Annotated in this window: 95 protein-coding genes, 1 tRNA gene and 1 pseudogene (2 of these 97 only partly in view); 34 read left to right on the top strand and 63 right to left on the bottom strand. The window is 72.9% G+C overall.

Features of this window, described 5'->3' with window-relative positions; all coding sequences use genetic code 11:
• The 6 genes from ACFP1Z_RS04415 to ACFP1Z_RS04390 all read right to left on the bottom strand — a co-directional run.
• Window positions 1-1562, bottom strand: partial view of an FG-GAP-like repeat-containing protein gene (locus ACFP1Z_RS04415; RefSeq protein WP_390314514.1) — the 5' portion only. The gene continues 298 nt to the left of window position 1, outside the view; only the first 1562 of its 1860 coding nucleotides appear in the window; its start codon is at window positions 1560-1562; its stop codon lies off the left edge, out of view.
• A 243-nt stretch (window positions 1563-1805) separates the two neighbouring features.
• Window positions 1806-2441 (bottom strand): 2'-5' RNA ligase family protein, encoded by a 636-nt coding sequence (locus tag ACFP1Z_RS04410; RefSeq protein WP_390314513.1) that lies wholly within the window; start codon window positions 2439-2441, stop codon window positions 1806-1808.
• A gap of 60 nt (window positions 2442-2501) precedes the next feature.
• Window positions 2502-3662 (bottom strand): MFS transporter, encoded by a 1161-nt coding sequence (locus ACFP1Z_RS04405; RefSeq protein WP_390314632.1) that lies wholly within the window; start codon window positions 3660-3662, stop codon window positions 2502-2504.
• 41 nt (window positions 3663-3703) lie between these two features.
• Window positions 3704-4279: a Chromate resistance protein ChrB gene (locus ACFP1Z_RS04400; protein WP_390314512.1), complete on the bottom strand. Its 576-nt coding sequence runs from the start codon at window positions 4277-4279 to the stop codon at window positions 3704-3706.
• Window positions 4280-4349: 70 nt separating this feature from the next.
• Window positions 4350-5297 carry a M56 family metallopeptidase gene (locus ACFP1Z_RS04395; protein WP_390314510.1) on the bottom strand — a complete coding sequence of 316 codons (948 nt, stop codon included), beginning with the start codon at window positions 5295-5297 and terminating at the stop codon, window positions 4350-4352.
• Window positions 5298-5325: 28 nt separating this feature from the next.
• Entirely contained in the window at window positions 5326-5730 is a 405-nt protein-coding gene (locus tag ACFP1Z_RS04390; protein ID WP_390314509.1) for a BlaI/MecI/CopY family transcriptional regulator, read from the bottom strand.
• A gap of 261 nt (window positions 5731-5991) precedes the next feature.
• Here ACFP1Z_RS04390 and ACFP1Z_RS04385 point away from each other — a divergent pair, with 261 nt between their 5' ends.
• Window positions 5992-6633, top strand: a complete 642-nt coding sequence (locus tag ACFP1Z_RS04385) for a phosphatase PAP2 family protein (protein ID WP_390314508.1) — start codon at window positions 5992-5994, stop codon at window positions 6631-6633.
• A gap of 78 nt (window positions 6634-6711) precedes the next feature.
• Here the strand turns inward: ACFP1Z_RS04385 and ACFP1Z_RS04380 are convergent, their stop codons facing one another.
• Together ACFP1Z_RS04380 and ACFP1Z_RS04375 are read right to left on the bottom strand one after the other, a co-directional pair.
• The gene (locus tag ACFP1Z_RS04380) at window positions 6712-7449 is read right to left on the bottom strand and encodes a CbtA family protein (protein WP_390314507.1); all 738 of its coding nucleotides are present in this window, start codon (window positions 7447-7449) and stop codon (window positions 6712-6714) included.
• A gap of 21 nt (window positions 7450-7470) precedes the next feature.
• A complete protein-coding gene (locus ACFP1Z_RS04375; RefSeq protein ID WP_390314505.1) occupies window positions 7471-7707 on the bottom strand; it encodes a CbtB domain-containing protein in 237 nt (78 codons plus the stop codon).
• 296 nt (window positions 7708-8003) lie between these two features.
• Here ACFP1Z_RS04375 and ACFP1Z_RS04370 point away from each other — a divergent pair, with 296 nt between their 5' ends.
• Window positions 8004-8579: a histidine phosphatase family protein gene (locus tag ACFP1Z_RS04370; RefSeq protein ID WP_390314504.1), complete on the top strand. Its 576-nt coding sequence runs from the start codon at window positions 8004-8006 to the stop codon at window positions 8577-8579.
• A 120-nt stretch (window positions 8580-8699) separates the two neighbouring features.
• Here the strand turns inward: ACFP1Z_RS04370 and ACFP1Z_RS04365 are convergent, their stop codons facing one another.
• The gene (locus ACFP1Z_RS04365; RefSeq protein WP_390314503.1) at window positions 8700-9995 is read right to left on the bottom strand and encodes a DUF1479 domain-containing protein; all 1296 of its coding nucleotides are present in this window, start codon (window positions 9993-9995) and stop codon (window positions 8700-8702) included.
• An 89-nt stretch (window positions 9996-10084) separates the two neighbouring features.
• Between ACFP1Z_RS04365 and ACFP1Z_RS04360 the strand changes: the two genes are divergently transcribed.
• A complete protein-coding gene (locus ACFP1Z_RS04360; RefSeq protein WP_390314502.1) occupies window positions 10085-11227 on the top strand; it encodes an ROK family transcriptional regulator in 1143 nt (380 codons plus the stop codon).
• Between the two features lie 33 nt (window positions 11228-11260).
• On the opposite strand, the gene ACFP1Z_RS04355 is transcribed toward ACFP1Z_RS04360, so the two are convergent.
• The 6 genes from ACFP1Z_RS04355 to ACFP1Z_RS04330 all read right to left on the bottom strand — a co-directional run bounded on the left by ACFP1Z_RS04355 (window position 11261) and on the right by ACFP1Z_RS04330 (window position 16205).
• Entirely contained in the window at window positions 11261-12307 is a 1047-nt protein-coding gene (locus ACFP1Z_RS04355) for an FUSC family protein (RefSeq protein ID WP_390314501.1), read from the bottom strand.
• Window positions 12304-12879: a cysteine hydrolase family protein gene (locus ACFP1Z_RS04350; RefSeq protein ID WP_390314500.1), complete on the bottom strand. Its 576-nt coding sequence runs from the start codon at window positions 12877-12879 to the stop codon at window positions 12304-12306. Before ACFP1Z_RS04350 ends, ACFP1Z_RS04355 begins: the two co-directional genes overlap by 4 nt.
• A gap of 39 nt (window positions 12880-12918) precedes the next feature.
• Window positions 12919-13344: a MarR family winged helix-turn-helix transcriptional regulator gene (locus tag ACFP1Z_RS04345; protein WP_390314499.1), complete on the bottom strand. Its 426-nt coding sequence runs from the start codon at window positions 13342-13344 to the stop codon at window positions 12919-12921.
• A gap of 33 nt (window positions 13345-13377) precedes the next feature.
• Entirely contained in the window at window positions 13378-14838 is a 1461-nt protein-coding gene (locus ACFP1Z_RS04340; RefSeq protein WP_390314498.1) for an MFS transporter, read from the bottom strand.
• 75 nt (window positions 14839-14913) lie between these two features.
• Window positions 14914-15828, bottom strand: a complete 915-nt coding sequence (locus ACFP1Z_RS04335; protein ID WP_390314497.1) for a M56 family metallopeptidase — start codon at window positions 15826-15828, stop codon at window positions 14914-14916.
• Entirely contained in the window at window positions 15825-16205 is a 381-nt protein-coding gene (locus ACFP1Z_RS04330; protein WP_390314496.1) for a BlaI/MecI/CopY family transcriptional regulator, read from the bottom strand. Before ACFP1Z_RS04330 ends, ACFP1Z_RS04335 begins: the two co-directional genes overlap by 4 nt.
• 132 nt (window positions 16206-16337) lie before the next feature.
• Here ACFP1Z_RS04330 and ACFP1Z_RS04325 point away from each other — a divergent pair, with 132 nt between their 5' ends.
• From ACFP1Z_RS04325 to ACFP1Z_RS04310, 4 genes are all read left to right on the top strand, one after another.
• Complete coding sequence (locus ACFP1Z_RS04325) at window positions 16338-18458, top strand: MMPL family transporter (RefSeq protein ID WP_390314495.1); 2121 nt, start codon at window positions 16338-16340, stop codon at window positions 18456-18458.
• A 132-nt stretch (window positions 18459-18590) separates the two neighbouring features.
• Window positions 18591-20120, top strand: a complete 1530-nt coding sequence (locus ACFP1Z_RS04320) for a patatin-like phospholipase family protein (RefSeq protein ID WP_390314494.1) — start codon at window positions 18591-18593, stop codon at window positions 20118-20120.
• 125 nt (window positions 20121-20245) lie between these two features.
• On the top strand, window positions 20246-21145 hold the full coding sequence (locus tag ACFP1Z_RS04315) for a patatin-like phospholipase family protein (RefSeq protein ID WP_390314493.1): 900 nt from the start codon (window positions 20246-20248) through the stop codon (window positions 21143-21145).
• 4 nt (window positions 21146-21149) lie between these two features.
• Entirely contained in the window at window positions 21150-22232 is a 1083-nt protein-coding gene (locus ACFP1Z_RS04310; RefSeq protein ID WP_390314492.1) for a lysophospholipid acyltransferase family protein, read from the top strand.
• Between the two features lie 248 nt (window positions 22233-22480).
• On the opposite strand, the gene ACFP1Z_RS04305 is transcribed toward ACFP1Z_RS04310, so the two are convergent.
• Entirely contained in the window at window positions 22481-23131 is a 651-nt protein-coding gene (locus ACFP1Z_RS04305; protein ID WP_390314491.1) for a TetR/AcrR family transcriptional regulator, read from the bottom strand.
• A gap of 61 nt (window positions 23132-23192) precedes the next feature.
• On the opposite strand from ACFP1Z_RS04305, the gene ACFP1Z_RS04300 reads away from it, so the two are divergent.
• Genes ACFP1Z_RS04300 through ACFP1Z_RS04285 form a run of 4 tightly spaced genes read left to right on the top strand, consistent with a single transcriptional unit; the run spans window position 23193 to window position 27470 of the window.
• Window positions 23193-24551, top strand: a complete 1359-nt coding sequence (locus ACFP1Z_RS04300; protein WP_390314490.1) for a flavin-containing monooxygenase — start codon at window positions 23193-23195, stop codon at window positions 24549-24551.
• Window positions 24548-25354: an SDR family NAD(P)-dependent oxidoreductase gene (locus tag ACFP1Z_RS04295; RefSeq protein WP_390314489.1), complete on the top strand. Its 807-nt coding sequence runs from the start codon at window positions 24548-24550 to the stop codon at window positions 25352-25354. Before ACFP1Z_RS04300 ends, ACFP1Z_RS04295 begins: the two co-directional genes overlap by 4 nt.
• A gap of 11 nt (window positions 25355-25365) precedes the next feature.
• Window positions 25366-26160, top strand: a complete 795-nt coding sequence (locus ACFP1Z_RS04290) for an acetoacetate decarboxylase family protein (RefSeq protein ID WP_390314488.1) — start codon at window positions 25366-25368, stop codon at window positions 26158-26160.
• Window positions 26160-27470, top strand: coding sequence for an oxidoreductase (locus ACFP1Z_RS04285; protein WP_390314487.1), 1311 nt, complete (start codon window positions 26160-26162; stop codon window positions 27468-27470). Before ACFP1Z_RS04290 ends, ACFP1Z_RS04285 begins: the two co-directional genes overlap by 1 nt.
• Before the next feature lie 6 nt (window positions 27471-27476).
• Here the strand turns inward: ACFP1Z_RS04285 and ACFP1Z_RS04280 are convergent, their stop codons facing one another.
• Both ACFP1Z_RS04280 and ACFP1Z_RS04275 read right to left on the bottom strand, forming a co-directional pair.
• Complete coding sequence (locus ACFP1Z_RS04280; RefSeq protein ID WP_390314486.1) at window positions 27477-28085, bottom strand: NADPH-dependent F420 reductase; 609 nt, start codon at window positions 28083-28085, stop codon at window positions 27477-27479.
• Between the two features lie 5 nt (window positions 28086-28090).
• On the bottom strand, window positions 28091-28582 hold the full coding sequence (locus ACFP1Z_RS04275; protein WP_390314485.1) for a MoaF-related domain-containing protein: 492 nt from the start codon (window positions 28580-28582) through the stop codon (window positions 28091-28093).
• A 258-nt stretch (window positions 28583-28840) separates the two neighbouring features.
• Between ACFP1Z_RS04275 and ACFP1Z_RS04270 the strand changes: the two genes are divergently transcribed.
• From ACFP1Z_RS04270 to ACFP1Z_RS04245, 6 genes are all read left to right on the top strand, one after another.
• Window positions 28841-29797, top strand: coding sequence for an alpha/beta hydrolase (locus ACFP1Z_RS04270; RefSeq protein WP_390314484.1), 957 nt, complete (start codon window positions 28841-28843; stop codon window positions 29795-29797).
• A gap of 271 nt (window positions 29798-30068) precedes the next feature.
• Entirely contained in the window at window positions 30069-31505 is a 1437-nt protein-coding gene (locus ACFP1Z_RS04265) for an amidohydrolase family protein (RefSeq protein WP_390314483.1), read from the top strand.
• An 11-nt stretch (window positions 31506-31516) separates the two neighbouring features.
• Window positions 31517-32329, top strand: coding sequence for an SDR family NAD(P)-dependent oxidoreductase (locus ACFP1Z_RS04260; protein ID WP_390314482.1), 813 nt, complete (start codon window positions 31517-31519; stop codon window positions 32327-32329).
• 6 nt (window positions 32330-32335) lie between these two features.
• Window positions 32336-34003, top strand: a complete 1668-nt coding sequence (locus ACFP1Z_RS04255; protein ID WP_390314481.1) for a CocE/NonD family hydrolase — start codon at window positions 32336-32338, stop codon at window positions 34001-34003.
• A gap of 22 nt (window positions 34004-34025) precedes the next feature.
• Window positions 34026-34445: a DoxX family protein gene (locus ACFP1Z_RS04250; RefSeq protein ID WP_390314480.1), complete on the top strand. Its 420-nt coding sequence runs from the start codon at window positions 34026-34028 to the stop codon at window positions 34443-34445.
• Window positions 34446-34476: 31 nt separating this feature from the next.
• The gene (locus tag ACFP1Z_RS04245; RefSeq protein ID WP_390314478.1) at window positions 34477-34959 is read left to right on the top strand and encodes an SRPBCC family protein; all 483 of its coding nucleotides are present in this window, start codon (window positions 34477-34479) and stop codon (window positions 34957-34959) included.
• A 21-nt stretch (window positions 34960-34980) separates the two neighbouring features.
• Here the strand turns inward: ACFP1Z_RS04245 and ACFP1Z_RS04240 are convergent.
• Together ACFP1Z_RS04240 and ACFP1Z_RS04235 are read right to left on the bottom strand one after the other, a co-directional pair.
• Window positions 34981-35644 (bottom strand): annotated as a pseudogene (locus tag ACFP1Z_RS04240) (transposase); the annotation flags it as partial.
• Window positions 35645-35852: 208 nt separating this feature from the next.
• Window positions 35853-35926, bottom strand: a tRNA-Pro gene (locus ACFP1Z_RS04235).
• Window positions 35927-36190: 264 nt separating this feature from the next.
• On the opposite strand from ACFP1Z_RS04235, the gene ACFP1Z_RS04230 reads away from it, so the two are divergent.
• A complete protein-coding gene (locus ACFP1Z_RS04230; RefSeq protein WP_390314631.1) occupies window positions 36191-39412 on the top strand; it encodes an amidohydrolase family protein in 3222 nt (1073 codons plus the stop codon).
• A 23-nt stretch (window positions 39413-39435) separates the two neighbouring features.
• Here the strand turns inward: ACFP1Z_RS04230 and ACFP1Z_RS04225 are convergent, their stop codons facing one another.
• Complete coding sequence (locus tag ACFP1Z_RS04225) at window positions 39436-40632, bottom strand: MBL fold metallo-hydrolase (protein WP_390314477.1); 1197 nt, start codon at window positions 40630-40632, stop codon at window positions 39436-39438.
• A 236-nt stretch (window positions 40633-40868) separates the two neighbouring features.
• On the bottom strand, window positions 40869-41621 hold the full coding sequence (locus ACFP1Z_RS04220; RefSeq protein WP_390314630.1) for an alpha-ketoglutarate-dependent dioxygenase AlkB family protein: 753 nt from the start codon (window positions 41619-41621) through the stop codon (window positions 40869-40871).
• 132 nt (window positions 41622-41753) lie between these two features.
• Here ACFP1Z_RS04220 and ACFP1Z_RS04215 point away from each other — a divergent pair, with 132 nt between their 5' ends.
• Window positions 41754-42314, top strand: a complete 561-nt coding sequence (locus ACFP1Z_RS04215) for a carboxymuconolactone decarboxylase family protein (protein WP_390314476.1) — start codon at window positions 41754-41756, stop codon at window positions 42312-42314.
• Between the two features lie 36 nt (window positions 42315-42350).
• On the opposite strand, the gene ACFP1Z_RS04210 is transcribed toward ACFP1Z_RS04215, so the two are convergent.
• Genes ACFP1Z_RS04210 through ACFP1Z_RS04200 form a run of 3 tightly spaced genes read right to left on the bottom strand, consistent with a single transcriptional unit; the run spans window position 42351 to window position 44333 of the window.
• Window positions 42351-43184 carry an SAM-dependent methyltransferase gene (locus ACFP1Z_RS04210; RefSeq protein ID WP_390314475.1) on the bottom strand — a complete coding sequence of 278 codons (834 nt, stop codon included), beginning with the start codon at window positions 43182-43184 and terminating at the stop codon, window positions 42351-42353.
• Window positions 43185-43197: 13 nt separating this feature from the next.
• Complete coding sequence (locus ACFP1Z_RS04205) at window positions 43198-43461, bottom strand: DUF397 domain-containing protein (RefSeq protein WP_390314474.1); 264 nt, start codon at window positions 43459-43461, stop codon at window positions 43198-43200.
• A gap of 5 nt (window positions 43462-43466) precedes the next feature.
• Window positions 43467-44333, bottom strand: a complete 867-nt coding sequence (locus ACFP1Z_RS04200; protein WP_390314473.1) for a helix-turn-helix domain-containing protein — start codon at window positions 44331-44333, stop codon at window positions 43467-43469.
• 137 nt (window positions 44334-44470) lie between these two features.
• Between ACFP1Z_RS04200 and ACFP1Z_RS04195 the strand changes: the two genes are divergently transcribed.
• Window positions 44471-44938 (top strand): ATP-binding protein, encoded by a 468-nt coding sequence (locus ACFP1Z_RS04195; RefSeq protein ID WP_390314472.1) that lies wholly within the window; start codon window positions 44471-44473, stop codon window positions 44936-44938.
• A gap of 112 nt (window positions 44939-45050) precedes the next feature.
• Here ACFP1Z_RS04195 and ACFP1Z_RS04190 read toward each other — a convergent pair whose 3' ends face one another.
• On the bottom strand, window positions 45051-45842 hold the full coding sequence (locus ACFP1Z_RS04190) for an SGNH/GDSL hydrolase family protein (protein WP_390314471.1): 792 nt from the start codon (window positions 45840-45842) through the stop codon (window positions 45051-45053).
• A gap of 223 nt (window positions 45843-46065) precedes the next feature.
• On the opposite strand from ACFP1Z_RS04190, the gene ACFP1Z_RS04185 reads away from it, so the two are divergent.
• The gene (locus tag ACFP1Z_RS04185) at window positions 46066-46872 is read left to right on the top strand and encodes a tyrosine-protein phosphatase (RefSeq protein ID WP_390314470.1); all 807 of its coding nucleotides are present in this window, start codon (window positions 46066-46068) and stop codon (window positions 46870-46872) included.
• A gap of 79 nt (window positions 46873-46951) precedes the next feature.
• On the opposite strand, the gene ACFP1Z_RS04180 is transcribed toward ACFP1Z_RS04185, so the two are convergent.
• The 17 genes from ACFP1Z_RS04180 to ACFP1Z_RS04100 all read right to left on the bottom strand — a co-directional run bounded on the left by ACFP1Z_RS04180 (window position 46952) and on the right by ACFP1Z_RS04100 (window position 67414).
• Entirely contained in the window at window positions 46952-48382 is a 1431-nt protein-coding gene (locus ACFP1Z_RS04180; RefSeq protein WP_390314468.1) for an aspartate aminotransferase family protein, read from the bottom strand.
• Complete coding sequence (gene dxs / locus ACFP1Z_RS04175) at window positions 48379-50325, bottom strand: 1-deoxy-D-xylulose-5-phosphate synthase (protein ID WP_390314467.1); 1947 nt, start codon at window positions 50323-50325, stop codon at window positions 48379-48381. The genes ACFP1Z_RS04180 and dxs overlap by 4 nt, the downstream gene beginning before the upstream one ends.
• 68 nt (window positions 50326-50393) lie before the next feature.
• A complete protein-coding gene (gene ispG, locus ACFP1Z_RS04170; RefSeq protein WP_390314629.1) occupies window positions 50394-51551 on the bottom strand; it encodes a flavodoxin-dependent (E)-4-hydroxy-3-methylbut-2-enyl-diphosphate synthase in 1158 nt (385 codons plus the stop codon).
• 14 nt (window positions 51552-51565) lie between these two features.
• On the bottom strand, window positions 51566-52588 hold the full coding sequence (gene hpnH / locus ACFP1Z_RS04165) for an adenosyl-hopene transferase HpnH (RefSeq protein ID WP_390314466.1): 1023 nt from the start codon (window positions 52586-52588) through the stop codon (window positions 51566-51568).
• A gap of 5 nt (window positions 52589-52593) precedes the next feature.
• Complete coding sequence (locus ACFP1Z_RS04160) at window positions 52594-53244, bottom strand: phosphorylase family protein (protein ID WP_390314465.1); 651 nt, start codon at window positions 53242-53244, stop codon at window positions 52594-52596.
• Window positions 53244-55238, bottom strand: a complete 1995-nt coding sequence (gene shc / locus ACFP1Z_RS04155) for a squalene--hopene cyclase (RefSeq protein ID WP_390314464.1) — start codon at window positions 55236-55238, stop codon at window positions 53244-53246. Before shc ends, ACFP1Z_RS04160 begins: the two co-directional genes overlap by 1 nt.
• Before the next feature lie 112 nt (window positions 55239-55350).
• Complete coding sequence (locus tag ACFP1Z_RS04150; RefSeq protein WP_390314463.1) at window positions 55351-56490, bottom strand: polyprenyl synthetase family protein; 1140 nt, start codon at window positions 56488-56490, stop codon at window positions 55351-55353.
• Window positions 56487-57971: a hydroxysqualene dehydroxylase HpnE gene (gene hpnE, locus ACFP1Z_RS04145; protein WP_390314462.1), complete on the bottom strand. Its 1485-nt coding sequence runs from the start codon at window positions 57969-57971 to the stop codon at window positions 56487-56489. The genes ACFP1Z_RS04150 and hpnE overlap by 4 nt, the downstream gene beginning before the upstream one ends.
• Window positions 57972-58056: 85 nt before the next feature.
• On the bottom strand, window positions 58057-59004 hold the full coding sequence (hpnD, locus tag ACFP1Z_RS04140) for a presqualene diphosphate synthase HpnD (RefSeq protein ID WP_390314461.1): 948 nt from the start codon (window positions 59002-59004) through the stop codon (window positions 58057-58059).
• Entirely contained in the window at window positions 59001-59903 is a 903-nt protein-coding gene (hpnC, locus tag ACFP1Z_RS04135) for a squalene synthase HpnC (protein ID WP_390314460.1), read from the bottom strand. The genes hpnD and hpnC overlap by 4 nt, the downstream gene beginning before the upstream one ends.
• A gap of 464 nt (window positions 59904-60367) precedes the next feature.
• A complete protein-coding gene (locus ACFP1Z_RS04130) occupies window positions 60368-61156 on the bottom strand; it encodes an ABC transporter ATP-binding protein (RefSeq protein WP_390314459.1) in 789 nt (262 codons plus the stop codon).
• Window positions 61149-62093 (bottom strand): ABC transporter permease, encoded by a 945-nt coding sequence (locus tag ACFP1Z_RS04125; protein ID WP_390314458.1) that lies wholly within the window; start codon window positions 62091-62093, stop codon window positions 61149-61151. Before ACFP1Z_RS04125 ends, ACFP1Z_RS04130 begins: the two co-directional genes overlap by 8 nt.
• Window positions 62094-62169: 76 nt before the next feature.
• The gene (locus tag ACFP1Z_RS04120; protein ID WP_390314457.1) at window positions 62170-63078 is read right to left on the bottom strand and encodes a glycosyltransferase family 2 protein; all 909 of its coding nucleotides are present in this window, start codon (window positions 63076-63078) and stop codon (window positions 62170-62172) included.
• Window positions 63075-63860: a CDP-alcohol phosphatidyltransferase family protein gene (locus tag ACFP1Z_RS04115; RefSeq protein WP_390314456.1), complete on the bottom strand. Its 786-nt coding sequence runs from the start codon at window positions 63858-63860 to the stop codon at window positions 63075-63077. Before ACFP1Z_RS04115 ends, ACFP1Z_RS04120 begins: the two co-directional genes overlap by 4 nt.
• Window positions 63838-64899: an iron-containing alcohol dehydrogenase family protein gene (locus tag ACFP1Z_RS04110; protein ID WP_390314455.1), complete on the bottom strand. Its 1062-nt coding sequence runs from the start codon at window positions 64897-64899 to the stop codon at window positions 63838-63840. The genes ACFP1Z_RS04115 and ACFP1Z_RS04110 overlap by 23 nt, the downstream gene beginning before the upstream one ends.
• Entirely contained in the window at window positions 64887-65639 is a 753-nt protein-coding gene (locus tag ACFP1Z_RS04105) for a phosphocholine cytidylyltransferase family protein (RefSeq protein WP_390314453.1), read from the bottom strand. The genes ACFP1Z_RS04110 and ACFP1Z_RS04105 overlap by 13 nt, the downstream gene beginning before the upstream one ends.
• The gene (locus ACFP1Z_RS04100; RefSeq protein WP_390314628.1) at window positions 65636-67414 is read right to left on the bottom strand and encodes a DUF5941 domain-containing protein; all 1779 of its coding nucleotides are present in this window, start codon (window positions 67412-67414) and stop codon (window positions 65636-65638) included. Before ACFP1Z_RS04100 ends, ACFP1Z_RS04105 begins: the two co-directional genes overlap by 4 nt.
• Before the next feature lie 324 nt (window positions 67415-67738).
• Between ACFP1Z_RS04100 and galE the strand changes: the two genes are divergently transcribed.
• From galE to idi, 3 genes are all read left to right on the top strand, one after another.
• Window positions 67739-68725, top strand: a complete 987-nt coding sequence (galE, locus tag ACFP1Z_RS04095) for a UDP-glucose 4-epimerase GalE (RefSeq protein WP_390314452.1) — start codon at window positions 67739-67741, stop codon at window positions 68723-68725.
• A gap of 133 nt (window positions 68726-68858) precedes the next feature.
• Complete coding sequence (locus ACFP1Z_RS04090; protein ID WP_390314451.1) at window positions 68859-69785, top strand: cation diffusion facilitator family transporter; 927 nt, start codon at window positions 68859-68861, stop codon at window positions 69783-69785.
• A gap of 56 nt (window positions 69786-69841) precedes the next feature.
• Complete coding sequence (gene idi, locus ACFP1Z_RS04085) at window positions 69842-70453, top strand: isopentenyl-diphosphate Delta-isomerase (protein ID WP_390314449.1); 612 nt, start codon at window positions 69842-69844, stop codon at window positions 70451-70453.
• Here the strand turns inward: idi and ACFP1Z_RS04080 are convergent.
• The gene (locus ACFP1Z_RS04080) at window positions 70428-70946 is read right to left on the bottom strand and encodes an ATP-binding protein (protein ID WP_390314448.1); all 519 of its coding nucleotides are present in this window, start codon (window positions 70944-70946) and stop codon (window positions 70428-70430) included. The genes idi and ACFP1Z_RS04080 overlap by 26 nt on opposite strands.
• A 267-nt stretch (window positions 70947-71213) precedes the next feature.
• Here ACFP1Z_RS04080 and ACFP1Z_RS04075 point away from each other — a divergent pair, with 267 nt between their 5' ends.
• Window positions 71214-71981 (top strand): enoyl-CoA hydratase/isomerase family protein, encoded by a 768-nt coding sequence (locus tag ACFP1Z_RS04075; RefSeq protein ID WP_390314447.1) that lies wholly within the window; start codon window positions 71214-71216, stop codon window positions 71979-71981.
• Window positions 71982-72049: 68 nt separating this feature from the next.
• Here ACFP1Z_RS04075 and ACFP1Z_RS04070 read toward each other — a convergent pair whose 3' ends face one another.
• Window positions 72050-72706, bottom strand: a complete 657-nt coding sequence (locus ACFP1Z_RS04070; protein WP_390314627.1) for a DJ-1/PfpI family protein — start codon at window positions 72704-72706, stop codon at window positions 72050-72052.
• Window positions 72707-72940: 234 nt separating this feature from the next.
• On the opposite strand from ACFP1Z_RS04070, the gene ACFP1Z_RS04065 reads away from it, so the two are divergent.
• Together ACFP1Z_RS04065 and ACFP1Z_RS04060 are read left to right on the top strand one after the other, a co-directional pair.
• Window positions 72941-73807 carry an SCO6745 family protein gene (locus ACFP1Z_RS04065; protein ID WP_390314446.1) on the top strand — a complete coding sequence of 289 codons (867 nt, stop codon included), beginning with the start codon at window positions 72941-72943 and terminating at the stop codon, window positions 73805-73807.
• A 123-nt stretch (window positions 73808-73930) separates the two neighbouring features.
• Entirely contained in the window at window positions 73931-76282 is a 2352-nt protein-coding gene (locus tag ACFP1Z_RS04060) for a Tex family protein (RefSeq protein ID WP_390314445.1), read from the top strand.
• Between the two features lie 43 nt (window positions 76283-76325).
• Here the strand turns inward: ACFP1Z_RS04060 and ACFP1Z_RS04055 are convergent, their stop codons facing one another.
• The 4 genes from ACFP1Z_RS04055 to ACFP1Z_RS04040 form a co-directional block, all read right to left on the bottom strand.
• Window positions 76326-77720: a M1 family metallopeptidase gene (locus ACFP1Z_RS04055; protein WP_390314444.1), complete on the bottom strand. Its 1395-nt coding sequence runs from the start codon at window positions 77718-77720 to the stop codon at window positions 76326-76328.
• Window positions 77721-77799: 79 nt separating this feature from the next.
• Window positions 77800-81795 (bottom strand): Pls/PosA family non-ribosomal peptide synthetase, encoded by a 3996-nt coding sequence (locus ACFP1Z_RS04050; protein WP_390314443.1) that lies wholly within the window; start codon window positions 81793-81795, stop codon window positions 77800-77802.
• 314 nt (window positions 81796-82109) lie between these two features.
• Window positions 82110-83747: an ABC-F family ATP-binding cassette domain-containing protein gene (locus ACFP1Z_RS04045; protein WP_390314442.1), complete on the bottom strand. Its 1638-nt coding sequence runs from the start codon at window positions 83745-83747 to the stop codon at window positions 82110-82112.
• A 90-nt stretch (window positions 83748-83837) separates the two neighbouring features.
• Entirely contained in the window at window positions 83838-85811 is a 1974-nt protein-coding gene (locus tag ACFP1Z_RS04040; protein ID WP_390314441.1) for a Xaa-Pro dipeptidyl-peptidase, read from the bottom strand.
• Between the two features lie 187 nt (window positions 85812-85998).
• On the opposite strand from ACFP1Z_RS04040, the gene ACFP1Z_RS04035 reads away from it, so the two are divergent.
• Window positions 85999-87504 (top strand): M1 family metallopeptidase, encoded by a 1506-nt coding sequence (locus ACFP1Z_RS04035; protein WP_390314440.1) that lies wholly within the window; start codon window positions 85999-86001, stop codon window positions 87502-87504.
• 53 nt (window positions 87505-87557) lie between these two features.
• On the opposite strand, the gene ACFP1Z_RS04030 is transcribed toward ACFP1Z_RS04035, so the two are convergent.
• The 6 genes from ACFP1Z_RS04030 to ACFP1Z_RS04005 form a co-directional block, all read right to left on the bottom strand.
• Window positions 87558-88319 carry a MerR family transcriptional regulator gene (locus tag ACFP1Z_RS04030; protein WP_390314439.1) on the bottom strand — a complete coding sequence of 254 codons (762 nt, stop codon included), beginning with the start codon at window positions 88317-88319 and terminating at the stop codon, window positions 87558-87560.
• A 103-nt stretch (window positions 88320-88422) separates the two neighbouring features.
• Window positions 88423-90591 (bottom strand): 3-hydroxyacyl-CoA dehydrogenase NAD-binding domain-containing protein, encoded by a 2169-nt coding sequence (locus ACFP1Z_RS04025; protein ID WP_390314438.1) that lies wholly within the window; start codon window positions 90589-90591, stop codon window positions 88423-88425.
• Window positions 90592-90649: 58 nt separating this feature from the next.
• Window positions 90650-91876 (bottom strand): acetyl-CoA C-acetyltransferase, encoded by a 1227-nt coding sequence (locus tag ACFP1Z_RS04020; protein WP_390314437.1) that lies wholly within the window; start codon window positions 91874-91876, stop codon window positions 90650-90652.
• A complete protein-coding gene (locus ACFP1Z_RS04015; protein ID WP_390314436.1) occupies window positions 91873-93042 on the bottom strand; it encodes a CaiB/BaiF CoA transferase family protein in 1170 nt (389 codons plus the stop codon). The genes ACFP1Z_RS04020 and ACFP1Z_RS04015 overlap by 4 nt, the downstream gene beginning before the upstream one ends.
• Before the next feature lie 122 nt (window positions 93043-93164).
• A complete protein-coding gene (locus ACFP1Z_RS04010) occupies window positions 93165-94100 on the bottom strand; it encodes a dihydrodipicolinate synthase family protein (protein WP_390314435.1) in 936 nt (311 codons plus the stop codon).
• 109 nt (window positions 94101-94209) lie between these two features.
• Window positions 94210-94902 (bottom strand): endonuclease V, encoded by a 693-nt coding sequence (locus tag ACFP1Z_RS04005; RefSeq protein WP_390314434.1) that lies wholly within the window; start codon window positions 94900-94902, stop codon window positions 94210-94212.
• Between the two features lie 71 nt (window positions 94903-94973).
• On the opposite strand from ACFP1Z_RS04005, the gene ACFP1Z_RS04000 reads away from it, so the two are divergent.
• Complete coding sequence (locus ACFP1Z_RS04000; RefSeq protein WP_390314433.1) at window positions 94974-95273, top strand: YciI family protein; 300 nt, start codon at window positions 94974-94976, stop codon at window positions 95271-95273.
• Window positions 95274-95325: 52 nt separating this feature from the next.
• Here the strand turns inward: ACFP1Z_RS04000 and ACFP1Z_RS03995 are convergent, their stop codons facing one another.
• Window positions 95326-96414, bottom strand: a complete 1089-nt coding sequence (locus tag ACFP1Z_RS03995) for a WD40/YVTN/BNR-like repeat-containing protein (RefSeq protein ID WP_390314626.1) — start codon at window positions 96412-96414, stop codon at window positions 95326-95328.
• A 284-nt stretch (window positions 96415-96698) separates the two neighbouring features.
• On the opposite strand from ACFP1Z_RS03995, the gene ACFP1Z_RS03990 reads away from it, so the two are divergent.
• Both ACFP1Z_RS03990 and ssgD read left to right on the top strand, forming a co-directional pair.
• Complete coding sequence (locus ACFP1Z_RS03990; RefSeq protein WP_390314432.1) at window positions 96699-97925, top strand: sensor histidine kinase; 1227 nt, start codon at window positions 96699-96701, stop codon at window positions 97923-97925.
• 254 nt (window positions 97926-98179) lie between these two features.
• Window positions 98180-98593 carry a spore wall synthesis regulator SsgD gene (ssgD, locus tag ACFP1Z_RS03985; RefSeq protein WP_390314431.1) on the top strand — a complete coding sequence of 138 codons (414 nt, stop codon included), beginning with the start codon at window positions 98180-98182 and terminating at the stop codon, window positions 98591-98593.
• Between the two features lie 7 nt (window positions 98594-98600).
• Here ssgD and ACFP1Z_RS03980 read toward each other — a convergent pair whose 3' ends face one another.
• From ACFP1Z_RS03980 to ACFP1Z_RS03950, 7 genes are all read right to left on the bottom strand, one after another.
• The gene (locus tag ACFP1Z_RS03980) at window positions 98601-100130 is read right to left on the bottom strand and encodes a hypothetical protein (protein ID WP_390314430.1); all 1530 of its coding nucleotides are present in this window, start codon (window positions 100128-100130) and stop codon (window positions 98601-98603) included.
• A 475-nt stretch (window positions 100131-100605) separates the two neighbouring features.
• On the bottom strand, window positions 100606-101580 hold the full coding sequence (locus ACFP1Z_RS03975) for a DMT family transporter (RefSeq protein ID WP_390314429.1): 975 nt from the start codon (window positions 101578-101580) through the stop codon (window positions 100606-100608).
• Between the two features lie 199 nt (window positions 101581-101779).
• Complete coding sequence (locus tag ACFP1Z_RS03970; RefSeq protein WP_390314428.1) at window positions 101780-103417, bottom strand: trypsin-like serine protease; 1638 nt, start codon at window positions 103415-103417, stop codon at window positions 101780-101782.
• 115 nt (window positions 103418-103532) lie between these two features.
• Window positions 103533-105158, bottom strand: coding sequence for a S1 family peptidase (locus tag ACFP1Z_RS03965; protein ID WP_390314427.1), 1626 nt, complete (start codon window positions 105156-105158; stop codon window positions 103533-103535).
• 50 nt (window positions 105159-105208) lie between these two features.
• Entirely contained in the window at window positions 105209-106192 is a 984-nt protein-coding gene (locus ACFP1Z_RS03960) for a hypothetical protein (protein ID WP_390314426.1), read from the bottom strand.
• A gap of 112 nt (window positions 106193-106304) precedes the next feature.
• The gene (locus ACFP1Z_RS03955) at window positions 106305-107906 is read right to left on the bottom strand and encodes a S1 family peptidase (RefSeq protein WP_390314425.1); all 1602 of its coding nucleotides are present in this window, start codon (window positions 107904-107906) and stop codon (window positions 106305-106307) included.
• Window positions 107907-107979: 73 nt separating this feature from the next.
• Complete coding sequence (locus tag ACFP1Z_RS03950; protein WP_390314424.1) at window positions 107980-108489, bottom strand: hypothetical protein; 510 nt, start codon at window positions 108487-108489, stop codon at window positions 107980-107982.
• Between the two features lie 348 nt (window positions 108490-108837).
• Between ACFP1Z_RS03950 and ACFP1Z_RS03945 the strand changes: the two genes are divergently transcribed.
• The 3 genes from ACFP1Z_RS03945 to ACFP1Z_RS03935 form a co-directional block, all read left to right on the top strand.
• Window positions 108838-112338: an ALF repeat-containing protein gene (locus ACFP1Z_RS03945; RefSeq protein WP_390314423.1), complete on the top strand. Its 3501-nt coding sequence runs from the start codon at window positions 108838-108840 to the stop codon at window positions 112336-112338.
• 297 nt (window positions 112339-112635) lie between these two features.
• Entirely contained in the window at window positions 112636-114357 is a 1722-nt protein-coding gene (locus tag ACFP1Z_RS03940; protein WP_390314422.1) for a flavin monoamine oxidase family protein, read from the top strand.
• A protein-coding gene (locus ACFP1Z_RS03935; RefSeq protein WP_390314421.1) for a ferritin-like domain-containing protein crosses the window boundary here: on the top strand, window positions 114354-114708 show its 5' portion. Its footprint extends 2972 nt past the window's final position; only the first 355 of its 3327 coding nucleotides appear in the window; its start codon is at window positions 114354-114356; its stop codon lies beyond the right edge, outside the window. The genes ACFP1Z_RS03940 and ACFP1Z_RS03935 overlap by 4 nt, the downstream gene beginning before the upstream one ends.

The raw sequence follows: 114708 nt of genomic DNA, 5'->3' as shown, positions 1-114708 counted from the left end.
TGGACGCCGTAGTCGTAGAGCACGGCCACATCGGCCTTGCCGTCACCGTTGAAGTCGCCGGCTACCAGCTTGCTGCTGTTCCAGTTCCAGCCGTCCTTGCTCCGCCACACCAACGACGGCGCATCAAAACCACCGCCATTACTGGTGAACGTCCACAAACCACTCGTGTTCCGGCCGTTCTCCACACCGTAGTTGTAGAGAATGGCCAGGTCGGACTTGCCGTCGCCATTGAAGTCACCGGCTACCAGCTTGCTGCTGTTCCAGTTCCAGCCGTCCTTGCTCCGCCACACCAACGACGGCGCATCAAAACCACCGCCATTACTGGTGAACGTCCACAAACCACTCGTGTTCCGGCCGTCCTCGACACCGTAGTTGTAGAGGACGGCGAGGTCGGCCTTGCCGTCGCCGTTGAAGTCACCGGCGGCGATCGTGGAGCTGTTCCAGTTCCAGCCGTCCTTGCTCTTCCACACCAGCGACGGCTCGTCGAAGCCGCTGCCGTTGCTGGTGAACGTCCACAGGCCGGTGGTGTTGCGGCCGTTCTCGACGCCGTAGTTGTAGAGGACGGCCAGGTCGGACTTGCCGTCGCCGTTGAAGTCGCCCGCGACGAGCTTGCTGTTGGCGAGGGTCCAGCTTCCGGTGGACCGCCACACCACGCGGGGGGCGCTGAAGGTGCCGTCGCCCTTGCCGGTGAAGACCCACAGGGCGGCGCGGTTGCCGCCTTCGGGGGCCTTGCCGTAGTCGTAGAGGGCGGCGAGGTCGGCCTTGCCGTCGCCGTCGAAGTCGCCCGTGACGGTGGTGAACTGCTGCGGCTGGTTGCGGACCTGGTCGACCCAGCCGCTGAGGTCGTCGACACGCGTGTCGACCGCGCCCTTGTGCGTCTGCGGGCCGTCCTGGCCGAGGCAGCCGTTCTGCCAGGAGGTGCTGTTGACGGCGGCCAGTTCCACGCGGCCGTTCCGCTCGCGGACGGCCGGGCCACCGGTGTCGCCCTTGCAGACAGCAGCATCGGCGCTCTTGCCGCTGAGGGACACGGAGGTGTCCGTCACCGCGTCCACGGTGAACTCGGCGGTGTGCGGCCGGTCCGGCACCCACTCGTCCTTGGTGCGGCCGAAACCGGCGACCTTGAGCACATCGCCCTGAGCGGGCGCGGAGCTCGTGAGCGTCACCGGGGTCACGCCCTTCACGGGTGCGGCGAGGCGGACCATCACCAGGTCGCGGTCCTCACGGGGGACGAGCTCGATCGCGTTGGTGACGGCGGCGTCGGCGCGCGTGAGGTCCGAGCCCACGGACACCGTGGTCCGCTGCTTGAGCAGTCCCGGCGTGACCTTGCCGTCGGAGCCGGCGAAGCAGCTCGCGGCGGTGAGCACCCAGCTCTGGTCGACGAGCACGCCGGAACAGCCGCGCGTGCCGCCGTCGATGTCGAGCTTCGCGCTGAACGCGTAGCCGCCGTCCTTGACCTCGTCACCGACGACGGCGGCGGCCGGGGTGCCGGTCAGCGCGACGGCGCCGACGGCGGTGGCCAGAAGTCCTGTTGCCCACGCGGTGCGTGAACCCTTGCGAGACACGATGGTTTCCCTTGGTGTGCGGTGGTGATGACCGGAGGCGCACTCGGCACCTCGTCATGCCGAATGGTCCAGGGGAGTCGTGCGGTGCGGGTCGGGCTGACGGCAACCGGAACGGCTGATCGGACCCCCCGTTGTCGATGCCTGGCCTGATGGCCCGTCGGCCTCCCCCTGCGCGGCCGGAGCCCTATAGATATCACCTGTACCGGTGTGTCCAGAAGCCGGTATCACGCGCCGTAACCACCGTCACATCCAGCGACCGCCGGATCCGCGGCCCCGCGGCCAGTACTCCGGCAGCCGGCGGACCTCGCCCGTGCCCAGCGTGATCCTGGCCCTGGGCCGCATGGGTTCCTCACCATGCCGGGAGAGCAGGACCACCTCCTCGACCACGGCCGTGCGGGTGCCGAGCCGGGCGGCGCACTCGGCGGCCAGACGTCGCGGGTCCTGGGTGCGGCCGAGGGACAGGTGCGGGGTGAAGCGGCCGCCGTGCCCGCGGCACAGCGGGAACCGCAGCCCCAGCGTCCGCTGGAGCCGCGTCCACGGCTCCGGGCCGGCGGCGGCCGGGTCGAGCCACACCGTCGCGTACTGGCGGTGCCGGAAGTACCGCACCCCGGACAGCCGCGCCGTGAACGCCGGGCTCTCCGCCGCCCCGGCGGAGAGCAGCGGCACGGCCCGCGCGAACTCCTCCTCCGGTACGAAGCCGAACAGCAGGTTCACATGCGGCGGCCACCGCCGTACCTGCGGATCGTGCTCCCAGCGGATGTCCTGGATCGCGGGCCAGAGCTCCTGGGGCGGCAGCCACGCCACCGCGGTCCGGGCCGTCGGCGCCGCCTCCAGCACGTCCGCCGGCCCGGCCCCGTCGAAGAGCGGATCGCCGTTCACACTCCCATGCTCCCGGCCGTGTCCGGATCGCACGAGACGACGGCCCCCGTACCGCTGTCGTCACCCCTCCAGTTCGCGGCCCGCCACCGGTACCGCGCGGCGGCGGGCGGCGAGCACGACGGCGGGGCCCGCGGCGAGGAGGAGGGCGAGGGCGGCGTAGCCGTAGGTGAGCGTGGCCGTGGTGGCGACGGCGGCGACGAGCAACGGGCCGCCCGCGTCGCCGAGTTCACGGCCGAGTTCGGCGGCGCCCATGGTCTGGCCGAGGCGTTCTCGCGGGGCGCCGGCGGCGAGGGCGGCGAAGCCGAGCGGGGTGATGATGCCGGTACCGGTGCCGATGAGGACGGCGGCGAGCAGCAGGCCGGTGAGCCCGGGGAGCATGGCGCAGGCAAGGCCGGCGGCGGTGGTCAGCAGGCCGGCGCCGATACCGGCGCGTACGCCGATCCGCCCCTCGTCCAACGCCCGTCCGGCCCTGGGCTGGACGAGAGCGGCGCAGCCGGCGAGGACGGAGACGGCGGCGCCGGTGGCGACGGTGCCGAGGTGGGCCGAGGCGCCGGAGACGGGCAGGAAGCCGACGCCGACGGACAGCGCGGCGGTCGCGCCCGCCAGGGCCGCGGTCGGGGTGAGGAAGGCCGGGTCGAGCAGGCGCCGGGCCAGGTCGAGGACGGTCTGCCGGCTGCGGGGCAGCGGCGGCACGTGCGGTACGGCCAGGGCCGCCCAGAGCGCGACGGCGGCTGCCAGTACGGCCATGACGGCGAAGAGCAGCCGCAGCCCGCCGGCCCACACCAGGACACCGCCCAGCAGCGGGCCGAGGGTGTAGCCGATCGACTTGTAGAAGCCGTAACTGCCGAAGGCCCGGCCGTGCTTGGCCGCCGGGTTGAGCCGCGCGACCAGCGCCGAGGCGGACGGGGAGAAGGCGGAGGCGGCAGCGCCCTGGCCCGCTCGCGCGGCCCACAGCCAGCCGGGGGTGTCCGCCACCGCGTACAGGGCGGAGGCCACGGTGAAGGCGAGGAGTCCGCCGAGCAGGACGGGGCGCGCGCCGATACGGTCGGCGAGCGTTCCGAAGAGGGGTTTGAGCAGTACCTCGGCACCGTCGTACAGGGCCAGGAGCCCGCCCAGGACCAGCAGCGAGGTCACCGCGTCGTCGGAGAAGCCGCCCAAGGTGGCGGCGACACCGTGCGCGCCGAAGGCGGTGGTGAACCCGGCCGCGTACAGCGGCCACATCCGGCCCGTCGAAGCGGCTCGGGTCTGCGGTGTGCGGGTGCTCATGCCGGACCGCCTTCCGTGCCGGAGCCGAAGGCGTGCAGGTGGGCGAAGACCTTGTCGCTGTAGTCCTCGAACCGGCGGACGCATTCGGCGAGTTGCTCCCCGGCCTCGGGAGCACCGCTAGCGCCGAAGACGTCACGGGCCTTGAGGTCGCGGTGCCAGCGGCGCAGCCGCTCCAGGCTCTGTTCCTCTTCCTCCAGCTCGGCCAGGGTGAACTTGGCGTTGCGGATCTCCTTGTCCAGCTCCGCGGTGTACTTGCCGCAGTCGGCCAGGAACTCGGCCCAGTCCTCCTCCCTGGCGGCGGTGAACATCTCCTGGAACCGCGCGGCGTCATCGGGCTCGCGCCCGGCGGCGCGCAGGACGATGGTCTCCCCCTGCGCGCGGTCGGCGAGTTCCAGCGCCCGCTGGATCCCGGCGGCGAAGACCGGCACCTCCGGCGCCGCCCACACCCCTTGCCCCAGCGACAGCGCGCCGACCTTGCGCAGCTCCCGCCACACCGCCACCCGGTGCCGGGACGGCTGCGCCGGCAGCCGCACGATCACGACAACCCACTGCATCGACGAATCTCTGCTCACATCAAGCAAAGTAACACGCGTTACATGAGCAGGGGGCGCAGTTGTCACAGGGCATGCTGAGGGAGGCGCGTTACCTGCGCGGCGTGCGGGCGAGTTCGAGGAGGCCGTGGAAGTCGTAGGCGGCTTCGAGGGAGCACACGGCCGTGGCGGCGAGTACGGCCACGGCGGCCGCGAGAGGCAGCGGCCGGTTCCGGGGGCAGGGTGCGAGGAGGGCCGCGACCCGGCGGGGTACGGGGCCCGGGGCGCGCCGGGTGTGGAAGCGGCCGAGCAGGCCCATGGCCATGGTGGTCAGGCGGCCCGGGGGGCGGGTCCGCGTGGTGGCGAGGGCCGCCTTGCCGATGGCGCGGGCGACCTGGTGCCGGTCGCCGCAGGCGAGGGCGGCGCTTTCGTCGGCCCAGCGTTCGGTGGTGTAGGCGACGGCGGTGGCCAGGGGGCGCAGCAGGGGGTTGGCGGTGGCGGCGAGCTGGGTGAAGGTGACGAAGAGGTAGTGGTGGCAGCGCAGGTGGGCGCGTTCGTGGGCGAGGAGCGCCTGGTGCTCGTCGGGGTCGAGGGCGGTGAGCATGCCGGTGGAGACCACGATGCGGCCGGGCAGGCCGGGGATGGCGAAGGCTTCGGCGGCGGGGTCGTCGCGGACGACGAGCTGGTCGGGGCCGGGCAGGCAGGCGGCCTCGGTGACGGCGCCGATCAGGGCGCGGACGCGACGCCAGAGCATGCGCGCGGTGGCGGCGACGGCGACGGTGAGGAGCAGGGCGGCGAGCAGGGCGATGGACAGGGCGGCGGGGTCGTCGCGCCGGATGATGCGCTGCGAGAGGTGACCGAGGTCCGCGACGAGCGGGATGCGTACCGCTCCGGCGAGGGCCAGCAGTGCGAGGGCCGCGCTGCCGGCCGCGGCGAGGGCTGTCGCGGAGACGGTGAGCAGCCACGTGGCCAGGCGTGGCTCCAGGCGCTCGGCCATCGGGCGGGCGGCCGCGGCGGCGAGGAGGGGGAAGAGCAGGGGGAGGTAGACAGCCAGGCGCATCCGGTCGGTTCCTTGCGGGCGGCGGGGGTCAGCGGCCGGGGTCGAGGTGGTGGCCGAGCAGCCGGCGCAGCGCTTCCTCGTCGCTGTCGCTCAGGTCGTCGACGAAGCGGGCCAGGACTGCTTCGCGGTCGCTTTCGCCGCCGAGGGCCTGGTGCATCTTGCGTGCGGCGAGCCCGGCTTCGTCGGTGACCGGTGTGTAGGCGAAGGCGCGTGAGCGGCGAGCGCGGGTGAGCAGGCCCTTGGCGTGCAGGCGGGAGCAGATCGTGACGACCGTGGTGTAGGCCAGGGTGCGGGAGAGCCGTTCGCGGACCTCGCCGGGAGTCAGCGCCTGCGGGGCGGCCTGCTGGAGCAGCTGGAGGACTTCGGCCTCCAGCTGGCCGTTGGCCCGCCGTTTCCCGCTGTTCTCCGGCTCCGATCGCGGCCCGGTGCCCATGGTGTTCCCCGCCTCCGCTTCAAGACCGTCTGCGCTCGCGCAGAAATTCTACGTGGCTGTAGCAGTCGCGGTGCGCTCCGAGGGTGCCGGGCAGGATGACGGCTCTCGCGCCCATCGACTACAGTCCTGTAGAAATTCTACGCTCGCGTAGAACCTCCCTGCCGCCGCCCGGACATGCCGGGCCGCCCGGTTCGCCATCGGCCCGCGCCGCCTCCGCACGACAGACCACGCCCCCACGACCCGCCAGGAGACCGTCCGCTCATGACCGCCGCCACCTCGCTCGCGCTCGACGGCCCCTCCGTCGACGGCCCCTGGTACACCCAGGTCACCGACACCGCCCGCCACGCCCCTGCCTGGCTCAACTCCGTCGCGGGCACCTGGACCGTCTACGGAGTCCTGCTCTTCGGTGCCCTGCTCGCCGCGGCCTGGTGGAGTGCCCGCCGGACCGGAGGCCGCGCCATGGCCGCCGTCCTGTGCGCGCCGTTCACCGTCGGCGCCGCCCTGGCCCTCAACGCCGTCGTCAAGAACCTGGTGGCCGAGCAGCGCCCCTGCCGGGCCCTGCCCGGCTCGTTCACCGTCGAACCCTGCCCCGCCCTGAACGACTACTCCTTCCCCAGCAACCACGCCGCCATGGCCGGTGCCATCGCCGCCGCTGTCTGGATCGTCAACCGCCGCCTGGGCGTCATCGCCTCCGTCGCCGCCCTGCTGATGGCCGCCTCGCGCGTGTGGACCGGCGTCCACTACCCCCACGACGTCCTCGCCGGCCTCGCCGTCGGTGTCACCGTCGTCCTCCTCGCCCACGCGCTACTGCACCGGACGGCAGCCCGCCTGCTGCCCGCCCTCACCCGCACGCCCCTGCGCCCCCTGCTGACCGCCACGGCGGCCGACGGCCACGAACGCTGACGCATGGCCTGTCGGTACGTCAACCGACGCCGAGGGCCCGCCGGTTGATGTACCGACGGGCCCACACGGCATTCCGGATCAGCGGACGGCGGCCGTCCGGGGCTCGGTCCTCGGCAGCAGCAGCCGCTCGGCCAAGTGCCCGAAGAACAGACCGAACCCGGCCCAGAGCGTGCCCTGGATGGCGAGGGCCGCCAGCCGGAAACGCCACAGGACCGTGGCCGGGAAGTCCCTGGGCACCTCATTGACCGCGGGCAGGAACACGTACGCCGCGGCGACCGCGAGGACGAAGACGGCCGAAGCCACCACCGTGGCATACCAGTTGCCCAGGCGCGGGGCCAGCCTTCTTCCCAGGATGACCGCGGCGACGCTCAGCAGCACACTGAGCGCGATCATCAGGAAGTACAGGGTGGTCCGTTTGCCGATGGTGTCCGGCTCGCCGACGGACGGCGGGTTGGCCGGGTACTTCAGGAACGGCACCACGTAGACCGCGACAAGGGCGCCCGCGGACACCAGGGCCGCTGTGGCCCGTGGACCGAACCTGCCGACGCGGCCCAGTGCCACACAGAACGCCAGGGCGGCGATGCCGCCCAGTGCCACGCCGTAGACGAGGACCCCGGTGGCCAGACCGGCCGTGGACTGCAGGGTCCGGCCGACCAACTCCTCGCCGTGGTCGTGACTGTGGGCCTCCTCGAAGGCGATGGCCGCGTCCACGTGGGGCTCCCCCACCAGATACGCCACCACCAGCGCGAGGACCCCGGCGGCGAGCCCGGCGAGCATGCCGCGGACGAGCAACGCCCGTACGGAGACGGGATTCACGGGACGCACCCCCTGCCGTCGTCAGTGGCAGGGGAAGCCGAGCAGATGGCGTCCGTCGTGCACCCACTCGTGCAAGTCCTCGCCGGACAGCAGCGAGGTGGCGCCCTGCTCGGCGCCGACGAAGTAGAGCAGGACCAGCATCAGAATGCCGAAGAAGACCGCCCAGGGAGCGATGGCCTTCAGCGAGATAGGCGAGATAGCAGTGACCGCGGGTGCGGCGGAAGCACCGGATGCGGGGTGGGCAGCAGACTGCGCCATGGCGAAACCTCCTGGGAAAACGCGTCCCGTTCCTCGGGTTCTGGACGACGCGGTACGGGTCTGACTCCCCTGCCCTCAGCACACGGTTGCTGATCATGGCCGGTTTCACAGTGGCGCGACCGTGCCGGATTCCCACCGGCTTCCGTCCCCCGTCGTCATGTCCACGCGACCGTAGCGCGAACCGAGCGGTCTGACTACGGCGTACGTCATACCCCGCACGCCCCCTGACGTGGGCACCATGGTCTGCTGCACCCAGCAACCGGCAGACAGAAGTGGGCAGAAGTGGAGAGAACTGCATGACCGTGCGCGTGATGCTGGTGTCACCGGCGATGAACCCCGCGATACGGAACGCCCGATTCGACGAGGACTCCTCCCTGGACCCGACCGGTCTGCGACAGGCGCGGGCCGCGGCGAACTCGCTGCCGAGGGCCGACCGCTACCTGTCCGCCCCGTCCGCCCGCTGCCGCGAGACGGCCGGCGCTCTCGGCCTGGACGCACCCGCGACAACCGGCCTGCGCGACCTGGACGTCGGGGACTGGAAGGGCCGGACGCTGGACGAAGTGACCGCGACCGATCCCCGGGCCGTGGCCGCCTGGCTGACGGAGCCCACCGCCGCTCCGCACGGCGGCGAGTCGACGTCGGGGCTCACCGACCGGATCGGGGCCTGGCTCGACGGCCAGAACACCCAGAGCGGCCGGGTCCTCGCCGTCGTCGACCCGGCCGTGGTCCGGGCAGCGGTCGTGCACGCGCTCGGCCTGCCGCCGGCCGCCTTCTGGCGGCTCGACGTGCGCCCGCTGTCGCTGACGACACTGACCGGCCGTTCCGGGCGGTGGAACCTGCGCTGCGGAGTGCCTCTGCTTCCCGCGCCCTGAACCCCGGACACGGCCAGGGTCCAACCCTGTTGATCCGCGCGCCGGTTGCTGCGACGGGCCGCGCTGACGGGCCGGCCCGACGAGCGGCCGTGACCCGCGCATCCCCGACACGCCCGAAGGTCAATCGAGTCCCATGCCGCGTCGGCCTGTTGCGTTGAGCTCGTCGAGGGTGAAGCGGCCGGTCCAGCTGCGCTCGTGGTGTTCCGCGGGGAAGTCGCTGGGGCTGGAGCCGGTGACGAACGCCGTGCGGACCTCGGCGGAGTAGCGCTCGTTGCGGGGGCACCAGGGGGCGGCGGGTATGTACATGACGTTGCCCCAGCCCTTCTGGTCCTTCACCGGGGCCACGCTGTGGATCATGTCGCAGTGCCACCAGACCGAGTCGCCCGCCTTGATGTCGGGAACGGGGGCGAGCGCGCGGTACAGGAGCGGGTGCCATCGCCTGGTCACGGGGAAGACCTGGTTGACCGTGACACCGCACATCGAGTCCTCGGGGACATCCGGCAGCAGCGGACGGAGCAGCAGATACGCCATGATCTCGGGGATGGGGACGGTGTGCAGGACGCCCTGGTCGTTGTCCATGTCGGACAGCGCCGTCCAGCCCTGGAAGGTGCGGAAGGCGGAGCACATCGTCGAGCCCGGGTACTGGGGGCCGGTGGTGCGGTGGGCCGCGTCCCACGGGTCGTACTCCTCGGCAGTGCCGTCGAAGAGATGGCGGAACGCCTTCTGGTACTCCTCGGTCATCCACAGATCGAGGGTGCCGGGGTCGCAGTGGGTGCCGAGGCCCGAGGAGTCACTGCCCGGCGGGCGACGGCGGATACGGTCGGGGTAGAGGGCGTCGCGGTCCGGGTCGAACCACTGGGTGCCGTCGTCGGAGGCGTGCTTCCAGAAGGAGTTGAGGAACGACTGCACGGTGGCCATGCGCTCCGACTGGCGGGCCCTCATCTGGGCCTGTGACCAGTAAACGGGGTAGATCTCGGGCTTGGAGCCGACACTGCCGAAGAAGTCGTCACCGGGACCGGTGTAGTTCTCGAAGAAGCCGTTGCGCCCGGTGTAGTCGACGACATCGGCGTCCCAGGCCAGGGCCTGCTCGCGCGGAAAGTGGCCCCGGACCACGAGGCAGCCGCGCCGCTTGACCTTGGCCAACTGCTCAGGCGTGACGGTCCCGTTGCGCAGCGCGTCGTACTCCAGGACCGGCCACACCTCTTCGCCGCGCTCCCGGTCCGCCTCGATCTCCTCGATCCGGGCCTCGATGCGCTCCTCGACGGCCGTGAAGACGTCCTGCACGGTGCGTCCCGAGGATGCGATGCGGGCGCGCAGGGCGGTCTTGATCTCGCGGATGGCGGCTGCGAGATCCCCAGGGGGCCGCTCCCAGTGCGGCAGAGCGGGGAGGTGCTGCTGTTCGGTGGCGAGCGTCATTGCCCGACTCCTTTAGTGAGAACTCCTTACTAAATCCAGAGTAGCACCGCGCCAGGCACTTGGGAAAGAGTCCTTACTAGAATGGGCGCATGCCTCCTTCCAAGCCGTCGCTGGAGATGCTGCGCGCGCTGACCGACGAGAACGTGCTGCGCGCGCTCATGGACCAGCCCCGTATGACCCGTGCGGAGATCGCGGCCCACACCGGCCTCTCGAAGCCGACCGTCTCCGACAGCGTCCAGCGCCTGAGCGGCGCGGGGCTGGTCGTCGACACCGGCGAACGCACCACGGGGCGCGGGCGGGTCGGCCTGTACTACGCCCTCGCACCCGCCTTCGGGGCCGCGCTGGTCGCCGGCATCACCCCGCGCGGAGTGACGGCCGAGGTGGTGAACGCCCACGGGCAGGTCACCGGCCGGGCCCACGCCGGACTCGGACGTACCCCGGGAGCACAGAAGGCCGCCGAGGCCCTGGCCGAGGTCGCCGGGCGGCTCCGGTCGTCGTCCGCGGGCGGGCTGCGGGCCGCGGTGGTCAGCGCCGCCGACCCCGTGGACCGCGCCACCGGCCGGCTCGTCCAGCTGCCCGACGCACCGTTCCTGGTCGGCGACCTGGACCCGGTGGCGGTGCTGTCCCCGCTCGTCGCGGGGCCGGTCCTGGTGGACAACGACATCAACTGGGCGGCGCGCGCCGAAGGTCACAGCGGCAGCGCCGCGGACGTGGACGACTTCGTCTACCTCCACCTGGGCGAGGGCCTGGGCTGTGCCGTGGTCCAGGACGGCGCGGTCAGACGCGGCCACCACGGGCTGTCCGGCGAGATCGCCCACCTGTGCACGGCCGGCCCGGACGGCACCGCGATGCCCTTGACGGAGGTGTTCGCCGCTCTCGGACTGCGCCGGCAGGCGTCGACCGCCATCGACGTCGCGGCACTCCGGTCGGCGATCGCGGGCGACGACGAGGCCGCGCAGCGGACCCGGACCGTCCTGGCCCGCGCGATCGGCGGCGTACTGGCAGCCGCCGTTGCCCTCGCCGACCCCGAACTGATCGTGATCGGCGGTGAATGGGGCGGCTGCCCACCCCTGCGGGCCGAGCTCGACCGGCACTTCGGCCGCAGCCCACGGCCGGCCCGCCTCGTCGCGGCCGAGGTGGCCTCCCCCGAACTGGCCGGTGCACGTCTGCGCGCCGTGGAGGAGCTGCGGTCCCTCCTCGTCCGCTCCGCACGGCCCGCCGCCCACGGCTGACCGGGGCCGCGCGCACGGCGGCGGCTCGCGTGCCTACGCCCGGTGGGGCCGGACTGGGCGGCGCTGGGTGTGGTGGGGCCAGAGGAAGGTGACGGCGAGCAGGGTGATCGCGGCGCCGAGGAGGTTGTTGCCGAGGCGCCAGGCCGAGTCGGCCACGGCGAGCGGCTCTTCCAGGCTGACCAGGAGCAGCAGGACCGGGGTGCCGAGGATGGGCCAGTAACCGTAGTTGTACTGGCGGAGCGGGCGGGCGAGGCCGCCCAGGACGGCGACGAAGGCGATGGTGATCCAGTAGGTGGTGTGGGCGCTGAGCAGGAGAAGGAGCGCGGTGAGCACGGATCCGCCGACCATGCCGATGCTGCGTTTGACCATCCGCGCCTCGGTCGCGCTCCAGGAGGGGCGTAGCGTCGTCAGGATCCCGACGAGCACCCAGGTGGCGAAGGGCCAGTGCAGTGCGTTCAGGATCAGGTGACCGGCGCAGACGCAGACTGCCGCTTGCGCGGCGTAGCGCAGTTCCGGGCTGCGTCGGCGGATGTGGTCGACGAGCCGTCGCCACGGTTCCTTGATGCGCAGCCCGGCGAACGGCGGCGCGACGGGCGAGGCCGCGACGGGGAGCAGCATGGCGATCACGGCAGCGAGGCCGCCGAGGAAGAACGCGGCGATGTAGGCGGTGGCCGTCAGGCTGTGCGGAGCGTTCGTCCCCATGAGGAAGGTGATCAACGGGGTGATGGTCATCCCGGGAACGGGGATCATCAGCGCGAGGACGACGATGGCCAGCGAGGTCCACAGCAGATGGTGGCCGGCGAGAACCCCGAGGGCGCTGGTGGCGGTCAGGATCAGCAGTCGTCGGCCCAGGAACAGCAGTCGCTGGGCCGCGGTTGTCGGTGGGATCGCCAGGGCGATGAACCACGCGGCCAGGGCGCCGGTGACGCCGCCCGGCCGGGAGCCGGCGAGCTCGCCGGCGACCAGCGGGGCGGCGACGAGCGCGCTGACGAGGATCCCGAACCGCCAGTGGTAGTGCGCTTCGGGCTCGTGGCGGAGGTAGATCCGTACCAGCGCCGCGAGCGGATGCCGCTCGGTCACGGCAGTTCGGCCAGGGCGCCGGTCGTGGTGACCGTCGCGATGCCGGACAGCATCCGCACCGATGCCTCGTGCTCCTCCAGGGTCGGGGCGGCGCAGGCGTCCTCGGCGATGACGACCCGGTAGTCGCGGTCGTGGGCGTCCCGGGCGGTGGACTGGACGGCCCACACGGTGCTCACCCCGCACACCACGACGCGCTCGATGCCCGACGCGGAGAGCGTCTGCTGCAGCCGGGTGCCGTGGAAGGCGTTGACCCGCGGTTTGGCGATCACGATGTCGTGGGCGTCGACGTGCAGGTCGGGGTGGAAGGCGGTGCCCGGGCCGGTCAGGTCGAGTGCGCCGAATTCCTGGGCACGGCCGAACATCGGCGAGTGCTTGGGCTGGTCGTGGTATCCGGCTTCGAAGCCGACCTTCACCAGGACGGTCAGCCAGTCGCGTTCCCGGGCGATCTCCTTCGCGGTGTTGAAGCGGGCGACGATGTCCCGTTCTGCTGCCTGAGGCGCGCATCGGGCGATCTTGCCGTCCGGGTGCATGATGTCGACGATGTAGTCGAGGCCGATGAGTGCTGTACGCATGAGTCCGTTCTCTCCGTGATCAGTCGTGCAAGTCGGCAATCAGTCGTGGAAGTCGGCGAGGCGTCGCATCAGGGCGCCGGCAGCCAGGAGCTGCTTCACCTCGGACGGGCTCAGTGCCGCGGAGGCGGCCTTCACCAGCCACGATTCCCGCTCCGCCCGGTCCCGTTCGAGAAGCTGCCGACCGCTTCGGGTCAGCCCGATGACGCTCCGCCGGCCGTCGGCGGGATCCGGCGCCAGCTCGATGAGCTCCCTGGCCTCCAGGCGCCGCAGCAGCGCGGCGAGATTGGACCTGGCCATACGGAGGTCGTCCGCGACGGCACTCGGACTGGCGGAGGCCCCGTGCCGGTCCACGGCTCCGAGGACCAGGACCTCGTTCAGCGGGATGTCGCCGACATGCTCCTCGCGCAGGCGCCGGTGCAGCGCCATGAGGTTCCGGCGGAACACGTTGGCCTCGTCGGTATTCATGAATTGATTATGGCATATAGCTATGCCGCATAGCTACCTCTGGGCGGGCGCGCGTGCAGCCCGGGAGGCCCGCAGGTCGGCGAGTGCGACCGCGAGCGCCGCGAGGACGAAGAACACCACGGTGACCAGGCCCAGTTGCAGGGCGGCGGCCCAGTCGTGGTGGTTGGCGACATGAGCGAAGAAGACCGCGCCCACGGCGGCGATCCCCGCCGCCGTGCCGATGCGCTGCCCGGTCTGCAGGACACCGGCGGCCGCCCCGGCCAGCTCCACCGGGACCTCGGTGAGGGTGAGCACAGTGTTCGGCGAGATCGTCAGGCCGGAGCCGAGACCGGCCAGCAACAGCGGCAGGGCGGTCGCCCAGGGCGCGCCGTGGCCGGGTACGAGCCGGACGGCCACGAGGGTGGCCGCGAGCCCGAGGACGACCACCAGCAGCCCGAAGACGACCAGGCGGCGCCCGTACCGGACCACCAGGCGCCCGCCCGCGGCGGCCGCGAGCCCCGAACCGATGGCGAAGGGCACCAGCGCCAGGCCTGTCTGCAGGGCGCCGTACGCGAGCCCGTTCTGCAGGAAGAGCGAGTAGATGAAGAAGACGGTGGTGAATCCGGCGAAGTACACCATCGCCAGGAGCGCGCCGAGCGAGAACGAGCGGAGCCGGAACAGCCGCAGATCGAGCGCGGGCGAGCGGCCCCGCAGGCCCTGCCGGCGTTCCCAGAGCCAGAAGGCGGCCAGCACGAGCGCGCCGAGGGGGATCAGCAGCCACTTGCCGCGCCCTCGCCACTGCTGCTCCTGGACGAAGGGCAGCATGACGCAGACGACGCCGGCGCCCAGGAGCAGAACACCGGCCGGGTCGAATCCGGTGCGCGACGGCCGCTCGTCCGCGGCCTTCGAAGGCAGGACCTTGAGGGCCACAGCAGTCGCCGCGATGCCGATGGGCAGGTTCACGAAGAACACCCACCGCCAGCCGTCATCGGCGCCGAACGCTTCGATGAGCAGTCCGCCCGCGACCGGTCCGACCGCCGTCGCGATGCCGACGACGCTGCCGAGCATGCCGAAGGCCCGGGCGCGCCGCGCTCCGCCGAACATCTGCTGGATCAGCCCGTACACCTGCGGTGTGACCCATCCCGCCGCGGCCCCCTGCACCAGCCGGGAGGTCACCAGCCAGCCGGGCGACCGGGCCAGCCCGCAGAACGCCGAAGCCAGGGTGAACAGCACGATTCCGAGGAGGAACGCGTTCTTGCGGCCCCGCTGGTCACCGAAGCGTCCGGCGGGTACCAGGACCAGGCCGAAGGTGAGCGCGTATCCGGACACCACCCAGGACAGATCGGCGGACGCGGCGCCGAGGCCACGCTGAATGGACGGCAGCGCCACGTTCACGATCGACACGTCGAGCAGCGTCATGAACGCGGCCGTCAGGCACACGCCCAGCGCCCCCCGGCGGGACCGGTCCGTGGCCAAGGACTCGCCCTTGCCGGCGCGGACGCGGGAAGCGCTCATGGCCTCAGTCAACACGCCCTCGCCAGGACGGGTGCGTGCTGGGCGTCCGAAAGGGTGAGCTCCGGCCGTGCGGGCTCAGCTGGTGACCGGCAGGAGGAACAAGCTCACGGGCGTGGCGACGAGGACCAGTGCGAGGCCGAGGACGGTGAGACGGCCCGCGCGCGGAGGACCCTGCGGTTCCGGGGTCAGGAGCCGGGCGGTGCGTTCCGCCAGAGCGATGTCAGCGGCGCCGAAGGCACCTGCGGGGCCCTGGAGTTGATCCGTCCCGGCACAGAAGCGGGCCAGCGCGTCGGCGAGTTCGCGGCGGGGGCGGGTACGGCAGCAGGTGTCGTCGGCCAGCATCTCCAGCAGCAGCCGGACCGAGGCGCTCGCCTCGTCGAGGACGGTGCTGCGGGGGACGATCCGTCGCCAGGCCAGGAGGGGCAGGAGCACGAGGTCGTGCCGCTGCCGCAGGTGGGCCCGTTCGTGGGCGAGGACCGCCTGGAGGTGGTGCCGGTCCAGGCGGTGCAGGGCCCCGGTGCTGATCACGATGGTGCCGTGCCGGCCGGGCAGGCAGTAGGCCGCGGCGGCGGGATGGTCGAGGAGCGCGACGCCCGGCAGTTCGGGATCCCTGCGGGCGACCAGGTCGAGCAGACTCCGGTGACGTCGCCTTTCACGGAGGGTCGTCGTGAACGTCAGCGCGAGGGCGAGGAGGCGGGCGCCGACGAAGAGGACACCCAGCGCGGCGGCGGCCGTGCCCACAGGATCGTCGGTGAGCCTCGCCGGAGCCGCCAGCAGCCGGGCGAGCCCGGGGGCGAGACCCTGGTTGGCGGGGGCGAAGACGGCGGAGAACAGCAGCCCGGCCAGGGAGAGTTCGAGGGTCAGCCCGATGGCCTGCCACAGCGCGAGCCCGGTGCGCGGCATGCGGTGCGCCCACCGGGCGCGGGCCAGCGGGCGGACGGCTGCGACGCAGCAGACGACGAGAACGACGAAGTGCAGCAGATGGCTCATCCCTGCCGACCGTCCTTGCGGCCGCCCTTGTGCTGCCGGGCCAGCGCCTGGCGCAGGACGTCGGCCTCGGCGGCCGGCATGGAGTGCGCGAAATGGACGAGGACCGCTTCACGGTCGGCGGCGCGGCCGAGGGCGTCCATCATCAGGTCACTGACGTGGGACTCCCTGCTGGCGGCGGGGACGTAGCGCCAGGAGCGGCCCTCGCGTTCCTTGCGTGCCATCCCCTTGGCGGCCAGCCGGTCCAGGACCGTGATCACGGTGGTGTGGGCGGGCTTCTCCTGCGGCAGGGCGTCCATGACGTCCCGCGCGGTCATCGGCCGTCCGGCTTCCCACAGGACGTCCATGACGGCGCGTTCCAGCTCGCCCGAGCGGCGCATACGGGGTCCTCCGGGGGGAGTGGCGGTTCGGACACATTCATTCTACCCCTTGTAGAACTCATCCCCGGCGTGCTGTTACGGTGCTCCGGCACGTTGCTCTACAAGACGTAGAACGAAGATGGGTCGCACCACATGCTCAGCAGCATCGCCCGCCTATGCCACCGCTTCCGCCGGACCACTCTCCTCGTCTGGCTGATCGGCTCCCTGCTCCTGGTGACCGTCGGCGGCATGGCCAAGCCCGCGTTCGACGCGGAATACGCCCTGCCCGACACCGACTCCCAACGGGCCTACACCCTCCTGGAACAGCACTTCCCCGAACAGGCCACCGGCCGCGGCGAGATCGTCCTGCACGCCCCCGCCGGTCTCGACACCCCGGCCGTACGCTCCCGCGCCGATCAAGTCCTGCGCGCGGCACGGGAGTCGGACCCGGCCGCGGTCCGCACGGTCGTCCCCTTCGGCGACGCCGAGCGGGGCGGCCGGGTCAGCGAGGACGGCCGTACGGGCGTCGCCGTCATCGTCTTCGACGCCCCGCGCACCGAAGTGCCCAAAGCCGTCGCGAAGAAGATCGAACAGCGCCTGACCGCCATGAGCAGTGACAGCCTGCGCGTCGAGCTGTCGGGGTCGATGTTCGCGCCCGTACCCAGCACCGGTCTGAGCGAGACCGTCGGCCTCGTCGCCGCCGTCGTGATCCTGCTGTTCGCCTTCGGCTCACTGGCCCTCGCCGCGGTGCCGGTCGTCGCCGCCCTGGTCGCGCTGTTCACCGCCATGGGGCTGGTGATGCTGCTGACGAAGGTCATGAGCGTGCCCAACTTCAGCATGTCGGTGGCCGTCATGATCGTCCTGGGCGTCGGGGTGGACTACGCCCTGTTCATCGCCACCCGCTACCGAACGGCCCGCCGCGCCGGACAGACCCCGCCCGAGGCCGTCGCCGTCACCGCCGCGACCTCCGGCCGCGCCGTGCTGTTCGCCGGCACCACCGTGATCGTCTCGCTCGGCGGCATGCTCTTCATGGGCATCCCCTTCGTCTACGGACTCGCCGTCAGCTGTGCCCTGGGCGTACTCGCCACCCTCGCCCTGGGCCTCACCCTCGTCCCCGCGCTGCTCGGCCTGTGCGACCGGTGGATCACCCGCGCCGGCCGCCCGGAGCGACGCCCGGCGGCGGCAACTCCGTTCCAGCGCAACGCGCTTGCCCGGCACGGCGGCAAGGTGGCGTGCGCCACCGTCGCGGTGCTGCTGGCGATGTGCGCCCCCGCGTTCTCGATGCGGCTCGGCACGGCCGACGCCGGAAACGCGCCCGCCACGGAGACCACGCGCCGCGCGTACGACCTCAAGCAGCAGGCGTTCGGCCCCGGTTCGACCGCGGCCCTGTCCGTCGTCGCCGACCTGCGCGGCGCCGACGCCCACACGCTCACCCGGGTCACGGACCGGCTCCGCGCGACCGCGGGCGTGGCCGCCGTCGCCCCGCCCGCCCTCAGCCGCGACGGACGGGCCGCCCTCCTCACCGTCGTCCCCACCACCACCGCTCAACAGGAGGAAACCGCCCGGCTCGTCCGCACCCTGCGGGGTGACGTACTGCCCGCCGCCCAGGACGGCACCCCGATGCGGCTGCACGTCGGCGGCCTCACGGCGACCTCCCTCGACCTCACCCGGCGCATGGCCGACCGGCTCCTGATCTTCGTCCTCGCCGTCGTCGTGATATCCCTGCTCCTGCTCTCCGCCATGTTCAAGTCGGTCCTCGTCCCCCTCCAGGCGATCGCGCTCACCCTGCTGGCGCTCGGCGCCTCGTACGGGCTGCTCACCGCCGTCTTCCAGTGGGGCTGGGGCGCCGCACTCGTCGGCGCGGGCAGTACCGGACCACTGGAGAGCTACATGCCGATGACGCTGATGGCCCTGCTCTTCGGCCTCAGCATGGACTACCAGGTCTTCGTCCTCTCCCGCATCCGCGAAGCCCTCAGCCGCACCGGCGACGCCCGCGCCGCCGTCGCCGAGGGACTGCGCTCCTCCGCCCGCGTCGTGGCGGCAGCGGCCCTGATCATGGCAGCGGTCTTCGCCGCGTTCGTCCTCTCGCCCGACCGCATCATGAAGCAGTTCGGCCTGGGCCTCGCCACCGCCGTCCTCGTCGAGGCGTTCCTCGTCCTCGCCGTCACGCCGGTGATCCTGACCAGGCTCGGGGACCGCGCCTGGCTGCGGCACCGCTCCGCCTACGGCGACCCCGACAAGACCGAAAAGACCGGGAATCATCATGATGAGTGAACCGCGCCATCGTGCGCTCGTACGAGGGGTGCGTCGACTCAGGACATACACGTGGCCCGGCCCGTCAACCTGACGCAGCGCGAAGCGCGGCGGTCTGGAATCCAAAGCAGATCATATGGAACAAACAGTTCCATGAGTGCCGATGCCGATATCCGGCCCGCTTCGACCTCCGGCCGCACGGCCTTCGTCCTCGGGGGCGGCGGCAAACTGGGCGGTTACCAAGTCGGCATGCTGCGCGCCCTGTTCGAGCGGGGTGTGGCGCCGGATCTCGTCCTCGGTACGTCCGTCGGATCGGTTCAGGGTGCGATGCTCGCGGCCGACCCGACGCCCGCGCTCTGTGACAGGCTGGCGGAGTTCTGGAAGGACATCATCGGCGAGCGGGTCATGTCGGTGACCGCCCGCGATGTCCTGGCCAGCGTCGTGGGGCTGCGTCCGGCGTTGGCGAGGATGGACGCCCTGCGCGAGGTGGTGAGCGGTTATCTCGGTGCGGATACCCGTATCGAGGACCTGGCGCTGCCTTTTGAATGTGTCGCCGCGTCGATCGAGCGGGCCGCCGCCCACTACTTCGACGCCGGTCCGCTCGTACCCGCCCTCATGGCGTCCTGCGCGGTGCCCGGCCTGTGGCCGCCGGTACGGATCGGGGAGGAGCACTATGTGGACGGCGGTGTGGTCGAGACGGTGCCGGTGAGCCGGGCCGTCGGCCACGGTGCCACCACGGTGTACGTCCTGCGGATGCGCCAGCAGGAGCCGCCGCTGCTTCCCGCCCGCCGGCCGTGGCAGGTCGGCCCGGCCGTCTTCGAGATCTCCCGCCGGCACCGGCTCACGCAGATCCTCAACGCCCGCCCGGCAGGGGTGCGGATGTACATCCTGCCCAGCGGCGAGGTGCACGGGGACGCCTCGGACGCCCGTCGGCGGCTGTCGGTGCGTGAGGAGCAGGCCCTCCTCCAGCGGCGCGCGGAAACCGGCTACCGGGCGGCGGGTGCCTACCTGGACGCTCTCGCCGAGGGCCGCTCCGCTGCCCTGGCTTTCTCCGCCAACCCCGTGGCGCGGTCGTATCTGACCACGTCCCGCCGGGCCGACGGGTCGGAGCCGGTCTTCCACTCCGGGGCGATCAGCCCGTTCCTGGCGGCCAAACACCGTGCGCTCTTCGCCCGTTACGACCTCGACGGCGACGGTCTGGTGGCACGGGAGAACGTCGTCGCCGTCGCCCGTTCCCTGTGCGCCGCGTTCGGCCGGGAGCCGGATTCCCCGGCGGCCACGGCCCTGTGCGAGGCGTACGAGGTGTACTGGCGGCGGCTGTGCGAGGCGGCCGCTCTCGCCCCGGAGACCGCCCGGCTGGACCGGGACACCTTCGAGGACGCGCTTGCCCGGCTGGCGGGCAGCCGCCCGGCGTACCACGCCAACCTGCTCCCCATGGTGACCGCAGTACTGGCCGCGGCGGACATCGACGGCGACGGCATCCTCGACACGGACGAAATCCACCGCGTGCTCGGGATGTTCCTCGTCGACGGCAGCGACGCGAAGACCCTGATCCGCCGTCTGGACACCAACGGCGACGGGATCATCAGCCTCGACGAACTCAACGACGCCTTCCGCGACTACTTCACCAGCGAAGAGCACGGCTACGCCGGCAACATGCTCTTCGGCAACGTCCCGACCTGAGCCGAGCCAACGCCGGCGAACGCCGGTGCGGCCGGCCTGCCGGAGATCGCCCGGGCGGGTGAAAGGTGCGCGCCGGTCGTCGGCGGGCTGGAATCCGAAGGGGAGCCCATGGAACAAACAGCGCCATGCACACGCTCCCCGGCCGTACCGCTTTCGTCCTCGGCGGCGGAGGCAGCCTCGGCGGCTACGAGGCCGGCATGCTCCGCGCCCTGATCGAGGCCGGTATCCGGCCGGATGTGGTCATCGGCACGTCCATCGGTTCCGTCCAAGGCGCCATCGCCGCCGCCCACCCCGGCCCGGACGCGCTCGCGGTACTGGACCGATTGTGGTCCCAGTTGACCGGCAAGCGCGTCATGCACGCCTCAGCCCGGGGAGTGGTCTCCTCGCTCGCCCGGCGCCGCAACCACATCGCCTCAAACCAGTGTCTGCGCGAGGTACTTGCCGACGTGATCGGCGAGGAGAGACGGTTCGAGGACCTGAAGGTGCCCTTCCAGTGTGTCGCCACCTCGGTCGAACGCGCCGCCGCCCGCTACTTCGACGCCGGTCCGCTCGTCCCCGCCCTCATGGCGTCCTGCGCGGTGCCCGGCCTGTGGCCGCCGGCCGAGATCGACGGCGAGCACTACTACGACGGCGGCCTGGTCGAGAGCATCCCCGTGCGCCGGGCCCTCACCCTCGGCGCCGACACCGTGTACGTGCTGCACGTCGGACGGATCGAACATCCGCCGGCCGTGCCGCGCTCGCTGCGGGAGGTCGCCTCCGTCTCGTTCGAGATCTCCCGCCGGCACGGTCTCGCCGACGCCGTCGCCGAAGCACCGCCCGGGGTCACCGTGCACATCCTGCCCTCCGGACAGGACTCGAAGGCCGCCCCGCGACCCCACAGGCTCCACCGGGGCGCCACGGCCGAGCTCGAAAGCATCCACCGGCACATCGACTCCGCATACCGGGCCACCCGCGCCTTCCTCCTCGACCACCCCCCGGCCCCGGCGAACACCCCCCAGCCTGTCGCCGTCACCGCAGAGACGTGACACCGTGCCGGCGCTGCTCCTCATCACGGCGGCCTGCGCCACACTCCTTCTCGCCCTGGCACTGCCCCTCCTCGCCGCCCTGCGTCTGCTCGCCACCCGACTGCCCCCACGAGCACGGGCCCTCGCCCGCCTCCTGCTCCTGCTCGCCGCCTACATCGCCACCTTCGAATGCCCGGCCATCCTGGCAGCCACCCGCCTGCGCGCACGAGGCAGACTCACGACACCCGCCCTCGGACACCCCTGCCGCACCCCGGCCGAGCAACACCTGGAACGCCTGACCGGACGGTTCTTCCAGCGCGGCTTCCAGCTGGCCGGACTGGGCATCCACCGCGATGCCCCGCCACCCGACCCCGCCCCGCAGCGGCCGGTCCTGGTCATCGCCCGCCACGCCGGCTTCCTCAACGCCCAGCTCCTCACCCACGAGGTCTTCCGCACCCTCGGCCGCCGGACCATGGCCATCACCAAACTCTCCGTGAAAGCCGCACCGGGCTTCGGGGCACTCGTCCCGGGCACCTTCATCACCCCCTACCGGTGGACCACGCACGGACGCGCCTGCGCGCTGCGCCGGATGATCACCATGGCCCGCTACGCCACCCCCGAGGACGGGCTCGTGCTCTTCCCCGAAGGCACCAACATCACCGCCACCCGCCGCCGGGCCGCCATCGACCGCCTCCACGCCGAAGAACACCCCGCCCGCGCCGACCGGTACCACCGCCTCCACCACGTCCTGCCACCGCAGGCCACCGGGGTTCGCGTGGTGCTGCGCGCCATGCCCGGGGCAGACGTGCTGTTCTTCGCGCACACCGGCCTGGAAGACCTGCTCGCACCCTTGGTCGACCTGGGCTACCCCCCGCTCGCCGACGGCATACTGCACACCACCTGGTGGCACGTACCGGCAGAACAGATCCCCCGCGAACAGGCCGCGTTCGAAGCCTGGCTCGACGACTGGTGGCAGACCCTGGACGAATGGACCGCCATCATCCGCACCCGACCCGCTGCCCCGGCCCCACGCCCACCCGCCCGGCCCGTACCGCAGCAGAGGGACCCGGAGGCACCCGTCGACCGGGGCAAGGCAGCGCCACCCTAGTGTGATGCGCCAGAAATCCGATGCCTCCCACCAGTCCGCGACCTCGACAGTCATCCGGGCCGGGCCCTGTCAGTGGTGCAGGTGGTAGCGGGGTAGAGCTTCAACCGCCGGGCGCGAACGACGGCGAAGGCGCCGAAGGCGAGTTGGACCGGGCTGCGCCAGAGGCTGTTCCACGCGTCGCGCAGCCGCATGCGTACGAGCTCGGCGCCGGCCCGAAGGCGCAGCCGTAGCCGACGGCGGGGCGGGCTCTACGCGGGCGCGGCCGGGTAGCGGTGGAGGAAGGTCTCGACGAGGAACTCGGCCATCGCCGTGAGGCGTTCGGGCGGATAGGTGGTGGGGTCGCGCAGGAGGAGCCGGGCGCCTTCTTCCATGGCGTTGAGGAGGATGTGGGCGAGCAGGTCGATGTCGATGGTGTCGGTGCCGGGGCGGCCGGTGAGGAAGTGGCGGGTGATGTCGGCGAATTGTGCGCGGATCTCGGCTTCGCCGCGTTCCTTGTAGGCGCGCACCGGGGGTGGTGCGGCGTCGACGGGCAGCAGGATGGAGCGCCAGCGGGCGGGTTCGGCGAGGACGGCGCGGTAGAAGCCGTCGGCGACGGTGGTGAAGGTGGCGACGGGGTCGGCGTCGGTGAGGTCGGCGGGGACGACCGCGGCGAGTTGGGCGAGCGCGCGCCGGCTTTCGCGGTCGAGGAGCTCGCGCAGGATGTGGTCGGAGTCGGTGAACAGGCCGTAGACCACGGGCCGGGTGACGCCCGCGCGTCTGGCGACGCCGTCGACGGACACGGCGGGGACGCCGTCGGTGTTGATGATCTCCAGGGCGGCGTCGAGGAGTTGCTCGCGGCGCTGTTCGGGGCGCATGCGTGGTGCGTAGGGCCGTCGTGGAGTGGTCCGGCTGCTGTCCATGGCCCAATTCTACGCTTGTGAAGCTACATTGCTGTAGCTACAGTCCCGTAGCAATTGCTCGATGGAGGAGGCAGCGATGGCGGCAGGCATGCCGGAGCGGTACTGCATCATCGGCGCCGGCTATACGGGGAACGGGCTGGCGCGGGCCTTTCGGCAGGCGGGGATCGGCTACGACCAGTTCGAGGCGACCGACCGCGTCGGCGGGAACTGGGCGCACGGGGTGTACGACTCGACGCATCTGATCAGCTCGAAGGCGTCGACGCAGTACCCGGAGTACCCGATGCCGGCCCACTTCCCGACGTTCCCGAGCCGGGCACAGATGCTGGCGTACCTCAACGACTACGTGGACCACTTCGGCCTGCGCGAGGCCATCACCTTCGACACCGAGGTGGCGCGGGTGGCACCGCTGGACCGCACCGGGATGGCGGGCTGGCGGGTCACCCTGTCGACGGGTGAGACCCGCGAGTACGCCGGCGTGGCGGTGGCCAACGGCCACTACTGGGAGCGCAACATCCCCCGCTATCCAGGGGTGTTCGCCGGGCGGCAGCTGCACTCCAAGGACTACGGGCGTCCGGCCGACTTCGGCGACGGCGGCCGGGTGCTGGTCGTGGGCGGCGGCAACTCGGCCAGCGACCTCGCCGTGGAGGCGGCGGCCGCCTTCGGCACCGCGGACATCTCCCTGCGGCGCGGGTACTGGTTCATCCCGAAGACGATCTTCGGGATCCCGTCCTCGGAGTGGGACCGGGTCCGGCTGCCGATGCCGGTCCAGCGCGCGGGGTTCCGGGTGCTGCTGTGGCTGTCGCAGGGCGACGTCCGCCGCTACGGGCTCGAGCGGCCCGACCACAAGCTGTTCACCAAGGACGTGACCGTCAACACGTCACTGATGTACGCGCTGCGGCACGGAAAGGTCAGGCCGCGCAAGGAGATCGCCCGCTTCGACGGCCACACCGTGCACTTCGTCGACGGCGGCTCGGGCGAGTACGACACCGTCGTGTGGGCCACCGGCTACCGCACCCGGTTCCCGTTCCTGGACGAGTCGATGTTCGTATGGGAGAACGGCCAACCACTGCTGCTGGAGCACGTGCTGGTGCCGCGCTACGCCAACCTCTACATCTGGGGCCTGGTCGCGCCCCGCTCCGGCGCCGGGAGGATCATCTCCGCCGGTGCGGACTTCCTCGCCGAGGCGGTACGGGTCCAGCGGCTGTTGCCGATCCCGCTGTCGGACCTGCTGGCGCGCCGGGTGCGTGCGCGCAGCTCGATCCTGGCGGGCCAGGCGGAGATCCTCGGCCGGATCGGGCGACTGCGCCGCGCCCTGCGCGGTGACGAACGGCGCGCCCGCCTGCTCGGCGGCGGCCTGGCCGCCCGGCCCGTCCACCGCCGGACCGAACCCACCGCCGATATCGGGGAGATGGCCGCGTGAGCAGCCTGCTGCCCGCCCCCACGCCCCGTAGCCGTGCGGTCGTCACCGGTGCGTCGTCCGGTATCGGCGCGGCGCTGGCCGGGGCCCTGGCCCGGCGCGGTCATCATCTCGTCCTGGTGGCCCGCCGGGAGGAACGGCTCAAGGACCTCGGCGCGCGCCTGGCGGCGACGTACCGGGTCGAGGCGGAGGCCCGGGCGTGCGACCTGGCCGACCGGTCCCAACGCTCCGCGCTCGCCGGGGAACTGGCGGACCGCGATATCGCGGTGCTGTGCAACAACGCGGGGTTCGCCACCTACGGCCCGCTGTCGTCGGCCGACCCCGCACGGGAGCGCCTGCAAGCGGAGTTGAACGCGGTCGCGGTCCTCGATCTCACCCTCGCCGTGCTGCCCGGGATGCTGGCGCGCAAGGCCGGCGGGATCCTGATCACCGGCTCCACCGCCGGCAACCAGCCCGGCCCGCTGAACGCCACGTACGCGGCCGGCAAGGCGTTCGCCAACACCTTCGCCGAATCGCTGCACGCCGAGCTGGCCGGTACCGGGGTCGGCTGCACCCTCCTCGCCCCCGGCCCGGTGCGCACCGAGTTCGCCGAGGTCGCCGAGGTGTCCCGCCTGGACCGGCTGCTACCGGGGCCGCTGTGGGTGTCGGCCGACCGCGCCGCCGAGCTGGCCGTCGACGGCCTCGCCCGGGGCAAACGGCGCGTGGTGCCGGGTGCGTTCGCCAAGGCCCAGACCCTCGGCGGCCAGTACGGACCGCGCGGTCTGGCCGGTCCGCTCCTGCGCGCCGTCTACCGCAAGGCCAAGTGAGGAGAGTGCCGATGACGATGACGCACCGGGAACCGGCCGACCGGACACCGGGCCGCAGCCTGCTGTCGGACCTGCGACGGCTCCGTACGCTCGTGGACCCCCGCAAGCCGCTCTACCGGGACGCCCACTACTTCGCCGCCACCATCGAGGTCGACCCGGCCACGATGCGCCGCTGGCTGCCGCCGGGGATCCGGCTCGCCGCACCGGCCCGCGCGGAGCTGTTCACCGCGTACTTCCCCCACTGCACCTACGGCTCCGTCTACCACGAGGCCGGCCTGTTCGTGCACGTCAAAACCCTGCGGGGCACGGGCGTCCACTGCCCGTGGATGATCCTCGACGACGACGTCGCCCTGATCCTGGGCCGCGAACTCCTCGGCTACCCGAAGAAGCTCGGCACCATCGACTGGCGCCTCGACGGACACGGCGACGGCGCCACACTCCGCGCCGAAGCGACCCGCCACGGCCACCGGCTGATCACCATGGGCGGCCGTCTCGGCGAGGTCATCACCGACCCGCCGCCGATCCTGGGCCGGCCGCACCGCAACGTGACAGGACTTCAGGGCCTGGCCCTGCCGCGGGTCGTCGCCTTCACCCCGGTCGAACGGCCGGTCGAGGTCCGGCGGGTCCACGACGTCGACCTGTCCCTCGGCGGCTCCGAACGCGACCCGCTCGACCAGATGGGCCTCGGCCCCGTCATCGAGGCCCGCCTGCACCGCGTCGACCTCGCCGCCGCACTCCCCCCGCTCCCCCTGCGACCGCTCTCCCCGCTGTACACCGTGACCCGACTCCGCCCGAGGGTGCTGTGATGTCCGAGATCCTGACCCGGCAAGTGAAACTGCCGTGCGGCGCGACCCTGTCCAACCGCATCGCCAAAGCCGGCATGAGCGAACAGCTCGCCACCCGCGACGGCATGCCCACCGACCGGCTGCGCCGCCTCTACGCCGTCTGGGCACGCGGCGGCGCCGGACTGCTCATCACCGGCAACGTCATGATCGACCGCACCGCGCTCGTCGAACCCCGCAACGCGATCCTCGAGGACGAGCGCAGCCTGCCCGCGTTCCGCGCCTGGACCGACGCCGTCCACGCGGCCGGACCGGACAGACCGGATGGACCGGGCGGACCGGGCGGACCGGGCGGACCGGGCGGACCGGCGATATGGATGCAGATCAACCACCCCGGCCGGGTCGCCACCGTCCCGCTCACCCACCGCCCCGTAGGCCCCTCCGCGCTGCGCGAACCGGTCCCCGGCTTCAGCCTGCGCCGAGCCCGCCGGCTGTCCGGACGCGACATCCAGGCGCTGACCGCCCGCTACGCCCGCACCGCCGAACTCGCCGTCGCCGCCGGATTCGACGGCGTGCAGATCCACGCCGCACACGGCTACCTGCTCGCGCAGTTCCTCTCCCCACTGGCCAACACCCGCGACGACTCCTACGGCCGCGACCCGGCCGGGCGCCGCCGCCTGCTCCTGGACATCGTGGCCGCCACCCGCGCCGCCGTCGGACCGCACGTGCCCATCTCCGTCAAGCTCAACTCCACCGACTTCCAGCACGGCGGCCTCTCCGAGGCCGAATCCCTCGACGTGGCCCGTGCCCTGGCCGACGCCGGGATCGACCTGCTGGAGATCTCCGGCGGAAACTACGCCGAACCCGCCATGGAAGGCGTCCACCACACCGGCCGCGCCGCCACCGGCGAGGCGTACTTCGCCCGCTACGCCGACACCGTCCGCACCCACATCGACGCCCTCCCCCTCATGCTCACCGGCGGCCTGCGCACCCGCGACGCCATGCACCGGCACGTCACCGGCGGCATCGACGTCATCGGCATCGCCCGCCCCATGGCGTTCGTTCCCGACTACCCGGCCCGCATCCTCACCGGCGAGGCCCCACCTCTCCTGCCCCGACCGCTCCGGACCACCGGATACCGCCCCCTCGACGGATACCTCCAACTCGCCGTCCACAACCACCAGTTCCACCGCATCGCCACCGGCCGCACCCCACAGCCCACGGCCACCTACGGCACCGCCCTGAGCGCCCTCGCCCGCCTCGGCCGCGCTGCGGCCACCCAGCTGACCGTCGCCCGCCCAGCCGCACCGGTTCATCCCCAGAGCTGTACCTGACCTGCTTCAGAGTGCGGTCAGTCTGATCGCCAGGGTGGCGAGTGGGCCGCCGGTTTCGAAGAGGGGGCCGCCTTCGGCGAGGGAGCCGGTGTCGAGGGGCTGGAAGCCGGAGCTGTCGACGAGTTCGGCCACTTTCCGCTTGGCGTCGGCGTCGTCGCCGGCGAGCAGGACGACGCGGCGTCCGCCGTTCACGGCGGGGTCCTCGGCGAGAACGGTGTAGAGGTAGGTGTTGAAGCCCTTCACCACGCGGGCGCCCGGCACCAGCGAGGAGACGATCTCGCTGGAGTGGCGGCCGCCGGTGTCGACGGCCTCGATGCCGCCCGCCGTCTCCCGCAGCGGATTGATCGGGTCGAGGACGACGCGTCCCTCCCAGGAGGAGACCGAGGCCGCCGCGCTCTCCTTCTGGCTCCACTGGACGGACAGCACGACCACGTCACCGAAGTCGGCCGCCTCCTGCGGCGTCCCGGCCGACGCGTTCCGGCCGAGCTCACCGACACGCGAGGCGAGCGTCTCCGGCCCGCGGGAGCCGGCGAGCATCACCTGGTGCCCGGCCCGGGTGAAGTGCCGGGCCAGGGCCATGCCGATCCGGCCGGCGCCGATGATTCCCACCTTCATGGGGGTCACCGGCCGGTGCGGGTGCGGTAGAAGGTGCCGGTCATATGGATCATCTTCGTGCCGTTGACGATGCTGTCGTACACCCGGTGCCGGGCGTAGTCCTCCACCTGGGTGACATACACCCCGGTGACCGGCTCGTGCCAGGTGATGGCGTACTGGCAGGGCCGCAGCCGGGTGCTGGTGTAGGTGATGTCCTGCGTCAGGCCCATCAGGGACCCCTGTGCCTTGGTCACCACGATCGTCGCCCTGCTGGTCGAGTGGTAGGCGATCGTCGCCACGAACGGTCCAGGGCCGAGCGGGGTGTCGACCCCGAAGTCCACCGTCCACGTCTGGCCGAGGGCCGGGACCCTCGCGTCCTCGTACCCCTGCCCCCGCTCATGGCACGCCGATCCCTGCCTCGGTGCGGCGGGACGTCGTGCCTCGGCCGCCGGAGCGGCAACAGTGCACATGACCAGGGCCACGGGAACCGCCGCGCGCACAAGACGGGAGAGCTTCATGGCGAACTCCTTCGCTCCCCCTCTTCGAGAACGGAAGCGGCCTCCGCCGGGCAGGGGCCGCACCGGCATTCCAGCACGCCCGCGCACGTCCGGCGACTTCACGGCCGGTACGGAAATGCGGGCGGTTCCGGTTGCCTCCACCATGTGGTGCAGCGGCGTTCCGGAGCGCGCAGCACCGCGCGACGGCCGTTCGCCGTCCGGTCCGCGTCGTTCCGCCGTTCGTGGCGGGGCGTGGCGGTGAGCGCAGGGAGTCCGCGCATGTCCTACGCCTTCGACCCGGAGCTGGCCGCCTTCGCCCGTACGCTGCCACGGGCGTCGATGGCCGACCTCCGGCAGGCCCGCGAGGCGCATGACGCCCAGGTGGCGCAGTTGCCCCGGCCCGTGCCGTCCGTGCCGCTGGACATCCGCGACACGACCGTCCCGGGACCGCCGGGCGCCCCCGACGTCCCGGTACGCGTCTACGCCCCGGCGGAGCGCGCACTCGGGCTGCCGGGCGTGGTGTACCTCCACGGCGGCGGCTTCACGATGGGCAGTCTGGACTTCGCCCACGCGGAGTCCCTGAACATCGCGGCCGAAGTGGGGGCGGTGGTGGTGTCGGTGGACTACCGGCTCGCCCCCGAGCACCCCTTCCCCGCAGGCATCGACGACTGCTACGCCGCGCTGGAGTGGACCGCCGACCGCGCCGACGAGCTGGGCATCGACCCGGGCCGGCTGGCCGTGGCCGGGCAGAGCTCCGGCGCGGGGTTCTCCGCGGCCGTGGCCCTACTGGCCCGCGACCGGGGCGGACCGCAGCTGTGCTTCCAGTACCTCGGCATCCCGCTCCTCGACGACCGCCTCACCACCCCCTCGTCACGCACGTTCACCGACACCCCTGCCACCAACCGGCCCAGCCTCGAATACGCTTGGGACTACTACCTGGGCCCGGGCAGACGCGGGACGGCCGACGTCTCCCCGTACGCAGCGCCCGCCCGCGCCGAGGACCTCTCCGGCCTGCCGCCCGCGTACATCTACGTGTGCGAATTCGACCCGCTGCGCGACGAAGGGCTGATCCACGGTCAACGTCTCATCCAGGCAGGGGTCCCGACCGAACTGCACCACTTCCCCGGCACCTTCCACGGCTCGACCATGTTCGCCGACGCCGGGATCTCCCGGCGGATGACCGCCGAATCCCTCGACGCACTCCGACGCGGCCTCCACGCCGCCGGAAGGCCCTGAAGCACCCGCACCGCCCACAACGGCATCCGCACCCGCCGCGTGCGGATGCCGAGCAGCGGGCCGGGGCTTCCGGACGTACCGTGGGAAGGAAGCCCGAGGCCCTGGTCGAGACCGGGTCCTGTCGGGGGCATGGGGCACTGCCGGTCTCCGACCGGTGCCCAGGTGGCGGGCGCGTGGCGTCCAGCGGCGACTCTGCCGTACCGGCCGGTGACGCCTGAGCGCGGACGGCCGTGCCCTCACTCGCCTTCCTCCACGTGAAGAGGACCTCACTATGCCCAGTACGCGCCCCCTGCTGCTGCACGGCGGCACGGTCATCACCATGGACGGCACGACGGGCGTCCTGCCCGCGGGCGACGTGCTCGTACGCGACGGACGGATCGAGGCCGTAGGCGCCCGTCTGGACGCCCCGGCCGGCGCCCGGGTCATCGACACCACGGGGAAGATCGTGCTGCCCGGCCTGGTCGACAGCCACCGGCACACCTGGGAGACCCTGCTGCGCGGCGCCGGGGTGGAGTGGACCCTCACCGACTACTTCGGCTACCTGGTCAGTCGGTTCGTCCCCCTTTTCCGGCCGGAGGACGTCTACGCGGCCAATCTGCTGGCCGCCACGGAGTCCCTCCTCGACGGCACCACCACGATGGCCGACTGGGCGGACGCCTCCCGCACGCCCGAGCACACCGACGCGGCGATCCAGGCACTGCAGGACGCCGGAATACGGTCCCGGTTCGTCTACGCGAACATCTTCGCCTCGCCGCACATCTTCGTACCCACCCGCCGCACCCTCGGCCTGTACGAGCGGTACGGCTCCACCGACGGACGGCTGAGCATGCAGGTCGCCATCGACCCGACCTGCCAGGACGGCCTCCCGGAGGAGGCGGCGTGGCGCTTCGCCCGGGAACACGGCATCCCCGTCGCGGCGCACGCCGGCCTGTTCGGCTGGGCCAACGAGACGTACGTCAAAGACCTGCACCGACGCGGCCTGCTGGACGCGACCAACACCTACGTCCACGTCGTCTCCCTCGACCGCGAGGCCCAGCAGATGATCGCCGACACCGGCGGCACGGCCGTCATGGCGGGCAGCAACTTCCACTCGGGGCAGGGCTATCCACGGATCACGGAGTTCACCGCGATGGGCATCCCCGTGGCCCTGGCCAGTGATTCCGGGGTGCGATTCCGGCGCGACATGTTCACCATGATGCAACTGATGGTCAGCGCCGATCACGTCTGGGAGCACCTGCGGTACGAGAAGCCCGACCTCTCGGGTGTGGTCAATCCCGTCAACGCCTGCCGCTCCGTGGACGCGTTGCGGTGCGTGACGGTGCACGGGGCCCGCGCGCTCGGCCACGGCGACAGCATCGGCTCCCTCACCCCCGGCAAGCGTGCCGACCTGCTGGTCGTGCGCCCGAACGACGTGGCCTCCCTGCCGTATCGCCTCGACCCGGTGGCCCATGTGGTGTGGCAGTGCGGTCCCGACTGCGTCGAGACGGTGCTGGTCGACGGCGAGGTCGTCAAGCAGGACGGCAGGCTCACCACCGGCCCCGGCCTGGAGAAGGCGCGGCAGCTCGCCGACGCCAGTCGCGAGTACCTCATCGGCCGGATCGGCGAGGAGGCACTCGCCGAGGCCGTGCGGGAGCCCGCGACCCCGCCGGGCGCGCCGTTGCGGCACTCCTTCCCGGTCTTCCCCAAGCCGGACGACCCGCAGGCATGAGGGGCGGAGCCATGGGACACCAGGAGAGATTCGCCGGTCGCGTCGTGATGGTCTCCGGTGCCGCGTCGGGCATCGGCAAAGCCGCCGCCGAGGAGTTCGCCCGTCAGGGCGCCCTCGTCGTCGCCGCCGACGTCAACGAGACGGCGGGCGAGGCGACCGTCGCGGGGATCGTCTCGGCGGGCGGCGCGGGCGAGTTCGTCCGGACCGACGTGAGCGTCGAGGACGACATCGACGCGCTCGTCCAGGGCATCGTCACCCGGCACGGCCGCCTGGACGTGGCGTTCAACAACGCGGGCATCCCGGCGGTGAAACGCCCCCTGGCGCTGTACACGAGACCGGACTGGGACAGGGTGATCGCGGTCAACCTCACCGGCGTGTTCCTCGCCATGCGCCAGGAGCTGGAGCACATGCTGCGCCGGGGCAGTGGCGTGATCGTCAACACCACCTCGATCGGCGGGCTCACCGGTCCGTCGCTACTGGCCCCCTACGCGGCGGCCAAGGCCGGGATCATCGGCCTGACCAGGGTCGCCGCCAACGAATCCGCCCGCTTCGGCATCCGGGTCAACGCGATCGCCCCCGGCTACACCCCCACCGCCATGGCGGCCGCGTCGAGCGCCGAAGTCCCCGACTGGGAACAGAAGGCCATCGCCGACACCCCAATGCACCGCGGCGCCGACCCGCTGGAGATCGCCCGCGCGGCCGTCTGGCTCTGCTCGGACGACGCCTCCTTCGTCACCGGCCAGGTGATCGCCGCGGACGGCGGCTACACCGTCGGCGGGAGTGTCCTGGAGGACAACCCCCTCGATACGGACCGACGGGAGTGACATGCCATGGCCACCGGCGATCTGGTCATCTTCACCGACGCCAAACCGCCGGAGGACGGCGGCTACCCGGGCCTGCACCCGTCCAGCACGGTCGCGGAGGGAATCCGGACGGAACGGGATACCGCCGTTCCGCTCCGCGACGGCACCGTGATCTATGTGGACGTACGGCGGCCCGACGGGGCCACCGGCCTGCCGGTACTCATCGCCTACGCCCCGTACGGCAAGCACAACGGGTTCCCGCCCGTCCTGGGCGCGGGCGCGGACATCGACCCGCCGCTCCCCGACGATGCCCCCTTCGAGGCGCCGCTCGCCGCGTACTGGTGCCGCCACGGGTACGCCGTGGTCTACGCCGACCCCCGCGGCACCTGGGGATCGGAAGGTGACGCGACCATGTACAGCCGCCAGGAGGCCGAGGACGGGCACGACCTCGTCGAGTGGGCGGGCATCCGGCCGTGGTGCAACGGCAAAGTCGGCCTGTGCGGCGTGTCCTACCTGGCGGTCACCCAGTACGGCATCGCCGCCACCCGCCCACCGCACCTCGCCGCGATCAACCCCAACGAGGGCAAGAGCGACCACTACCGCGAAGCGGCGTTCCACGGCGGCATCCCGGAGACCCAGTTCACCGCGCAGCTCAGCACCACCATGGGGTTCGGCCGCAACCGCACCGAGGACCGGCTCGCCGAGATCCGCGCCCATCCCTTCCACGACGCGTTCTGGGCGGCCCAGGATGTGGAGTTCGAACGGATCGAGGTGCCTGCGCTGTTCGTCTGCTCCGTGGGCGACCAGGGCCTGCACACGCGCGGCACGCTGGAGGCGTACCGGCGGACGGGGTCGGAGCAGAAGTGGCTCGACGTCCACGGCCGCAAGGAGTGGCGCTACTTCTACAGCCCCGCCCAGACCGAGCGCCTGCGCGTCTTCTTCGACCACTTCCTCAAGGGCCAGGACAACGGCCTCGCCTCCTGGCCGCCCGTACGGGTCGAGTACCGGGACCGCACCGAAACCGGCCCCGTCCGCGCCGAGTCCTCCTGGCCGCCCGCGCACACCCGGCCCACCGCTTTCCACCTCGACGCCACCACCGGGCGGCTGACCTCCGAAGTCCCGTCGTCCTCCGGCACAGCCGCCTACGACCCCACCCACTCGCCGGTAGGGCGAGCGGGAGCGGAAAGAGTTGTCTTCACCCTCACCTTCGACACTGACACCGAGTTCGCCGGCCCCGCCGCGCTACGCCTGTGGGCGGAGTCCCCCGGGGCCGACGACATGGACGTGTTCGTCGAGCTCGACAAGCTCGATACCGACGGGCAGCCCGTGCCCTACCCGTTCTTCGCCTACCTCGACGACGGCCCTCTCGCCCAGGGCTGGCTCCGGGCCACTCGCCGCGAACTCGACGAGCGCAGGTCCACGCCCGAACGCCCCGTCCACGCCCACCGGCGCGACCTGCCGCTCCCCGGCGGACCGGTCGCCCTGGACATCGAGATCTGGGGCTTCACCGCCCACTTCCACGCCGGGGAGACCTTGCGGCTCACCATCGCCGGTGCCGACATCCGCCGCTGGCCGCCCGAGCAGTTCGCCCCCGGCCACGACCGGCTCAACAACACCGCGCCGCACGTCCTGCATACCGGGCCGGACCACGACTCCCACCTGCTGCTGCCCCTCAGCAACCTGTCCACCGTGTGATCACTGTCAGTTGGAGGCCGTCATGACCGTTCTCGTCCTCATTGGCCGGATCCTCTTCGCGCTGCTCTTCCTCACCTCGGCCTTGGGCCACCTCACCAAGACCAAGGCCACGGCCGGGTACGCGGCGGCCAAGGGCGTGCCCGCCCCCGCCCTGGCGGTGGCGGGCACCGGGCTGCTGATGCTGGCGGGCTCCCTGAGCCTGCTGCTCGGGGCCTGGGCGGACCTGGGCGCGCTGCTCCTGGCGGTCTTCCTGTTCCCGACAGCCCTGATCATGCACCGCTTCTGGCAGGAGACCGAACCGGTGGCCCGGCAGCAGGAAACAGCCCACTTCCAGAAGGACATCGCCCTCGGCGGCGCCTGCCTGATGCTGCTCGCCTTCTTCTCCTACGTCGGCCACGACCTGGGGCTGGCCCTCACCGGCCCGTTCTTCTCCATCGAATGACCCATACGGCCTGGAGCCCCCGATGCCCAGCATGAGCAGCAGCGCCAGTGTCTACATCGGCTGCCCGCCGGACGCCGCTTACGCAGTCCTGGCCGATCCGGACAACTGGCCCCGCGTCAACCGAGGAGTCACCCTGCGGACCGCACGCGTCGCAGGTGACCCCGGCCGCCCGCTGGCCGGCGGGGACGTGTTCATCGAGTACGCCGCGGGACCGGCAGAGAACGGCGTGGACTTCGAATTCCCGTGGAACGTCCAGGAGTCGACGCCGAACGCACGCCTGACCGTCATGTCGCGGGCGGAACTCGGCCCGGGGCACCACTGCCTCCAGACCATCACCTTCGAGTTCGCGCCCTCGGGCCCCGGCACCCTCTACACACGCACCTTCCGCGTCGACTTCGCCGACGGACTCCTCGAAGCAGCGCCGAAGGAGCAGGCCTGTGCATTCCAGGACTACCTCGGACGGCAGTACGCCATGGCGATGAAGCTGAAGAGGTACATCGAGGGCGGCGGCTGAGCTCGTTCTTCGGCCGTCCGACGGTCGGCGGTCGGCGGTCGGCGGTCGGGCGAGGCGGAGCCGGGTGTGCGCGATGACCAGGAGCCAGGTCCAGCGGTCCGCCACCTCGGGGGTGCGGATCTTCGGAGTGGTCCAGCCGAGCGTCTGCTTTCCGAAACGGAAGGTGTGCTCCAGATCCGAATCTTCTGAGGAACACCTGCCACCACAGGTCCACGTCCGCTGGGGCGGCGCCGGTCTTCGAGGGCCACAGCCAGACCGGCGGGGCCTCCCGGTCCTTGGAGAGGTGCCCGACCTTGAGGCGGACCAAGGCGCCCTCGACGATGGGGAGTTCACCGTCGTGATCCAGCCAGGCCGAGCGGTGGGTCAACCGTGGGTGGACCCGGTCCCACGCACGGGCTTCGGCCTTGCCGTAGTTCACTGTGTCGGTGACCGTGGCGACCTCCGCTTCGGGCCCGTCCCGGGCCTGGCGAAGCGGAACTCCGGCCCGTGCTTGGGCGGATGGCCGCCGCGGGGGTGGGCGCGGTGGAACTCCAGGGTCCCCGGGCTCCAGGACGGCGACGAGGGAGTACGGCCAGCCCGGGATGAACCGCGAGGCGGACTTCGCCCACCCGTAGACATGGCAGAACAGCCGGTCCGCCGAGCACGGCGCGTCCGCGCGCAGCCATGGTGAGACGTCGACCGCCACCCAGCGGTACCTCCACCCCGACCGCCGCTCGATCCACCTGGCCGACGCAGCCCTCAGCCGCTACCTCGTCGAAGGCCGCCAGGAACCCGCTGGTCCCAAACCGGTCCCGGAGACCGCGCCCGTGCGGCACCTGCGGCTCGTCCGGTGAGCAATACAAAGAAGCCCCTGACCTGCGGTTTCCCACTGATCAGAGGCTTCTTTCACCGTGTCGGGACGGCGGGATTTGAACCCACGACCCCTTGACCCCCAGTCAAGTGCGCTACCAAGCTGCGCCACGTCCCGGTGCTCGTCCGGTTCGGGATCTTCATCCCTCGCCGACCGCGCATGAGAACAATACCGCACTTCACGGGGTGCTCGCGCACGGCTTTGACGCGCCCCCTACGGACCGAGGCCGCGTTCTCACTCCGGCCCGGGCCCGCCCGTATCCATGGCGCCACCGCAGACGGTGTTGACCTCCCTCCCTGACCCCGTGCAACGATCGGACGGCCTCGGCAACGAGCATCCGTATCGCGCAACGCCCCTGTCTCAGGAGGTCAGTTGGACAGCATCGGCCCCGTCGGTACCGGGCATGGCCCGGATACCGCCGCCGCGCACCCGTCTCTTCCCACTCGTCGCAGATTTCTCCAGGCGGCGGCCGGTACCGCCGCCGCGGCCGCCGTGCTGCCCGCGGGCGTGGCGACGGCCGCCGCGGCCAAGGGCGGCCGCGGCAGCACCGCCTTCACGCTCACCGCCGCCACCAACGGCTCCGCCAGCCTCTCCCCCGCCGGTGACCGGCTCGTGGCCGAGGTGCAGTGCGTGCTGTGGTCCGTGCCCCGGGGCGGCGGGGAGGCGGTGGCGATCACGCCTGCGGATCTTGAGCCGACGCGGCCCGTGCACTCCCCGGACGGGCGGCGGCTCGCCGTGTGCGCCTACCGGGGCGGCGGCTTCCACATCTGGACGCTGCGGCCGGACGGGACGGGGCTGCGGCAGCTGACGGACGGGCCGTGGGACGACCGGGGTCCGGCGTGGTCGCCGGACGGGACGCGGATCGCGTTCGCGTCCGAGCGGGCCGGGGACCCGGTCGCGGGCGGACCGTACCGGCTGTGGGTGGCGGACGTACGCACCGGGGCGCTCGCGCAGGTCACCGGTCTGCCCGGGCAGGAGGGGCCGCTGCAGGACGGGGCGTGGGAGGACTTCGACCCGGTGTGGTCGCCGGACGGGACGCGGCTGCTGTTCGTCCGGGGATCGCTGAAGAGCGGCGCCGAGGGCGGCCTCGTGGCGCGTACGGTCGCGTCCGTGCCCGCGGTCGGGCGCGGGCCGGTGCGCGTCGAGCACACCGAGACGGAGAAGGCGCAGGTGATGACGCCGGCGGTCTCGCCCGGCGGGCGGCTGGCGTATCTGCGGACGACGGCGGCGCCCGCCGGGAGCTGCACGCTCGTCGTGGACGGGGAGGCCGTCGGCGTGCCCGGGGACGTGGCGCCCGTACCGCCGCGCTGGGTGTCGCGGGACGAGCTGCTGCTGACCGTCGACGGGCAGTTCCGCACAGTACGGCCCGAGGGGGGCAGGGGCACCGTGACGGGCACGGTGCCCTTCACCGCGCGGCTCGCCCTCGACCGGCCCCGCTATCGCGTCAAGCGCTACGACCTGGGCGGCACCGGTGTCCGTCCGGTGCGGGCGCTGCACCTTCCGGCGCTGTCGCCGGACGGACGGCAGGTCGCGTTCGCCGCGCTGAACTCCCTCTGGCTGGCGCCGACTTCGGGGGACGGGCGGCCGCGCAAGGTGGTGTCCGCCGAGCCCACCCGGTATCTGCTGGCGCCGTCCTGGTCGTCCGACGGGCGGGCGCTGCTGTACTGCGACGACCGCGACGGACTGCTCGCCGTGCGCCGCCACGACCTGGCCACCGGTGAGGAGAGCGTGCTCGCGGACGGCGGGCGGGTCTTTCCCGCGCTGTCCCCGGACGGGCGGCGGCTGGCCTGCCTGGACATGTCGGGCAGTCTCGTGGTCCGTGAGCTCGATACCGGGACGGAGCGCACGCTGGCCGCCCCGCTGGCCGGGGGCGGGCTGCCGGGGCGGCCGAGCTGGTCGCCGGACGGGCGGTTCCTCGCGCTGTGCGACCGCAACCGGATCAACCAGCGGTTCCGTGAGGGCTACCACCTGATCCGGGTCGTCGACGCCGGCAGCGGCGCCGCCCGCCTGTACGCGCCCGCCCCGCACGTCTCGCTCTCGGACCGCTACGACTCGGGCCCGGTCTGGTCGCCGGACGGCCGCCACATGGCGCTTATCTGCGAGTCCGCGCTGTGGCTGCTGCCGGTGGGCGCCGACGGCGCCCCCGCAGGCGAGCCGCGCCGTCTCACGGACGAGGCGGCCGACCATCCGTCCTGGTCGGCGGACGGCCGCAGCATCCTGTACCTGTCGGCGGGCCGGCTGCGGCTGCTGGACGTGGGCGGCGGCACGGCCCGTACGGTCCGCGTCGCGCTCGACCACCGGCGTCCCGCGCCCGTCGACACGGTGGTGCACGCCGGGCGGCTGTGGGACGGCACGGGCGAGACGGTGCGCGAGGACGTCGACGTGGTGGTGCGGGAGGGGCGGATCGCCGCCGTGGAACCGCACCGGGCCGGGCGGGCGGCCGCGCGCCGCGTCGATGCCTCGGCCCGTACGGTCGTCCCCGGACTGTGGGACGCGCACACGCACCCCTGGCAGTTCACCTACGGCGGGCGGCAGACGGCCCTGCAGCTGGCCTACGGCATCACCACCGCCGTCGCGCTGGGCGCGGCCGCCTACGAGGCGGCCCGCGTCCGGGAGGCCGTCCTGGCCGGGGCGCTGGCCGGGCCGCGGCTGCTGAGCACCGGCGAGCTGCTGGACGGCCCGCGCGTGGCGTACAGCATGGGGCGCGCGCACCGTACCCGGGAGGGGCTGCGCCGCTCGCTCGACCGGGCGGTCGGCCTCGACTGGGACTTCGTCAAGACGTATGTGCGGGCGCCTGGTTGGATCATGCGGGAGGCCGCAGACTTCGCGCACGAGCGGCTCGGGGTGCGTGCGGGCGGCCATCTGTGCTCGCCGGGCATCCAGCTGGGCCAGGATCTGACGACCCATCTGAATGCCACGCAGCGGCTGGAGTTCGGGCACGCGCTGACGGCGGGCGGATACGCGTACCAGGACGTCGAGGAGCTCTACACCGGCGGCGACTTCCGGATGATCGCCACGATCTTCACGTCGGTGCCGCTGCTGGGCGCGGACCCGGCGCTCGCGCGGGACGCGCGGGTGACGGATCTGATGCCGCCGTGGGACGCGGCGCTCGTCCGCGAGGGCGCGGCGAGCCCGCCGACGCAGGCTCAACTGGCCACGCTGGAACGGGAGATCGGCATCTACCGCCGGGTGCTCGCGGGCGGCGGTACGGTCGCCCTCGGCACGGACGCGCCGCTGGTGCCCGTCGGGCTGTCCCTGCATCTGGCCCTGCGCGCGCTGCACCGCTACGGGCTCACGCCCGCGCAGGCCCTGCGGACGGCCACGGTGCTGCCCGCGCGGGCCTTCGGCCTGGAGAAGGACCTGGGCACGCTGGAGCCGGGCAGGCTCGCCGACCTGACCGTGGTCGACGGCGACCCCTTCACGGACTTCGACACGCTCGTACGGACGGTGTGCGTGCTGCGCGGCGGAGTGCCCTTCGAGCAGGCGGACCTCGTCGGCGCGTACGGCGCGGCACCGTCCCCGGCGGCGCGGGCCGACGACGCGCTCGCCCACTGGCAGGCGGTCGGACGGCACCTGCGCCGCGACGGCTGCTGCGCCCCGTAACAGTGAGGGGCGCGGCGGCCTCCCTAGGGCACGCGCGCCGGGAGCTGCGGCCGGCCGGTGACCGGCGGTACCGCCTCCACCGACTCGCCCGGGCCGTCCGCCGGACGTACCGCGACCGCCCGCCACCAGGTGCGCAGGGGCAGCCCGGCGGCGGGCTCGAAGGGCAGGCCCGGCGGCGGTACCGCGATGCGGGTGCCGTGCCGCCGGGCCGCGGCGAGCGTGCCCTCGGCCGGCTCCGCCCAGGGGTGCGGGGCGAGGACGAAGGTGCCCCAGTGGATGGGCATCATGAGCGCGCCCCGCAGTTCGACGTGCGCGCGCATGCCCTCCTCCGGGGTCATGTGCACATCCGGCCAGAACTCCGAGTACGCGCCGACCTGCACCATGGTGGCGTCGAACGGGCCGTACCGGCGGCCGAGTCCGGCGAAGCCGGGGAAGTAGCCGGTGTCGCCGCTGTGGAAGATCCGGTGCTCGGGTCCGGCGACCACCCACGAAGCCCACAGCGTGTGCTGGGAGTTGCGCAGGGCGCGCCCGCAGAAGTGCCGTGCGGGGGTCGCGGTGAGGGTGAGTCCGGCGGCCGTCGTGGACTCGTGCCAGTCGAGTTCGGTGACGCGGTGCGCGGGGACGCCCCAGTGCTCCAGGTGGGCGCCGACGCCCAGTGGCACGACGAACAGCGTGCCGGTGCGGGCCAGGGCGCGGACGGTCGGCATGTCCAGGTGGTCGTAGTGGTCGTGGGAGACGACGACGGCGTCCACCGGCACGACCTCGGCGAGCGGGAGCGGCACCCGGTGCAGCCGGCGGGGCCCGGCGAACGCGAAGGGCGAGCAGCGCCGCGACCACACCGGGTCGAACAGCACTCGCCGTCCGTCGATCTCGGCGAGCACGCTGGAGTGGCCCAGCCAGGTCAGCCGCAGCCCGGAGGCGGCGGGCCGGGCCAGGTCGGCGACGGTCGTGGGGTGGACCGGGATCGGGTGGGCGGGGGTGCGGGCCGCGCGGCCCTCCTTGCGGAGGTAGGCGGGCAGTACGGACAGCGGGGACGGTCTGGGCCCGTCCGGGCCCGCTCCGGCGGGGTTGACGAAGGCGCCGTCGGCGAAGTGCGGGGACCGTCTGATGCGCGCCAGGCGCTCCCCGCCGGGGTCGGCCCCGAAGGCGGCCGGGCGCAACGCGTCCAGGGGACGGCGTGGTGGTTGTGGCCGGGAGCGGAGCGGGCGGGAGCCGGTCACGGCACCTCCAGTCGGTTCGGGCAGGTCAGGCCATTATCGGCGCTCGTCCCGCACGGTGCCCGCGCTGCCCGCCGGTTGCCGTCGTCCGGGCCCACCCCCGTGAACCGGGCCCGGACGACGGCACAGGCGTTCCCCCGGCGACCCACTGTGCAGGCTCGGGCTCTCGCGCGCACGTGAATTTTCCGTGCCGGGCGGCCGGCGGGGGTGACGGGGCCCGGCGTGCCCGGGGCCGGCTGTCACAGCCCGCTGACCCGGAGGGTGATGTTGAGCCGTCCGGTGAGGCCGAGTTCCGGTGGCGCCGTGCCGGGGTGGGTGCGGGGCACGCCGTGGAAGGCGAGGCGGGAGGGGCCGCCGAAGACGAAGAGGTCGCCGCTGCGCAGTTCGATGTCCGTCCAGGGCCGGGGGCGGGTGCGGGTGTTGCCGAAGCGGAAGACGCAGCTGTCGCCGAGGCTGAGGGAGACGACGGGGGCGGCGGAGCGTTCGTCGTGGTCCTGGTGCATGCCCATGCGGGCGCCGGCGGCGTAGAAGTTCACCAGCGCGATGTCGTAGTCGGCGGTCTCGCCGATGCCGGAGCGCTGCCGCGGCGGCGTGGGCCCGTAGGCGTCCGCGACGGCCTGCCGGGCGAGGGCGCCCAGCCAGGCGGGGAACGGTTTGACGGGGGCGCCGTCGCCGTCGACGACGGTGCGGGTGTAGGCGTAGGGATAGCCGTGCGGGCCCGGGCAGTCGGGGTTCTCCCGTACGGCTCTGCCGCAGCTCGGGCAGCGGGGGACGACGGCCCAGTGCCGGCCGAGGCAGACCTGCCGTACGGACATCTCCGCGCCGCCCGGCAGCCGTACCGTGCGCAGCCCGGCGGGCGGCTTCGCCCACGCGCGGCAGGCGGACAGCAACTCCCGCGCGCGGGCCTCGTCGAGCCAGCCGGGCACGTGTACGGCGCCCGGCGCGACCTCGGAGCGCTCGCGGGGGAAGAGCTCGCCGTTCGCGCCGTTCACCCTGTTCACCCTTCCATCCTCGCCGACCGGCCCCCGGTCCATGTCACGGATCCGGTGGCGCCGTCCGTCGTACCGGTGTCAGGAGGCAACCGCTCGGCAGAGCGGCCGCACAGTGTCACGGAGGTATTCGTCATGGCCCGTATCCCGCTCACCCACCCGCGCACCCCGCTGATCCGTGCCGTGGAGTGGTACTGCAGGCGCGCCTACGGCAAGGTGCTCGATCCGGTGCTCGCGTCCGCCCACCACCGGCGGGTGCTGTGGGCGGGGTCCCGCTTCGAGATGGCGGTCGCGCGCTGGAACAAGCTCGACCCGCGGCTGAAGGATCTCGCCGTACTGGCCTCGGCCGGGGCGATCGGCTGTGCCTGGTGCGTGGACTTCGGCCACTGGACGAGCCGCGAGCACGGTGTCCCGCAGGAGAAGCTGCGCGATCTGCCGGACTGGCGTTCCAGCGAGGTCTACACCCCGCTGGAGCGCGACGTGCTGGAGTACGCGGAGGCGATGACGGCCACCCCGCCGACCGTGGACGACGCTCTGGTCGAGCGGCTGCGGCGGCAGCTGGACGACGCGCAGCTGGTCGAGCTGACCGCGATCCTGGCGGTGGAGAACATGCGCAGCCGCACCAACTCGGCGCTGGGGCTGACCAGTCAGGGTTTCAAGGACCGCTGCGAGGTCCCGCGCCCGGCCGCGATGTGAGTACGGTGCGCGCCCCACATCGCCTATGACACCCCGTCAGTTCTTGATGCCCACTCCCCCGTAGAACACGGTGTCGTTGAGTTCCCGGGGGCCGGGCACCGGGCCGTCCGGGCGCCACAACGGCACCCGGACCAGGCCCGGTTCGAGCAGCGCGAAGTCGCCGAAGAGGGGCTCGATCCGGGCGTGCGGGCGCAGGCTCAGGCCCGCGGTGGCGTTGCGGTAGGCGCTGACGACGCTGTCGCGGGCCTCGACGTCGGTGCGGCCCTCGGCGTAGCCGGCGTAGGGCTCGGCCGTGGCGTGCGAGAGGACCAGGGCGCTGCCCGGCGGCAGGGCCGCGCCGAGGGCCGCGACGATGCCCGCCGGGTCCTCCTCGTCCTTGACGAAGTGCAGGACGGCGACGAGCAGCAGCGCCACCGGCTCGGCGGCGTCGAGGAGTTCGCGCACCGCGGGGTGGCGCAGGACCGCCCCGGGTTCGCGGACGTCGCCCAGGACGAAGCCGGCCTGTCCGGTGTCGGTGAGCTTCGCGCCGGCGTGGGTCGCGACGATGGGGTCGTTGTCGACGTAGACGACCTTGGCGTCGGGGGCGTGCTCGCGGGCCACTTCGTGGGGGTTGGGCGAGGTCGGGATGCCCGTGCCGATGTCGAGGAGCCGGTGGATGCCGCGGCGGGTGACCTCGCGCACGGCGCGGTGCAGGAAGGCGCGGTTGGCGCGGGCGGAGAGCCGCACCTGGGGGTGGGCGCGGATGACGTGCTCCGCCGCTTCCCGGTCGACCTGGTAGTTGTCCCAGCCGCCGAGGTAGTAGTCGTACATCCGGGCCGGGTGCGGTCTGCCGGTGTCGATGACCTCGGCCGGGAAACCCTGCTCGCTCACGCCGTGCTCTCCTTCACTCGCAGCCGGTACAGGTCCCCGCGAGCAGGAAGTCGGCCTGGCCGGCCTTCGCGCCGCGGATGAAGCTCTCGATCTCGTGGTGCGTGTAGATCAGGGCCGGCCCCTCGGGGTCGGTGGACTGGCGTACGGCGACGCGGCCGTCGCGCAGCCGCATGACCTCCACGCAGCTGCCGCCGTTGCCGCCGCTCCACGGCTTGCGCCAGCCCTCGGTGCCGAGCTCGCCGGCGGGCATGCCGTTGTAGATGCGGGCCGGGTCCATGTGGTTCAGATCTCCTTACGAAGGCCGCCCAGGAGGGCCTCGGTGGTGTGTGCGGGCGGGGCCTGCGCGCACATCCGGTCCAGTGCCTCCAGGAAGGCCGAGACGTCGTCGCGCTGGTCGAAGTACGAGGCTCCGACGAGGTTTTCCGCGTAGGCGATGTCCGGGAGCTCCGCCTGGGGGAACCGGAAGATGTGGAAGGGGCCGTACATCGCCGGGTGCGGTCCGGCGGCGAACGGCATGATCTGCAGCTTGACGTGGGGCAGGGCGGTCGCGTCCATGAGGCGGGAGATCTGGGCGCGCATGATCTCCGGACCGCCGATGGGGCGGCGCAGCACGGTCTCGTCCATGACCACCCACAGCAGCGGCGGGCTGTCCCTGGTGAGCAGGGCCTGGCGCTCGCGGCGGACGGCGACGGCGCGGTCGATGCCGGCGGGGCGGGCGTGCGGCATTCCGGCGCGGAGCACGGCACGCGCGTAGTCCTCGGTCTGCAGCAGTCCGGGGACGTAGTGCGGCTCGTAGGCGCGGATGAGGTTGGCTTCCTGTTCCAGGCTGACGAACGCGCTGAACCAGTCGGGCAGGACGTCGCGGAAGCGGTGCCACCAGCCGGGGCGGTTGGCCTCGCGGGCGAGGGCGAGGAAGCCCTCGATCTCGGCGGGGTCGTCGACGCCGTAGCAGCCCAGCAGCTTTTCCACGTAGGGGAGTTTGAGGCCGACCTCGGCTTTCTCCATTCTGCGGACGGTGGCGTGGGTGACGTCGAGGGCGCGTCCGGCGTCCTCGTAGGTCAGTCCGGCCTTCTCCCTGAGGACCTGGAGCCGCTTGCCGAGGACGACCCGCAGGACGGTCGCGGAGCCCGCCGGCCGTGCGTCCGCCACGTGTCCTCCCCTCCAACTGCCGTCGTTGCGTCCGCAGTCTGTCATGTACCCCCTGAGGCCAACAGACTGCACCGGCGATTCTGCAATTTACAGATTGAACCTTGCCACACCTGAGTCACATCGCACATAGTTACGGAGTGGTCCCCTCCCATGACGCACCTTCGCTCGGACGCTGCGGCAGTCCCCTGGCCGCGCGTCGTGAGGACGCCTCCGGCTTCTTCCAGTTCCCCGCCCTCAACACCTCGGTGGCCCAGGCGCGCAGCCGTGTGCTGGCGCAGCTGCGCGAGTGGGGTGTCGACGAAGTGGCCTGCGACGACGCCCGGTTGGTGGTGTCGGAGCTGTTCACCAACGCGGTGCGGCACACCGACAGCGAGCGGGTGAGCTGCCAACTGCGGGTCGACGAGGCACACGTGCGCATAGAGGTGGCCGACGAGGGGCACGCCCCCACCGAGCCCCGGGCGCGCCGCAGCGGCGCGGACGAGGAGAGCGGCCGCGGTCTGCTGCTGGTGGGCGTGCTCTCCCGGGCGTGGGGCGTACGGCCGGACACCGGCGGCCGGGGCCGCGTAGTGTGGGCGGAACTCCCCCACGGGCGGCCCGCGCACTGAGGAGAACCACCGGACCGGCGGCTGTCGCGGTACGGGCCGGGGTCCGGCGCCGGGCGCGGGACCCCGGCCCGTACGGGCGCGGCAGGCCGTCCTGTCGTGGTGCTGCGAGGTGCTACAGCGGCAGCAAGTCCGGCCGCTTGGGCTCGACATGGTCGCCCGAGGACTCGCCGCGCAGCCGGCGGCCGATCCACGGCACCAGGTGCTCGCGGGCCCAGTGGATGTTGTCGCGCCGCACCTCGGCGGGCGTGCGCTGCTCCTCCGCCGGCCACGGCTGGTCGGGGTCGGCGGGGACGTCGAGGCCCAGCACCTGCGCGGCGCGCAGCGCGACGCGGGTGTGCCCGTCGGCCGACAGGTGCAGCCGGTCCTCGCTCCAGGCCCGGCGGTCCTGCACCGAGCGCAGCGACCACAGGTCGAGGACCGGGCAGCCGTGCCGGTCCGCGATGGCCCGCACGTGCGCGGTGTAGGTCGCGATCTTGCCGCGCAGATGGCGCAGGACCGGCACGCCGCGGGTGTCGAAGCCGGTGCACAGCAGCACCGTGCCCACCGAGGAGGCGAGCTCGGTGACGGCTCTCTCGTAGCGCTCGGCCACGGCGTCGGGGTCGCTGCCCGGGCGCAGGATGTCGTTGCCGCCCGCGCAGAACGTCACCAGGTCCGGGCCGAGTTCCTTGGCCCGGGGCACCTGCTCGTCGACGATCTGGTCCAGGAGCCGGCCGCGGACGGCGAGGTTCGCGTACCGGAAGGTGTGCTCTTCGAGCTGGTCGGCCAGCAGGACGGCCAGCCGGTCGGCCCAGCCGAGGAACGTCCCGTCGGGCCCCGGGTCGCCGACGCCCTCCGTGAAGCTGTCCCCCACGGCTGCGTACGACCCGATCGTGTTCTTGCTGAAGGAATGCGAATCGTCTGCCACGGCAGCACATCTTTCCCTCCGGCACGTGACCTACGCCACCGTAACCAGGGGTTGACGTGCCGTGATGTATCCCACCCCGGAAATTCCGCGATACCGGAAAATGCCGGAATACCCGGCTCCGCGCGCCGGGCGGCGCGGGGCGCACGGGCCGCGCGCCGTGTCGTAGGCTCGTTCGGCCGCCCCGTCGACGAGCAGCGTCGACGGCCGAGACAGGGGAGCGCCCGTGACGCAGACGCCGCATGTGCCGTCCACCGAGCCCGAGCTGGCGGGGGTGCGCAACTTCCGCGACCTGGGGGGCCTGCCGGCCGCGGACGGGCGGCGCGTACGGCCCGGCGTGCTCTTCCGCAGCGGTCATCTGGCCCACGCGACCGAGGAGGACGCGACGTTCCTGTCCTCCCTCGGGCTGCACACGGTCTTCGACTTCCGCAACGCGGCGGACATCGCGCTGGAGGGCCCGGACGTCACGCTCGCCGGGGTGCGCAACGTCAACATCCCGCTGTCGGACCCGGCCGACGGCACCGAGTTCTGGCAGATGGTCCGCGAGGGCGGGCTCCGCCAGCTGCGCTCCGCCCTGGACGGGGGCCGGGCGGCGGAGCGCATGGCGCTCTCCTACCGGCAGATCATCACGACCCGCACCGCCGAGCACAGCCGGATCCTGCACAGCCTGGCCGAGGACAGCGTGCCCGCGCTCATGCACTGCGCGGCCGGCAAGGACCGGGCGGGCCTGTCCATCGCGGTGACCCTGCTCGCGCTCGGGGTGGACCGCGAGGCCGTCGAGGCCGACTACCTGAAGTCCAACGCCCCGCACCGCCGCTATCCGGTGCGCCGCCCCGAGGGGGTCACCGAGGCGGACGCCCAGGAGGCGGCCGAGCTGCTCTCACCGCTGTTCGAGGCCCGTGCCGAGTACCTCGCGGCCGCGTTCGCGGCGATCGAGGAACGGTGGGGCACGCAGGAGCGCTATCTCGGCGAGGGCCTCGGCCTGGCACCGCTCACCCGCGAGAGGCTGCGGGAGCGGCTGCTCGCCGACTGAACGGCCGTAAGGGGAACGGCCGCAGGGTGACGGCCGGGTCGCGGGGACCGGGCGCGCACCGGTCCCCGTTCCCCGCGCGTCAGCGGCCCGCGACGGCCTGCTTGACGAGGGTGCGGCCGAAGTCCCACATGAGCCCGCCGCCCCCGTGGGCGTCGTCCATCACCGCGGTGAAGGCCTCGACGAACCGGTCCACCTCCCGCTCGCCGATGGTCAGCGGCGGGATCAGCTTGATGACCTCCAGGTGGTCGCCGGAGACCTGGGTGAGGATGCGGTGCCGCTGCAGCAGCGGCACCACGACCATCTGCGCGAACAGGCCCTTGCGGGCCGCCTGCAGCATCGCCCAACGGCTGCGCAGGCCCAGCGACTTGGGCTTGCCGAACTCGATGCCGATCATCAGGCCCCGGCCGCGCACCTCGTGCAGCAGCTCGTACTCGCCGACGAGCGCGGCGAGCCGGGACTTCAGCAGCTCACCGGTGGCCCGCGCGTTGGCCACCACGTGCTCGTCCTCCAGCACCGACAGCACCGCGAGACCGGCCGCCATCGCCTGGGCGTTGGAGCCGAAGCTCGCCGAGTGCACCAGCACCCGGTCCATCGACGAGTAGACCTTCTTGAAGATCCAGTCCTTGCCGAGGGTCGCGCCGACGGGCACATAGCCGCCGGAGAGCGCCTTGGCCACGCACACCAGGTCCGGCTCCACGCCGCTCTCGTGCTGGTAGGCGAAGAAGTCCCCGGTGCGCCCGATGCCGGTCTGCACCTCGTCGGCGATCAGCAGCGCCTTGTGCCGGTGCAGGAGTTCCTGCGCGGCCCGCAGGAAGCCCGGCGGCGCCTCGTGCACGCCCTTGCCCTGGATCGGCTCGACGACGAAACCGGCCACGTCGCCGCGCTTCAGCTCCCGCTCCAGCGCGGCCAGATCGCCCATCGGCACCGCCGTGTCCGGCAGCAGCGGGGCGAAGCCGTCACGGAAGCCGTCCTCGCCGTTGACCGACAGCGAGCCGGTGGTCAGCCCGTGGAAGGCGTGCGCGCAGTACAGGACGCGCGGTCTGCCGGTCGCGTAGCGGGCGAACTTCAGCGCCGTCTCCACCGCTTCCGTGCCGCTGTTGCCGAAGAACACCCGGTCCAGGTGCGGCGCGTACGACAGCAGTTTCTCGGCGAGCAGCCCCGGCAGCGGCTGGCAGTCGAAGCGGGTGAGGTCGGCGAGCGAGGCGTCGAGGACGTCGTGCAGCGCCTGGCGCACCACCGGGTGGTGGCGGCCGAGGCCCATCACCCCGAAGCCCGCGAGCATGTCGAGGTAGTCCTGCCCGTCGGCGTCGAAGAAGTACGCCCCCTCGGCCCGCTCGTAGACCTTGTCGAAGCCGATCGTGTGCAGCATGCGCGGCAGTTGGTGGTTCAGGTGCCTGGCGTGCAGCTCGTAGCGCTCGGCGCCGCGCTCCGCGAGGAGCCGGGCGAGGTCGAAGCCCTTGCCCGGCGCCGCGGGCGTGGTCGGTGCGGCCGGCGTGGGGTCCGCGCTCATGCGTCGTTCTCCTTACGGGCGGCGGCCACCACCGGCTTCTCGCGCGCCGGGGTCCGCGCCGCCTCCTTGCGGGTCAGGGCGGCGCTGATGCCGCCCGCGATCTCGGCCGGGGTCAGCCCCAGGTCCGCGAGCACCTCGCCGCGCTTGGCGTGCGCGAGGAACTGCTCGGGGATGCCGAAGGTCCGTACCGGCACATCGGTCTCGGCGTCGCGCAGCGCCTGCGCGACCGCCCAGCCGACGCCGCCGGTACGGCTGTTGTCCTCGACCACGGCCACCAGCCGGTGCTGCGCGGCGAGGCCCGGCAGCGCCGGGTCCACGGGCTTGACCCAGCGCGGGTCGACGACCGTGCACGTGGTGCCCCGCGCGGCCAGCAGCTCGGCGGCCGCCAGGCACACCCCGGCCATGGCGCCGACGGCGACCAGCAGCACGTCGCCCTCCGCTCCCCCGTCAGGGCGGGCGATGACGTCCATGCCGCCGACGCGCCCCAGCGACGGGATCGTCGCGCCCACCGTCTCCTTCGGGAAGCGGACGACGGTCGGGGCGTTGTCGACCCCGACCGCCTCGCGCAGCTGCGCCCGCAGCTGGTCGGCGTCGCGCGGGGCGGCGATCCGCAGTCCGGGCACGACCTGGAGGACCGACATGTCCCACATGCCGTTGTGGGAGGGACCGTCGGTGCCGGTGACCCCGGCCCGGTCCAGGACGAAGGTCACGCCGCACTTGTGCAGGGCGACGTCCATGAGGACCTGGTCGAAGGCCCGGTTGAGGAAGGTCGCGTAGACGGCGAAGACCGGATGCAGTCCGCCGGTGGCCAGGCCGGCCGCCGAGACCGCGCCGTGCTGCTCGGCGATGCCCACGTCCCAGACCCGGTCCGGGTACGCCTCGGCGAACTTCGTCAGGCCCACGGGGTGCAGCATCGCCGCCGTGATCGCCACAACGTCGGGGCGTTCCGCGCCGATCCGCAGCATCTCGTCGCCGAAGACGGAGGTCCACGACTGGCCGGCGGACGGGGTGAGCGGCTGGCAGGTCAGCGGGTTCATCACCCCGACGGTGTGGAAACGGTCCGCCTCGTCCTCCAGGGCGGGCTGGTAGCCGCGGCCCTTCTCGGTGCGGCAGTGCACGAGTACGGGCCCGTGGAAGCGCTTGGCGCGGCGCAGCGCCGACTCCACGGCGGCGATGTCGTGACCGTCTATCGGGCCGACGTACTTCAGGCCCAGGTCCTCGAACATGCCCTGCGGGGCGAACGCGTCCTTGAAGCCCTTCTTCGCGCCGTGCAGCGACTCGTACAACGGCTTGCCGAGGACCGGGACGCGCTGGACGGCGTCCTTGCCCCAGGACAGGAAGCGCTCGTAGCCGTCGGTGGTGCGCAGCGTGGCCAGGTGGTCGGCGAGGCCGCCGATGGTGGGCGCGTAGGAGCGCTCATTGTCGTTGACGACGATGATCAACGGCCGGTCCTTGGCCGCCGCGATGTTGTTCAGCGCCTCCCAGGCCATGCCGCCGGTGAGGGCGCCGTCGCCGATGACGGCGACGACGTGCCGGTTCCAGCGGCCCTTGACCTGGTTGGCCTTGGCCAGGCCGTCGGCCCAGCCCAGGACCGTGGAGGCGTGGCTGTTCTCGATGACGTCGTGCTCGGACTCCTCGCGCGAGGGGTAGCCGGACAGGCCGCCCTTGCCGCGCAGCTTGGAGAAGTCCTGCCGTCCGGTGAGCAGTTTGTGCACGTACGACTGGTGGCCGGTGTCCCACAGGATGCGGTCGGCCGGTGAGTCGAAGGCACGGTGCAGGGCGATGGTCAGCTCCACCACACCGAGGTTGGGCCCGAGGTGGCCGCCGGTCCTGGCCACCGCGTGCACCAGGAAGTGGCGGATCTCCTCGGCCAGTTCGATGAGTTCCTCTCCGTCCAGCGCCTTGAGGTCGCGTGGACCACGGATGTTCTCCAGCAACGACACGCCGGCCCCCTCCTCGTCTTCTCGGCCCGGGCCGGGCGGCCGCCGGGCCTTGCTGTGTGAGCGCCTGCCTAGGCGACCGTCACGTCGGGTGTCCCGGAGGGGACCCCGTCGGCGGCCTGCCGGTCGGCGAGCTTGTGTGCTTCCTCGATGAGGGTCTCCACGATCTTCGACTCGGGGACGGTCTTGATGACCTCGCCCTTGACGAAGATCTGACCCTTGCCGTTGCCGGAGGCCACCCCGAGGTCGGCCTCGCGGGCCTCGCCGGGGCCGTTGACGACACAGCCCATGACGGCGACGCGCAGCGGGACCCGCATGCCCTCCAGACCGGCGGTCACCCGGTCGGCGAGCTGGTAGACGTCCACCTGGGCACGGCCGCAGGACGGACACGAGACGATCTCCAGCCGCCGCTCGCGCAGCCCCAGCGCCTGAAGGATCTGGGTGCCGACCTTGATCTCCTCGGCCGGCGGGGCGGAGAGGGAGACGCGGATGGTGTCGCCGATGCCCTCGGAGAGCAACGCCCCGAAAGCCACGGCGGACTTGACCGTCCCCTGGAAGGCGGGTCCGGCCTCGGTGACGCCCAGGTGCAGCGGGTAGTCGCACCGGGCGGCCAGCTGCCGGTAGGCGTTGACCATCACGACCGGGTCGTTGTGCTTGACCGAGATCTTGATGTCGCGGAAGCCGTGCTCCTCGAACAGCGATGCCTCCCACAGCGCGGACTCCACCAGCGCCTCGGGGGTGGCCTTGCCGTACTTCTGCAGCAGCCGCCTGTCCAGCGAACCGGCGTTGACACCGATACGGATCGGGATCCCCGCGTCGGAGGCCGCCCTCGCGATCTCCTTGACCTTGTCGTCGAACTGCCGGATGTTGCCCGGGTTGACCCGCACCGCGGCGCAGCCCGCGTCGATCGCCGCGAAGACGTACTTCGGCTGGAAGTGGATGTCCGCGATCACCGGGATCTGCGACTTCCTCGCGATGACCGGCAGCGCGTCCGCGTCGTCCTGCGACGGGCAGGCCACGCGCACGATCTGGCAGCCGGACGCCGTCAGTTCGGCGATCTGCCGCAGCGTCGCGCCGACGTCCGCCGTCACGGTAGTGGTCATCGACTGCACCGACACCGGGGCGCCCCCGCCCACCGGGACCGGCCCGACCTGGATGCGCCGCGAGGGGCGGCGCGTCGCGAGCGGCCGGACCGGTACGCCGGGGAGCCCGAGGGACACCGGCCCCACGGAGTCCATGGCGGTCAGTCCCGGTTCCCGGCGACGCTCTCGCGCGCCGCGCGGATCGACTCCTTGAGCGAACCCATGGTGGCCAGCACGGCCGTGGGCTCGTAGCCGCAGTGCGCCATGCAGTTGTCGCAGCGCGGGTCCTTGCCGCGCCCGTACTTGTCCCAGTCGGTCTCCTCGATCAACTGCCGGTAGGTGGGCACGTATCCGTCGCTCATCAGGTAGCAGGGGCGCTGCCAGCCGAAGAGCGAGTAGTTGGGGATGGCCCAGGCCGTGCAGGGGAAGTCGACCTTGCCTTCGAGGAAGTCCAGGAAGAGCGGGCTGTGGTTGAGCCGCCAGCGCCGCCGGTTGCCGCCGGAGAACGCCTTCTTGAACAGCTCGCGGGTCTGCTCGACGCCCAGGAAGTGGTCCTGGTCGGGGGCCTTCTCGTAGGCGTAGGCGGGCGAGATCATCATCTCGTCCACCTTCAGGTCGTCGTTGAGGAAGTCGAGCACCTCGACGATGGTCTGGGGGGTGTCGGTGTTGAAGAAGGTGGAGTTGGTGGTGACCCGGAAGCCGCGCCGCTTGGCCTCCCTGATCGCCGCCACCGCCTCGTCGAAGACGCCCTCCTTCGCGACGGACTCGTCGTGCCGCTCGCGCAGCCCGTCGATGTGCACCGCGAACGCGAAGTAGGGAGAAGGCGTGAACTTGTGCATCTTCTTGCGCAACAGCATGGCGTTCGTGCACAGGAAGATGTACTTCCGCTTCGCCACCAACTGCCGCACGATCTCGTCGATCTGCGGGTGCATCAACGGTTCGCCGCCGGCGATGGAGACCATCGGCGCGCCGGACTCCAGTACCGCGCCGACGGCCTGGGCAACGGGCATGCGCTGTTTGAGCACCCCGGCCGGGTGCTGGATCTTGCCGCAGCCCTCGCACTTGAGATTGCACGCGAAAAGCGGTTCGAGCTCGACGATGAGCGGGAACTTCTCGCGCTTGCGCAGCTTTTGTTCAAGAAGATACGTCCCGACCCGGACGGTCTGACGGAGCGGCATGGCCATCTGGCTCACCTCCTGGGGAGCAGTAAAGATCGGTGCCATTCGATAAAAGCCGGAAGGACCGTGCGCAGTACTCGGAAGGCAGATATTCCACCGCGCAACGTCCCGATTCGGACGAGTTCATGTTCCGGAGCGTCCACGACCACCCGGACGGCCGCAACCGGGCGCGGCCCCGCCCGGACGGCGCTTCGGAGCGTGGCCGCGGATTCCATGTCCACCGCGAGTGCGCCCTCGGCGTGCAGGGCGGCGCGCTCCGCGCCGCGTACGACGTGGTCGGAGCCGACCAGGGTCCCGATGTGGATGACCCGCCGGGGCACGGCCCGGGCCAGCTCCTTGGCGAGGAGTTCGATGCCGCTGCACTCGGTGCGGCCCGCGGCGTCGCGGGTCGCGTCCGCGACGACCAGGTCCCCGGGGTGCATCCCCGGGGCCAGGCCGGCGCAGAAACCGGTGGCGATCACGGCGGCCTCGCCCATCGCGCCCTCGCCCAGGGCGCGGGTGACGGCCGCTTCCGCGGCCTGCGGGCCCATGCCCGTGCGCAGTACCGTCACGGGCCCGGCCGCACCGCCGGGACCGCCGCCGCGCAGGGCGAGGTGCTCGATGCCGAGCGCGCAGGCGATCAGCAGCGGTGCGGGGACCGGGGTGCCCGTGCCGGTGGTCATCAGCCCTCCAGGCGGCCGGGGGCGAAGGGCTCTCCGTGCACATAGCGGCCCAGGGCCGTGACCGGGAAGACCTGCCGGTAGAGGTGGTAGTTGATGGAGAAGTCCCAGGGGAAGCCCGTACCCGTGAAGTACGGCTCGTCCCAGGAACCGTCCTCGCGCTGGGTGTCGACCAGATAGGCCACGCCGCGCTCGACGGCCTTGCTGTGCCGCTCCCCCGCGGACAGCAGTGCCATCAGGGCCCAGGCGGTCTGCGAGGCGGTGGAGTTGCCGCGCCCGATCCACTGGTCGTCCTTGTAGGAGCGCAGGTCCTCGCCCCAGCCGCCGTCCTCGTTCTGCACGCTCTCCAGCCAGGCCACGGCCCGGCGGATCGCGGGGTGCGAGGCGGGGATGCCGGTGGCGACGAGGGCGGGGACCACCGACCCGGTGCCGTAGACGTAGTTGACGCCCCAGCGTCCGAACCAGCCTCCGTTGCTCTCCTGTTCGGCGAGCAGCCACTGGACGCCGCGCCGGACGCGCGGGTCGTGGGCCCGGCCGGCGGCCGCGGCCATCTCGACGACGTGCGCGGTGACGTCGGCGGACGGCGGGTCGATGACCTCACCGAAGTCGCAGAAGGGCAGCTTGTTGGGGAAGGGGCTGGTGTTGTCGGCGTCGAAGGCGGCCCACGCCCCGTTGCGGGACTGCATGCCCAGGTTCCACCGCACGGCCCGCTCGACGGCGGCGTTCAGTCGCGCGGGCTCGGGGTGGCGGACCCGCTGGAGCGCCAGGACGACCTCGGCGGTGTCGTCGATGTCGGGGTAGTTGTCGTTGTGGAACTCGAACGCCCAGCCGCCCGGGGTGAGTCCGGGCCGGCGCACGGCCCAGTCGCCGGTGCGGGTGATCTGCTCGTCGAGCATCCAGTCGGCGGCCTTGACCAGGGCCGGGTGGTCGGCGGGCAGGCCCGCGTCGGCGAGCGCGACGGTGGCCAGGCAGGTGTCCCAGACCGGGGACTGGCACGCCTCGATCATCCGTACCGGGCCGTCGGGGCTCTCGTGCCAGACGGCGAACCGGTCCAGCGACTTCAACCCCTCGCGCAGCACGGGGTGTTCGAGGTCGTAGCCGAGCAGGTGCAGGGCGATGACCGAGTAGACGGCCGGCGGCTGGATGCCGCCCCAGCAGCCGTCGTTCTCCTGCCGCTCGATGATCCAGCGGGCCGCGGCGCCCAGGGCCGCGCGCCGCAGCGGGCCGCCGAGGGGGAACCTGCGGTACTGGTGCAGTGCCTTGTCCAGGCGCTGGAAGAGGCCGTCCCAGGTGGTCACCGGGGCGAGCGGGCGCGGCGGATCGGGCCGCCGCGGGTCGGTGTGCAGTTCCTCCAGGCCGAACGGGGCGGGGCGCACGGGCCGCTTCGCCGCGACGACGGTGAGGGGGACGATGGTCTGCCGGGCCCACTGGCCGAAGTCGTAGAGGTTCAGCGGGAACCACTTCGGCAAGTACATGATTTCCGGCGGGAGTTCGGGCAGGTCCTCCCACCGCCACCAGCCGAAGAGGGCCAGCCAGATCCGGGTGAAGACCCGGGAGGCGGCGATGCCGCCCTTGCCGCGGATCCACGCGGAGGCGGCGGCCATGTGGGCGTCCTCGGGCGCGTCCCCGGCGAGCCGGAGCGCGACGTAGGCCTCGATGGTGGTGGAGAGTTCGCCGGGTCCGCCGCGGAAGGTGGCCCAGGTGCCGTCCTCGCGCTGCTGGGAGCGGATGAAACGGGCCGTCGCCCGGGTCGTCTTCTCGTCCTGGATGCCCAGGAACTGACGGAGCAGCAGGTCCTCGGCGTCCATGGTGACGTTGGTCTCCAGGTCGCCCTTCCACCAGCCCCGCTCGTCCTGACGGGACAGAAGGTGTGCGACCGCCGCTTCGAGCGCCTCGGGCGCCCGCTCCCCGGCCGGCCGGGGGGCCGCGACGGTGCTGTCGCTGGCCGCGGCAGCCCGGAGCGCTGTCGCTCCGGTGCCGTCGGTCGTCGCTGTCATGGTTTCCCCTTTTTTGCAGTGAGCGCTGTTCTCTGCCGTACTGGGGGTTCCGTCGGCCGACGCCCCGTCAGGGCGGCGGCCGGCGACCGCGATTGCTACGTGTGAATGGGAATCATCTCTTTCGTACGACGACGAAGTCCGCGAGCGCGGTGAGCTGTGCCCGCACCTCGGCGGGCATGTCGACCCGGCTCAGGGCCTCGATTGCGGTGGCATGCTGGCGGCGGGCCTCCTGGGAGGTCCACTCCCGGCCCCCCGCCTCCTCGATCAACGCCGCGCGGCTGGCGAATTCTTCCTCGTCGAAGTCGGCCAGCTGGGCATCGGTCAGTTTCGCGTCCGCGGCGAGGATTCCGGCGAGCCGCTCGGAGGCGGGCCCGCCCGCCGCGAGGGCGGCCACGACCGGGAGCGACTTCTTGCGCTGGCGCAGATCGCTCCAGGTCTGCTTGCCGGTGGCCTCGGGATCGCCCCAGATGCCGAGCAGATCGTCCACGGCCTGGAAGGCCAGGCCGAGGTGGTAGCCGTAGGCCTCCAGGGTGTCGGCGGTACGGTCGTCGGCCCCGCCGAGGACCGCGCCGATGGAGCAGGCGCAGGCGAGCAGGGCGCCCGTCTTGTTGCCCTCCATCTCCAGGCACTCCTCCACGGTGACCCGCTCCCGGTGTTCGTAGGAGATGTCCTGGGCCTGACCGTCGATCAGCTTCCGGGTGGCCGTGGTCAGCCGGCGGGTCGCTCGGCCGGCCTCGGCCGTACCGAGCTCCAGCAGAATCTCGTTCGCGAGCGCGAACAGTGCGTCGCCGACGAGGATGGCCTGCGCCGGTCCGTGCACCTTCCACACCGTATCGCGGTGCCGGCGCTGTTCATCGCCATCCATGAGGTCGTCGTGGAGCAGTGAGAAGTTGTGCACGAGCTCCACGGCGACCGCGCCCGGCACTCCCGTCTCGGGGGAGGCGCCGGCCGCCTCCGCCGACAGCAGGGCCAGTGCGGGCCGTACCGCCTTGCCGCCGTCGCCGTGCGCCGGCCGGCCCTCGGCGTCGATCCAGCCGAAGTGGTAGGCGGCGACGGTGTCCATGGGTGCCGCGAGCCTGTTCACAGCAGCACGCAGCACCGGCGTGGCAAGCGTCCGTCCGCGCTCCAGCAGGGCGTTGACGCCTGCGGTGTCGACAGCTGGGATCGCCGAAGTCACGGTTTCTCCTCTGGTGGTCGTGCTCGTACGCGCCCCTGATGGGGAACGCTCGCCCTGATGGCTCGCCTCGTTCATGCCGCCTCCCCCGCGGTCCGCCCGCCGAAGGCGGGGTGCGGAGCGCGCCGGGGCCGGCCGAGCCCGCCGAGCGCCGCCTCGGCGGCGGTGACTCCGCTGCGCACGGCGCCCTCCATGGTCGCGGGCCAGCCGGTGGCGGTCCACGCTCCGGCCAGGTAGAGGCCGGGCGCGTCCGTCGGGGCGTGCGGCCGCAGCCGGCCCACGCCCGGGGTGGGGGCGAACGTCGCTGTCCGCTCCCGGGTGACGAAGAAGTCCCGTACGCCGGCGCCGCGGGCGGCGGGCAACAGCCGTTCCAGCTCAGGCAGATAGCGTGCGCGCAGCTCGGCGACGGGGCGGTCGATATCCTCCTGCGCGGCCGACTGGGAGACCGCCAGGTACTGCCCGACTCCGTCAAGTCGGGCCAGGCCGGAGGAGCTCGTGCGGTCGAAGACCCACTGCACCGGGCTGCCGAGCGCGGCGAAGAACGGCTGCCGCAGCACTTTGCGGTCGTAGACGACATGCAGGTTGAGAATCGGCGCGGTGCCGATGTCGAGCAGCCGGTCGGGGTCGGCGAGCGCGCCGTCGGGCAGCAGGGCGCGGGTCTCGCGCTGGGGCACGGCGAGCACCACGGCGTCGGCGCGCAGACTCCGCGCGCCGCCCGTGGCGGACTCGACGGCCACCTGCCAGGAGCCGTCCGTGCCGCGCGCGAGGGCGGTGGCGCGGGTGCGCAGCCCGGTGGCCACGCCCGCCGTGTCCAGGGCGGTACGGGCCCGTACGTCGTGCAGTTCGCCGAGGGGGACCCGGGCCCAGCCGATGTCGGCGGCGCCGGGATCCGAGAGCAGCCCGGTCTTGAAAACCATGGCGGCCAGCCCCAGCGAGGCCTGCTCGGCGGTGGCGTTGAGGGTGGCGACACCGACGAGGTCCCACAGGGCCTCGACGGTGCGCGCCGACTGGCCGTGCCGGCGCAGCCAGGTCGCGAAGTCCACGCCGTCCAGGGCGGGGTCGGCCGGGTCCAGGCCGCGCAGGGCGAGCGCGGCGCGGCCGACCCGGGCGCGCTCGGCCGCCGACAGGTGCGGGTAGGTGGCCAGGCTGGCCGCCAGGTGCAGCGGTACGGGCAGCGCGGTGCGCCGCAGTCTGCCCAGCCGCGGCCGCCCGGAGGGGTGGCCGACGTCCAGCACGGGGACGTCCAACCGCCTTTGCAGCGGGGCCAGTCGGGCCGCGTCGACGCGGTCGAGGAACCACCGGTAGGCGGTGCAGCAGCGCAGATAGACGTGTTGGCCGTTGTCGATGGTCAACTCGCCCCGGCGGAAGGAGAAGGCGAGGCCGCCCAGGCGCGGCCGGCCCTCGATCAGGGTGACGCGCAGCCCGGCGTCGGCGAGTTCGAGCGCGGCCGTGACGCCGGCCAGGCCGCCCCCGATGACCACGGCGGCCGCCCCGCCGGGGCGGCCCGCTTCGTCCGTCGCGCCCTTCTCGGGCCGGGTCGTCGTCCGTGGCGCCGTCATGCGCCCACCCCCTGGGCTGTGGTCGGCAGCGGATCCGACGGGCGGCGGGCACCGCGCGCCGCCGCGCCGGGCTGAGTGCGGAGCATCAAGCGCGCCCCCCGGCCGTGCGCCGGGCGACGTCGCGCGCGTCGAGTCCGGACAGGCCGCGCACGGCGACGTAGACCTTCTCGTGGGCGGGCAGCGAGACCCGGCCGCGCAGCACCGCCTCGGGGTCGGCGGCGATACGGTCCAGCAGCCGTCGGTAGATGCCGGACATCGCGGCGACGCAGGCGCCGCTGCGCCGGTCGAGCATGGGCAGCAGCCGCATGCCCTCGGCGAACAGCGCGCGGGCGCGGCGCACTTCGAAGTGGACCAGTCCGGTGAAGTCGGCGCCGGCCGGGGGCCGGGCCGCGCCGAAGCCGGCCGCGCAGCCGAACTTGGCGAGGTCGTCGGAGGGCAGATAGGTGCGGCCCCCCAGGGCGTCCTCGCGGACGTCGCGCAGGATGTTGGTCAGCTGCAGCGCGAGACCGAGCGTGTCGGCATACTCCGCGGCGCGGGCGGCGTCGCGCGCGCCGGGGACGGTGCCGAAGACGCCCAGCGAGAGCCGTCCGATGGCGCCCGCGACGCAGCGGCAGTACCCGGCGAGGTCCTCCCAGGTCTCATAGGTCTCGCCACGCACATCCATCTGAACGCCGTCGATCAGTTCGTCGAGCCCGCCGAGCGGAATCGGGAAGCGGCGCGCGGCGTGGGTGAGGGCGACGGCCACCGGGTCGGTGTCGTCCTCGGCGACCTTGCCCTCCCTGATCCTGCCGAGCAGGGCACGGCTCTCCTCCAGCCTCCGCTGCTTGGCCGCCGGGTCCAGGCTGCCGTCGCCGATGTCGTCGATGCGGCGCGAGAAGGCGTACAGCGCCGACATCGCCCGTCGCTTGGGGGTCGGCAGCAGCCTGATGCCGTAGCTGAAGTTACCGGCCTGCTGTCCGGTGACGGCCTCGCAGTAGCTGTACGCGGCGAGCACCGGCGCGGATACGTCCGATCCGTTCACGGTCCCGCTCACCCCTCTCTTCGCAGTGTCGCCCCCACCTCGCGCAGCAATCTGAGCTTGGTGGGCTTGGGCGGTCCGGGCAGTACGTCGTATCCCGCGGCGGCCACCGCGCGGAGCGCGGCCCTCCCCCCGCCCACGAACCCCGCGAGCAACAGCTTCAACCTGCCGTGGACGCTACCCACCAGGGGGGTGCCTTCATTCAGCAGTTCCCCGGCGCGTTCCGCCTCCCACGCGACCAGGGCACGCAACGACGCGCTACTGGTGGGGCGGGAGAGGTCGGCTTCGGAGACGTGGAACCGTCTCATGTCCTCGGCCGGGAGGTACACGCGGTCGCGTGCCAGGTCCTCGGCGACGTCCTGCAGGTGTTCGACGATCTGCAGCGCCGTGCAGACCGCGTCCGAGCGACGGACGCGCTCGGGGCTGGCGGTGCCGGTGACGCCCAGTACGAGGCGGCCGACGGGATTGGCGGACAGCTCGCAGTAGGCGAGCAGGTCCGCGTAGGTGCTGTAGCGGCGCACGCGCTGGTCCTGCCGGTTGGCCTCGACGAGCCGCAGGAACGGCTCGGGATCCAGGCCGCACCGGCGGACGGTGGGGCGCAGGCGCAGCAGCAGCGGGTGGCGCGGGCCGGTGCCCGCGCTGTCGAAGACGCGCAGCAGATCGGCTTCGAAGGCGTCGAGCATGGCGAGCCGGTCGCCGCTCTGCCCGCGGTCGAGGCCGAGCAGCTCGGCGTCGCGGCCGGGGGCGGCCAGGTCGCCGTCGCCGATGTCGTCGACGAGACGGGCGAAGCCGTAGAGGGCCATGAGGTCGTCGCGCCAGGCACGGGGCACGAAGGCGGGTGCCACCGGGAAGTTCTCGTGTGCGGCCTTGTCGAGCACGGCGCGTTCGTGCTGCGCGTCCGTCCCCGCCGTCACAGCGGGCTGCCCGGACCGGGGACGGCGGATTCTCCTCGTTGTCGGAGAGTTTCCGTAGCCATTGCCGTCACATCTCCCGTTCTACACTGCCGACCCAGAACATCCCATTTCGGACACGCCGCAGGGCAGACCCCCTCCCGCGCCCCCTTGAGCACCTGCTGTTCCTCCCCCCGGAGCGCCCACGATCCTGGAGATACACAGGGATCCACCAGGTATCACCACGCTTCGCCGCAAATCAGCACGGTACAGCGTACGCCGTACAGTTGCCCGACGCGCCCCCGGGTAGGTGCTTGATCCATACAATGCCACGCGAACCGCGAATCAACCCTGCCAATAAGCGAGTTGATCGTTACGGATAGGTCAAGGCCCCCACCGGTCGGTCACAGCGGGGGCCCTGCTTGGTGATCTTGTGGTGTTGTGTCGGCTTGTTTGCGGGCGTAACGGACGGGCGCGGACGGCTCCGGCTAGCGGGCCGTTTCCTTCTCGTAGGCCCGCACGACCTCCTCGGTCGGGCCGTCCATGAGCAGCCGGCCGTGTTCGAGCCACAGCACACGGTCACAGGTGTCGCGGATCGAGCGGTTGTTGTGGCTGACGAGGAAGACCGTGCCGGCCTTCTTGCGCAGCTCGCGGATGCGCTCCTCGGAGCGCTTCTGGAAGGAGCGGTCGCCGGTGGCCAGCGCCTCGTCGATCATGAGCACGTCGTGGTCCTTGGCCGCGGCGATGGAGAACCGCAGCCGGGCCGCCATGCCGGAGGAGTACGTGCGCATGGGCAGCGTGATGAAGTCGCCCTTCTCGTTGATGCCGGAGAAGTCGACGATCTCCCGGTAGCGCTCGCGGATCTGCTCGCGGGACATGCCCATCGCCAGGCCGCCGAGCATCACGTTCTTCTCGCCGGTCAGGTCGTTCATCATCGCCGCGTTGACGCCCAGCAGCGAGGGCTGGCCGTCAGTGTAGACCTTGCCGCGCTCGGCGGGCAGCAGCCCCGCGATCGCCTTGAGCAGGGTCGACTTGCCGGAGCCGTTGGAGCCGATCAGACCGATGGCCTCGCCGCGGTAGGCGGTGAAGCTCACCCCCTTCACGGCGTGCACCTCGCGCACCCCCGCGCCGGGTTTGCGGCGCACCAGCCGGTTGAGGGCGGCGGTCGCGCTGCCCCGGCCGGTGTTGCCGCCGTAGACGCGGTAGACGATGTGCACGTCGTCCGCGATGACGGTGGGGATCCGGGTGCTGTCCTGCTCGGTGTTGTGCTCAGCCACGGCCGTACTGCTCCTCAGCCTTCCAGAAGAACACGAAGCCTCCGATGCCGATCAGCAGCGCCCAGCCGAGCCCCAGCGCCCAGACGTGCTCCGGCAGGACGATGTGCTTGTGCGCGGCCTTGCCGCTGATGAGGGAGTCGCGCATGAGGTTGATGAAGACGGCGGCCGGGTTCGCGCTCAGCACGTCGATGAGCCACTTCGGGGCGTGCGTCTTCTCCAGCGCCTCGACCAGGTTGTACATCACGCCGGACGCGTACATCCACGTCCGCAGGACGAACGGCAGCAGCTGGGCGAGGTCCGGGGTCTTGCTGCCGAGGCGGGCCAGGATCATCGCCAGGCCGGTGTTGAAGACGAACTGCAGCACCAGCACGGGGACGATCAGCAGCCAGGACGCCCGCGGCATGTGCCCGAAGCCGAGCAGGAACGCGAAGAGGACGACCATCGAGAACAGCAGCTGCTGGAGCTGCTGCAGTGCGAAGGAGATCGGCAGCGCCGCCCGCGGGAAGTGCAGGGCCCGCACCAGCCCCAGATTGCCGGAGATGGCGCGCACCCCCGACGTCGCGGAGCTCTGGGTGAAGGTGAAGACGAACACTCCCGTCACCAGGAACGGGATGTACGTCGTGATCCCCATCCCCTTGCTCTGCCCCATGAGGACACCGAAGATCAGGAAGTACACGGTGGCGTTCAGCAGCGGGGTGGCCACCTGCCACACCTGGCCCAGCTTGGCCTGGCTGTACTGGGCCGTCATCTTCGCCCGGGAGAACGCGACGATGAAATGCCGCCGCGCCCACAGCTGCCGGGCGTACTCCGGCAGCGAGGGCCGGGCGCCACTCACCGCGAGGCCGTACTTCCGGGCCAGCTCGGCGGCGGGCAACTCGCCGTCGGATGCCGGTGAGGCACCCACGGCGACCGCACTGCCGTGCGTTGTCTCGCTCACAGTTGACACTTTCGTCCTCGGGATGCGCGGCCCGGGCTCGCCCCGGTCCGCGCGCGTGCTCGTCGGTACGAGCTTGTCAGATCACCGGGGGCCGGCCCAGCCGGGTCAGGCGCCACACGGTACGCCACTTCATCGGGCGCCGCGGTCCGCACGGCGTCCGCCAGCCCTCGCGGAAGCCGCCGAACCAGGCCCGCAGCGCGGGCAGCGAGGGCCGGCGGGCCAGCGTGAGCAGCAGCCAGACCCCCGTGTAGACGGGCACCAGGGGTGCCGGGAGGTTGCGGCGCGCGAGCCAGACCCGGTTGCGGGCCACCATGCGGTGGTAGACCGCGTGCCGGCTCGGCGGCGTGGTCGGGTGGCACAGGACCATGTCCGCGCGGTAGTCGATCATCCAGCCCGCGTCCAGGGCCCGCCAGGCGAGATCGGTCTCCTCGTGCGCGTAGAAGAAGTCGTCGGGCAGCCCGCCGACCTCCTGGAAGACCGTGGTGCGCACCGCGTTGGCGCCGCCGAGGAAGGTGGTCACACGCGAGGAGCGCAGCGGGTCCGAGGCGCGCAGCCGGGGGACGTGGCGGCGCTGGGTGGCACCGGTGTCCGGGTCGGCGATACGGAAGCCGACGATGCCCAGGCGCGGGTCGGCGGCGAAGGCCGCCCGGCACAGCTCGGCGGTGTCCTGGCGCGCCAGCACTCCGTCGTCGTCGAGGAAGAGCAGGACGTCCACGTCGCGGCCGCCCGGGCCGAACGCCTCGACGCCGACGTTGCGGCCGGCCGGGATGCCCACGTTCTCCGAGAGCTCCACGGTACGGATCGTCAGGCCCGGGACGGACAGCGGGGGCAGCGGGGAGCCGTTGCCGACGACGACGACCTCGATGGCCTCGCCGTCCTGCTTGGCGACCGACTCCAGCAGGGCGCGCAGTTCCGTGGGGCGGTTGCCCATCGTCAGCACGACGGCGCCGAGCTTCATGGCGGAGGCGGGGGCGGGGGCGGTCATTTGAGCCTGCTCGACGCGAGGATGGACACGAGGTGGAGCACGGTCTGCAGCAGCGCCACGGCCGCGAGCAGCACCACGGCGGCGCGGGTGAACAGCAGGTCGCCGTGGACCCGGTCGGCGATCCCGGCGGCCAGGATCACCAGGGAGGCTTCGACGCCGCCGACGAGCCGGTGGAACTTCAGGGCGGCCGCGGCCCGGCGGGCCAGGGCCATGCCCGCGGAGCGGGGGGTGGCCGCGGAGTCCTCGGCGGCCGCGAGCCCGCTGCGCGCGCGGGCCACGTCGACCAGGTCCGTCTCCGCCTTGATCAGGATCGCGCCGAGCGCGGCGAGGGTGCCCAGGAAGGCCCAGCCCCACTCGGTGGCCGCCCCGTCCCGGTGGAAGACATCTGCCGCACGGATTCCGAATCCCACCAAAAGGGCTGCCTCGGAGAGGTAGTGGCCCACCCGGTCGAGGTAGACGCCGGTCGTGGAGGTGACCTTGCGCCAGCGCGCGAGCTCGCCGTCCACGCAGTCCAGCAGCAGATACAGCTGGATGAGCAGCGCCCCGAGCACCGCGCCGGCCAGGCCCGGCAGGAGCAGTGCCGCGCCCGCCGCGACACCGGCCAGGATCATCAGCCCGGTGTACTGGTTGGGGGTGAGGGGGGAGTTCAGCAGCAGCCGGGTGCAGCGCAGCGAGATCTCCCGCATGTACAGGCGCCCGGCCCAGTGCTCGCCGCTGCGCCGGTCCTTCAGGCCGCCGGGGTGGACGACCGGGCGCAGTTCAGCTAGTGACGGTTTTGGCATAGTCGGCGTAAGCGTCCCTGATCTGGTCGGTGGAGAGGTCGAGGTGCTCCAGGATCGTGTAGCGCCCGGGGCGGGTCTGCGGGGCGTACTCGACCGCCTTGACGAACTCCTCGACGCCGAAGCCGATGTCCTGCGGCAGCACCGGCAGGCCGTGCCGGCGCAGCACCTCGACCATGTGCGCGGACTCCTTGTGCGCGCCGCGCAGGTGCATCGCGAAGGCGGCGCCGAGCCCGCACTGCTCGCCGTGGCTGGCGGCCCGCTTGGGGTAGAGCAGGTCGAAGGCATGGTTGATCTCGTGGCAGGCGCCGGAGGCGGGGCGGCTGTCGCCGGCCACCGACATGGAGATGCCGGTGAGCACCAGGCCCTCGGCCAGGACCTGGAGGAAGCCGTCGTCGCCGACGCCGCCGGGGTGGCGCAGCACGGCCTCGCCGGCCTGCCGGGCCATGGCGGCGGCGAGCCCGTCGATGGCCTCGCCCGTCTCGCGGTTGGCCAGCTCCCAGTCGGCCACGGAGGAGATGTTGGAGATCGCGTCGCCGATGCCGGAGCGCACGAAGCGCGCGGGCGCCTCGCGGATGATCTCCAGGTCGATGACGACGGCGATGGGGTTGGGCACGCCGTAGGAGCCGCGGCCCGCGTCGTTGTCGAGGGTGGCGACGGGCGAGCACAGGCCGTCGTGGGAGAGGTTGGTGGCGACGGCCACGAGCGGCAGGCCGATGCGCGCGGCGGCGTACTTGGCGCAGTCGATGATCTTGCCGCCGCCGAGGCCGACCACCGCGTCGTAGTGACCGGACTTCATCGCGTCGCCGAGCTTGATCGCGTCGTCCAGGGTGCCGCCGCCGACCTCGTACCACGAGGCGCCGGGCAGCGCCGGGGCGAGCCGCTCGCGCAGCTTCGCCCCGGAGCCGCCGCTGATGGCGACGGCCAGCTTCCCGGAGCTGGAGATCCGCTGGTCGGCCAGGAGGCCGGCCAGGTTCTCCAGGGCTCCGGGACGGATGTCGACCACGACCGGCGAGGGGATGAGCCTCGTCAGTACTGGCACGCGATCCCCCGGCCCTTGGCGAGGTCGTCGTGGTTGTCGATCTCGACCCACTGGACATCGCCGATGGGCGCGACGTCGACGGTGAAGCCGCGGTTCACGAGCTCCTGGTAGCCGTCCTCGTAGTACAGGTCGGGGTCGCGCTCGAAGGTGGCCTTGAGGGCGTCGGCGAGGGCCTCGGCGGCCTCGGCCTCGATGAGGGTGACGCCGATGTACTCGCCGGTGGCGGTGGCCGGGTCCATCAGCTTGGTGATCTTCTGGACGCCCTTGCCGTCCTCGACGACGACCTTCATCTCCTCGTCGGCGAGCTGCTTGACGGTGTCCAGGGCGAGGATGATCTGCCGGCCGTTGCCGCGGGCGTCGAGCAGGGTCTTCTCGACGGAGACCGGGTGGACGGTGTCGCCGTTGGCGAGGATCACGCCCTGCTTGAGGACCTCACGCGCGCACCACAGGGAGTAGGCGTTGTTCCACTCCTCGGCCTTGTCGTTGTCGATCAGGGTGATCTTCAGGCCGTACTTGCGCTCCAGGGCCTCCTTGCGCTCGTACACGGCCTCCTTGCGGTAGCCGACGACGACGGCGACCTCGGTGAGACCGACCTTGGCGAAGTTGCCCAGGGTCAGGTCGAGGACCGTGATCGACTCCTCGTCCCCTTCGGGGCCCACGGGCACGAGCGCCTTGGGCAGGGTGTCGGTGTAGGGGCGCAGACGCCGTCCGGCGCCGGCGGCCAGCACGAGGCCGATCATGCGGGTTCTCCTGTTTCGTCGTGTACGGCGGGCGCCCCGGAGGACACCCAGAAGCGGATGCTCTCGCTGAGCACCACGAGTGCGAGGGCGGCCGCGAGGACCGTCAGCGCGATGGTGAACGCCTGTCCGTGCCACAGGGCGGCGGCGGTCGTGACCGCCAGGACCCGTCCCTCGTGACCGCCGGTCGCCCGCACCAGCCAGGGCGGCGGGGCGCCGGTGCCGCCGCGGATGCGGTAGACCGTGTCGTAGTGATGGTAGGCGACCGCGGCCACCAGGCCGAATGCCGCGGGCAGCGCCCCGGGGGCCCCGGACCGCGCCGCGAGCAGCAGCACGATGCCGTATTCGGCGGCCCTCAGCACAGGGGGTACGAGCCAGTCGAGGGGGCCCTTGAGGGGGTGCGCGACGGCCACGCCGGCGAACACGGCGTACACCACGGCCTGCGGTACGGCCCGCCAGGTGCCGCCGTTGCCCGCGAGCAGCGGGCCGGCCAGCAGGGAGGCGGTGGCCAGCAGGGCCCAGAAGGGGGCGCTGTAGGTGGCGCTGGGCACGGCCCGGCCGAGGAGGCCCGCAGCGCTTCGCGCGAGGGGGCCGGAGTCCGCGAGGTCGGCGAGCGCGCGGGCGGCGCGGTCGGTGCGGCGGGCCTTCCTGGTCAGGGAGCGCAGGACGCGTCCGGCGGTGGTGTAGCAGGCCGCGAGGGCGCAGCCGATCAGCAGCACGACGAAGACGGTGCGCGGGGTGGTGAGCGCCGTGAGCACCGCGATGAGCGCCCAGCGCTCGCCGATGGGCAGCACGATCATGCGGCGGGCCCAGACGGTCCAGCCGACGGCGTCGAGCCGCCCGGAGAGCGCGGCGGTGGGGCTGGTGTTGGCGGCGGCGTCGTGGTTGGCCTCGGTGAAGGCGAAGTCGACGACGTGCCGGCAGGTCTGCAGCACCATCGCGCCGAGCGCGAGGGCCCAGACGTCGTCCCCGGCGCGGGCGGCGCCCAGGGCGAGGCCCGCGTAGTACGCGTACTCCTTGGCGCGGTCGAAGGTGGCGTCGAGCCAGGCGCCCAGCGTCGAGTACCGCAGGGAGTAGCGGGCGAGCTGGCCGTCGGTGCAGTCGAGGACGAACGAGAAGAGCAGCAGCAGGCCGGCGGCGACGAAGCCGCCCCGGCTGCCGGTGGCCGCGCAGCCCGCGGCGATCAGTGCGGTGAGCAGCGAGGCGGTGGTGACCTGGTTGGGGGTCAGGCCGCGGCGGGCGCACCAGCGCGCGAGGTAGCGGGAGTAGGGGCTGACGCAGAAGGTGGTGAAGAAGCCGTCGCGGGACTTCACGGCGCTGCGCAGCCGGACGCTCTCCTCGTCGACGGCGGCGACGTCGGCGGCGGCCTTGGCGCGGGCCTCCGCGTCCTCGGGGGCGGCGGCGACGAGGACGCCGAGTTCGGGCCGGTGCACGGTGACGCCCTCGGCCTCCAGGCGCACCGCGAGGGCGCCGGGCCCGGCGGGGGCGGTGGCCAGGGCCCGGGCCAGGGCGGGGCGGGCCTCGGGGGCGGCGGTCAGGGCGCCGTCGACGGCGGCGGCGGGGAAGCGGGGGTCGGTCAGCGCCAGCCGGAGCGCGTGGCGGTGGCCGACGAAGCGGGCGTCGACGAGGGCGACGCGCTCGGCCGCCGGGACGGCTGCCAGCGCCGCCGCGGCCCCGGCCGCGCCGTCCGCCGTGCGCACGGCGAAGCCCAGCGCCCGCAGGTCGTCCTCCAGGGGGGAGCCGGCGGGCGGCGGGCCGGTGAGGATGGCGGTCGACAGACGAACTCACTCCTTGCAGGACGGATGCGCGGCCGCTGCTGCCGTGCGGGCGGCTGGGGCACCCGGCGGTCGCCGGGCACCGGCGCGCGGGGCCGGGGCGCCTCCCGCCAGGAGGCCGGGGGCGGGCACGTCGGCAGAGGTTATCGGATCACCGGAAGCCGTCGTTCACCGCACGTGCGCCCCGGGTTCCCACCACTGACAGGACGCGCGGGGGGCGCGCGGGGTTCCGCGCGACGCCCGTGAGAGAGCGCACCTTCACAGCTCGGGCACAGCTCGGGCAGCGGGCGGCCGGGACGTCGGCGGGCTGGACTAGGGTGCCGTGTCATGACGTGGTTGATCACAGGCGGGGCCGGATACATCGGGGCGCACGTGGCGCGGGCGATGACGGCGGCCGGCGAGCGGGTGGCCGTGCTGGACGATCTGTCCAGCGGGGTGGCCGCGCGGCTGCCCGGGGACGTTCCCCTGGTGCGGGGCTCGGTCCTCGACCGGGCCGCCCTGGACCGCGCGCTCACGGAGCACGGCGTCACCGGGGTGGTGCACCTGGCGGCGAGGAAGCAGGTGGGCGAGTCGGTGGAGAAGCCGCTGCTGTACTACCGGGAGAACGTGCACGGGCTGACGGTGCTGCTGGAGGCGGTCGTCGCGGCGGGGGTGCGCAGTTTCGTCTTCTCCTCCTCCGCGGCCGTCTACGGCATGCCCGACGTCGATCTCGTCACGGAGAAGACGCCGTGCGCGCCGATCAACCCGTACGGGGAGACGAAGCTGGCCGGCGAGTGGCTGGTGCGGGCCACGGGCGCGGCGCACGGCATCTCCACGGCCTGTCTGCGCTACTTCAACGTCGCGGGGGCGGCGGCTCCGGAGCTCGCCGACACCGGTGTCTTCAACATCATCCCGATGATGTTCGACGCGCTGACCCGGGGCGAGGCCCCGCGGATCTTCGGCGACGACTACGCGACCCCGGACGGCACCTGTGTGCGGGACTACATCCACATCGAGGACCTGGCCACCGCGCACCTGGCGGCGGCGCAGCGGCTCGCGCAGCGGCCGGGCGCGGGCGATCTGACGCTGAACGTGGGCACCGGCAGCGGGGTGTCGGTGCGGGAGATGGCCGATCTGATCGCGGAGGTCACGGGGTACGACGAGCCGGCGCCCGTCGTCGGGCCGCGCCGTCCGGGGGATCCGGCGCGGGTCGTGGCCTCCAACGAGCGGATCGCGCGGGAGCTGGGCTGGCGCCCGCGGCACGATGTGCGCTCCATGGTCGCCTCGGCCTGGGAGGGCTGGTGCCTGCACCACCCGGCGGCCCGCAAGGGCTGAATCGGGGGCCGTGTCGCCGCAGCTCACCGGGCGGCAGCGGTGTCCGTGACGGCGTTGCCGGACGTCCCGGGCCCATAGTGGACGTGAGCGCGGCGGGTCTCCCGCCGGCGGTCGGCACCGCAGTGGAGGCGGCATGGGCGCAGGGCACGGGCACGCGCACGGCGCGGGCGGCACGGCCGCGGCCGCCCACCGCGGGCGGCTGCGGATCACGCTGGGCATCACGCTGGCGGTGCTGCTCGCGGAGGTCGCCGGCAGTGTGCTGACGGGTTCGCTGGCGCTGCTGGCGGACGCGGGGCACATGGCGACGGACGCGGTCGGCGTGGGCATGGCGCTGGTGGCGATCCACTTCGCGAACCGTCCGGCCGGTGGCCGCCGTACGTACGGCTACGCGCGGGCGGAGATCCTCGCGGCGCTGGCCAACTGTGTGCTGCTGCTCGGTGTGGGCGGGTTCATCCTCTACGAGGCGATCGGGCGGCTGGTCTCCCCGGTGGCGGTGCCGGGCGCGGCGACGGTGGTCTTCGGTCTGGTCGGCCTGGTCGCCAATCTGGTGTCGCTGACGCTGCTGACGCGCGGCCAGAAGGAGAGCCTGAACGTGCGGGGGGCGTTCCTGGAGGTGCTCTCGGACGCGCTGGGTTCGCTGGCGGTGGTCGTCTCCGCCCTGGTGATCATGATCACGGGGTGGTCCCGGGCGGATCCGGTGGCCTCCCTGCTGATCGGCCTCATGATCGTGCCGCGTACGCTTCGACTGCTGCGCGAGGCGCTGGACGTGCTGCTGGAGGCGGCGCCCCGGGACGTCGACATGGACGAGATCCGCTCGCACATCCTGGCCCTGCCGGGAGTGACGGACCTGCACGATCTCCATGTGTGGACGATCACATCCGGGATGCCCGTGCTCTCGGCGCACGTCGTCGTCGATCACGCGGCGCTGGACGCGGCCGGCCACGAGAAGATGCTGCACGACCTGCAGGGTTGCCTGGGGGAACACTTCGACGTGGAGCACTGCACGTTCCAGCTGGAGCCCGGGGGGCACGCGGCGCACGAAGCCGGGCTCTGTCATTGACGCAAGGGGCCCTTGCGGCAGACTTGAGGGCTCGAAGAGCGACTACGAGGATGGTCATGCCGATCACACCAGCACGCGGCCTCTCCACCGACAACCACACGGGCTCGCCCTCCGGGGACGCTGCCGAACCGATCATGCTGGAGCTGGTCGACGAGGCCGGCAGAACCATCGGCACCGCCGAGAAACTCTCGGCCCACATCGCCCCGGGCCAGCTGCACCGCGCGTTCTCGGTGTTCCTCTTCGACGAGCGGGGCCGGCTGCTGCTGCAGCGGCGCGCGCTCGGCAAGTACCACTCCCCCGGTGTGTGGTCCAACACCTGCTGCGGTCACCCGTACCCGGGCGAGCAGCCCTTCGTCGCGGCCGCGCGCCGCACCGCCGAGGAGCTCGGGGTGGGCCCGGCGCTGCTGCGGGAGGCGGGCACGGTGCGCTACAACCACCCCGATCCGGACTCGGGGCTGGTGGAGCAGGAGTACAACCACCTGTTCGTCGGGACGGTCACGGCCGGGCTGCGCCCGGACCCGCAGGAGGTCGGGGAGACGGCCTTCGTGACCCCGCGGGAGCTCGCGGAGCTGCGGGAGAAGCTGCCGTTCTCGGCCTGGTTCATGACGGTGCTGGACGCGGTGCGGCCGGCGGTCCGGGAGCTCACCGGGGCCGGGGCGGGCTGGTAGCGGGCCCGTCCGGTCCCGGCGGCGGGGCGAGCGGCAGGGCCACCCACACCACCTTGCCGCCGCTCGCGGTGTGCTCGACGTCGCACAGGCCGCCGGCCTGGTCGGCGATGGTCTGGACGAGCAGCAGCCCGCGGCCGCCGATGCGGTCCTCGTCCGCGTGCAGGGGTTTGGGCCGGTAGGGGTGGTCGTCCTCGACGGCCACCCGCACCCACTGCGCGCCGAGGGAGATCTCCACGGCCACCTCCGGGGAGAGCAGGGCCGCGTGCTGGACGGCGTTGGTGACCAGTTCGGAGACGATCAGCAGCAGTCCCTGGAGCAGGTCGGCGTCGAGTGGCACGCGCTGGTGGCGCAGCAGGTCGCGGACCGCGTGCCGGGCGCGGGGGACGGAGGAGGCGAGCGCGGGAGCGGTGAACCGCCAGGCGCCGTCGAACTCGACCGGCCTGCGGGGCGGGGCCTGCCCCGGGTCGGGCGGGACGCTCCCGAGGATTTCCATGTCCGATACCAACCCCTCACCCTGGTCGACCGCACCACCGAGTGTTGGGAACGCGGGATCCGAGCCGGTCAGCTGACCACAAGTCGCCCCCTATCGACGGTTTTTGACCGTACGTGTCCGCACCGGCCGTCCGTACGACCGGTGCTGGCCGTACCGGTCCGCGTTCGCTGAACGATCCGGAGTACTCCGCTCCGCGGCGGGCTTCACCGCGGGCTGCACGGCAGGGGCCGAACGGGCCGGTCACGCGGCCCGGTTAGCATCCGGACCATGAACCCCGCTCTCCTTGTGGATGTCGCCGGCGCCACCGCGACCGTGCGCATCGCCAACCCCGCCAAGCGCAATGCCATGACCCTCGGCATGTGGCGCGAGCTGCCCCCGCTGCTGGACCGGCTCGCCGCCGATCCGGCCGTACGCGTCCTGGTACTGACCGGCGAGGGGGACACGTTCTGCGCGGGCGCGGACATCTCCGCGCTGACCGGCGACAACGCGGCGCCCTCCCAGGAGCTCGCGGTCGCCGCCGAGGAGGCCCTGGCGGCCTTCCCCAAGCCGGCGCTCGCCGTGGTGCGCGGGCACTGTGTGGGCGGCGGCTGTCAGCTCGCGGCCGCCTGCGATCTGCGGTTCGCGGCCGAGGGCGCGTCCTTCGGCGTCACCCCGGCCCGCCTCGGCATCGTCTACGCGGCCTCCTCCACCCGGCGCCTGGTGGATCTCGTCGGCCCGGCGACGGCCAAGTACCTGCTGTTCTCCGCCGAGTTGATCGACGCCGGACGGGCGCTGCGCACCGGCCTGGTGGACGAGGTGTGGCCGGAGGGCGAACTGGACGCGCGGGTGGCGGAGTTCACCCGGATCCTGGCGGGGCGCTCACAGCTGACCCAGGCGGCGGCGAAGGAGTTCGCGGACGGGCGGACGGACGCGGAACGGATCGCCCACTGGACGGCGCAGGCCCGCGCGAGCACGGACACCGCGGAGGGGGTCGCCGCGTTCCTGGAGCGGCGGCAGCCGCGGTTCCGCTGGCCGGCGGGCCCCGTACGGGCCTGAGGGGCACCGGCGCCACGGGGCGCGCTCCCCGCGGCGGGCGCGGCGCACGACGGTGGAACGTCCCGTCATCACACCGGCGGCAGGGGCGGCTTGGCCGCCCGCCAGCGCGCGACGAGTCCGGCGGGGGCCTTCTCCGGGGAGCCCGCGTCGTAGGGCGGGTGCGGGTCGTACTCGGCGACCAGCTGGATCTCCTGCGCGGTGCGGTCGCCGGCGAGCAGGCCCGCGAGAGTGAGCCCCATGTCGATACCGGCGGAGACCCCGGCGGCCGTCATGTACTTGCCGTCGGTGACGACGCGTTCGCGCGTGGGCACGGCGCCGTAGCGGGACAGGTCCTCGCGGTACAGCCAGTGCGAGGTGGCGCGCCGGCCGGCCAGCAGTCCGGCGGCGCCGAGGATCAGCGAGCCGGTGCACACCGACGTCGTCCACGTGCTGTGCCGGTCGGCCTCGCGCAGCCACTCCAGGACGGGGCCGGGCCGCAGTTGCCCGGACACGTCGCGCCCGCCCGGCACGAGGACGACCGCGGGCCGGGACACCTCGTCCAGACCCGCCCGTGCCACGAGCGCGAACCCGCGGTTGTCGTTGGCGACGGGGCCGGGGCGCTCGGCGACGAGCACGGTCTCGGTGCCGGGGATCCTGCTGAGCATCTCGTAGGGGCCCACGGCGTCCAGGGCGGTGAAACCGGGGTAGAGCAGGATCGCTATGCGCTGGGTCGGCGCCTTCGGTATGTCCGGCGCATCCGGCGCCTTCGATGCATCCGGCGCATCCGGCGCATCCGGCACGTTCGACTCATTCGGCACAGACGCATTCGGCACAAGAGACCTTTCGGGCAAGGCGGTTCGCCGGACGCGGGCACACGCGCGCGCCCCGCCGGCGGCCCCGCGGGGCGCGGGAGCGTCGCAGCACCATGGTCACCGCACCCGCGGCGGGCCGCAACGGCAGCCGGTCAGTACCGTGTGGGCATGACGACCACTCTGCCCGAGCGCGCCGGCCGGCGCTGCCACGACGTCCTCAACCCGTACCACGCGACCGTGTACTTCGCTCCCGAGGTGGGGCAGGAGTTCGCGGCCCTCGGCATCGAGGGGACCAACGCCGTCTATCTCGCGGGGCGCGCCGCCGCGCTCGGCCGGGCCTCCGCGGGCACCGTCACCGCGACGTTCTTCAGCTTCAGCCACGAGCTGGTCTCCCGGCACATACCGCGCGTGTGGGACCTCGCCTCGCCGCAGGAGATCCTCGACGCCCGGCTGCGCGCCGCCGACGCCCTCCTGCGCCGGCTGCTCGGCGAGGAGGTGCTCGCCTCCCCCGGGATGGCCGAGGCCGCCGGGCTCGCGCTGCGCGCCACCGAGGCGTGTACCCGCCCGGCGCGCCCGCTGTACGCGGCCCACGCCGACCTGCCCGTGCCCCAGGAGCCGCACCTGGCCCTGTGGCACGCCGCGACGCTGCTGCGCGAACACCGCGGCGACGGCCACCTGGCGACCCTCCTGCGCGCCGGACTCGACCCCGTGGAGGCCCTGCTCACCCACCGCGCCACCGGGGCGGGCATGAGCACCAAGTGGCTGCTGCTGACGCGCGGCTGGGACGAGGAGGAACTGGCCGCCGGCGAGGCGCGGCTGCGCGGGCGCGGACTCCTCGACGGCAAGAACGAGTTGACGCCCGCCGGCACCGCGCTGCGCGCGGAGCTGGAGGAGGAGACGGACCGGCTGGACGCCGCGCCCTACGAGCACCTGGGCGCGGCGGGCGTCGAACGCCTCACCGAGCTCATGAAGGGCTTCGTCGTCAAGGCGCTGGCGGGCGGCGCGTTCCCCGAGGACCTGCGCGGCAACGGCTGAACCGCGCCGGCCACGGGCGGTGGTACGGGCCGGTGCGCGCCCGGTCCGTACCACCCCGCCCGGGCTGTCGGTGTCACCTGCCACAATGCAGTTCGCGACTCGAAGAGAAAGCGGAGCGTGAACGTGACGGCACCCATCGCGTCGGTCGAAGGCAGGATCGCCGAGGAGCTCGGCGTAAGGGAACGGCAGGTGAAGGCGGCCGTCGACTTGCTCGACGGCGGCGCGACCGTGCCGTTCGTCGCCCGGTACCGCAAGGAGGCCACCGGCATGCTCGACGACGCGCAGCTGCGTGTCGTCGAGGAGCGGCTGCGCTATCTGCGGGAGCTGGAGGAGCGCCGCTCGGCGGTCCTGGAGTCGGTGCGGGCACAGGGCAGGCTGGATCCGCAGCTGGAGGCACGGATCCTCGCGGCCGACTCCAAGGCCCGCCTGGAGGACATCTATCTGCCCTTCAAGCCCAAGCGCCGCACCAAGGCGCAGATCGCCCGCGAGGCCGGTCTGGAGCCGCTCGCGGACGGGCTGCTCGCCGACCCCTCGCGCGAGCCGTCGGCCGCCGCCGCGGCCTTCGCCGACGCGGACCGGGGCGTCGCGGACGCCGCCGCCGCGCTGGAGGGGGCGCGCGCGATCCTCACCGAGCGCTTCGGCGAGGACGCCGACCTCATCGGTGAGCTGCGCGAGCGCATGTGGACGCGCGGGCGCCTGGTGGCGAGGGTCCGCGAGGGCAAGGAGGAGGCGGGCGCGAAGTTCTCCGACTACTTCGACTTCGCCGAGCCCTTCACCGAGCTGCCCTCGCACCGCGTCCTGGCGATGCTGCGCGGCGAGAAGGAGGAGGTCCTCGACCTCGTGCTGGAGCCGGAGGAGCCGCAGGCCGAGGGCCCGAGCTCCTACGAGCAGGCCGTCGCCCGCCGCTTCGGCATCGCCGACCGGGGCCGCCCCGGCGACAAGTGGCTCACGGACACGGTGCGCTGGGCCTGGCGCACCCGTGTCCTGGTGCACCTCGGCATCGATCTGCGGCTGCGGCTGCGGCAGGCCGCCGAGGACGAGGCGGTGCGTGTCTTCGCCGCCAATCTGCGCGATCTGCTGCTCGCCGCCCCGGCGGGCACCCGCGCCACGATGGGCCTCGACCCCGGTTTCCGTACGGGCGTGAAGGTCGCCGTCGTCGACGCGACCGGCAAGGTCGCCGCCACCGAGACGGTCTTTCCGCACGTCCCGCAGCAGAAGTGGGACGCGGCCCTGGCTACTCTGGCCCGGCTCGCCCGCGAGCACGGCGTCGAGCTCGTCGCCATCGGCAACGGCACCGCCTCCCGCGAGACGGACAAGCTGGCCGGCGAACTCATCGCCAGGCACCCGGAGTTGAAGCTGACGAAGGTCATGGTCTCGGAGGCGGGCGCCTCCGTGTACTCCGCCTCCGCCTTCGCCTCGCAGGAGCTGCCCGGTCTGGACGTGTCGCTGCGCGGCGCCGTCTCCATCGCCCGCCGGCTCCAGGACCCGCTCGCCGAACTCGTCAAGATCGACCCGAAGTCGATCGGCGTCGGCCAGTACCAGCACGACCTGTCGGAGGTGAAGCTCTCCCGCTCGCTCGACGCGGTCGTCGAGGACTGCGTCAACGGCGTGGGGGTCGACGTCAACACCGCCTCCGCCCCGCTGCTCGCGCGCGTCTCCGGCATTTCCGCGGGCCTCTCGGAGAACATCGTCGCCCACCGCGACGCGAACGGGCCCTTCCGTTCCCGCAAGGCCCTCAAGGACGTGCCCCGGCTCGGGCCGAAGGCGTACGAGCAGTGCGCCGGCTTCCTGCGGATCCGGGGCGGCGACGACCCGCTGGACGCCTCCAGCGTCCACCCCGAGGCGTATCCGGTCGTCCGCTCCATGGTCAAGGCCACCGGCGGGGAGGTCGCCTCGCTCATCGGCAACACGGCGGTGCTGCGCTCGCTGCGCCCCGAGGAGTTCGTCAGCGACTCCTTCGGCCTGCCGACCGTCACCGACATCCTGCGGGAGCTGGAGAAGCCGGGCCGTGACCCGCGGCCCGCGTTCCGCACGGCCTCCTTCAAGGAGGGCGTCGAGAAGATCGGCGACCTGGAGCCCGGAATGGTGCTGGAGGGCGTCGTCACCAACGTGGCCGCGTTCGGCGCGTTCGTGGACGTCGGCGTCCACCAGGACGGGCTCGTGCACGTGTCCGCGATGTCGCGCACGTTCGTCAAGGACCCGCGGGACGTGGTGAAGCCGGGGGACATCGTGCGGGTGAAGGTGATGGAGGTGGACATCGCCCGCAAGCGGATCTCGCTGACGCTCAGGGTGGACGACGAGGTGCCCTCGGGCGGCTCGGCGAAGGGTTCGCGCGCCGAACGTGCCGAACGGTCCGAACGCGCCGCACGTTCCCGCGGGGAGAAGCGGGGGGCGCCCCGGCAGCGCGGGGCCCGCGAAGCGGCCCCGGTGAACAGTGCGATGGCGGAGGCGCTGCGGCGGGCGGGTCTGCGGTGACTCTCGCGGGGTGCCCGGCCGTGTTCCGGGCACCCCGCGCCCGTCAGGTGCTCGCCGGGAATTCCGGCAGGCGTTTGTCGAAGAGCCACGGGTGCAGCAGGTCCTGCAGGCGGCGGCCCGCGGTGTGTTCGGCGTGCGTGAAGAACGTCCGGGTGTCCGCGCTGCCGCCGCGGTGGGTGTCGTGCCAGCTGCGCAGCAGCCGGAAGAACGATTCGTCGCCCACCGCGAGCCGCAGCGCGTGCAGGGTGCAGGCGCCGCGCACGTAGATGCGGTCGTCGAAGAGGTGGCGCCGGCCGGGGTCGGCGATGCGCAGGTTCTGCCGGCGGCCGGAGAGTTCGCGCCAGGCTTCCCGGGCGAGGGTGTCCGCGTCGTCCTCGCCGATGTGCTCGGACCACAGCCACTCCGCGTACGTCGCGAAGCCCTCGTTGAGCCAGATGTGCTGCCAGTCGGTGAGGCCGACGCTGTTGCCGTACCACTGGTGGGCGATCTCGTGGGCGACGAGCGTCTCCCAACTGCGGTTGCCGTCCATGTGGTTGCTGCCGAAGACGGACAGGGTCTGGTTCTCCACGGGTGCGCCGAGCTCCGCGTCGACGACGACGGCGCCGTAGGACTCGAAGGGGTACGGACCGAAGAGGCCGGTGAAGGCCCGCAGGATCTCCGGTTGCCGCGCGAGGTCGTGCCGGGCGGCCGCGGCGAGGTGCGCGGGATAGGCGTTGCGCAGCGGGACGGGCGATCCGCCGGGGCTGGCCTCGATGGTCTGGGTCTCGTGGGCGAAGCGGCCGGTGTAGACGGCGGCGAGGTAGGTGGCCATGGGGCCGGGGTGGTGGTAGGTCCAGCCGACGGTGCCGTCGTCGTGTTCCTCCCGGCCGTGCAGCGTGCCGTTGGCGAGGACGTGGTGGCCGCGCGGCACCCGGACCTCGAAGGTGTAGGCGGCCTTGTCGTCGGGCCGGTCGTTGCAGGGGAACCAGGAGGGGGCGCCGACGGGCTGGGAGGCGACGAGGGTGCCGTCGTGGCCGTCGCCGGTGCGGTCCCAGCCGATGGGCCCGAAGGGGGTCCGCAGGGGGCCGGGGCTGCCGCCGTAGCGGATGTCGGCGACGAAGGGCTGTGCGGGGGCGAGGGGTTCCCCGGTGGTGAGGAAGACCTTGCCGTCGCGGCGGTGCACGGCCACGGGGCGGCCGTCGACCTCGGCTGCGTGCACGGTGAGCCCCGCGAGGTCGAGTTCGACGCGGCGGGTGTGCTCGGCGGCGACGGCCTGGATACGGGCGTGCCCGTCGAGCCGTCCCTCGCCGGGGTCGTAGTCGAGCCGCAGGTCGTAGGAGAGGGTGCGGTGGCCGTACGAGCCGTGGCGCGGGAAGTAGCGGCGGCGGGCGGCGGCGGGCGTGTCACGGGCCGGGGCCCGGCCGCCGCCACGGCCGGACAGGGCCGTGGCGGCGGTCATGGGCAGGACGGCGGCGGCCGTCAGAAGCGCGCGCCGGCTGCAGCAGAACCGGTTCCGGAACGTCACTTCGGCCGCCCCCTCACGCGGCGTGCTCGTGCTCGGCCTGCCCCTGGACGGGGGCCGGGCGCTGGCCGGCGATGGGATTGCCGGCCCAGCGGGTGCCGGCCGGGACGCTCTCGCCGCGCATGACGAGCGACGAGGGCGCGATGGAGGTGTGGGCGCCGACGGTGGTGCCGGGCAGGACGATGCCGTGGGGGCCGAGGGTGGCGCCCTCGGCGAGGTGCACGGTGTCCATGCGCATGATCCGGTCGTGGAACAGGTGGGTCTGCAGGACGCAGCCGCGGTTGACGCTCACGCCGTCGCCGAGGGTGATCAGGTCGGTCTCGGGCAGCCAGTGGGTGTCGCACCACACGCCGCGGCCGACGCGCACGCCCAGGCTGCGCAGCCACCAGTTGAGGACCGGGGTGCCGGTGAAGGGCCCGGCCATCCACGGCACGGCGAAGGACTCGACGAAGGTGTCGTAGAGCTCGTTGCGCCACACGAACGAGGACCACAGCGGGTGCTCGCCGGTCTTGAAGCGGCCCATGAGCAGCCACTTGGCGGCGGTGGCGGTCAGTCCGGCGACCACGGCCGCGCCCAGCAGCAGCGGGGCGCCCACGGCGGCGGCGAGCCACAGGCCGCCGGCGTCGAGGGCGTCCTGCTGGGCCAGCAGCACGGCTTCGGCGAGCAGGAAGCCGCAGATCAGCGGCAGGATCCGGCAGGCCTCGACGGCGGCGCGGGCCAGCATCAGCCGACGCGGCGGCTCGAAGGTGCGTCCGGCGTCGGCGACGGTCGCCACGCGCGGCAGCGGCATCGCGGGCCGGCCGAGCCAGGAGGTGCCGGGCTCGCTGTGCTCGGGGGCGTCGCTGAGCACGCCGATCAGCGCGTGGTCGGGCACGGCGCGGCCGGGGCCGACGATGCCGGAGTTGCCGAGGAAGGCCCGCCGGCCCACGCGGGCCGTGCCCAGCCGCATCCGGCCGTGGCGCAGCTCGTAGGGGGCGGCGAGGGTGTCGTCGGCGAGGAAGGCGCCGTCGTCGACGGTGAGCAGCGACGGCAGGGGCAGCACCGTGGAGATCTCGGCGCGGCGGCCGACGCGGGCGCCGAGCAGGCGCAGCCACACGGGGGTGGCCAGGCTCGCGTACAGCGGGAAGAGGCTGGTGCGGGCGCCGTCGAGGAGCCGGGTGACGAGCCAGGCGCGCCAGGCGACGCCGCCGTCGGCGGGGTGGTCGCCGGGGGTGATGCCGCGGCCGAGGAGCCGTACGACGCCGGCGAGGAGCAGGATCCAGCAGGCGGTGGTGGCGAGGGCGAGCAGCGGTGCGGCGCCCAGGACCATGAAGGCGACGGAGCCGAGCGTGGGCACGCCCTTGACGAGGTGGTAGACGCCGACCAGGGAGGGTACGGCGGCCAGGAGCGGCAGCAGCGGCAGTCCGAGGAGGGAGGCGGCGTAGGCCAGGCGCCAGCGCAGCGGTCCGCGGTCGTGGCGGGCGTGGCTGCCGTGCCGGCGGCGGGCGGCGGCCAGGTCGGCGGGGGCGTCCGGCTCGCCGCGCCGGGCGGTGGGGGCGTGGCGGGCCGGGGAGCCTTCCCAGGTCTGCCCGGAGGGCACGTGGCCGTCGAGGCAGGCGCCGGGGGCGAGTTCGGCGTCGGGGCCGAGGGAGGCGCCGGGCATGAGCATGGTGCGGTGGGCGACGCGGGCGCCGGAGCCGATGCGGATGCTGCCGACGCGCAGGGTCTCGCCGTCCAGCCACCAGCCGGCGATGTCGGCCTCGGGCTCGATGCTGCTGCCGTCGCCGAACTGGGCCAGGCCCGTGACGGGCGGCATGGTGTGCAGGGCGACGCCGCGGCCGACCTCGCAGCCGAGGGCGCGCGCGTACCAGGCGGCCCAGGGGGTGCCGATGAGGGCGGGGACGCCGAAGGCGGCGACGGCGCGTTCGGCGGCCCACAGCCGCAGGTGGACGCGGCCGCCGCGCGGATGGCTGCCGGGGGTGATGCCGCGGGTGAGGAGCCGGGCGGCGGCGGCGCCGATGGCGAACCGGGCGGGCGCGCTGAAGAGGACGAACCAGCCGACGGCGACCAGCCACCAGGAGGTGTGCGGGGCCCAGCTCTCGGGCATCAGCAGGCCCAGGACGTTGTCGGCGGCGGCGAGGCCGACGAGGCCGCGCAGTCCGGTGACGCCGAAGAGCGCGCACTGCACGAGGATCTGGGCGGCGCCGGTGCGGCGGCGCACCGGGCGGACCTCGCGGCGGACGGGGTGGTCCTGCGGGTGGTGGCCGTCGAGGCTGTCGATGTGGTCGGCCATGTCGCGCAGCACGGGGTGCCGGTACAGGCCGGCGACGGAGACGCCGGGGTGGTCCTTGCGCAGGGCGGAGGCCATGCGGGCGGCGGTGAGGCTGGTGCCGCCCATGGTGACGAAGTCGGAGTCGGAGGTGGGCCGGGTGCCCAGCAGTTGCTCCCACAGGGCGGCGAGCCGGCCGGCGGTGCCGTGCAGGGCGTGGGCGGCGTCGGGGCTGGCGGCGGTCTGCGCGGCGGGCAGCGGCCAGGGCAGGGCGTTGCGGTCGACCTTGCCGGAGGTGCGGGTGGGCAGGTCGTCGACTTCGGCGAGGACGGGCACGAGGGCGGCGGGCAGCCGTTCGACGAGCTGGGCTCTGGCGTCGGCGCGGTGGTAGTCGGCGGCGGGGACGACGTAGCCGACGAGGAGCTGTCCGCCGGCGGGGGTGGTGCGGACGGCCGCGGCGGCGCCGCGTACTCCGGGCAGGGCCGAGAGCGCGGCGTCGATCTCGCCGAGTTCGATGCGCCGGCCGCCGAGCTTGATCTGGTCGTCGGCGCGGCCGGCGAAGACCAGGCCCTCGGGGTCGGCGCGCACCAGGTCGCCGGTGCGGTAGGCGCGCCCGGTGTTGAGGGCGGCGCAGGGCCGGAAGCGTTCGGCGTCCTTGACGGGGTCGAGGTAGCGGGCGACTCCGGCGCCGGCGACGACGAGTTCGCCCTCGGCGCCGTGCGGGACGGGCTGCCCGGCCTCGTCGACGACGGCGAGTTCCCAGCCGTCCAGGGGCAGGCCGATGCGCACGGTGCGGCCGGGGAGCATGCGGGCGGCGCAGGCGACGACGGTGGTCTCGGTGGGGCCGTAGGTGTTCCACATCTCGCGGCCGTGGACGGCGAAGCGGTCGACGAGTTCGGCGGGGCAGGCCTCGCCGCCGACGATCAGCAGCCGGACGCGGTCCAGGCAGTCGGCGGGCCACAGCGCGGCGAGGGTGGGGACGGTGGAGACGACGGTGATGCCGCGCTCGACGAGCCAGGGGCCGAGCTCGTGGCCGGCGCGGACCAGGGCGCGGGGGGCGGGCACCAGGCAGGCGCCGTGCCGCCAGGCCAGCCACATCTCCTCGCAGGAGGCGTCGAAGGCGACGGACAGGCCGGCCAGGACCCGGTCGCCGGGGGCGAGGGGCCGTTCCCGCAGGAAGAGGCGGGCCTCGGCGTCGACGAAGGCGGCGGCGCTGCGGTGGGTGACGGCGACGCCCTTGGGGGCGCCGGTGGAGCCGGAGGTGAAGATGATCCAGGCGTCGTCCTCGGGCAGGACGGGCCGGGGCGGCTCCAGGTGGCCGAGGGGTGCGGACGGTCCGGGGGCGAGGGTGCCGTCCGCGGTGAGGACCGCGCAGACGGCGGCCTCGCCGAAGACGGTGGCGGCGCGCTCGTCGGGGTCGTCGGCGTCGACGGGGACGTAGGCGGCTCCGCTGCGCAGCGTGGCGAGCACGCCGAGGTAGAGCTCGGCGGTGCCGGAGGGGACGCGGATGCCGACCCGGTCGCCGGGGCCGATGCCGGCGGCGCGCAGCCGCTCGGCGCGGACGGCGACGGCGGCGAGCAGCTCGCGGTAGCTGAGGATCTCGGTGCCGGTGTCGACGGCGGGGGCGTCCGGGTACCGCTGCGCGGTGGCGTCGAGTACGTCGAGCAGGGTGCGCGCGGGTGCGGGAGGTGCGCTGCCGTAGAGCGCCTTCCCCGCCGGCGGGCCCGGTGGGACGGGCGTGGGGTCGGGACGGGTCGGGGACATGGATACGCCTCAATTCGACGTCGGTGGTGCGGACGCTCTTCGTCTTCGCACGTCCGCACCCACAGACGCCGGTCCGCGCCCCCGGGTTCGTATGCCGAGCCCAACGTTCCGTAAATCGAACAGGCGCCTCTCGGGGCGCGGGCACCGTGATTCCCATTGTCCTGCGCGGGACGCCACGGGGGAACCGCTACCGGAAGGGGATCGTCCGATGGCGCCCGCTTGAGAAAGGTTTGGCCTTCAACTGGGGTTGTTTTCGGACAGCCATTCACCCGTACGAGAAGGGGTTCCGGCCGGGCGGCGGAGGGCGGTGCGGCTCACCGCTCGGTGACGCGGCCGCCTTCGACCTCGATACGGCGGGTGGTGTGCACGGCGTCGAGCATGCGGCGGTCGTGGGTGACGAGCAGCAGGGTGCCGGTGTAGGAGGCCAGTGCGGATTCGAGCTGTTCGATGGCGGGCAGGTCGAGGTGGTTGGTGGGCTCGTCCAGGACGAGCAGATTGACCCCGCGGGCCTGCAGCAGGGCGAGGGCGGCGCGGGTGCGTTCGCCCGGGGAGAGGGTCACGGCGGGCCGCAGGACGTGATCGGCGGTGAGGCCGAATTTCGCCAGGAGGGTACGGACCTCGGCGGGCGCGAGCTCCGGGGTGGCGGCCCCGAAGGCGTCGAGCAGCGGGTCGGGGCCCAGGAACAGTCCCCGGGCCTGGTCGACCTCGCCGACGACGACGCCGGGCCCGAGCGCGGCGGAGCCGGCGTCCAGCGGCAGCCGGCCCAGCAGCGCGGCGAGGAGGGTGGACTTGCCGGAGCCGTTGGCGCCGGTGATCGCGACGCGGTCGGCCCAGTCGATCCGCAGGTCGGCGGGGCCGAAGGCGAAGGAGCCGCGCCGCAGGCGGGCGCCGCTGAGGGTGGCGACGACGGCGCCGGAGCGGGGGGCGGCGGCGATGCTCATACGCAGCTCCCACTCCTTGCGGGGCTCCTCCACGACCTCCAGGCGCTCGATGAGCCGCTCGGTCTGCCGGGCCTTGGCGGCCTGCTTCTCGGTGGTCTCGGCGCGGTGCCTGCGGCCGGTCTTGTCGTTGTCGGTGGCCTTGCGGCGGGCGTTGCGCACGCCGTGTTCCATCCAGTTGCGCTGGGTGCGGGCGCGCTCCTGCAGGCCGGCCCGGGTCTGCGCGTACTCCTCGTACGCCTCGCGGGCGTGCCGCCGGGCGCGGGCGCGCTCCTCCAGGTAGGAGGTGTAGCCGCCGCCGTAGAGGTTGATCTGCCGCTGGGCGAGGTCGAGTTCGAGGACCTTGGTGACGGTGCGGGTGAGGAACTCGCGGTCGTGGCTGACGAGGACGGTGCCGGCGCGCAGTCCGGTCACGAAGCGCTCCAGCCGCTCCAGGCCGTCGAGGTCGAGGTCGTTGGTGGGCTCGTCGAGGAGGAAGACGTCGTAGCGGCTGAGCAGCAGGGAGGCGAGGCCGGCGCGGGCGGCCTGGCCGCCGGAGAGCGCGGTCATGGGCCGGTCGAGGCCGATGGCCAGGCCGAGGGAGGCGGTGACCTCGGTGGCGCGTTCCTCCAGGTCGGCGCCGCCGAGGTCGAGCCAGCGCTCCAGGCTTGTCGCGTAGGCGTCGTCCGCGCCGGGGGCGCCCGCGACGAGGGCCTCGGTGGCGGTGTCGAGGGCCTGCTGGGCGGCGGCGACGCCGGTGCGGCGGGCGAGGAAGGCGAAGACGCTCTCGCCGGGGCGGCGTTCGGGCTCCTGCGGCAGGTGGCCGACGGTCGCGGTGGCCGGGCTGAGCCGCAGTCCGCCCTCGGCGGGCGTCTCCAGGCCCGCGAGGAGGCGCAGCAGCGTGGACTTGCCGGCGCCGTTGGCGCCGACGAGTCCGATGACGTCACCGGGGGCGACGACGAGGTCGAGCCCGGAGAAGAGGGTGCGCTCGCCGTGGCCGGCGGCGAGGTCCTTCGCGACGAGGGTGGCGCTCATAACCCGTCGACCTTAACCGGCGGGCGGCGGCGGACGGCAATCGGATTCCGGCGCCGGTCCCGCCGCGCGGGCGGGACCGGCGCGGCGGGGTCAGGGCAGGTGGACGAGCGCGGTGGGGGTACGGACCGTACGGCCGCCGCCGTCCGGGGCCGCGGGGCGGCCCCCGGCGGTGGCGCGGGCGAAGGCGGCCGGGCCGCCCACGAGCGGGAGTTCGGCGGTGGTACGGCTGAGGTCGACGGTCAAGCGGGGTGTGGTGTCGGCGGGTTCGAGGAGTCCGGCGTCCGTGCCGGCGACGATCAGGGCGAGCCGGTGGCCGGCCGGCACGACGTGGTCGGTGGCGGCGAGGCCGAGGGTGAGGGTGTAGGGGCGGCCGGGGACGAGGGGCTGCTGCTCGTCGAGTCCGGCCCAGTGGCCGAGGTCGGCCCAGCCGCGGCTGAAGACGGTGCGGTCCACCCGGGCGGTGTCGGCGACGGTACGCCGGTAGCAGGCGCTGTCGCCGGGGGTGCTGCTGCCCCAGCAGGTGCGCTCGGTCAGGGTGGTGATGCCCTCTCCCTTGGCCCCGTAGTCGCGGATGACGGCCGGGCCGAGGTCGACGAGGACGGCCGTCAGGTGCGCGGAGGTGGTGGAGGGGGTGACGGTCAGCCGCACGCGGGAGGAACCGGACAGTCTCAGGTCGCGGGCGAGCGGGACGGTGGTGAACGCGGCCTTGGCGGGTGTGCGCCGGTCGGCGCTCGCGGCCCAGTCGCTCTCGCCGGTCGCCGGGTCGTCGGTGAAGGAGTCGCTGCTGCCGGCCGGGGCGGGCCGCGTGCCGAGCCGGCCGGGGCCGTCCCCGCTGCCGGGGGCGGGGTGCAGGGCGGTCGCGGCGGTGGAGCGCGGCGGCCAGAGGGGGTCGGTGGACCACTGGTCGGGGGCCCGTTCGATGTCGGCCATGGGTGCCCGCTCGATGCCGTTGTCGTAGCCGAGGAGGTAGTGGTCGAACCAGTGGTGCAGGGTGCTCACCCATGCCTCGCGGCGGACGTCGAAGGGGTCGACGTGCCCGGCCGTCGTCAGCCAGATCTTGCGCTCGACGCCGTTGCGGGCCAGCGCGTCCCACCACTGACCGAGGTGCTGGGTACGGACGTTGAGGTCCTGCATGCCGTGGACGGCGAAGACGCTCGCGCGCACGCGGCCGGCGGCGCGCACGTAGTCGCGTTCCTGCCACAGGTCCGTCCAGTTGCCGTCGCGCGGTGCGCCGTCGGCGAGTTCGGCCTGCACGTCCTGGCAGTTCGTCTGTGCCTCGGGGCTCTGGACGTAGCGGGCGAGGCTGTCGGGGCCGCCGTCGTAGAGGGCGGCGCCCTGCGCGAAGTAGTAGTCGTACCAGGAGCTGATGGCCCCGATCGGCACGATGGTCCGCAGGCCCTCGACGCCGGTGGCGGCGACGCCGTTGGCGATGGTGCCGTCCCAGCTCTTGCCGATCATGCCGACGGCGCCGGTGGTCCAGTCGGCGGTGGCGGTCTGCGGGCCGGTGCGGGAGGAGTAGCCGCGGGCCCGGCCGCCCAGCCAGTCGACGACGGCCTTCGCGGAGCGGATGTCGAAGCGTCCGCCGACATCGACGCAGCCGTCGGAGCGGTTGGTGCCGGCGAGGTCGACGAGGGCGACCGCGTAGCCGCGCGGCACGAAGTAGTTGTCGTAGAACAGCGGGAACTGCACGGGCCGGCCGTGCTCGTCGTAGGTCTTCTTCTGGCTCTCGTTGCCGCGTCCGCAGCAGGAGTAGTACGGGCTCGCGTCCATGATGACGGGCACCCGCCGTCCGGACTCGGCCGCTTCGCGGGGGCGGACGATGTCGACGGCGACGCGTACGGCGCGGTCCTCGCCCTCCGGGGCGGAGTGCTCGATTCCGGTGTCGACCCACACGGTTTCGCGGATCGCGCGCTCGTAGGAGTAGACGGGTCTGCTCTCGCCGCGCACGGCGGGAGCGGCCGAGGCCGCGCCGGGCGGCGCGGCCAGGACGGCCAGCAGGGCGGCGAGAGCCGCCAGGACGGACGCGGTCCAGGGTATGCGGGTACGGCCCGCTCGCTTCGGCACGCGGGGACCGTAGCGGAGTCAACTCCCCCTGTAGAAGAGAGAAAGCAGGGAAACAAGAGAGTGACAGCGACCGATGGTGACGCGCTCGTGTCGATCACATGTCGGTACGCACCATGGACATGACCTCTCCCCCGGTGAGTTCATAGGCTGCGGTTCACCGTTCTCCTCCTACGAGTTGGAGTGGCTCGTGCGTCACAGATTCATCGTCCCCAGCGCCGCCGCGGCCGTCCTGCTGCTGGCGATCCCGGCCTCGGCCGCCGGCCCCACCCCGGGCGCGCCGGGCATCGGGGACCCGTACTACCCCGAAGCGGGCAACGGCGGATACAGCGTGTCCCACTACGACCTGCGGCTGAAGTACCAGCCGAAGACGGACCGGTTGGAGGGCACGGCGACCCTGCTGGCCACCACGACCCAGGATCTGTCCCGCTTCAACCTCGACTTCCTCCTCGACGTCAGCGAGGTCCTGGTCAACGGCAAGAAGGCGGCGGTCGGCCGGTCCGGCACCCACGAGCTGGAGATCACCCCGCAGACGCCGCTGGAGAAGGGCAAGTCCATCAGCGTGGTGGTCCGCTACAGCGGCACCCCCTCGCAGGTGAAGGTGAACGGCTTCACCGGCTGGACGCGCACCCCCGACGGGGCGGTGGCGGCCCAGGAGCCGGAGGGGGCGGCCTGGTGGTTCCCCAGCAACGACCACCCGCGCGACAAGGCCACGTACGACATCTCCGTCTCCGTGCCGGACGACGTGCAGGCGATCAGCAACGGCGTCCTCGCCTCCAAGACCTCCCGGTTCGGCTGGACCCGCTACAACTGGCGCTCCACCAAGCCGCAGGCGAGCTATCTGACCACCCTCGCCATCGGCAAGTTCGACATCACCGAGGACCGGACGGCGGGCGGCCTGCCGGTCATCAGCGCCTACAGCAAGGACCTGGGCGACAACTACGCCCCGGCGAAGGCGAGCATCGAGCGCACCGCCGAGATCGTCGACTGGGAGAGCAGCGTCTTCGGCCCGTACCCGTTCACCGCGCTGGGCGGTTACGTGCCGAACGTGAACTCCCACTACGCGCTGGAGACCCAGACCCGCCCGTTCTACAGCCCGGCGCAGTTCGCGAACGGCGCGAACACCTCGGTGGTCGTGCACGAGCTCGCGCACCAGTGGTTCGGCGACTATGTGTCGGTGAACAACTGGCGGGACATCTGGCTGAACGAGGGCTTCGCGACGTACGCGCAGTGGCTGTGGTCGGAGAAGGAGGGCGAGGGCACCGCCCAGCAGCTCGCCGACTACGTCTACTCCCAGCCGGCGGACAGCCCCTTCTGGAAGGTGAAGCCGGGCGACCCGGGCGCCGACCGGCAGTTCGACGGCGCGGTCTACAACCGGGGCGCGGCGGCCATCCAGGCCCTGCGCACCACCGTGGGCGACCAGGCGTTCTTCACGATCCTCAAGCAGTGGCCGGAGCAGCACCGCTACGGCAACGCCTCGATCGAGGACTTCGTGGCGTTCGCGGAGAAGGTCTCGGGCAAGAAGCTGGGCGCGCTCTTCGACACCTGGCTGTTCACCACCGCCAAGCCGGCCGTGGGGCCGGGCGGCGCGCAGGCGGCGGGCAGCCGGGCGCACGGCCTGGCGGCGCCGGTGGTCAAGGAGCCCAAGTCCTGGAAGAAGATCCAGTCGGCGCTGGCGGGCCACCACGGCCACTGAGTTCTTCCTTCCGGGGTGCCCCGGCGCGGCCGCGGCCGGGCCGGGGCACTTCCCTACTGCGCGTACGCCGCCCGCAGTTCCTGGGTCAGGGACCGCTGGAAGGCGGTGACCAGGGCCTGCACGACGAGCGGCTGCATGTGCCGCGACAGCGACTTCATCGCGGCCGCCTCGCCTTCGACGGCCCGGCACACCTCCTCGCGGAAGAGGCGGCTCAGCTCGCGGGCGGCCGCGCAGGAGTGGTCGATCAGCACGGTGCGCGCCTTGAGGATGGTCTCCAACGCGACGGGCACGTCCAGCAGTTGCAGCCCCAGGCCCAGCAGCGCGGGGTCGACGCGGAAGGCGGCGCCGCCGCCCCGGCCGTCGGGGTCGGGTTCGACGACGTTCATCGCGGCGAGCCGGCCGAGGTCCTCCTCGGTCAGGGGCCGCCCGGCCCGCCGCTCCAGCTGCGCGCGGGGCATCTCCTCGGCCTCGTCCGGCATCCAGGAGGCCACCAGGGCCCGGTGGATGGCCAGGTCGTGCGGGCTCAGGCCGGCGGGCAGCCGGCTCAGATAGCGTTCGATGGCGGCCAGGGTCAGCCCCTGGTGCTGCAGTTCCTCGATGAGGGCGAGGCGGGCGAGGTGGCCCGGCCCGTAGCGGCCGACCCGGCGGGGGCCGAGCTCGGGCGGCGGCAGCAGTCCGCGCGTGCCGTAGAAGCGCACGGTGCGCACGGTCACCCCGGCGCGGGCCGCCAACTCGTCGACGGTCAGGGCCGGTTCCCCGGCGCCTCCCTCCCTCGCCTGCGCCGCTTCCGCCACCGTCTTCGACCGTGTCTCCACCGCCACCTCCTCGCTCTCCCGGCCGGCACCCGGCCGTCCGCGACCGCACCCGCCCCGGGGGCCGGGTCCTTCGGTCGTGCCTCAGTCGTGCCTCGGTCGTGCTTCAGTCCCGGAAGACCTCGCCCTTCGCGGCCCTGGCCACCAGCGACTCCGGGGGCGTGAACCGCTCGCCGTAGGCCGCCCGCAGCTCGTGCGCCCGGGCCACGAAGCCCGCGAGCCCGCCCTCGTAGCCGTTGATGTACTGCAGGGCGCCGCCGGCCCACCCGGGGAAGCCGATGCCCAGGATCGATCCGATATTGGCGTCCGCGACCGAAGTGAGGACGTTCTCGTCCAGGCACCGCACGGTATCGAGGGCTTCGGCGAAAAGCATCCGCTCCCGCAGGTCCCGCAAGGGGACCGCGGGGGCGTCCGGGCAGCCGAAGTGCTCGGCCAGGCCCGGCCACAGGCCCGTCCGCCTGCCGTCGGCGTAGTCGTAGAATCCGGCGCCGCCGCTGCGGCCCGGCCGTCCGAACTCGTCGACCATCCGGTCGATGACCGCGTCGGCGGGGTGCGGCGTCCAGGTGCCGCCGGCCTGCTCGACGCCGCGCCGGGTCTCCTCGCGGATCCTGCGGGCCAGGGTGAGCGTCAACTCGTCCATGAGGGAAAGCACCTTGGCGGGGTACCCGGCCTGGGCGGCGGCCTGCTCGACGGTCGCGGCCGGCACGCCCTCCCCGATCATCGCGACGCCCTCGTTGAGGAAGCGGCCGATGACGCGGGAGGTGAAGAAGCCGCGCGAGTCGTTGACGACGACGGGGGTCTTGCGGATCTGCCGGACGAGGTCGAAGGCGCGGGCGAGGGCCGCCTCGCCGCTGCGGGCCCCCTTGACGATCTCGACGAGCGGCATCCGGTCCACGGGCGAGAAGAAGTGCAGGCCCACGAAGTCGGCGGGCCGCTCGACGCCTTCGGCGAGCGAGGTGATCGGCAGGGTGGAGGTGTTGGAGCACAGCAGCGCGTCGGGGGCGACGAGGTGCTGGACCTCCTGGAACACCTTCCGCTTGAGGGCGGGGTCCTCGAAGACGGCCTCGATGACGGCGTCGCAGCCGGCCACGTCGGCGGCGTCGGCGGTCGGGGTGATGCGGGCGAGGATCTCCTCGCGTCGCTGCTCGGTCATCCGGCCCTTGCCGACGGCCGCGTCGAGCAGCTTGCGGGAGTGCTCCTTGCCCTTGCGGGCGTTGTCGAGGGTGACGTCCTTCAGGACGACCTCGATGCCCGCCTTGGCGCAGACGTGGGCGATGCCGGCGCCCATCATGCCCGCGCCGAGGACGGCGGCCCTGCGTACGGTGCGCGGTTCGACGCCGGACGGTCGGCTGCGGCCGGTGTTGACGGCCTGGAGGTCGAAGAAGAACGCCTGGATCATGTTCTTCGCGGTCTGTCCGCAGACCAGTTCGGTGAAGTAGCGCGCCTCGACGACCTGCGCGGTCTCGAAGTCGACCTGCGCGCCCTCGACGGCGGCGGCCAGGATGTTGCGGGGGGCCGGGTAGGGGGCGCCCGCGGTCTGCTTGCGCAGGGTGGCGGGGTAGGCGGGCAGTTCGGCGGCCAGGCGCGGGCTCGACGGCGTCCCGCCGGGGAGCTTGTAGCCCTTCTCGTCCCAGGGCTGGTGGGATTCGGGGTGGGCGGCGATGAACGCGCGGGCCTTGGCGAGGAGTTCCTCGGGGCTCGTGGCGAGCTCGTGGACCAGTCCGGCGTCCAGGGCCCGCCGCGGCTCGTACTGGGTGCCCTGGATCAGTACCTTCAGCAGGGCGTCGGCGATGCCGAGCAGCCGGACCGTACGCACCACTCCCCCGCTGCCGGGCAGCAGGCCGAGGGTGACCTCGGGCAGGCCGATCCGCGAGCCGGGCACGTCCAGGGCCACGCGGTGGTGGCAGGCGAGGGCGATCTCGTAACCGCCGCCGAGGGCCGAGCCGTTGACGGCGGCGACGACGGGCACGCCGAGGGTCTCGATGCGCCGCAGGTCGCGCTTGACGGCCAGGCCGGCGTCGAAGACCGCCTGGGCGTCCTCGGGGGTGACGGCGATGAGGTCGCGCAGGTCGCCGCCGGCGAAGAAGGTCTTCTTCGCGGAGGTGACGATGACGCCGCGCACCGAGTCCCGTTCGGCCTCCAGGCGGTCGGCGGTGGCGTGGAGCGCCTGCTGGAAGGCGCGGTTCATGGTGTTGGCGGACTGGGCGGGGTCGTCGAGGACGAGGGTGACGACGCCGTCGCCGTCCTGCTCCCAGCGGATGACGCTGTCGCTCATGGTCGGGGGTCTCCAGATCGGGTCGGGGCGCGGGGCGGGGGCGGTCATGGCGCGGGGGTCAGAGGCGTTCGACGACGGTGGCGACGCCCATGCCGCCGCCGACGCACAGGGTGATCAGCCCGTACCGCTTGTCCTGGCGTTCCAGTTCGTCGATGACCGTGCCGAGCAGCATCGCCCCGGTGGCGCCCAGCGGATGGCCGAGCGCGATGGCGCCGCCGTTGACGTTGATCTTCTCCAGGCCGATGCCCATGTCGGCGGCGAAGCGCAGTACGGCGGCGGCGAACGCCTCGTTCATCTCGATCAGGTCGATGTCGTCGATGGTCAGTCCGGCCTTGGCGAGGGCCTTGCGGGAGGCGGGCGCGGGGCCGGTGAGCATGATGGTGGGCTCGGAGCCGGAGACGGCGGCGGAGACGATGCGGGCGCGCGGGACGAGTCCGTGGCGCTCGCCGGTCCCACGGTTGCCGATGGCGACGAGGGCGGCGCCGTCGACGATGCCGGAGGAGTTGCCGGCGTGGTGGACGTGGTCGATGCGCTCCAGCCAGTGGTACTTCTGCAGGGCGACGGCGTCGAAGCCGGCGGCCTCGCCGATCTCCGCGAAGGAGGGCTTGAGGGCCGCGAGGGCCTCGACGGTGGTGCCGGGCCGCAGGTGTTCGTCGCGGTCGAGGACGAGCAGTCCGTTGCGGTCGTACACGGGCACCACGGAGCGCTCGAAGCGGCCTTCCTTCTGCGCGGTGGCGGCGCGTTCCTGGGAGCGGGCGGCGAAGGCGTCGACGTCGGCGCGGGTGAAGCCGCCGAGGGTGGCGATGAGGTCGGCGCTGACGCCCTGGGGGACGAAGCCGGTGGCGAGGTTGGTCATGGGGTCGCCGAACCAGGCGCCGCCGTCGGAGCCCATGGGCACCCGGGACATCGACTCGACGCCGCCGGCGAGCACCAGGTCCTCCCAGCCCGAACGCACCTTGGCGGCGGCGAGGTTGACGGCTTCGAGGCCCGAGGCGCAGAAGCGGTTCTCCTGTACGCCGGCCACGGTGTCCGGCAGTCCGGCCGCGATCGCGGCGATCCGGGCGATGTCGGAGCCCTGCTCGCCGATGGGGCTGACCACGCCGAGGACGATGTCGTCGACGGCGGCGGGGTCGAGGCCGGGCAGGCGGCGGCGGAGTTCGCCGATGAGGCCGACGACGAGGTCGACGGGTTTGGTGCCGTGCAGCGAGCCGTGGGCCTTGCCGCGCCCGCGCGGGGTGCGGATCGCCTCGTACACATACGCTTCGGGGGTCGCTTCGGTGGTCACGTTCTCGTGCCTTTCGGGGGTTCGGCGGACGACGGGTCGAGTCGGGGGACGCCCCAGTCACGGGCGACCTCGGCGCTGTGGGCGCCGGGCCGCGCGGGCGGGCGGAGCGGTGCCGCGGGGGTCGCGGAGAACCTCGGGGCGGGGGCGGGCTGGGTGATGCCGGCGGTCTCGACGAAGGTGCCGCGTGCGGCGAGGTGCGGGTGGCCGGGGGCCTCGCGCAGGGTCAGTACGGGCGCCACGCACGCGTCGCTGTCCGCGAAGACCTCCGTCCACTCGGCCCTGGTGCGCCGGGCGAACCGTTCGGCGACGGCGGCGCGCAGCTCGGCCCAGCGGGCGGGGTCCGCGCGCAGCCCCGCCAGGTGCGCGATGCCCAGGCGCCGGGTGAACTCGGCCCAGAAGGGCGGCTCCAGGGCGCCGACGGCCATGTGCCCGCCGTCGGAGGTGGGGTACGTGCCGTAGAACGGGGCGCCTCCGTCGAGGAGGTTGGCCTCGCGGCGGTCCTGCCAGCCGCCGGCCGCGAGCATGCCGTGCAGCATGGCGGTCAGATGGGCGGTGCCGTCGACGATCGCGGCGTCGACGACCTGGCCGGGGCCGCCGGCGCGGACGTGGTGCAGGGCGGCGAGCACGCCGACGGCCAGGTACAGGGCGCCGCCCGCGTAGTCGCCGAGGAGGTTGGCGGGGGCGCAGGGCGGGCCGTCGGCAGGGCCGGTGAGGGCGAGGGCGCCGGTGACGGCGATGTAGCCGAGGTCGTGGCCGGCGGTGGCGGCGAGCGGCCCGTCCTGTCCCCAGCCGGTCATCCGCCCGTACACCAGGCGGGAGTTGCGGGCCAGACAGTCCCGGGGGCCGACGCCGAGGCGTTCGGCGACGCCCGGCCGGTAGCCCTCCAGCAGGATGTCGGCGCGCTCGGCGAGGTCGAGGACGGCGGCCGGTCCGGCGGGCGTCTTGAGGTCGACGATGACGGAGCGTTTGTTGCGGTTGGTGACGTCGTAGGCGGGGTCGATGTGCAGTCCGGGGCCGCCGGGGCGGTCGATCCGGACGACGTCGGCGCCGAGGTCGCCCAGCAGCATCGCCGCGAACGGGCCGGGGCCGATGCCCGCGAGTTCGACGACCCGTACCCCGGTGAGCGGTCCGCCGCGCGGGGCCGCCGTCCTTGCCGTGCTCGTCATACGGCCCCCAAGTCTGGTGAGCGGACCCCGCGATCACCGTGACAGTAGCGCTGTAACAGCCGAGATGCTAGGAACGGGGCGGGGTTTGCACAAGCCCCGCGCCGAGCCGCTGTCCCTCCGCGTCACAGCAGTCCGGCCTGCTTCAGCAGGCGCTCGATCCCGCGCACCGACGCCTGGGACAGGGGGTGTTGGGGGGTGGCGGTGGCCGGGGAGGCGATGACGCCCAGCAGGTGCAGGGCGGCCTTGAAGCCGCCGATGGCACGGGCGGTGGGGCCGGCCTCGGCCGGGTCGCCGGCCTCCAGAATCGCGAACAGGCGCGCCAGCCGGTCCTGTTCGGCGGCCGCCTCCTCCCAGCGGCCGGAGCGCGCGTGCCCGTACAGCCGCACATAGCCGGCCGGGTCCACGTTGCCCAGGCCCGGCACGACGCCCTGCGCGCCGGCCAGCAGGGCCGCGTCGACGGCCAGTTGGGAACCGGTGAGCACGGAGAACGCGGCGTCCCGGCCCGTATCGCGCAGGGCGACGAGCAGCCGGCGCAGCCCTTCGAGGTCACCGCTGGAGTCCTTCAGCCCGGCGAGGGTGCCGTCCCCGGCGAGCGCGAGCACGGTCTGGGGCGCGAGCCTGCCGTGCACGGCGGGCGGGATGTCGTAGGCGAGCAGCGGCAGGTCCACGGCGGCGCGGATCCGCCGGAAGTGGTCGGCGGTCTCCGCCGGGTGCGGGGTCATGTAGAAGGGGGCGGTGGCCACCAGGGCGTCCGCGCCCAGCGCGGCGGCGGCGCGGGCGTGTTCGAGCACGCGGGGCGTGGTCGTGTCGATGACCCCGGCCAGCACGGGCACCCGGCCCGCCGCCGCCTCCACCGTGGCCTCAAGGACGGTCCGCCGCTGCTCGCCGGTCAGGAAGGCGGCCTCCCCGGAGGAGCCGAGCGCGAAGACGGCGCCGGCGCCGGCCCGCACCACGTGCTCGACGAGGGCGGCCAGGGAGCGGGTGTCGACCTCGCCGGAGGCGGTGAGCGGGGTGCACAGCGGAGGGACGACACCGGTCAGCTGCTCGGGCAGGGTCACGGGCGGGCTCCTTCGCCGCGGTCGACCGGCACGGACGGTGGCTGCTTACCCGCGCCTCGCTCCCGTCACTCCCGCGCGGCCCGGCCGGCCGTCGCGGTCCGTACAGGCGTCAGGCGTCCTTCAGCGCCCGCCGGCACAGCGTGTCGGCCGCACGCGTCGTCTCCGGCAGCCGGTAGCCCCGGGTCAGGCGCAGTACCTGCGCGCACGCCGTCTCCAGACCCACGCGGTGGCCGACGGAGACGAAGACGGGCTTGACGCCGTCGCGGGTGCGCAGCGCGCGCCCCACTTCCTCGGTGCCGTCCAGCAGCGGCGAGCTGTCGCCCCGGTGCGGTCCGGGCGGCTCGTACCGGAACGCGAACGGGTTCTTGGCGACGCCGACGACCGGCAGCCCGGTCAGTACCCCGAGGTGGCTGGCGAGGCCGAAGCGGCGCGGGTGGGCGACTCCGTAGCCGTCGCAGACGACCAGACCGGGGGTGACGGCCAGCCGGCCGAGGGCGTCGAGGACGGTGGGTATCTCACGGAAGGCCAGCAGCCCGGGCACGTAGGGGAAGGCGACCCGGCCGACGGCGGTGGCCTCGGCGAGGACGGTCAGCGAGTCGGCGTCGAGGGCGACGGCCGCGGCCGCGACGACGTCGCGCGCGTCGTCGTAGGCGACGTCGACGCCGACCGCGACGAGCGGCTCGGCGGGCGAGGGGCCCGGCTCGTCGAGGACGACGCGGTCGCGCAGCGCGTCCTGCACGGCGCGGGCCTCCGCCTCGTTCGCGGGCCGGGCGGGCGGCAGTTGGAGGTGCGGTTGGGTCATGGCGGTGGTCACGTTACGCGAGGGCGCCGCCGGTCCGGCGCGCGGGGAGCCCGGGGCGTAGCCTTGTGATCATGTTCGTACTGGAGCTGACCTACATCGCGCCCATCGACCGTATCGACGCAGCCCTCCCGGAGCACGTCAAGTGGCTCGACGCGCACTACGCCTCCGGGGTGTTCATCGCCTCGGGCCGCAAGAACCCGCGCGACGGCGGGATCATCATCGCGGTCGGCGAGGAGCGCGCGAAGATCGAGGAGATCGTCCGCAGCGACCCCTTCAGCGTGGCGGGGGTGTGCGAGTACACGGTCACGGAGTTCTACGCCACGAAGACGGCGCCCGCGCTGGAGGAGTACCGCGAGGAGCTGCCCTCCTGAGAACTGCCCTCCTGGAGAGGAACCGCCCTCCCGGGAAGGCCCCGTCGCCCGTTCACCGTCCCGAGCGGCTGAGCCGGGCGACGCGCCCGTGCTCGCCGGCGGCCCAGCAGCCGAGGTCGGGGGCGCAGTCGACGGTGTCGTAGGAGCCGGAGTCGAAGGGGCGCCAGGTGCGGCCGGCGTCGGTGGTGAGGTCGGAGCCGGTGGGCCCGACGGCTAGGGCGGTGCCGCGGCTGTGCGGGAGCCAGGCGACGCCGGAGCGGTAGCCGCCCGGTGCCCGCTCGGCGGCGGTCCAGGTGCGGCCCGCGTCCGGGCTGCCGGCGGCGGCACGCGGCGAGGGCTGCCCGGCGCGGTGGTCGCCGCCCACCGCGAGGCCGCGGGTGCGGTCGCGGAAGGCGAGCCCGAAGACGCCGCGCGAGGGCGCGCCCGCGGGGACGGGGGTCGTCGCGGCGGTCCAGGTGCGGCCCCGGTCCGCCGAGTGCAGGACGCGTGAGGCGGGGCCGCCGCCGGTGGCGATCCAGGCGTCGCGGCTGCCGGTGCTCACCACGCACTGGCCGCTCGCGGCGAAGGCCGCCTCGCCGGGCAGCGCGGGCGGCATGCCGGTGCCGGGCAGCGGGTGCCAGCTGCGGCCGGCGTCGTCGGTGGCGAGGATGCGGAAGCGGCCCTCGACCGGGTCGCCGAGGGCGATGCCGTGGCGGGTGTCGAAGAAGGTCAGGCAGTCGTAGAAGGCGCGCGGGTCGGGGTTGCGGAAGCTCTCCGCCCAGTGCCGGCCGCCGTCCTCGGTGCGGAAGACCCGGGAGGCCTCGCCCGGGCCGGCGGCCAGGGCGATCGCGCGCCGTTCGTCGAAGGCCTCGATGTCGCGGAACTCCAGGGCGCCCGCGCCGGGCGGGGAGACGTCGTGCCAGCGCCGTCCCCCGTCGCGGGTGAGCAGGACCGTGCCGTGGGTGCCGGCGACCCAGGCGGTCGAGCGGCTGACGGCCGCGAGCCCGCGCAGCCGGGCGTCGGTGCCGCTGGGGCGCGGCTTCCAGGCCGGGTGGGGCACGGAGCGGTGGGCCGGGTGGTGCCGCTCGGCGGGCCGGGGCGCGGCCTGGGCCGGGGCCGTCCCGGTCAGCGCGAGCGCCGTGGCACTGAGCCCGGCGGCCATGCCGCGCAGGACCGGCCTGCCGGCAGCCGCCCGCTTCCCGGTCGTCCGTACCGTCCGCGCCGTCCGCGTCGTCCGCGTCGTCCGCGTCGTCCGCGTCGTCCGCGTCGTCCGTTTCATGAACGGCGAAGCTAGCGGAGTGGTGCGGTGGGCGTCCATCAGGATCCCGGCGCTGCCGCGCGCCGCGCCTGTCCAAAGCCGAACAGTCCAAGTTTCATCCTTTTGGCCGGTGCAAGAGTGGACGTACGGCCGAGCCGCGGCCCGTCGCGGACTTCTAGCGTGGGCTCATGCCCCCGATGACCACGGCTTTCGCCCCCTCCGGGTCTCCCGCCGGAGCCCGGCGCTCCCGCCGGTTCCGGCGCGGACCGGTCTGGCTGACGGCCGTGTTGTGCGGGTTGTGGGTGGTCGAGGGCCGGCTGCTGAGCCGCGGCGCCGCCTACCCGGGGCAGTCGGGCGGGCACGCGCATCTGGTGGTGTGGCTCGCCGGGCTGCTGGTCGCGGCGTGCGTGCTGCCGTGGGCGCAGTTGAAGGCGCGGGCGACGGCCGCCGTCGGGGTGTCGTGGTCGGCGACCGGCTATCTGCTGGCCGCCGGGGAGCACTTGCCGGTGTGGGGCGTCACGGAGAGCGCGGCCCTGCTGGTGCTGCTGGCGCTCGTCGCGTGGCGCGCGCCGATCGGGGTGGCGATGCCGCTGGGCACGGCGCTGGCGGCGGGAGTGCTGGCCGTGCCCGTACGGGACGCGGAGGTGACCGGTACCACGGTCGTCGCCTACGCCGTCGTGGTGGCCGGGGTCACGGCCCTGGGGCTGTGTCTGCGCTACCGCGACGCCGAGCGGGAACGTGCGGTGGCCGCCGCGCGCGAGGCGGAACGCCTGGAGGTGGCGGGCGAGTTGCACGATTTCGTCGCCCATCACGTCGCCGCGATGACGGTCCTGGCCAAGGCCACCGGTCCGCTCGCGCGGGACGAGCGGGTGGCGGCGCTGCTGCGGGAGATCCAGGTGGCGGGGGACGAGGCGCTGTCCTCGGCGCGGCAGTTGCTGCGTGTCCTGCAGCACGACCAGGCGCCCCGCGAGCCGCTGCCGGGGCTGGCGGCGGTACGGGAGTCGGTCGACCGCTTCCGCCACGAGCATCCGCGCATCGGTGACGTCACGCTCTTCGTCGACCCGTGCTTCGACGCGGACCTGCGGCCCGAACTGGCCTCCTCCGTGCACCGGATCGTCGCCGAGGCGCTGGCCAACGTGAGCAGGCACAGCCCGGACGCCTCCGCCGTGCACGTCACCCTGCGCGCCGCCGGGCAGCGGCTGTTCGTGTCCGTCCGCGACGACGGCCGCGGCGCGCGGCACGCGCCGTCGCCCGAGGACAGCGGCGGGCTGGGGCTGGTGAGCCTGAGCGAACGGGCCGACGCGATCGGCGGTTCGCTGACGGCGGGCCCGATTCCCGGCGGCGGCTGGGAAGTTCTCGCGGTGCTTCCGGTGGGTTGCCCGGGGGCGCACGCGAACGCCCCGGTGCGTTCCTGACGGTGGCGGTCCCCGCCTCTCTGCGGCGCTCTGCGGCACTCTTCGGATATCCGTCCGCTCTTGACCGCATTCCTTCAACTTCGCAACCCGACACGGCAAATGTCTTCGCTTTCGAAGGCAACCGTGACGCAGGTCACGTCATTTTCGTGTGCACTCCCGGGGGCGATCCGCCGTCTCATCCGCTGAGCAGAGCGACGGGCCATGAGCACCGACCCCCACCGGCCGAACACCGACCAACACCGAGGGAGCACGCGTTGTCCACTGTCATCGACCACGCCGTCCAGGCACGGCTCATCGCGTCGGCCCCGCAGGACCGCGCCGTTCCCGCCCAGCTGCGCTACGAGCCCGCAGACCCCTTCGCCGTGCAGATCTCCTTCCCGCCGGCGGCCTCCCTGGACGGTGCGGACGTGCAGTGGGCCTTCGCCCGTGAGCTGCTGGCCCGCGGGCTGATCACCCCCATGGGGGCGGGGGACGTCCAGGTGTGGCCGTGCGGGCCGGAGCGCACCGTGCTGGAGTTCCACGCGCGCGAGGGGGTGGCGATGGTCCAGATCGACACCGCCGAGCTGCGCAGCTTCCTGGCCCGCTCGTACGCCCTGGTGCCGGCGGGCTGCGAGGGCGCCCACCTCGATCTGGACGGCACCCTGGCCGCGCTGCTCCGCAGGGCGTGAGGGGCCGCTACCGGGGGAGGAGCACGCTCCAGTCGGTGCCGGGCAGCGGGTGGCGGTGCCAGGTCCGGGCGTACGGGGGCACGGAGGCGTCGGCCGGGTCGAGCAGCACGGCGAGGGGAACGCGGGAGGCGGTGCGCAGCAGCGCGTCGGTGGTGGTCGAGCGGTTGTTGCCCATGGTCTGCTCGGAGGCGCAGCCCGCCGCGTAGGCGATGGGCTGTGCCCGGGGCCCGGTGACCACGCACGGCGGCGCCACCCCCAGCCGGGCGAGCGCGTCGGCCGCGCGCCGGTAACGGACCGTGGTGTCACGGGCGTCGGCGGTGTTCACCCGCAACTCCCGCAGCTGCACGGCGAGGTGCGCGGCGAGCACCGCGCACAGCACCCCCGCCACGGCGAAGCGGTACGGGGCGCGCGGCAGCGCCCGTACGGCCCGTGCCGCGCGCTGCGCGAGCCCGGCGACGGGCAGCGCGAGGAGCGCGTAGACCGGCAGCAGGAAGCGGGGCGCGGAGTAGTCGAGCAGCAGCAGATACGGCACGGCCAGAGCGAGCGCACAGGCCACCGGCAGCAGGGTGAGGGCCGCGCGGGGGCTGCCGCGGCCGGGCGTGCGACGGCCCTCGCGTACGGCCAGGGCGCAGGCGGCGGCGGTCAGGGCGGGCAGCAGCAGCCACCACAGGGAGTGGCCGACCGGGGGTGCGGCGATGTGGCAGGGGCGGCACAGCTGCGGCCCGTCGAGACTGCGGTAGGCGGCGCTCAGCCCCGCGCCGAGGCGCTCGCCCATGCCGCCCTCGGTCTCGCTGGAGACCGCGAGCCGCGCTCCGACGCCGCCGAAGCGCACGTACGCCTCGACGGCCCACTGCGCCCCGCCGAGCGCGAGCCCGCCGAGGACGGCCGCGACGGTGCCGGGGCGCCGCCAGGCCCGTACGGCCGCGCAGCCGCCGAGCAGGGGGAGGGCGAGCCACACGCCGTCGGGGGCGCGGAAGAGGGTGGCCGCGGCGAGTGAACCGGCCAGCCGGAGCAGGGCGTTGCGCCGTTCGCGCCCCGTGGCCCCGCCGGTGTGCGCGCGCAGGAACCACCCGGCCGAGGCGACCGCGGCGAGCGCGAGCCACAGGTTCGGCATCGCCTGCGGCCCGTAGAGCACCGTCACCCACAGCCCCGCGAACAGGGCGGCCGCGAGCGCGGGGCGCCCCCGGCCCACGAGCGGCTCCCACACCCGGTACGCCGCGTACAGGGCGGCCGCCGAGAGCAGGGCGAGGACCACGCGCAGGACGGGCGTGGACGGGGTGAGCGCGACGACGGGCGCGACGAGGAAGGTGATGCCGCGCGAGCGCGGGGCGCTGAAGAAGGCGGCAGGATGGCGCGGGTCGACCTGGGAGAGGTAGACGCTCTCGTCCCAGCCGAGCCCCATGTGCGCGACGGCATAGCACAGTTGCAGCACGGCATAGCCGACGGCGACCGCCGCGAGGACCGGCGGGCGGCGGAGCGCGGCGGGGCCGGCGGTGCGCGCGGCCGGCGCGCCGGCCGGACGCTCAGTGGTGACCATGCCCCCTTGTACCGCATGACCGGGGGCAGCGGTCACCGGTCTTTACGGTTAGCAGCAGTTGGCCAGAGCGTTGGCCATTGTCGGTCGGCGCCCGCCCGTGTGGGTGATGCGGATGGGCGGGATCATGCACTAGGGTCGGCCTCGATCGTGGATCCGGGCTCCGGCTGCTATCGCGTAGGTGTGACTGGGCGTGACCAGAGAGATCGCGCCGAGAGAGCTGCCCCGCGGGCTTGAGCCCATGGCCACGGCAGGCAGGAACAACCGGAACTACGAGGATGCCGCGCACCGCAGCGAGCGGAGAAGACGCGAGCAGCCCGAGCGGGATCCCGGCTCCTGCGCCCCCGAAGACCGTTCGCGGGGCACCAGACCGTTACGTCTGGGAGAGGGCGTGTTGGCCGGCATCGGCCAATCCTCCTAGGAACGGTTCACGGGGTCACGCGAATTCCACGCGGGGTCACGTTCGACTTACGTGCGGTTACGCGGCATCACGAGGGGTCACGGGCGGGCTGCCGCGCCCTTCGGCCCCCTGGGGCATACCCGGAACGGCGCGCTCGGCACCACCCGCCGCCCCGTGGACTTCACCGGCATCGCGCCCGCGCCCCTCCCCCACCACCAGTCCCGCTCTGCGCCCGCCGTCCCGGAAGGTCAGGACGACCACACCGTAGGCGGCCACCAGCCCGCACAGCACGGCGAGTGTCCCGCCCGCCGGCCCGTAGCGGAAGTCCTCGCCGAGGACGGCGATGCCCACGGCCGCGGCCACGGCCGGGTTGACGACGGTCAGGGTGGCCAGCGGCGCGGCCAGCCCCGCGCCCCGGTACGAGGCCTGCGACAGCAGCATGCCCGCGGCCGCGAGCAGCAGGGTCGCGGCGGCGGTCGGCACCAGGGAGGCCGTCTGGCGCGAAGTCCAGTCCTGCGCGGCCGCCTTGGTGAACACCGACGCCATCCCGAAGGCCATACCGGCGGCGGTCGCCACGACCACGCCCCGCACGACGGGCCGGCGCACGAGCCGTGACACCAGCACGATCACGGCTGTCGCGGCGACCACCGTGGCGGCCAGCACCGGCCGCTCGGCGTTGTCGAGCACCTCGCGGTGCGGCGGCCCGGTGAGCGCCAGCAGCCCGGCCAGCCCGCCGGTCGCGAGCAGCGCGCCCCGCCAGCCGACGGCCCCGACGGGGCGGCGCACGAGCAGCGCGGCCATCGGCAGCGCGAAGACGATCGTCAGCGCGCCCATCGGCTGCACCAGGCTGAGCGGCCCCCACGCGAGCGCGACCACGTGCAGTGACGCGCCGACTCCGGTCAGCACCACCGCTCCCCACCAGGCGGGCCTGCGCAGCGCAGCCCAGAGCCCGCCGGCGTGCGTGGCCGCGATGCGCTCCTGCACGATGGCCGCCCCCGCGTAGCAGAGGGCGGACACCAGACAGAGCAGCACCGCCGGAGCGAGGGCGCTCATATCGCCCCCTGCCGCGCCGGGCCCGCGCCGGGCCGTGCACCCCCTGTGCCGTTCATACCTCCACCATGCCCCCTGCGGGCGGCCGCGTCCTCGTCCCTGCGGACGGACCTGGGTGTACTGCCGCAGGAGTAGGGGCGTGGGGTATGGGCCGGCCAGGGACGGTACGTACGGAATCGCCGGCGGGGCGCGGCGGTCGGGGTTATGCCACCTTCACGACCTCGAAGCCGCTCGGGTCGGGCGCCTCGACGCGCGGGTACAGGCCCACGTTGCCGTTGTTCCAGCTGATCAGCAGGTCGTTGCGGCGGCGGTCGGCGCTGTCGGCGAAGACGCCCACCGTCATCGCCTGCGCGTTCTTCCACGCGGAGCCCGTGCCCTTGAGCTCCGTGCGCGCGCTGAAACCACCCGGCTTGGCACCCGAGAAGACGCTCACGCCGCCGTCGTACCAGCGGATGAGGAGGTCCGAGGTCTCCTTGCCGAAGAAGTCGCCGCCGACGATCTCCGCAGCGTCGTTCCACTTCGGGTTGGCCTTGGACAGCGGCACGGGGGCGCCCAGGCCCTTGCTGTCGATGTCGGTGAACATCGACGTGGAGCCGTCCTCCCACAGGATCAGCAGGTCGTCGGAGAGGGCGTTGTCGGTGTAGCGGCCGAGGGTCATCAGACGGGCCTTCTTCAGGAAGGGGTTGTCACCGCCGCCCTCCTTGAGCGTCTTCTCCTCGTGGACGCCGCTCGCGTCCACACGGCCGTACTCGGTGAGTTCACCGTCGGACCAGCGGACGACGAGGCCGTAACGGCCGTCGACCCAGTCGGCGTAGGCGAGCTTTCCGCTGGTGACGGCCTTGGCGTACTGCCACTGGCTGCCCGCTTCGGCGATCCTGTGCTCGGCGACGAACGGCTTGGTGCTGTTGTAGGAGGAGCCCTCGAAGAGGCTCGCGGAGCCGTCCTTCCAGACCACGAAGGTGTCCGTGCGGGTCTGGCCCGGGGCACCCATGAAGTAGCCGGAGGTGGTGAACTTGGCCTCCTTCCAGTCCCTGCGGTCCATGACGGTGCCGGCGTAGGTCTTCTGGATCCACTGGTCGATGCCGGCGTCGATGCGCGTGGCGACGATTCCCTTGCGGGAGGCCGACGAGGAGGCACCGGCGCAGCCGGCGGCCTCCGTCGAGTAGCCGTTGACGGCCAGGAGCGCGTAGCCCGTGGTGCCGCTCGCGTCGACGCCCGTGGTGTCGAAGAGCGGGGCGCCGGTGTCGCCCTCGCAGAGCGTCGCGCCGTCGGGCTTCCGCGCGGCCAGGGAGACGTCGCCGCCCTTGGCCGAGGTGACCTCGAAGGTGGCCGCGTGCGGGCGCCCCGGTGCCGCGTCGTCCTTGGTGCGCCCGTAGCCGACGACCTTCATCTCGTCGCCCCGGTGCGGCGGCCTGGTGTCGGCCCAGCGGAAGGGGGCGACGCCCGTGACCGGGGTCGCGAGCCGGACCATGACGAGGTCGCGGTCGGGGTGCGGGACGAGTTCGGCGGCCTCGACGACGGCGCCCTTGCCGTCCGGCAGGTCCGTACGGCCGACCGTGACCGTGGTCTTCTGCTGCGGCGCGCCGGCTGCGATCTTGAAGCTCTTCGCCGGGTTGTCGGCGAAGCAGCTTGCGGCAGTGATGACCCACTGCCGCTCGACGAGGCCGCCGGAGCAGCTCCGCTTGCCCGCGACGTCGATCTTCGCGGCGAAGGCGTAGCGTCCGTCCTCGTCCGGGTCACCGGCGACGGCGTGCGCCGGGCCGGCGGCGAGGAGCGTGCCGGAGAAGGCGGCCGCGGTGAGGGCGGCGGCCCACTTGGCACACGTTTTTCTGTCAAACATGCTGATTCCTGGGGAGATTGGCGTTCTCGGGCGTACCCGGACGCGATAGGGATGCTCGCACTCGGCGGCCTGAGCGGGCTCGGAGACGCGTGGGACTTCCGGCGGAGCGCTCGGCTCAGCAGGCGGGCGGCGCGCCGTTGCCCTTGAGGATTTCGCAGCCGCCGTGCGTGCCCTTCGCGTCGACGCCCGGGAAGTAGCCGAGGTTGCCGTTGTTCCAGCTGACGAGGATGTCGTTGACGCGGTTCTTGCCGGCGGTGAAGTTGCCGACGGTCAGGGCCTGGGCATTCTTCCAGCCCGAGCCCGTCTCCTTGATCGTGGTGCGGCCGCCGGGGTAGCCGTTCGGGTTCGGGGTGACGCCCGGGAAGGTCTGCACCTGGCCGTCGTCCCAGACGATCAGCAGGTCGTCGGTCGCCTTGCCGGAGAACGAGCCCGCGCCGATCGCGACGGCGTTCTTCCATCCGTCATCGGCGTTCGTCATCTGCTGCCAGCCGCTCAGCCCCTTGGAGTCGATGTCGGTGTACATCGAGGTGGAGCCGTTGTCCCACAGCACGAGCAGGTCGTCGCGCAGGGAGTTCTCGGTGAACTTGCCGGCGGTGATCAGACGGGCCCGCTGCCAGAAGGGGTTGTCGCCGCCGCCCTCGCGCAGGGTGCGCTCGTCGTGGACGCCGTTCTCGTCCAGGTGCCGGTACTCGGAGACCTTGCCGGTCGTCCAGCGCACGACGAGGCCGTCGCTGCCCTCGCCGGTGAAGTTGCCGGCGGTCACGGCGCCGGCGCGCGTCCAGTAGCTGCCCGCGTCCGCGATCTTGTGCTCCTTCCAGAAGGGGGAGCCGACCTTGTCGTGCCAGGAGCCCTCGTAGAGGCTGGCCGCGCCGTTCTTCCAGACCACGAACAGGTCCATGCGGTCGTGGCCGGGCTTGTTGACGAAGTTTCCGGAGGCGATGTACTTGGCCTCCTTCCAGTCGGCGCCGGCGGGCACGTTGCTGTAGGCGTGGACGCCCTGGATCCAGTCGGCGATGTCGTCGAGGCGGATCGCGGTACCGCCGCCGTTGGAGCAACCACCCTGCGGGGCAGGTCCGTTGATGCCGACGAGGTCGTAGCCGGTGAAGCCCTTCGGGCCGCCGACGGGCTCGAAGACCGGGCCGCCCAGGTCGCCTTCGCACACTGCCGCGCCGTCGGGCTTCTCGCCGACCAGCTCGAAGGAGTCGCCCTTCACCGCTCCGGCGGCGAAGGTGGCGGTCCGTACGCGCCCGGCCGCCGCGTCGTCCTTGGTACGCCCGTAGCCGGTGGCCCGCAGCCCCTTCAGGCCCTCCGGCGAACCGAAGCGCAGACCCAGCGGCTTGGGGCCCTTGACGGGGGCGGCGAGCTTGAGCATCACCACGTCACGCTGCTCGTGCGGGAAGAGCATCACGGCGTCGACGACGGTGCCGCCCTGGCCGGAGAGGTCCGTACGGCCGACGGTGACGGTGGTCTTGCTCTTGGGGGCGCCGATGCTGAGCTTGGCGCCCTTGTCCGCCTCGTCGGCGAAGCAGCTCGCGGCGGTGAGCACCCACTGCGTGTCGACGAGCGCGCCGGAGCAGCCGGCCTTGCCCTCGATGTCGACCTTCGCGGTGAAGGCGTATTCGCCGTCCTTGACGGGGTCGCCGGATATCGCGTGGGCGGGGGCGGCGGTGAGCAGGCCGCCGGAGACGGCGGTGGCGACGAGGGCGGTGGCCCACTTGGCTCGTGAGTGGCTGTCAATCATGTTTTTTCCTGGGAGAGTTGAGGGAGTCGTCCGTGCGGGTGGTGCGGGGCTCAGCCGGCGAGCTGGACCTCGCCGTGGATGCCCTTGTCGTCGACGCGCGGGTAGAGGACGAGCCTGCCGTCGGGCCAGTTGACGAGGATGTCGTTGTTGTACCTGTCGGTCATGGAAGAGCCGTACAACCCGGTCACGAGCGCTTGCGCGCTCTTCCAGGAGGAGCCGGTCGGCTGGATCCTGACGCGGCCGTGGAAGCCCTTGTCGTCGACACCGGGGAAGAGGCTGGTGTCGCCGTCCTTCCAGCGGATCAGCAGGTCGTCCGTCTTCTTGCCGGAGAACCTGCCCGAGCTGATCTGAGCGGCGTTCTTCCAGGCGTCGTTGGCCTGGGTCAGCTGGATCCGCCCGCTGAGGCCTTGGTAGTCGATGTACGGGTACAGCGAGGTCGAACCGTCCTCCCAAAGGACGAGCAGGTCATTGTTCAGGTCGCTGCTCTCGTCCACGAACCCACCGAGCGTCATGAGCCTGGCCTTCTTGAAGACCGGGTTGTCGCCGCCTCCCGGGGCAAGGGTCTTCTCACCGTGGACGCCCTTGTGGTCGAGCTGCTGGTACTCGGTCAGCTCCCCGTCGGACCAGCGGACTACGAGGCCGGTGGAGCCGAAGCCCGACTTGCCGACGTGAGTCACTACGCCGCCGGTGATGGCGCGCGCGTACTGCCAGACGCTGCCCGCCTCGGCAATCTTGTGTTCGGCAACGAAGGGAGCGGCCGCCGAGGGGCCCCCGCCCTCGAAGAGGCTGGCGGAGCCGTCCTTCCAGACCACGAACAGATCAGGACGTTCGCCGAAGCTGTCTGCCGAGAAGTTCGCCGACACCATGTGCGCCACGTTCTTCCAGTCCCGCCCGGCGAGCGAGATCCCTCCGCCGCCCTGCGCGGTCGGAGCCCCCGCTGCCGCCTGTGCCGGAGCCCCGGCCAGCAGCCCGGAGAGCACCACGGCCGCGGCAATGCCCGCGACCCGCTTCAGACGCGTACGTCTGCCGAACATGTCAGTCTCTTTCGGTGAGTTGATGATGGAGGACACAACAAGGACCTGCCGGGGAAGTGCCCCGGCAGGTCCTGTCACCTGTCTGTCGTGCTGCGGTCGAGGACCACTGTCGTCAGTTGGTGACCTTCACGATTTCTTTGCCGCCGTGGTCGCCCTTGCTGTCGACACCCGCGTACAGGCCCACGTTGCCGTTGTTCCAGGCGAAGAGGATGTCGTTGCCGTGCGCGCCCTCGGTGAAGGAACCGACCGTCACCGCCTTGGCGTTGTTGAACGCCGAGCCCTTCTCACGCAGCGTGGTGCGTCCGTGGTAGCCCTTGGTGTCGACACCGGGCATGACCTGGACCTGGCCGTCCTTCCAGATCACCATCAGGTCGTTGGTGGCCTTGCCGTTGAAGTCGGCGGCGCTGATCTGCAGGGCGTCCTTCCAGCCGTTGTCCGCCTCCGTCAGCTGCACCCAGCCGTCGAGCCCCTTGGTGCCGATGTCGGTGTACATCGACGTGGAGCCGTTCTCCCACACCACGAGCAGGTCGTCGCGCTGGGAGTTGGCGGTGAACTTGCCGGCCGTCATCAGGCGGGCGTTCTTCCAGTACGGGTTGCTGCCGCCGCCCTCGCGCAGGGTCTTCTCGTCGTGCACGCCGTTCTGGTCGACGTGCAGGTACGTGGAGACCTTGCCGTTGACCCAACGCACGGTCAGGCCGTCGCTGCCGCTGCCGGCGAAGTCGCCGGCGGCGATGGCGCGTGCGTCCTTGAAGTAACTGCCCGGCTTCTCTATCTGGTACTCGGCGGAGAAGGGGGTGTCGGGGTCGTTGCCGTCGGAGCCCTGGTAGAGGGTGGCCTCGCCGTCCCTCCAGACGACGAAGAGGTCCATGCCACGCTTGCCCGTGGGCCCGCTGCCGGTGAAGTGGCCGGACGTCATGTAGGCGACGTCCTTCCAGTTGGAGCGCGGCAGCAGGGTGCGCGAGGCCACGGACTGCACCCAGCCGGCGATGTCGTCGGTGCGGGTGGCGACGACGTCCTTGCGGGTCTCGTTCTCGTCGGCGCCCAGGCAACCGCCCTGCCACGAGCCGGTGTTGACGCCGACGAGTTCGGCACGGCCGGCGGTCTCCCGGAAGACCGGGCCGCCGTTGTCGCCCTTGCAGGTGGTCGCGTCGGGGTTCTTGCCGGTGAGGCGGAAGACGGCGTTCTGCACGGTGCCGGCGGTGAACGGCGCCTGCTGGAGCCGGTCGGGAACCCACTCGTCCTTGGTCCGGCCGAAGCCCGTGACCCGCAGGTCCTCGCCCTGGAGCGGGGCGTTGAAGGACAGCGCGGCCGGGGTCGCGCCCCGGACCGGCTTGTCCAGCCGCGCCATGACCAGATCGCGACCCTCGCTCGGGACGAGCTCCACGACCTGCGCGACCGCGCCCTGGTCGCCGCGTGTGAGGTCGGTACGTCCGACGGTGGCCGTGGTCTTCAGCTTCGGCGCGCCCGGGGCGAGTTTGGCTCCCGGGGTGTCGGCGAAGCAGCTCGCGGCGGTGAGCAGCCACTGCTGCTCGACCAGGGTGGCGGTGCAGGCGCGCTCGCCGCCGATGTCGAGTTTCGCGGTGAACGTGTACGAACCGTCCTTGACCTTGTCCCCGACAACGGCGTTGGCCGGGGCGGCGGTCAGGAGTCCGGCGGCGACGGCCGTGGCGGTGACCACGGTCCCCCATGCCGCGCGCGGACGTATGGCAGGCATCTGTGTTCCTTTACAGGCAGTCAGTAACGCGTGTACAGGCAGTCGGTCAGAGCGTGGCGGGCCGGACGGCGCGTCAGCCGGTGACGCGGATCTCGACCAGCGTGGTCGGGTCGTTGTTGGGGTCGACGCCCATGCCGACGCCCTGGTAGGCGTTCTTGCCGACCTTGACCTGCTGGCTGCCCGCCTTGGAGTCGAGCTTCACGTCCAGGGAGTGGTCCCCGGTCATGATCATGTAGACCTGCGGGACCTCCAGGGTCAGCCAGCCGGTCTTGCCGGCGCCGGTGACCTTGAAGCAGTACATGCCCTGCTGGGTCTGGCCCGGGTGCTTGAAGGCCGTCATGAGCTGAATGTCGCTGGGCTTGCGGCAGTCGGAGAGCAGGACGTGCCCGTCGCCCTTGCGGAGCGCGATGCCCTGCTCCTTGAGGATCTTGGCCGCGTCCGGGTAGTCGAAGGTCTCCACGGCCGGGGGCGGGGTGTCGTCGGCGGGGGCCGCCACCGCGACACCGAGCGCGGAGGTGCTCAGAACGGCCGAAACCGCGCCGACGACGCCGACGGAAAGCACCCTGCGTGCGCGCTGTATCACTAAAGGTTCCTTACGGGTTCAACGACGGCAATGCCGTGCGTAATGGCCGAATAAAGACGTTGGGCGGCAACTTATCATCTGCCCGAATTTTGCCGGATCTTGATCCGAAATCAACCGCCGCCTTGCCGGAACTTCAAGCCTTACCGCGGGTTACGCATATGTCGTGTACGCGACACACCCACCCCCCAACACCCCATCACAAATGGGACATTTCCCAGAAGTTCTCACTTCGGCCCGGTGATCGTCATGGCTATGCTCACCGTGCCGGAAACCGGCACCGCACAACCGACTGGAAAGAACCGAAGAGTGAGACATAACCTTCACTTGACCAGAACCGGGGGACGGTTGGTGGTGGGCATACGTTTGCTGTGCCTGAGCCTGCTTCCCGTACCCCTGGTTCTCGGCCTGCCCGGTGCGACTCCCGCGCTGGCGGCGGGGACCGACGAGGTGACGCCGGGCGACCGCGCCCTTGTCGTCGAGCTGTGGACCAAGGGCGGTCCGACCACCAAGGCCCTGGCGGAGGCCGCCCTGCAGGGCACCGACGCCGACATCCGTACCTTCCTGGACGCCAAGAAGGACTTCGCGGAGCTGACCGACGACCGCATGAGCGCGGGGCAGCTCGGCAACCTCGGGGGCCCGACGCTGCGCGCGGCCGCCCTCGAAGCCCTGCGTGAGCCTTCGCAGTTGCAGAACTTCCTCAAGGAGGGCTGGCAGGAGCCGCTGGAGACCGACCAGCGCCTCCTCCTCGCGCAGATCGTCAACTCGGCCGGACCCACCGTCAAGACGGAGGGCGGGACCGCGCTCAAGGGGTCGATCGACGACGTCCGCACGTTCCTGACCCAGGGCCGGTACTCGGCCCAGGAGACCGACGACCGGATGCGGGTCTCGCAGATCCTGATGTCCGGCGGACCGGCCACCAAGGAAGCCGCGAAGGTCGCCCTGAGCGGCTCGATCGACGACATCCGCGAGTTCCTCAACGTCGGCCAGAACATCGCCCGTTCCCGCGACCAGGAGCGCGCGACCGTCGCCCAGCTCGCCGAACAGGCCGAGCGGGCGGGCCAGGAGGCCAAGCGTCAGACGGAGGCCGCCAAGGAGACCTCCGACAAGGCCATCAAGGCGTCGCAGAACGCCGTGCAGGCGGCCAACGACGCCAAGGAGCAGACCAAGGCGGCCGGCGACGAGGCCTACAAGGCGGCCGGTGCCGCGCAGCGCGCGGCGAACGCGGCCCAGGACGCGGCCGAGGCCGCGCAGGAGGCCATCAGCGCGGCGAACGCCGCCAACTACGCGGCCCGTATGGCCGCCAACGCCGCCGCCAACGCAGCGGCCGCGGCAGCCGGTGCCGCCCAGGCGGCCGCCCGGGCCCGTAACGCCGCCGCCGGCGCGGCAGCTGACGCCAATGGCGCGGCGGTCGCCCGCCAGGCCGCCGAGAACGCCCGGGACGCGGCCCGCGCCGCGGAGAAGTCCGAGCAGGCGGCCGTCGAGGTGAAGAAGGCCGCGCGCGCCGCCGGTGACGCCGCGAACGCCGCGCTCAGCGCCAGCAGCAACGCCGACACGGCAGCCGACGCGGCCGACGAGGCCGCCGGATACGCGGGCCAGGCCGACCGTGAGGCCGCCAAGGCCCGGCAGTGGGCGTACACCGCCCGCGCCAACGCCAAGGAGTCGCGCCGCGCCGCCACCGCCGCCCGCGATCTGGCCTACCAGGCCGCCGACGACGCCGACGACGCCGCCAAGGCCGCCGGGAGGGCCGCCGACCACGCCCGCAGGGCTGCCGAGGCCGCCGACCGCGCGGCCAAGTACGCGGGGGACTCGGCCAAGGCCGCCCAGGAGTCCGACGGTCACGCCAAGGCCGCCAAGCAGGCCGCGGACGAGGCGTCCAACGCCGTCAAGACCGCGAACAAGGTCTTCGAGAACGCGCGCAAGGTCGAGGCCGAGGAGCTCAACACCCGTACCGCGGGCCGGATGCAGCTGGCCAAGGCCGAGAAGCTGGCCTACGACCAGCGCAAGGCGGACGCGGAAGCCGACGCGAAGCAGCGCAAGGAGCTGGGCGCCGAGACCGCGCGCCTGGCCGCCGAGGCGGCGGCCGGTACCGACCGCGAGGAGGTGGCCGCCAAGGGCCGCAGGCTCGCCGTCACCGCCGTGCGGGTCACCGGTCCGTGGGGGCAGGCGGCGGCCAGGACCGCCCTCGCCGGCAGTGACGACGACGTCGTCGCGTACGTCCGTACCGGCTGGCAGCAGGCCGTCGAGCAGGACCAGCGCGAGACCGTGCAGATGATCGCCGTCGACAGTGAGCTGGCGGACGTCCGGGAAGCCGCCGGCAAGGCCCTGACGGGCGACAGCAAGGCGATCGCCGGGTTCCTGGCCTCGGGCCAGTACGAGGCCGGGCTCACCGCGTACCGCATGCGGGTCACCCAGATCGGCACCAACGGCGGTCCGATCGTCAAGCAGACCGCCGGTGACGCCCTGCGGAGCGGGTCGAACGAGCAGCTGCGCGCGTACATCAACGAGGGCCAGTACTCCGCCCAGGAGACCGACGACCGCATCCGCGCCTCGCAGCTCATCAGCAGCGGGGGTCCGGAGACCCAGGCGGCCGCCAAGGTCGCCCTGGAGTCGACGCCCGAGGCACTGCACGAGTTCGTCCAGAGCGGCCAGTACGCCGCCGCGCGCCAGGACAAGCTGACCACCGCCCACATCGCGGTCGTCCAGCAGTACCTCTCCGAGGCCGCGTCGGCCGCGGCCGACGCGCAGAGGAACGCCGCGGACGCGGCCGTCGCCGCCGCCAACGCCGCGCACGCGGCCGACGTGGCCAAGAAGGCGGCCGCCGACGCCGCCGACTACGCGGGCCAGGCCAAGAAGTTCGCGGCGGAGGCCAAGTCCTTCGCGCAGCAGGCCGCGGAGTCCGCGGAGGCGGCCAAGAAGTCCGCGCGGGTCGCGGACCAGGCGGCGGCGCAGGCCGAACGGGACGCGGACGCGGCCGCCTACTCGGCGTCCCGCGCCTCGATCTCGGCGACCATGGCGAAGAACTCCGCCAACGAGGCCTACGCCTACGCCGAGTCGGCCCGTGCCTCGGCCGTGGCGGCCGGCAAGGACGCCTCGGCCGCCCAGGCGGCCAAGGAGGACGCCTACCGGGCCTATGTGGAGAAGAAGGTCGAGGAGGAGCGGCAGCGGCGCATCGCCGACGCGAAGCTGCGGGCCGCGCAGGCCCAGCTGTCGGACGCGGCACGCGCGCAGTACCAGAGCCTGGTCAACGCGCTCCTCGGCGGCGGCGGGAGCGAGGGCAACGGCAAGTACGCCAAGGAGCTCCTCATGAACTTCTTCCTCGGCATGGGGACCAGGGACGAGAGCTTCGGGCCCGACGACCCGTTCACCAAGCAGATCGCTGGCGACCACTCCATGGACAAGGTCCGCTCGGAGATCGTCGACGAGATCGTCAACGGCTGCAAGAAGAAGAACCCCGCCAACTGCCAGGCGGGCGGCTACTCGGTCAGCAGTGAGGACTTCCACGGCGTCGGCCGCATGCTGCTGGACGCCACCGACGCCGCCACCATGGGGCTGTCGGGCAGGATCCAGCAGTGGGCGACCAACGGCCGCTACGGCGGTTCGGCCGCGGTGTTCATGGGCTCGTACAACTACAAGTACAAGGTGCTCTCGCGCGAATCGGGGAAGGTCAAGGTCCAGATCACGCTGTCCAACACGACCGACTTCAACTCGCTGACGCACCCGCCGATCTTCCGCAAGACGTACGAGGACTGGATCGGCAAGCCGTTCACCAAGTTCCTGGACAAGGTCGGTGGTCCGCTGAGCACGAAGACGCAGACCATCAGCTGGCCCGAGGAGCTGAGCACACGCTGACGCGGACGGTTCCGGCCCCCGGGCCGTGACCACCGCACCACCGCACACGAAGGCGGCGTCCCGGTACCGGGGCGCCGCCTTCGCCGTCCGTCCCTCCCCCAACACGCGTACCTCCTCTACGCATAACACCGCACCGCCCCCGAACTCCCCGCATCAATTGCCCAATTGACAAGATTCCCGAAGCATCACCCCGTTCCGCCCGGGGTAGAGGAAATCTCCATGAAGCCGGTCAAGCTCCCAAACACCGACTGATGCATATCGACGCCTATCGATCCATATCAACGGGGGGAACCGCCCATGTCCGTACCATCCCCGACGGGGTCCGAGCGGCCCGCACCCGGCCGCCTTCCCGGCCGCGCCCCCGGCCCCCGCCCCAGAGCCCGGGCCGGCCCCCGTCCCGTGGCGGTCCGCGCCACCGGACCCCGCGTGATCGTCCTCGGCGCCGGGGTCGCCGGACTCGTCGCGGCGTACGAACTGGAACAGTTCGGCTACCGGGTCGAGGTGGTGGAGAGCGGCACCCGCGTCGGGGGACGGGTGCGCACCCACCGCTTCGGGGCGGGCCCGGGGGCGCCGGCCGTGGAGCTGGGGGCCATGCGCATCCCCTCCGACCACCACCGCACGCTCGGCTTCGTCCGCCGGCTGCGGCTGGAGGGCCGGCTCCGGGAGTTCGCCACCCTGCTGTCGGAGGAGAACGCCTATGTGCGGACCACCGGCGGCTTCGTCCGCGTCCATGAGGCGGCGCGGCCGCTGCGCGAGGACTTCCGGCGGGAGCTCGCCCGGCTCGGGCCCGGCCGCCGGCACAGCGAGCCCGCCCTGGCCTTCGCGGCGTGGCTGGCGGCCGTCGTCGACGCGATCGCGCCCCCCGACATGCGGGCGGCGCTGCGCGAGGACCTGCACGGCCAACTCCTCGACCTCGTCAAGCACATCGACCTCTCCCGGTACGTACGGGGAGCGGCCGGGGAGCGGGTGGATCTGCACGCGCTGTTCTCCGCGCACCCGGATCTGCGCGCCGGATGCAGTGCCCGGCTGGGCGGCTTCCTCGACGACATCCTCACCGAGACCGGTCCGGGCCTGCTCCGCCTGGAAGGCGGCATGGACCTGTTCACCTCCGCGCTCGCGTCCCGGCTGCGGGGCGCGGTGCGCTGCGGCCACCGGGTGACGGGCCTGCACGTACGGGACGAGGGGGTGCTGGTCCATATCCGGGCGGGGGCGCGCACGCTGCTGCACCGTGCCGAACTCGCCGTGTGCACCCTGCCGTTCCCCGCGCTGCGGGGGGTACGGCTGACCGGCTTCGACGCGGACAAGCTCGCGGTGCTCGACGAGGTCGAGTACTGCCCGGCGACGAAGGTGGCCTTCCACTGCCGGGAGCCGTTCTGGTGGGACGGCGGTATCCGGGGCGGGGCGTCGTTCACCGGCGGCGGCATCCGGCAGACGTACTACCCGCCCGTGGACGGCGATCCCCGGCGCGGGGCTGCGCTGCTGGCCAGTTACACGATCGGCGAGGAGGCCGCGCGGCTCGGCCGGCTGCCCGCGCACGTACGGCACGCCCTGGTACTGGAGGAGCTGAGCGCGCTCCACCCGGAGCTGCGCCGTCCCGGCATGGTGCTCGCGGCGGTCAGCGAGGCGTGGGGGTCCGCGCCGTGGAGCGCGGGCTGCGCGACCCGCTGGGGCAAGAGCCCCGCCGCGTGCGAACGCGAACGCGCCCGCGCGGCCCGGCCGGTGGGCCCCCTGTTCTTCGCGGGCGAGCACTGCGCGGCACGTCCCGCGTGGATCGAGGGGGCGGTGGAGTCGGCGCTGGCCGCGGTGGAGGCGATCGCGGGCGGGGAGGTGTCTGCGGGGCACCCGGGGGCGGCGGTTCCCGCGCTGACGACGGTGCGGGGGCGGCCCGGCGCGCCCATATCCGGCCGGTGCCGGCGCGAGGCGTCCGCGGTGGGCCGGGTCCGCTCCCCGCTCCTTGCCGGCATGGGGGGCGCCGCCCCCGACCCCCCGGTCCGGCGACGCCGGGGAGCCGCCGTGTGAGCGTCTTCGACCTCCCCCGGCTGCACTTCGCGGGAACCGCCACGACCCGGCTGCCCACGGGCCCGCGGTCGGGGCGCTTCGACCTGGCGTCGGGGCGGGCGCTGGGCGGGGACGGGCTCCCCTTCCCGCCGGAGCGCCCCGCGTCCGAGTACCACGCGTACCTGTACGAACTGGGGCCGCGCTTCGGCGCGGACGGACTCCCTTGCCCCGACGGCGCGTTCAGCCTCGCCCAGGGCTGGAACTTCGGCGGCAACGGCCACTTCCGGCTCGACGCCCGCGTCGTATGCGCCGAGGGCCCCGACGGCCGCGCCACAGCGGGCGACCCCGTGCTGGGGCGGGCCGTCGACGTGT

The organism is Streptomyces gamaensis, from assembly GCF_042656465.1.
GTDB lineage: Bacteria > Actinomycetota > Actinomycetes > Streptomycetales > Streptomycetaceae > Streptomyces > Streptomyces gamaensis.
Note: the sequence above shows the minus strand (reverse complement) of the source record. Positions and strands in the feature narration are given on the sequence as shown.

Bases quoted from the DNA above. Each gene is read 5' to 3' on its own strand.
- ACFP1Z_RS04405 (WP_390314632.1), bottom strand. From the start codon at position 3,662: ATGTGGCCGCTGTACGCGGCCGGGTTCACCACCGCCTTCGGCGCGCAC.
- ACFP1Z_RS04395 (WP_390314510.1), bottom strand. From the start codon at position 5,297: ATGCGCCTGGCTGTCTACCTCCCCCTGCTCTTCCCCCTCCTCGCCGCC.
- ACFP1Z_RS04390 (WP_390314509.1), bottom strand. From the start codon at position 5,730: ATGGGCACCGGGCCGCGATCGGAGCCGGAGAACAGCGGGAAACGGCGG.
- ACFP1Z_RS04385 (WP_390314508.1), top strand. From the start codon at position 5,992: ATGACCGCCGCCACCTCGCTCGCGCTCGACGGCCCCTCCGTCGACGGC.
- ACFP1Z_RS04375 (WP_390314505.1), bottom strand. From the start codon at position 7,707: ATGGCGCAGTCTGCTGCCCACCCCGCATCCGGTGCTTCCGCCGCACCC.
- ACFP1Z_RS04370 (WP_390314504.1), top strand. From the start codon at position 8,004: ATGACCGTGCGCGTGATGCTGGTGTCACCGGCGATGAACCCCGCGATA.
- ACFP1Z_RS04365 (WP_390314503.1), bottom strand. From the start codon at position 9,995: ATGACGCTCGCCACCGAACAGCAGCACCTCCCCGCTCTGCCGCACTGG.
- ACFP1Z_RS04360 (WP_390314502.1), top strand. From the start codon at position 10,085: ATGCCTCCTTCCAAGCCGTCGCTGGAGATGCTGCGCGCGCTGACCGAC.
- ACFP1Z_RS04350 (WP_390314500.1), bottom strand. From the start codon at position 12,879: ATGCGTACAGCACTCATCGGCCTCGACTACATCGTCGACATCATGCAC.
- ACFP1Z_RS04345 (WP_390314499.1), bottom strand. From the start codon at position 13,344: ATGAATACCGACGAGGCCAACGTGTTCCGCCGGAACCTCATGGCGCTG.
- ACFP1Z_RS04340 (WP_390314498.1), bottom strand. From the start codon at position 14,838: ATGAGCGCTTCCCGCGTCCGCGCCGGCAAGGGCGAGTCCTTGGCCACG.
- ACFP1Z_RS04335 (WP_390314497.1), bottom strand. From the start codon at position 15,828: ATGAGCCATCTGCTGCACTTCGTCGTTCTCGTCGTCTGCTGCGTCGCA.
- ACFP1Z_RS04330 (WP_390314496.1), bottom strand. From the start codon at position 16,205: ATGCGCCGCTCGGGCGAGCTGGAACGCGCCGTCATGGACGTCCTGTGG.
- ACFP1Z_RS04325 (WP_390314495.1), top strand. From the start codon at position 16,338: ATGCTCAGCAGCATCGCCCGCCTATGCCACCGCTTCCGCCGGACCACT.
- ACFP1Z_RS04320 (WP_390314494.1), top strand. From the start codon at position 18,591: ATGAGTGCCGATGCCGATATCCGGCCCGCTTCGACCTCCGGCCGCACG.
- ACFP1Z_RS04315 (WP_390314493.1), top strand. From the start codon at position 20,246: ATGCACACGCTCCCCGGCCGTACCGCTTTCGTCCTCGGCGGCGGAGGC.
- ACFP1Z_RS04305 (WP_390314491.1), bottom strand. From the start codon at position 23,131: ATGGACAGCAGCCGGACCACTCCACGACGGCCCTACGCACCACGCATG.
- ACFP1Z_RS04300 (WP_390314490.1), top strand. From the start codon at position 23,193: ATGGAGGAGGCAGCGATGGCGGCAGGCATGCCGGAGCGGTACTGCATC.
- ACFP1Z_RS04290 (WP_390314488.1), top strand. From the start codon at position 25,366: ATGACGATGACGCACCGGGAACCGGCCGACCGGACACCGGGCCGCAGC.
- ACFP1Z_RS04285 (WP_390314487.1), top strand. From the start codon at position 26,160: ATGTCCGAGATCCTGACCCGGCAAGTGAAACTGCCGTGCGGCGCGACC.
- ACFP1Z_RS04280 (WP_390314486.1), bottom strand. From the start codon at position 28,085: ATGAAGGTGGGAATCATCGGCGCCGGCCGGATCGGCATGGCCCTGGCC.
- ACFP1Z_RS04275 (WP_390314485.1), bottom strand. From the start codon at position 28,582: ATGAAGCTCTCCCGTCTTGTGCGCGCGGCGGTTCCCGTGGCCCTGGTC.
- ACFP1Z_RS04270 (WP_390314484.1), top strand. From the start codon at position 28,841: ATGTCCTACGCCTTCGACCCGGAGCTGGCCGCCTTCGCCCGTACGCTG.
- ACFP1Z_RS04265 (WP_390314483.1), top strand. From the start codon at position 30,069: ATGCCCAGTACGCGCCCCCTGCTGCTGCACGGCGGCACGGTCATCACC.
- ACFP1Z_RS04260 (WP_390314482.1), top strand. From the start codon at position 31,517: ATGGGACACCAGGAGAGATTCGCCGGTCGCGTCGTGATGGTCTCCGGT.
- ACFP1Z_RS04255 (WP_390314481.1), top strand. From the start codon at position 32,336: ATGGCCACCGGCGATCTGGTCATCTTCACCGACGCCAAACCGCCGGAG.
- ACFP1Z_RS04250 (WP_390314480.1), top strand. From the start codon at position 34,026: ATGACCGTTCTCGTCCTCATTGGCCGGATCCTCTTCGCGCTGCTCTTC.
- ACFP1Z_RS04245 (WP_390314478.1), top strand. From the start codon at position 34,477: ATGAGCAGCAGCGCCAGTGTCTACATCGGCTGCCCGCCGGACGCCGCT.
- ACFP1Z_RS04215 (WP_390314476.1), top strand. From the start codon at position 41,754: ATGGCCCGTATCCCGCTCACCCACCCGCGCACCCCGCTGATCCGTGCC.
- ACFP1Z_RS04205 (WP_390314474.1), bottom strand. From the start codon at position 43,461: ATGGACCCGGCCCGCATCTACAACGGCATGCCCGCCGGCGAGCTCGGC.
- ACFP1Z_RS04180 (WP_390314468.1), bottom strand. From the start codon at position 48,382: ATGAGCGCGGACCCCACGCCGGCCGCACCGACCACGCCCGCGGCGCCG.
- hpnH (WP_390314466.1), bottom strand. From the start codon at position 52,588: ATGGCCATGCCGCTCCGTCAGACCGTCCGGGTCGGGACGTATCTTCTT.
- ACFP1Z_RS04160 (WP_390314465.1), bottom strand. From the start codon at position 53,244: ATGACCACCGGCACGGGCACCCCGGTCCCCGCACCGCTGCTGATCGCC.
- shc (WP_390314464.1), bottom strand. From the start codon at position 55,238: ATGACAGCGACGACCGACGGCACCGGAGCGACAGCGCTCCGGGCTGCC.
- ACFP1Z_RS04150 (WP_390314463.1), bottom strand. From the start codon at position 56,490: ATGAACGAGGCGAGCCATCAGGGCGAGCGTTCCCCATCAGGGGCGCGT.
- hpnE (WP_390314462.1), bottom strand. From the start codon at position 57,971: ATGACGGCGCCACGGACGACGACCCGGCCCGAGAAGGGCGCGACGGAC.
- ACFP1Z_RS04120 (WP_390314457.1), bottom strand. From the start codon at position 63,078: ATGACCGCCCCCGCCCCCGCCTCCGCCATGAAGCTCGGCGCCGTCGTG.
- ACFP1Z_RS04115 (WP_390314456.1), bottom strand. From the start codon at position 63,860: ATGCCAAAACCGTCACTAGCTGAACTGCGCCCGGTCGTCCACCCCGGC.
- ACFP1Z_RS04105 (WP_390314453.1), bottom strand. From the start codon at position 65,639: ATGATCGGCCTCGTGCTGGCCGCCGGCGCCGGACGGCGTCTGCGCCCC.
- galE (WP_390314452.1), top strand. From the start codon at position 67,739: ATGACGTGGTTGATCACAGGCGGGGCCGGATACATCGGGGCGCACGTG.
- ACFP1Z_RS04090 (WP_390314451.1), top strand. From the start codon at position 68,859: ATGGGCGCAGGGCACGGGCACGCGCACGGCGCGGGCGGCACGGCCGCG.
- idi (WP_390314449.1), top strand. From the start codon at position 69,842: ATGCCGATCACACCAGCACGCGGCCTCTCCACCGACAACCACACGGGC.
- ACFP1Z_RS04080 (WP_390314448.1), bottom strand. From the start codon at position 70,946: ATGGAAATCCTCGGGAGCGTCCCGCCCGACCCGGGGCAGGCCCCGCCC.
- ACFP1Z_RS04075 (WP_390314447.1), top strand. From the start codon at position 71,214: ATGAACCCCGCTCTCCTTGTGGATGTCGCCGGCGCCACCGCGACCGTG.
- ACFP1Z_RS04065 (WP_390314446.1), top strand. From the start codon at position 72,941: ATGACGACCACTCTGCCCGAGCGCGCCGGCCGGCGCTGCCACGACGTC.
- ACFP1Z_RS04055 (WP_390314444.1), bottom strand. From the start codon at position 77,720: ATGACCGCCGCCACGGCCCTGTCCGGCCGTGGCGGCGGCCGGGCCCCG.
- ACFP1Z_RS04050 (WP_390314443.1), bottom strand. From the start codon at position 81,795: ATGTCCCCGACCCGTCCCGACCCCACGCCCGTCCCACCGGGCCCGCCG.
- ACFP1Z_RS04045 (WP_390314442.1), bottom strand. From the start codon at position 83,747: ATGAGCGCCACCCTCGTCGCGAAGGACCTCGCCGCCGGCCACGGCGAG.
- ACFP1Z_RS04025 (WP_390314438.1), bottom strand. From the start codon at position 90,591: ATGAGCGACAGCGTCATCCGCTGGGAGCAGGACGGCGACGGCGTCGTC.
- ACFP1Z_RS04015 (WP_390314436.1), bottom strand. From the start codon at position 93,042: ATGACGAGCACGGCAAGGACGGCGGCCCCGCGCGGCGGACCGCTCACC.
- ACFP1Z_RS04005 (WP_390314434.1), bottom strand. From the start codon at position 94,902: ATGACCCAACCGCACCTCCAACTGCCGCCCGCCCGGCCCGCGAACGAG.
- ACFP1Z_RS04000 (WP_390314433.1), top strand. From the start codon at position 94,974: ATGTTCGTACTGGAGCTGACCTACATCGCGCCCATCGACCGTATCGAC.
- ACFP1Z_RS03995 (WP_390314626.1), bottom strand. From the start codon at position 96,414: ATGGCCGCCGGGCTCAGTGCCACGGCGCTCGCGCTGACCGGGACGGCC.
- ACFP1Z_RS03990 (WP_390314432.1), top strand. From the start codon at position 96,699: ATGCCCCCGATGACCACGGCTTTCGCCCCCTCCGGGTCTCCCGCCGGA.
- ACFP1Z_RS03980 (WP_390314430.1), bottom strand. From the start codon at position 100,130: ATGGTCACCACTGAGCGTCCGGCCGGCGCGCCGGCCGCGCGCACCGCC.
- ACFP1Z_RS03975 (WP_390314429.1), bottom strand. From the start codon at position 101,580: ATGAGCGCCCTCGCTCCGGCGGTGCTGCTCTGTCTGGTGTCCGCCCTC.
- ACFP1Z_RS03970 (WP_390314428.1), bottom strand. From the start codon at position 103,417: ATGTTTGACAGAAAAACGTGTGCCAAGTGGGCCGCCGCCCTCACCGCG.
- ACFP1Z_RS03965 (WP_390314427.1), bottom strand. From the start codon at position 105,158: ATGATTGACAGCCACTCACGAGCCAAGTGGGCCACCGCCCTCGTCGCC.
- ACFP1Z_RS03960 (WP_390314426.1), bottom strand. From the start codon at position 106,192: ATGTTCGGCAGACGTACGCGTCTGAAGCGGGTCGCGGGCATTGCCGCG.
- ACFP1Z_RS03955 (WP_390314425.1), bottom strand. From the start codon at position 107,906: ATGCCTGCCATACGTCCGCGCGCGGCATGGGGGACCGTGGTCACCGCC.
- ACFP1Z_RS03940 (WP_390314422.1), top strand. From the start codon at position 112,636: ATGTCCGTACCATCCCCGACGGGGTCCGAGCGGCCCGCACCCGGCCGC.